This window comes from Rossellomorea sp. NPDC071047, assembly GCF_050270195.1.
GTDB lineage: Bacteria > Bacillota > Bacilli > Bacillales > Bacillaceae_B > Rossellomorea.
Genome location: NZ_JBNNJT010000004.1, coordinates 1 through 115,343, shown reverse-complemented (window position 1 = coordinate 115,343; position 115,343 = coordinate 1). Strand labels below are relative to the sequence as shown.

Below are 115,343 nucleotides of genomic sequence, written 5' to 3'. Positions count from 1 at the left end.
TATCTGCTGCTCCACTTGTAACAGATAACGCAGGTTTACTATTACTGACAGATCCTAATGGATTACCGAAAGAAGTAGATGCTTTCTTAACGAAGTATCTGTACCAGAACAAAATCACTTCTGTCACTGTACTTGGTGGTAAAGGTGCAGTTGGTGAAGGAGCAAGGGAAGACCTTCAAGGAAAAGTATCAAACTAATAGAATATGTGTGAATTGGCTGCCTGCTTTTAATAGCGGGCGGTCTTTTTTTTAATGACTTTCGGATTATCATTCTGAAAACTCCTTGAATTCATGGACATGCCTTCCACCTTCTTATATACTTTTTACAGATGATGTAAATGATATTCAACCGAGAGGGGAGTGGCTAGATGAATATTAGAGTAATCGCTTCTATTATTTTCTTATTAGGTTGCATCCTGCTTCCAAACGGACTTGCGCAGGCGGACGACGAGAAGAAGGTTCAACTTTTGGTAGTTTACAAGGATCAACAGGGTGAAATATCGACACAGTCTTTTGAAAAGGGTGAAGGGAAATTTGAAGTAGTGGAAGTACCTGCTAAAAACGTTCCTGACACTCTGTCCAAATTAAATAATAAAGAAACAGTAGAATATGCAGAGATCGATCAGCTCGTACATACACAAGCTGCTCCGCCAAATGATACATATTTTAATAATCAATACCAAGATTTTCAGGTAATGAAGGTATTGGAAGCCTGGGAAAGCTACAATCCCATTGAAGAAGTTACCGTGGCGATTGTCGATTCAGGTGTTGATCTGAAACATCCTGAGTTGCGCAGTAGATTAATAGAAGGAAAGAATTTTATGAATGAAGGGGAGCCCCCTGTCGATACGTCAGGACATGGGACCCATGTTGCGGGTCTTGTAGGGGCTGTGACCAATAACAAAATGGGTATTGCTTCTGCTGCTGAAAAGGTGAAAATTATGCCTGTCAAAGTGTTTGAGGGTAAGACCACCTATATGTCAACGGTTATTAAAGGCATTCGTTATGCAGCGGACAACGGAGCAGATATCATCAATTTGAGTCTTGGCAGCTATAGCAATATGCAAGCCCTGGAGGATGCAATTGACTACGCTGTGGACAAAGGTGCTCTCGTGGTAGGTGCTGCAGGTAACGATGATGAGCACGCAGTTCTTTACCCGGCAACTTATCCGGATGTCCTGGCAGTAGGAAGCGTGGATTCTGCGACTTTGGCTAAATCGACGTTCTCAAACTATGGGGATACAGTAAATGTATCTGCCCCTGGAACGAACATTTTCAGCACATGGATGGGTGGCTATGAGACATTGGATGGCACCAGTATGTCAACAGCCATTGTAAGTTCGATTTCCGCCATGGTTAAACAGCAATACCCTTTTCTAAAAGGTATGCAGGTAAAGGATGTTCTTGAGAACTCCACTACCCCATTACCTGAAGTCGATAGGCTTGGAACGGGTTTGATCAATGCAGAAGAAGCGTTAAACTATGTCCAAACGAAGAATCGCCTCTACGGACTGACTTCGGTAGAAACAGCTGTCGAAATATCCAATAAAGGATGGCCATCATTAGAGGAAAAAGAATTGACGATAGGTGGCAACAAATTGAATGGGTCGTTTGTTATCTTAGCGAACGGTGATTCCTTCCCGGATAGTTTAGCGGCTTCCCCATTGGCATCTCATTTGGATAGTCCGATCCTATTGGTCAAGAACAATCGATTGAGTGACTCCGTCAAGGAAGAGCTGAAAAGGTTGAACCCTTCTCATGCTTTGATGATCGGAGGGAAAAATGCCATCTCTCATGAGGTTGAAAATGAGATTAAGAATCTATCAATAGAGACCAATCGATTATATGGCGTGGACCGTTATGAAACAGCCGTAGCAATCAATAACGTGATTCCCTACACAACCAACAAGGCCTTTGTCGTTTCAGGTCAAAACTATCCTGATGCCTTGTCTGTCGCTTCCTATAGTGGCAGTATGCAATATCCTGTACTCTTTGTTCAAAAAGACAAGGTTCCACAGTCGGTTCGTACGTATATGAAAGAGAATGAAATTTCCAAGACGTACGTGATCGGCGGTCAGGGCATCCTTACAAATAAGATGGTTGATCAATTGCCGGGACATTTTCGAATTTACGGTCTGGATCGTTATGAAACCAATTATAAGGTTCATCAGACATTTGCTTCTGAAGATTCGGATTCAGTTTATTTTGCCACAGGAGGGAAATTCCCCGATGCCCTTAGCATAAGCCCGCTGGCTGCAAGGACCGATAGCCCGGTTGTATTGGTGGATAAGCAAGCTAACCCTTACTTACAGAAATCGATAAATGTATTTTCCGATAGGAACGGTTATCATATTTTAGGTGGACCGGGTGCTTTATCCATAGAAAAAGCATGGGAAATTGATCATTATATGATGAACGAGTGAGATAGAGAGGATTCCTCTCTATCTTTTTTTGCCAATGAAGGGTTATAGTTTACTAGATACTATGATAAGATGGAATAAAATAACATCAAAAGGGGAACACAATGAATCCAAAAATGAAGAAACTTGTATCCGGAATAGCAGCGGTGGCACTTACGGCGACACTGGCGAGTCCGATCCATTCGAAGGCAGCGGGTTATGAAAACCCATCAAAATATGAAATTAATAAACTGTTGACGGAAGCAGCAATGAAGTACGACGTTCCGGCAGAAATCGTGAAGGCAGTAGCTGCAGAAGAGAGCGGTTGGAAGCAGTTCACGGCTCAAGGGGAACCGAATATCTCTGACGATGGCGGAATCGGAATCATGCAGGTGACCGATACAGCCGGCTATAATGAGGAACGTTTGAAAAGTGACATCGCCTTCAATATTGAAGCAGGTATCAAAATCCTGAACGAAAAGTGGAAGCTTGGTGAGAAGGGTCTAACCGATTGGAATCGTTCCACCAGTATCCCTACCGTTGGAGACAATGAGCGTGACATCATCGAGAACTGGTATTTTGCCCTTTTAGCATACAATGGACAGGCGCAGGAAAATAGTCCTATTTATAAGAAAGATGGTAGTAGAAACTTCGGAAGCTACCAGGAACGGGTATATGCGGAGCTTTCAAGTGGAAACCCGGGCATCTTCAAGAATGATAGAGTCGAGTTTTCTTTCGCTAAAGAGGATTTCACCTATACAGGAGAGCCGAACTATTATTTATTATTCAATAAGAAACAGTATGAGGTGGATGGGCTGGCCCATACGACAAAACATTCGTATCAACCAGGGGATTTAGTGATTTCTGCGGATGGATCACGTTTTAGAGAACAGCCAACTTCTGAGTCCAAGGAAGTGTCTGCGAAACTTCCAAGCGGTGAAACGGAAGTACTTGAAATCCTTAAAGGATTTGAATACGATCAATCCAAGAATCCGAATCACTTCGTCTGGTACAACGTTGAACGTGAAGACAATAAACAAGAGGCATACGTTGCTTCAAGCGAACTAAACAAAATCGGTGAGCGACTATCTGGTACAGATCGAATCAAGACGGCCGTTGATATTTCCCAGTCTGGCTGGGATCAGGCGGATACGGTCGTTGTGGCACAAGCTTATAACTTCCCGGATGCCTTAACGGGTGGCCCGCTTGCTTATAAAAATGATGCGCCACTTCTATTAACGGATAAAAATAAACTGACTGAATCAACGAAGGATGAGATCAAGCGATTAAAGGCTTCGAACATCATCATTTTAGGTGGAAAAGGGGCAGTCAGCGAGGGAGTCAGTGATGCTATTGAAGGAATGGGATTGCAAGTTGACCGAATTGGTGGCGTCGATCGTTATGAAACAGCCCAACTCATTTCGGAGCAAGTAAATCCGAATCCGGACAAAGCGATCATTGCTTCAGGAAAGAACTTCCCGGATGCTCTTTCAGTGGCACCATATGCTTCTGTCAAAGGATACCCGATTTTATTAACAGCCAAGGATGCCGTTTCTTCTTATACGAGTCAGGCTCTTACTGGAGTGGATAGCACGATCGTTGTTGGCGGTGCAGGGGTCATCAGTGATGGAGTCATGAAAAAGGTGAAAGCTGAGCAGCGGGTAAGCGGATTGGATCGTTTCGAAACGTCTCTTCAAATCGCGAAGAAGCTTCCACTTGCTAATCCCGATGAAAAAGCCCTGATCGCAAGCGGTAAAAACTATCCGGATGCGTTATCGGGATCTGTACTGGCAGCAAAGCAAAAAGCCCCACTCCTATTGTCTAATCCTGAACAGCTGCCAACAAGCGTCAACAACTTTATCGCAGCTAAAGAATATAAAGAGTTCTTCCTGCTCGGAGGACCAAGTGCAATGAATGTGGAAGACGAGCTTGGAGATTTATACAAAAAGCTGTATTATTAATATAGTAGATTTTAAAACTAAGACTCTATCGATCATCGGTAGAGTCTTTTTCAATTGGATTATTAAACAGAGATTACATTTATGTAAGATTCTATTTTTTTAATCTATTTCATGATAAAATTATTTTTCGTATTGATCTTCGATTTGAAAGGTGAAAAACATACATGAAGACTCGTAATGACTATAGACAGCGGATGAGAAGAAGAAAGCGATTCTTCCGCATATTTCTTGCACTTTCTTTCTTAGGACTAAGCATTGGGACGGCGTATTTTCTCTACCAGTATCAAACTGGAAAAATGCATGCCGGTAAGACACAGGCGGCATCCGAAGAAATTCCTGAGTTTAATGGTAAAAAAGATGAACATGGAAAGATAAATGTGTTACTCCTCGGTTCGGATACGAGAGGTGAAGAAAAATCACGTACAGATACGATCATGATTGCCCAATATGATCCTAAAAAAGGTGTGGCCAGATTGGTATCATTGATGAGGGATATGTATGTAGATGTTCCGGAATACGGAAAGTATAAATTAAATACTTCCTACTTCCTTGGAGGGCCAGAGCTACTTCGTCAAACGCTGAAAGAGAACTTCGATATAGATGTACAATATTATGCGTTAATGGACTTTAAAGGATTCCAGAAGGTTGTAGATGCACTGGCACCGGATGGAATTGAAATGAATGTAGAAAAAGAAATGTCCACAAACATTAATGTGACACTGGAACCTGGCTTGCAAAAATTGAACGGAAAAGAATTACTGGGCTATGCCCGTTTCCGCCATGACGCGGAGGGAGACTTCGGCCGTGTCAAGCGCCAGCAGGAAGTCATCAATGTTTTGAAAGACGAAATGCTGTCATTAAACGGAGTATCCAAAATCCCTAAACTGATGGGTACCGTCTCACCCTATATTGAAACGAATATCGGCTCAATGGACCGTATCAGTCTTGCAAAAGAATTCGTCCTGAATCCGGTCGACAAGATTGATACAATGAGATTACCAATTGACAATTCGTTTGAAAATGCTCGATATGAAGGCGCCGGTGCCGTATTAGACGTAGACCTGGATGCGAATACCGAAGCGTTAAAAGATTTTTTGAATGGTGAAGAACCAAAGTCGTATGAGGAGTATGTCGAGGAAGAAGCGGTGAGTGACGATGCCGTGGTCGAGGATACGACTGGTGTTGATGATACCAGAGGTTATGATGAAACCGAGGAATCCGGTGTCTATGAAGAATCGACTGAAATCGAGGATACAAGTGGTTATGAGGAATAGAATGATAGATTCAACCCATGGAGTGAAGTGATGCTCTGTGGGTTTTTTAGTGGGTGTTATTTTGGAGCATGATGCAGGTATCGGTAAAGAAAATTCGACACGGAGGATCAATTAATTCTAATAGGGATCGATTAATCATATCGAGGATTGAAAAAGCTGAAGCAGGATCAATTATCGTGAACCGGGATCAATCCCCTCCCGATCAGGATCGAATCCCCTGCGACAACCACTCCTCATCCGCTATTCAACCCCCGGATCGGCCAGCAATCCAATCAAACAGCACATTCCCAGCTGAAAAAGGACAATTTTATGCCAAAACCACTCCAGGATTGAATGAAAACTGGCAAAACGGTCACTATTCTATAGATGGTCTGACCGTTGGCGGAGTTTCTAGCTTCAAATTGCGTCGATATCCGTGTACCAGGTACAACACCCACGAAATGTACCAGGTACAACAGCCCCCAATTGTACCAGGTACAAACAAACTAGCCACTCCATCTCCCCAAACAAAAAAAATCCCCCCAATCACTGGGGAGATTTCTTCAATCGACGCATAACGAGCTGACGTATACCATTAATATTCAATGCCAGGACCACCGCGCCATAAGATACGATCCCGACTGCAATTTGCACAATAAATCCGAAGATGCCACCAATGGACAATGCCGGCCAAACTAGAAGCGCCATTACACCAGTCGCAACAAAGATCTTTCCGACTTCCTTGAATGGAAACGTGAGCGGGAAAATCTTCTTCCCGATTAAGGCACTCAACAGGACCGATACCACATATGAAATGATAGTGGCATAGGCTGACCCGAATATACCGTACTCTGGTATCAATAGTAGGTTAAGGACTACATTCAGGGCAGCTGCAGCCAGCACAGGCCAAATCTGAAGCTTCGTATTTTTACCAAGCTGGAAAGCAAGGTCGAAATAGTACATTTTAAAGCCTTGTATAAAGATTGCAAGGGCAATCAGTGAAAAGATCGTCGCTGCTTTGCCCTGATAGGATTCCCCCAGGAAGATGCCGGTAAAGGAATCGCTCAACAAAATCATTCCCGTTGTAGCCGGGACCGATACAAGTAATAGCAGTGACGTGTTTTCATTTAATTGTTTCTGACATTCTTTGATTCCGCCTGTTTCAAGTGCTTTGACCACTAATGGATAAGCGGCCAGGTTGATGATCATCATCAGCAGAAACAGGATTTGTTTGGCAAGGTCGTATGATACGGCATAGATCCCGACAGACGCCTTGTCCATTAACCACCCGATCAAATAACGGTCTGTATTCAGGATGATGGCTTCCATCGAAAGAGCTGCAATGAATGGAATGGAATACTTCACCACTTCCTTGATCATGTCCCGATCAATCAACTTAATGTCAATCAAATGCAGATACTTCGGTATAAAGAAGACAATCGACAGGAAGATCCCGATGATGAGTCCAAGGATGATTCCTTCTGCCCCGAAGCCGAAGAATTTGATCAGAACGACAGCGACGATAAGTGATAATACCACTTTTAGAGCTGTCACGACTCCGAATAGTTTGGACGAAAGCTCTGAACGCAAGTACTCAGTGAATAAGTCGAACATACTTTGCATAGTGAGTAATCCAATTCCCAGGAACCATAAGAGAGCCATTGAATGAAAAGGTGTATAGACAATGAAAGCTCCTGTGCCAAGGAAAACAGTCAGGATCGTCATGGAAATGAATGTAGCAGTGATCGAGCTGATGAACATGGCTTTTTGATTGCCTTCGTATTTAGGGTTATAGCGGAGCAATCCTAATCTGAGCCAGTGGAATAAGGTTGTATTCACAAATGTTACAGCTGCAATGACTAGTGCGTATTCACCATATTCACTAGGTGATAGTAGACGTGTGTACAAGGCGATGGCCACAAAGTTAATGATTCCGGGCACACCTTTAGATAGAAAATAGATAAACGTATGTTTAAACATTGAAATACCTCTCTGAACGTACAATTTTTATCTTTGTGATTTAACAAAATTTATATAGTTTTTACAAATAAATTCAATTTAATCGCTTTTTATATTATGATAAGAAGTATCAAATCAATTAGTATATTATATCACAAACGATATTATTGAATATATTTCTTTTGACAGTCGGTTTTAAGAGGATTCTCATTCATTGCAGGAAGTCAGTAGTAAAAAAGAGAGTGTGGTACCCGAGTTATGAAAGTTTTATTATTAGCACCAGCGAATAATGTACATACGAAGAAATGGCTTGATTACTATAATTCGGTTGGTATCGAGGTCATGAATATTAGCTTAGAGAACCATAAAGACTCTTCTGGACACATCCCTTGGGAGAATGTAAGCAGAGTCTATTTAAATCTGAAATTAAATCACAAGATTTCATATTTATTTACGGTTTCCAGGTTGAAAAAGATCATTCAAAACTATAAGCCTGATCTGATCCATTCCCATTATGCTTCGAGCTACGGATTGATAGGAGCGTTAACAGGGTTCAGTCCTTACATCTTATCGGTATGGGGGTCGGACATATATGATTTCCCTAAGCGGAATGTGATGAATCGAATCATCCTCCAGTACGCCTTGAGAAAAGCGGACTATATTTGTTCAACAAGTCCTGCACTTGAACAGGAAACGAAAAAGTATATAGATGAAAATAAGCCATTGTCCATTACGCCCTTTGGTGTTGATATAACACAATTCAAACCTAATCCAACGAAGAAGGTGGAAGGGCAATTCAGAATCGGGATTGCTAAGGGAATGGAGCCGAAATATGGGATTGAATATCTACTGAAAGGCTTCAAGCTTTTCTTGGATACACTTGGATCGGAGCGCCAGTATGTTCGCCTGCAACTGGCCGGGGACGGACCTTATCTTGCAAAGTATATGAAACTGACAGAAGACTTGGGCATAGTTGAGAATGTAGAGTTTTTAGGAAGAATCGCTCATGAGGATGTTCCTGATTTCATCTCATCTCTTCATATATTTGTCATTTCTTCCTTGATTGAAAGCTTCGGAGTTTCAGCTGTAGAGGCACAGGCTTGTGGCGTACCCGTTGTCGCAACAGATGTCGGTGGTCTTCCTGAAGTGGTGCTGGACGGTGAAACAGGCTATCTGATCCCCTCAAAAAATCCAGATGCCTTAGCGGAAAAATTATTATACCTCTATAAGGATTCCTCAGAACGAGAGAAATTAGGGAAAAACGGCAGGGAACATGTAATCAGTCATTATGACTGGGAAGATAATTCTAAGAGAATGGTAGATCTTTATAATGAAATAATAAGAGTAGAGAATTAAACATTTCCAGTGCAGTGTGGTACAACATTCTTTTTCAATAAATAGTAAAGACACTTTACGATCCTAATATAAGGGGAGTGAGTGTCTTTTTTTGTGTGTTTATGTAAAACTTTACGAAAACATGTCAAAAGTATGTCAACTGTTGCCGATAATAATGGTAGAATAAAGGAAAATTTTAATATATTGGAGGAGAATGCAAAAAAATGAAGAAAAAGATTGCGATGCTTGTTGTTACAATGACGATGTTTCTTGTCATACCGATTCTGGCATCAGCTGAGAAGAATGTAGTCATTGACCCAGGTCACGGAGGTTGGGATTCAGGAACAGCAGGATATTCTGGGAGTTCAACTGGTTATTATGAAAAGCATGCCAATCTGGCAATCTCTGAAAAATTACGGGATAAGCTAAGAGCAGAAGGATTTAATGTTTATATGACTCACGATAATTTAGATACGTATTTGAGTCTTCAAGAGCGTACAGATATAGCTAATTCATTCGCTAGAGGAAAGAATGATCAAACGGTTTTTGTTTCCGTCCATCACAATGCGGCACCTACAAACCCGTACGTACGTGGATTCGAATCGTATCATTATGATAATAAATATGCCTGGGAAGCTGAATATCCGCCCGATCCCATTCAGGTAGCGTATGGAAGTGAATCGAAGCGATTAGCAGAAACGGTTCATCCGAGTACGGTGAATGCCATTGGATTGACAGACAAGGGAATGAGAAATAATCAGGCGTTTTATGTGATCCGTAATACACAGATGCCATCACTTCTATTGGAGATGGGATTTATGTCGAACCCGACAGAGGAAGCCCTGATTAAAACATGGTCGTTCCAAAATAATGCAGCAGAGGGTATCAAGGATGGAATTGTTTCCTATTTCAAAGTATTTGAAGTATACAATGCTGAGAACAAACGACTTAAGATTTACGAGTCGAAAGACGAAGCGATTCAATATTCCAAGTCCCAATCGAATACATATGTGTTTGATAAATACCAGCAGAAAAAAGTATACGAGAATTTAAATGAATACAGTGTCTATCAAAAAGGGAATGAAAAGCTTAAAACCTACCCGATTAAAGAAGACGCTATTCAATATGCAGAAGGTCTGACAAATACAAGAGTAGTAGATGAGCACACTGAAAAGATTCTTTGGTCTAATTACTTATCGAAAAAGTACAGCGTTCAAACAGAGGCTGGAAAAAGTTTATGGTCTTATTACGATGTGAAGAGCGCAATCGATTACGCAAAATGGAAGGCAACACCATTAAAAGTGGTTGATATCGATTCTAAAGGAGTCATTTGGTCGAGTATCGATGGGGTTAAGATCAATCGTTTCATCAACGATACAAACTTAATTGGACTGGATCGAATGGAAACGGCGATCAAAGTTTCCAAAGACCTTTATCCTAACGGTTTCTCAAGTTCCAAAGCGAAGAAGGCTGTTGTATTAGCAACCGCATATGATTTCGCAGACGCACTCTCAGTAGGGCCCCTGGCAGCTCAATTAGATAACGCACCTATTCTATTAACAGCTAAGGACGAGCTTTCTTCAGAAGTAGAAAGGGAGCTTACGAGACTGAATGCGAAAGAAGTATACATGATTGGTGGAAAAGGAGCCGTCTCAAATGCGGTTCAAGCTCGATTAGCGAAGCTTGGAATAACTGTTACAAGAGTGGGCGGCGCTGATCGTTACGAAACGAATCTTCTTATCAATAAAAAGCTGACGAATGTAAAAGGTGCTTTTGTAGCATCAGGTAAAAATTACGCCGATGCACTGGGCGCTGCACCGATCGCTTCAGCCAATCAATGGGCAATCGTGCTGACGGGCAAGGACAGCATCAATTCTTCCGCACTCACTTACTTGAAAGGAAAGCAAGTGAAGGTATTGGGGGGAGGAAATGCGATTTCTTCAACGGTTGAACAGTCAATTAAACGATATTCAACGAATGTTGAAAGGCTTTCAGGAACAGACCGTTATAAAACACTTGCCAAAGTGCTGACGAAATTTAAATCATTGATGGGTTCAGACAAATTCATCGTTTCAACGGGAACGAATTACCCCGACGCTTTAACGGCTTCTGCGCTGTCTGTTAAAACAAAGGCACCGATCGTATTGGTCGGAGGTTCATTAGATGGGCATTTAGAGGATTTCATCCTTGAGTATCAGCCATCAACCGGTGTTAAAGAAGTGATCAAAGTAGGCGGGAAAGTCGATGACAGCATCATTGAAAAAATGAAGAATGTCTTGTATTAAGGAGGACACCCCATGTTAAACAGTCGTAAAAATATCTTTCTGGTCTCTCTGCTCATCTTGTCTATGACTGTCGTTACGGCATGCAATGCTTCCTCGCCGAGTGAGAAAACAAATAAGGAAGAACCGGATACATCTAAGGTTGAAAGCGAAACGTCGAATGAAGATACCTCTCTTAATGAAGAATCGGATACCTCCACTGTTCAGGAAGAAGTGGATGGAGAGGATACTCAGGAGCCGGCCGAAGATGCATCTCCTGAAGAAGAAACATCAGATGAAGACAAGGATACAACGGATAAAGAAGAAGTAAACCTGTTACTCCAGCAGCTCAAACCTGAAAAAAACATGGTCAAAACCTTTGAAAATAAGGATTTTAGCTTAACGGAGACGGTAGTGGATCACAATGACACGCATGTTCAACGTGTATTCAAAGTAGGAGAGATGGTCACTCTTCAGGTCCTAAAATGGGATCAGGATGTCATTCAAGTCGTGTATGAAGAAAGTAACCCAAAGAATGTGAAAGACAGCATCTTGGACAACTTCACCGCGGATAAAGAAGCGAAGCCGCTGGCCGATATAAAGCATAAAGGCAAAGGCGACACCACACGCTGGGAAATCATCAGCGAAGATGAAACGGTCGAAGTTCCTTATGACACATACGAAAATGTCGTCGCTGTCCGAAGTACGGTGAAAAACGGAGATGTGAATACCATCAATACCATGTACTATGCACCGGGAATCGGCATGATTAAAGAGGTATATGAAGAAACCGGGAAAAACGGATATAAAATCGAGTCCGTATTGAAAAAGGTAGAAGCACTATAAACATTCAGAAGGTGCCCTGTAACAAGGGCGCCTTCCTCAATATCCATTCCAAGGAGGAAATACATTGAAGAAGAAGTTACTTTCTATGCTGGTTCTTTCCACAATGGTTACGGGATTCATTTCAGCACCGATTGATACAAGTGCAGCAGGTGAACCTATTTCTGTAAAACTTCAGAATTATATTGGAAGTAAGAGTTCACTACCTTTTTCAACAAGTGGTGACTATCAAGTGAAGGGAACTTCGATTTTCATCCAGCCAGGGGCGGCCTATACAATCAAGGTCGAGTCAGGGAAACTATCTCTTTACAAAGGTACTGCACTAGTGAAAAAGTTCGATGGCAACGTGTCCATCATTCCTACGATTACTGAAGCGATGGATCGTTCGATGACCATTAAAGGCAATTACGATAAGAGATACCTGGGTGAAGTTGAGTTCACAGTTGAATCAGGCAAATATGTAAGGCCTGTGAATCATATTAATCTCGAAGACTACTTAAAAGGCGTGGTGCCAGCCGAAATGCCTGCTTCCTGGGGCGATAACGGCGGACTGGATGCCTTAAAGGCTCAAGCTGTCGCAGCCAGAACCTTTGTATTGAAAAAAGGAAACTGGACGATTTATGATGGCCAAAGTGATCAAGTGTATAAAGGGTATGATTGGGATCCCCATACAACAAAGGCAGTTAATGAAACACAAGGTGAAGTTCTGAAAAAAGGTGACAGCTATGCTGAAGCATTTTATTCTTCATCGAATGGGGGAAGAGTATTCTCTAATCAAAATGTTTGGGGATCACCTTTGGTTCCTTACCTGGAGACAAAGCAGGACATCTATGATGCGAAAATCTCACCACACAGTGATTGGAAGGTCACTCTCTCAAAAGCTCAATTCGACACCAACGAATTAGATCTCAAGAAACCGGAATCTTGGTGGTCGGATGTGAAGGAAAAAGATCAAACAATCATTTCAAACATGAAATCATGGCTGAAAAATAAGAATCATATTGATGACAATAGTGACATTAAAATAGTAGGTATCAAAAATGTCTCATTTGATATTCCTGATTCCTCTTTTACTTCAACAGATGTATTGAAAGGAAAAGTTTCTTTCACTTATTTTGAGAAAAAAGACAGTGGATTTGTGAAAAATGAAGATGGAACAATCAAGTTGCAAACGAAAACCATCGATGACCGATCTTATAATATTCGTTTCATGCTTGGGACATCTATCATGAAAAGTCCCTATGTGAAAAGTCTTGATGAGAAGGACGAACAATTTGCGATTAATGGCGGAGGTTTCGGTCACGGAATCGGGATGAGCCAATACGGCGCTTATCAAATGTCCAAAGAAGGAAACAACTTCAGAACGATCCTTGGCTATTATTATCCAACAACAAGTGTGAATAGAGAGCTGGACTTAAACGACTATTCCCATGAGCTTGAAGGTGACGACCGCTATGATACAAGCGTGAGTGTATCGGATTATGGTTGGGAGAATAAATCAAAGGCTGTAGTCATAGGCCGGGGCGATTTATCGATTGATGCGTTGACAGGAAGTGTACTGGCGAAGAAACTTGATTCACCATTATTATTAACCACTTCAACATCACTTCCGGATACAGTACTGGACGAAATTAAGCGACTTCAACCTGAGAAAGTTTACTTATTGGGTGGAACGAATGCCATCAGCACGAACGTAGAGAATCAGCTGAAAGGTTTATCTGATATCACTCGTATAAGCGGGGAAGAGCGTTACGAGACAGCAGTAAAAGTAGCAGATCAAATCAATAACAACAATGAAATCTTTGTGGTGACAAAAGACGAGAAATCCCCGGATGCCTTGTCAATTGCATCGTATGCCAGCATGATGCAGATCCCGATTTTGTACACGTCAAAAGATACTCTGCATGAAAGCGTTGAAGCTTACATGAAAGAAAATACGATCAATAAGGTAACGATCATCGGTGGTCAGTCTGCTGTTTCTTCTGAAGTAGAACGCCAATTAACTGCCTTGGCACCGAATGTATCACGTGTATACGGGTTAGACCGTTACCAAACGAGCTTGACGATTGCAGAAAAATATCGTGATCAGTTTGAAGAAAAGACACTATTCTTCGCACGAGGAGATGTTTTCATTGATGCCCTGCCGGCTTCAGCACTTGCATCGGCAATGAAATCTCCTTTGATACTGACGCGTAAAGATGCTTTGCCAGACAATGTAGGAAAGTGGCTGGATGAACGCACGGTTCTAGCCGATACGTACTTCCTGGGTGGTAAAGGGGCGATTGCAGAATCTGTCCGCCGCGATATCCAACAGGCATTTGCAAATTGAATTTCAATCAAGAGGCTGCCATTCTTAGGGATGGCAGTTTTTTTTATGGGATTTGAGGTTTTTTCACTTAATGGCTTTAGATTGTCCTTTTTTAGCAGGGAATGTGGTTTCAAACCAGCTTTAAAGTCGATTCGAGTGGTGAACCGATGACTTAAAGGCGTCTTCGGGGGCTTATCGATCCCGTTTTGGAGGTAATTGATCCTGTTCCAAGATAATTAATCCCGATTTGGATTGATCAATCCCGAGTATGATTTATTGATCCTAATTTCAATTAATTGATCCTCCGTGTCGAAATTTCTTTAAATATGTACAGGATATGCCCGTTTGGCTAAAACTCCCACCTCTCCAAAAAAGGGATAAAAAAGCGTAACTTCCCCTTATATAGATCAATCTTCCAAAAATATGACTATAAAACACGTTTGTAACACATATTTAACATAACGGAATCATAGAGAATTTGTGTGATTATACAGTATTGACAAGGGTGACAAAGTGTATTGGGGCAGGCAACAAAGCATTTTCAAATGATGGGTTTTCATGTATAATTTTTTATTGTTGTTTAATTATCAAGACTTAACAGGGTGCGTCCCTTTTTACATAAGAAACAAGAATTCGAAAGAGACGATGGTCCTCACGGGAAAGGAGTTTGTAATGAAAAGACAGGTTGCCGTTATACTTACATTGATCACCTTGTTCTTAAGCGGCTGCGGTGATCAGCCATTGAAATTCAGAAATCTACTGGAAGCGGATCAGTACATCCGGAATAATATTGAGAACACGGATTGGAATACCTTTAAATACATGTTGAGTCCGGATAACACAGTGACAGAAACGGACTTCAAATATCTGAAAGAGAAGCTTACATCTCAACGGAAAAGTTATTTTCATACCGAAGCCGTCAATAAGTTCTATCGGTTTAATAAAGAAAATGAATTGGTTTATATGACCGAGTGGGAGAAAAAGGACGGAATTCTTTTACTGAAGGATATAGATTACATTCAATGAGGCGTTTGACCAAAGCCTTCCATAAACTATAAAGACAATGAGGAGTTTAGTATGAATTTTTCCACACTCATGAACAAGTATGAGCCGAGGCTGAAGCAGATCATCTTGATTTTAGTGGCCGGATATTTGTTCTTCGCACAGTTCTCTACTCAAGCCAAATACATCAAGCTTCTCCCCGTACCCGTTCCAGCGGTATTGACACTGGGGGTTGGCTCGTTATTATTTCTGTATTACTTACTCAATCGAAAACGTTTGACCCAAACCTCGGAGTTTGATAAATACTTAAAACGCTTCCTGATTCTCTTTCTTATCTCATTGGCACTGGCTATTCTTTCTGCCTTTTATACTGCTACAGTCTTGAATAGTGTAGAGTATATGAACTACTTAAAAAGCTCAATGATTACGCGGGTCGCCTATTATCTCAGCTTTTTCATGTTTGTGTACTTTGGCTACCGTTTGCTCGTGAATGAGCCGAAAGATAACGAAAGTATCATCAAAGTCTACCCTTTGTCGATAACGTTATTAGTGGCTGTTGCCTTTTGGCAGCTTGCCTATTTCATGTTCAACATTCCATTTCTTAATTTAGATACACGTTCCTTTGTGCATAGTGTGGAAGGAGTGACCCTGTTCGATTTCCGGATCACCTCATTCACTAACGAACCAAGCTACATGGGACCGTTCTTGATCGACCTGATTATATTGGCATTCCTTTTTGTGAAACGTAAATGGGTGTATGCAGTTGTCGTGCTTATTCCGACTTTATTCATACTGGCCTTTACGTTTTCCGTGAGTGCCTATTTCAATCTGGTACTGGTAATAGGGTTTTTAATGGTCTATTTAATGTTCCATCCTAAATTCCCGAAGAAAATACTATGGATGATCCCGTTAGTGGGAATCATCGGGATCGCCGGCCTTTATCTTGTGAACCCTGACTTGCTGGCGAAATTCTTCTCTCCGATTTGGGGAAGAAGAGATAACCTTTTTGATCCGACACAATCAAGCCGGATCTATATGTACGTCATGCCATTTCAGTGGCTGTTCGATCATTCCATCGTTTCAGGACTATTCGGATATGGACCGGGAGCTTATGAGTTCCTGGCGGGGACCAAGATTGTGCCCCATACCCAAATGAGTCTGGCGATCTCGGCGAACAATATGTTTATTGATGTCCTATTCGAGCAAGGTGTCATCGGACTCCTTCTTTTACTGGCAGGTTTGATTTCCATCGCCGTATTCCTGTTGAAGAACGGCATGAAGAATATGTACTACTTCATTGCATTAGTGGAGTACTTTCACTTGATGGTCACATCTTTATACAGAGCGGATTATGTCACACCAAGATTCTGGGCAGTTCTATTAGTTATCGCCGTGCTAGTGAAAATCGGTGAAATGAAACACAAAGATAGCAAAATGTAACGGAGTGATACAGTTGAGTTCATACAAAATCTTTCTTTCATATCTGATCTTTGTGGTTCTTTTGTTCGGCATCATTGTAGGCGTGAAAACAAAAGAGGTGCAAAAAAGTGAATATAAATCGGTCGGAAACGAATATTCACTCCTGAACTTCGGCTTAGGTGAAAGGTATCAGGAAGTGTATAAGGTGATGGAAGGTCCTGATTCCAAGGATGAAGTACTGGATGATTCAGAACAGAAGCTTCGCGTTCATTTCACTGGCGGAGAAGCAGACTACCTGATCACATCCAATAAAAAGTTCAAGATTTCTGACACGATCAATGTTGGAGATAACCTCCAAAAGGTTATTGACAACAACTTAGAACTGGACATGTTTGAATACAAAGCAGATGAAAATGCTGCACAATCGTACGTGTATATGATTATTAAAGAACAAAGCGTTGTATTCGAAGTAGAAGAAGGTAAGATTACAAAAATTCTATTAGCCCAAGAAGAAATTCCGATTGTCGAGTTAATAAGTGCTTTGAATGAGGATCTTGCGACGGATGAGTTTCTGGAGTTGACAGACGAAGAGCTACTTAAAAAGTCCGGAACGCTGAGCTTCCGAATCGATTACGAAAAGAACAACAGGAAAGTCCTATCGGATGAATTCCTTCAGTACGTGGACGCAGGTCTTCTACCAGAAACGCCTCTTCCAATCGGGTACTCAGAAAAGAACCTGTTCAATAAGTATGGTGATCCTGTTTACATCTTTGAAGGGAAAGGCGATGTTGAATTCTTCTACTATTACAAGGAGTTCAATTCCTTTGTTGGATTGAACGAAGATAAGCGCCTAGTGGAAATCAAGTTCCCGGTAAACATTCCGGCAGCTGAATTCGATAAGATTCATGGCGATCTTGAAAATGAGCTCGACCTAGAACAAAATGAGTTGGAGTTAACGAAAGAAAATGACGTTATAACGGAAGTCATTTTAAAAGAGAAATGATTAAATGAGGTGTACCCGTTGGAGACGGGTGCACCTTTTTATATTCTGCATTCGACACGTGATTGGCAATTCAATCTGTTGATGGAGACGGTACGGTTGGTACCTCCGGGGTAAAGGGAATTCGACACGAAGGATCAATATACTGAAATTAGAATCAATAAATCCAATTCAGGATTGAAAATGCCAATAGGGGATTAATTATCGTGGGTCAGGATCAATTACTTCCAAAACAGGATCAATTATGCTGCGAAGGCTACTCAGACCTACAGATTTCACCCTCAAATCGGCCTGCAACCTACCCCAAAAGCACATTCCCACCCCAAAAATGGACAATCTAAAAGAAAAATCATCCAAAACAAACTAAAAACGATTTACTATAAATCAAAACCTGCATGAGTTCACAATTTGGCATCTACCTCAAACAAAAAACCGGCATGGTCCACAATCTGGCATCTACCATAAACTAAAAAACGGCAGGCGCCCACAAACTGGCACCTGCCGAAAAATCCTATCAAACCGAACTAACACTATTTCTTCTCATACCTGAAAATTTCTTTGAACGCTTTACCATAATAGCCAAACGGTTCATCTAAATGACGATACTTCTTTACAAAGAAGAGAGTCAAAAGAACAACTGCAGTCGGGGTATTGTACATTCTCTTAAACAACGGCCCTTTTCCGATAAATGACTTTTCATAAAGACGGGTTTGCATTTCGGGCTTCTCATGATTTACGACAACCTTCGGATAATAGCTGATAGACTTATTATTTCTCGCTAAATCAAATAAGAAGACATTTTCTTCCCCTGAAGGATAGATTGCACCCAGGCCGAATTTCTCGTCAAATTGAATCAGAGAGCGTTCGACATTCGCTGTTTGTATAAAGATTTCGATAGAAGACTTCTTCAACAGCTTACCGGTTGTAACCTGTTTCTGTTCTTCTTCGTCATATTCTTTATAGTAAACGCCCTTGATTGGATCATAGATTTGAAAGCAAGCGACATCGGTCTCGAGATTCTCATTGAAATAATCAACGACAAGCTGAAAAGAGTCGTCATTATACCAGCAATCATCATCGGAAAACGTCAGGATGCTCCCATTCGCATGTTCGATTCCAACGTTTCTAGCGAGTGATAGACCTTTGCGATCGATTTCAATATGATTGTATTTAAAGTTAACATCTTTTAAAACGGATGTAATATAATTGTGATTGTCTTGTGATACAATAATGACTTCGAAGTCTTTATACACTTGATTATTAAGACTTTCAAACAATCGTTTCAATTCCTCTGGTTTCGTTCCAAGAGTTGGTACGATTACACTAATCATTTTCTTCATCCTCACATCTGAAATTACTCGCTATATTATAGCACAATAAACCTGTGAGATTAAGAAATCAATAACATATGGTATAATACTCGTGAAATTTAATGGATTTGGCTCTGTGATTGAAACGAATGTTTCGATCACCATTCAGATTTCTCTTCAAGAGGCGTAAATGAGCCCAAATCTGCAGACACTATTAAAAAAGACTTCGAATCAGAATAAGAATAATGGATCTACACAAAACTAAGAGGTGAGTTCTTTGAGAGTAAAAAAAGCGATTATCCCGGCTGCCGGTTTAGGTACGAGATTCTTACCGGCAACGAAGGCACAACCGAAAGAAATGTTACCAATTGTAGATAAACCTACAATTCAATATATCATTGAAGAAGCTGTTAATTCTGGGATAGAAGATATCCTGATTGTGACGGGCCGTGGAAAACGTGCCATCGAAGATCATTTTGACAAATCTTTAGAGCTTGAAGAAATGCTCGCAATGAAAGAAAAATACGATGAGCTTGAGCAAATCAAGCAAATCTCTCATCTGGCGGACATTCACTACATCCGTCAAAAAGAGCCAAAAGGACTGGGACATGCCATCTGGTGTGCAAGAAAATTCATCGGCGACGATCCTTTCGCAGTCCTGCTTGGAGATGACATCGTGATCTCCGAGAAACCTTGTCTTAAACAATTAATCGATGAATTCGAAGAGAAAGAATCAAGCATCATCGGCGTACAGGAAGTTCCAGATGAGGACGTATCCAAATATGGTGTCATCGACGTGGAAGACCCTGCGAACGATGGCCCTCTTTTCAAAGTCAAAGGATTGGTAGAAAAGCCGAAATTAGAAGATGCCCCTTCTAACATGGCGATCATGGGGCGCTACGTTCTTACACCGGATGTCCTTGATATCTTAGGAAACCTGGAGCCTGGCCAAGGAAATGAAATTCAATTGACAGACGCTCTTCAAGAATTAAATACGAAGCAAAATGTTTACGGTTATTCTTTTGATGGTAAAAGATATGATATTGGAAACAAATATGGCTTTGTTCAAGCAACGGTTGAGTTTGCTTTAATGAGAGATGACCTTAAAGGTCCATTGAAAGATTGGTTAAAAGACATCATTTCAGAATGAACAAGGAGAAATTAAGATGAACATTTGTGTAATTGGTACAGGTTATGTAGGACTAGTTTCAGGTGTGTGCTTCAGTGATGCCGGAAACAAGGTGACATGCCTCGATATAGACGCTCAAAAAGTAGAAAACCTGAAAAATGGCATCATTCCTATTTATGAGCCGGGTTTGACAGAATTGGTAGAAAAGAACATCAACGAAGGTCGCTTATTCTTTACAACAGACTATGCTGAAGGAATGAATGATGCGGACCTTGTCATCATCGCGGTTGGAACGCCTCCAAAAGAAAATGGCGAAGCGAATCTGCAATATATCGAAGCGGCTGCCCGCTCCATCGCTGAGCATTTGAATGACTATAAAGTCATTGTCACTAAGAGTACAGTTCCTGTGGGAACAGGTGCCATGATCAAAGGTGTCATCAAACAAGTGGTCGGACATGACGAATTCGATGTGGCATCAAACCCTGAGTTCCTTCGTGAAGGATCGGCCATCCACGATACAGTGAACATGGAGAGAGCGGTCATCGGTGTGGAATCAGAAAAAGCGGAAGCGATTCTGAAGGAATTACATGCTCCTTTCACCAAAAATATCGTCGTGACAAATATTGAAACATCTGAAATGATTAAATACGCATCCAATGCGTTCCTTGCAACGAAAATCAGCTTTATTAATGAAGTCGCCAACGTGTGTGAGCTGGTTGGAGCAGACGTGACCAAGGTAGCAGAAGGAATGGGTTATGACCCGCGTATCGGCCCTCAATTCCTGAACGCAGGAATCGGTTACGGAGGTTCTTGTTTCCCTAAAGATACAAGTGCCCTTGTAAAGATTGCGGACCAAGTAGGGTATGACTTCAAGATTGTCAAAGACGTTGAAGAGGTGAATGGTCTTCAGCGCTACAAGGTTGTGGATAAACTGGTAGAAGCCTTCAATGGCGACCTGTCGAACAAAAAAATTGCCGTACTGGGTCTTGCATTTAAGCCGAATACAGATGACATGAGGGACGCCCCTTCTGTTGATGTGATTCCGAAGCTGCAAGAGCTTGGAGCGGACATCGTCGCTTATGATCGCATTGCAGAGAAGAATGCGAAGGCGCTTATTCCGAACCTGCGTACAGGTCAAGATTTATATGAAGTCATTCAAAACTCTGATGCCATCCTGATCTTAACGGAGTGGGATGAAGTGAGAGAGCTTGATTTAGAGAAAGTATCTACAATTGTAGATAGCAAGATCATTGTGGATGGACGCAATATCTTTGATCCGGCTCATATGGAAGAGAACGGATTCTACTATGCGTCTATCGGAAGAAAAACGATCAAAGCATAATAAGACAGGTGGATCCTTCATCAGGGTCCACCTTCAATTGGTAATAAGGATAGATGAGAGGAAGTCATGACATGATACTAGAAATAATCTTTTGGCTGCTGATAATTCTTTCGGTTTACATCTATGCCGGTTATCCGATTCTCCTGAAGCTCCTAACTGGGGTTGTGAAAAAGGATCGAATCACGGAAACAGGCTATGAACCAAAGGTAACGCTCTTTATTGCAGCGTACAACGAAGAGAAAGTCATCGCTGAAAAAGTACAAAACTCTGTGGACCTTGATTATCCACAGGACAAGCTTGAAATCATCGTGGTGTCAGATGATTCATCCGACAGAACGAATGACATCGTCAACGAGTTCGTGGCGAAATATCCCAACGTGAAGCTGAATGTCGTCAAAGGAAGACAAGGGAAGACCGCGGCACTGAACAAGTCCGTCCCTCTGGCAACTGGCGAGGTCCTTGTATTCTCCGATGCGAACTCGCTTTACAATAAGGATGCCGTCCATCATTTAGTGAAGCACTTTAAAGATGAAGAAATCGGTGGGGTTTGTGGTGAGCTTCGTTTGACGAATCCAACAAACTCATCCATCGGGGAGTCAGAGGGTGCTTATTGGAAGTATGAAAAGCTCCTGAAAATGCTTGAGACGGCAACAGGTACGACGATTGTAGCAAATGGTTCGATCTATGCGCTGCGCAAGGAATTATTCAAGGAGATGAATCCAAACGTAGGGGATGATATGCAGAACCCGCTGATCATCATCAACCAGCAAAAGCGATTCGTCTATGAACCTAATGCGATTACGATGGAAGAGACATCACCAAAATCATCAGAAGAATTTGGCCGTAAAGTCCGTATCGTCACACGAAGCTTTACAGGAATCATGAGCTACAAGAATGTGTTGAACCCGTTCAGGAATTTCGATTTCTTCTATAAATACATGTCTCATAAATTTTTAAGATGGTTAGTTCCTTATTATATGATTGCCATTTTCATCATCAATCTTTTCTTACTGGATCAGCCATTATATCAAGTCATGTTTGGCTTACAATTGCTATTCTATATCCTCGCACTGGCAGGCAAAGTGACGAGCAGCAAAATTACCTATATCCCATACTACTTCTGCCTGGTAAACTATGCAGCCTTCCTTGGTACACTGAGAGCCATCTCAGGTAAGAGACAGGCAACATGGACTCCAACTAGTAGATAATGGAAATACAAACCCGGTTTGAGCCTTCTCAAATCGGGTTTTTTCGCGTGTTTTTTAATTGTGTCCCACTCGATCACAGTCGAATTCTACAAAAGAATGTCAAACCCTGACTTTATAAGTAAAGTAAAAAGTGTTAAAATTTTATTACAATTATGTAAACGGGGTATAAAGATTATGAATCTAGTAAACAAGTTAAAAGAGGGATTGCTATCCATATGGAAAGACAAGCTCATCCTGATCTCTGCCATAGGTCTTTCCATTAAAGTCGTCTTATTCTATTTATTTTTAGGAAAAGGCCTATTTGAAGTGAAAAGCTTATTTGTCACACTTCCCGGCAGTATTTTGATGTTATTTTCATTTGTGTTTTTGTTTAAGACATGGTCCAGGAAGACGGCCATCATCGGACTTAATATTATTGCGACCTTCCTGTTGCTGTCCCAGCTATGGTATATCCGCTATTTTGGAACACCGTTATCGTTCTTTGCCTTGCTGCAGACGTCTAATCTGTCAGGATTAGGGCCGAGCATAATGGAATTGATCAACGGGCTGGATGTCCTATTTGTAGTAGATATCATCTTATTGCTCATTCTTACTAAAAAGAAATCATTTTCGATTCCTAAGGTGCAATGGAAAACCTTTATCATACTCTTCCTTGCAGGTTTCAGCATCCTTGCCGTGAAGCCTTTGAAGAATCACTATGTAGATGGCACGCCATACGCCCAAATCTTTAAGATTTACGATCGCTATGATTACATATTGAAGTTCAACCCGCTTCAATACAGTGTGCTGGATATGTACCTGTTTTATCAAAACAATCGTTACATTGACTTGAACGAGGATGAAGAAAAGCTCGTGAAAGACTGGTTTGATAATAAAAATGAATATAGAGAAAAGAGACTGTACTTAAATAACAAGTATGAAGGAGTCGGAGAAGGGAAAAACCTTCTCATCCTCCAATTCGAATCCCTTGAAAATTGGGTGCTGAATAAAAAGGTGAATGGGAAAGAAGTAACCCCTAACCTGAACAAACTGTTGAAGAACAGTATCTATGCCTCTAACTTCTATCCGCAAACAAAGGGCGGAAGAAGCTCTGATGCAGAGTTTGTAGTAAATACATCCCTGCTGCCGGTAATGGAGGGAAGTACATTCTTCCGGTATCCGACGAATGATTACACGACGCTACCCGGTCTATTGAAGGAAAAGGGATATTCCACCTATGCTTTTCATGGTGACGAGGGAACGTATTGGAACAGAAGGGAAGCTTACCCGCATATCGATATCGACGAATATCATGCCATTGAGGAATTCCATGAAGGCGAAGAAATCGGAATGGGCTTGAGTGATGAAGAATTTTTTCATCAATCGGTTGAATTCCTGAGCAAAAAGGAGCAGCCTTATTATGGCTATCTGATCACATTAACAAGTCATACACCGTTCGTAATCCCTGAACAATTCAGAGGCCTGGAATTTGAAGCTCAATACAGTGACACGTCAGCTGCTCACTATCTTCAGTCCATTCATTACACGGATATGGCAGTTGGCAAGTTACTGGAGGATCTTGAAGCGAATAATATGCTTGATAACACCATGATTGCGATCTTCGGTGATCACGCGGCCTTCGAAAACAGCTACAAGGATCAAATGATGAAAGAAAATCCAAAGGTTGAGGGGATTGATGAAGAAGGCAGAGTGCCATTCATCCTCTACAATCCAGGCATGGAGCCGATGGAATTAGACAAGGCATACGGTCAAGTAGATATCTATCCTACGCTAGCCTATGTAATGGGCATTGAAGAAAAGAAGTATGAAGATGTGATAATGGGTAGAAATATGCTGACGTCCGACGAAAGCTTTGCCGTCATCCCACTCGAGAATACCATCCGATCAGATCGCGAGCTGCCGGAGAAACAGAAGGAATTTGAACTGAAAGCCCAGCAGGTGTCGGATCTTATCATCCGAAGCAATTACTTTGAAGAAAATGAATAACCTTCACACTCCTATCTCATGAGGTAGGAGTGTTTTTTTGCTCTGCAATCTTCTTCAATTCGTTTGCCCTTATCTTGATGAATGTGTGCATATACTTTTTTAAGAAGATGATGTCCGCAAGATTCCCTACTATGCCAAAAGGAGCCTTATATGTGAAGGTATCTTTCATTAGTGTGCCATTTTCCTGTTCGCGAAATTCATGGATATGAGTAAAGGATTTAAACGCACCCTTCACCATCACGTCGGTGAACGAATGGGGAGCGTCCATTTCGACAATTTGAGCCGTCAGTCGCTGTTTGACACCAAAATGAACGGCTTCCCATGTGACGGTATCTCCAATCTTTAATAATCCGCTTGTGACGCCTCCAACAGCCCTCTCTTTCGTTTTAGAGGTAGTTTGAATATGAATATCCACATTGCGGGCTAAATCAAAACAAAGGGACACAGGAGCGTTTATGTGCGTGATATGACGAATCGTGGGCAAAATAGAGTCAACTCCTTTCTTAAACGTAAGTTTCGGACGATCAGTTGTTTGAAATGGGGGACGGTCTTGGATGAATCTAACACTTGCGAAGAAAATTCGACACGGAGGATCAATTAATTGAAATTAGAATCAATTAATCAGATTCAGGATTGAAAAAGCCCAGCCAGGATTAATTATCTTCAATCAGGTTCAATTATATCCCATACTGGATCAATTATCCCGCTAAGACCCATTCAACTGACAGATTCTCCTGCAGAATCGGCCTTCATGCTAGTCTTAGGCCACATTCCCAGCTTAAAAAAGGCTAATCTCCTTATTAAAAGCCTACTTAGAAGTCAAAAAAGATCTATACTTAGTCAGGATCAGATAAAAAGCACAAACAATAAAGAAAACCTTGGATAAACATCCAAGGTTTTCTACTAATCTAGTATTTTCCACGCATAAACGGAAGCGTGTGCTTATCTTTCGCGTAATTTCTTCATCGTATTGATCAATGGCTTGTGCTGACCGATCAATCCAACCACTTCTGCTGTTAACTGAATGATCACCACGAGAACAGCGGAGAAAAGGATGGCTCCCCAAAGAGTTGACCTGGTGAATAGGATCGCACATAGTCCGAAAAATGCTCCGATCGCATAAATGATCAGTACAGTTTCTTTATGAGAGAAGCCCATTGCCAGTAATCGATGATGCAGATGAGATTTGTCAGGTGCTGAAATCTTTTGCTTATTCAGGATACGTCTGATGATTGCAAAGAACGTATCAAAAATCGGTATAGCCAGGATGATAATTGGAACAACTAAACTGAAGATCGTCACACTCTTGAACAATCCAAGGAGCGAGATGATGGAAATACAATAGCCAAGGAATAATGCTCCTGTATCACCCATAAAGATCTTCGCAGGATTGAAGTTAAAGAAAAGGAAACCGATGGTCCCTCCGATTAAGATAACGGTAAGGGCAACGACCATATACTGACCATTCATGGCTGCAAGAGCCATAATGGACGTCATGGCGATAACGGATACTCCACCTGCCAGTCCATCCAGTCCATCGATCAGGTTGATGGCATTGGTGATTCCGACGATCCACAGGATACCGAACACATAACTGAAATTCCCTAAATATATACGCTCTGCCACGAACGGCAAAGTAATGAAGTCAATTTTAAAGTCGGCAAACACGACGATACAAGCTGCCAGGATTTGTCCAACAAGCTTAGCTTTTGGTGACAAGGTAAAGCGATCATCTAGGATCCCTACGATCAGGATGATTCCTCCCCCAAGAATGACCGGCCAAAGTGGAGCAATCAGGTCGTTCAAGTACAACAAGCCAGCTGATGCACCGATGACGATCGATAAGCCGCCCACACGAGGCATGAGTCCTTTGTGAACCTTTCGATGGTCTGGTTTATCGACAAAGCCAAATCGCTTGGCGAATTTGATTACGAATGGAGTCACTGCTACAGAAACAACTAAAGAAATAGCAAAAGCAATTACAAAATCAATTAGAGAGTACATTCGTTCACCTCTTTTTCTTCTATGGGCACTCCAATTGTAAGAATACCACATATTTAATGATGTGCAACATTTTTTTTAAGGGAACAATTACTAAAATACGTAGTGGGTATTATGTCAAAAAAAAGCAGAGGCTTTCTTCATTAGACGTCGAATTTTAGTGAAAAGTTTCAAAAAGTAACAAGTTAATTTATTACTACCCATTAACCAGATGAATCTAAACGTTAGGATGTCCAATTAATTTCACCATTGTAGGCGAAAAAAGGTTATTTCTCTATCCGTCTAAAGAGTCATTTTTCCGTGTTGCTTCTATACAATTAGTATGAGTTTAATGATGGCTTTGTAAGAATAAAGATTTTTCCAATGTAACGTTTTTTACAAGTTGGTTTCAACAGGTGTTTCGAGGTATTCCACATCACCTTCTATTATGTCAGCCTGTCCATTTGTGAGCTCTGTCATCCACTCGATGAACGCAGATTTATTCGCTTCTTCTACATATACCTCGACCTCGACGGCTTCCAGGTAATGAATGTCTTTCAGTTGATAATCGGAAGATCTCACTTCGTTTTCCACTTTTCCTAACCATGTGTAATCAATCGTAGATCTCATGATTCGCATCAAGCTTCTTTCCACAATACCGGCAGCATTCAATCCCTCGGAAGTCGCACGTCCATACGCACGGATAAGTCCTCCGGCGCCGAGCTTGATTCCACCGAAGTAACGGGTGACCACGACAACGGTATCTTTAAGGTTCCTTTTCTTTAACACCTCCAGCATAGGCACTCCTGCGGTCCCGCTAGGTTCACCATCATCATTCGCTTTTTGGATCAGATTATTTTCACCGATCATATAGGCAGAACAGTTATGATTAGCACCCGAGTGCTTTTTCTTAATGGAAGCGATAAACTCCTGTGCTTCTTCTTCTGATTCCACACGATTTACATAAGTGATAAACCTGGAACGTTCTATATTGATTTCATGTTCTCCGAAACCCTTAGCGGTATTATAGTGATGTAACAATACGGTTTCTCCTTTCCATTTCCTTATGTATGAATAATGGCGAAATACGCGTTTAATCTCTGTTTGCATCCTATATCTACTATATATAAAAGTAGAACGGATTGCACATAAATATATATCTATATTCAATTACATACGGAAATAACTGGTTCTGCATGAAATAATGGTAATACAATGTAATCAAACTTTAATCTCCGACAATATGTGACATGGTATAATGGACGCTGATAGTAATACTTCGGTTGTTCCAAAGCTCCGAAAGGGAAGTCGAATGGTCTAGATAATTCCCATTCATTCTCTTCTATTCCCGGAGCGAATGATCCCTTGGTAGAGGTATTACATAGGAATATGCCTAGATGAATAAAGGAGTTTTATGATTTTACATGGAATTGATAATAGGTAGATGAGTGGTAGGTCCATGGACATGATGAAATGGCTGAAACTCAAGCTGGAATAACCGATTATTACTATGTAAGTATAGTTTTACATGAAGCTTACTTCTGGGTTGACTACTATTGTGGAACAAAAGAGGGGTGTACCGTGTCACTTAAAAAAATAGACACCAAGATGTTAGATGGCATCCTGAAAAAGATGGTCGATACGGTTGACGAAAGTAAGGATGAAATCTTCCAGATTGGCGAGCAATGTCGAACTGATTATGAAGATTTGATGAAAGAATTGCTGGAAGTGAAAGAAATGGTCTTGAAAGTGATTGATGAAGGAGATCACCTCCAACAGAAATCGAAGTTTGCCCGACTCAGACTTTCTGAAGTAAGCAAGCATTTTCAAACCTATTCAGAAGATCAGGTAAGAGAAGCGTATGAAAAGGCTCATGACCTGCAAATGAAGCTATCCATGAATAGACAGCAAGAAAAGCAATTACGAGACCGTCGGGATGAACTCGAAAGACGGTTACACGCACTAGGGGACACGATTGAACGGGCAGAAAATCTTTGCTCACAAATATCCGTCGTTCTCAATTATTTAAATAGTGACTTAAGGCAAGTGAATGAGGCACTGGAGGATGCGAAGCAGCGTCAGGATTTCGGTCTTCAAATCATCGAGGCACAAGAGGACGAGCGAAAACGCTTATCCCGTGAGATTCATGATGGTCCTGCGCAAATGATGGCCAACGTCTTAATTCGTTCCGATCTGATCGAACGGGTATTTCGTGAAAAGAGCACAGACGATGCCATCAAGGAAATACGCGACCTCAAACGGATGGTTCGCTCAGCCTTATACGAGGTTCGTCGCATCATTTACGACCTCAGACCAATGGCACTTGATGACCTGGGGTTGATTCCGACCCTCAAAAAATACTTGAGTACAATCGAAGAGTATAACCAGGAGACCTCGATTCAGTTTGTGAATATGGGGCTCGATATCAGACTTCCTTCAAAATTCGAAGTCGCTCTATTCCGATTAGTACAAGAAAGTGTCCAGAACGCACTTAAGCACGCTGAAGCATCACATATCCAAGTTAAAGTAGAAGTAAAGAAAGACCAAATAACAGTAGTTATCAAAGACAACGGCAAAGGATTCGACAAAGACAAACAAAATACGGGATCCTTTGGCATCATGGGGATGAAAGAACGTGTCGACCTTCTTGAAGGAGACATCACGATTGACTCAAAAGTAGGAACAGGAACGGTCATACTGATCCAAGTTCCACTTAATAAGTAAATTTTTCCAAGGTTTAGGGAGGCGAAAGACATGGCAACAAATATTGTTATCATTGATGATCATCAGCTTTTCAGAGAGGGAGTAAAACGAATCCTTGAATTCGAACCTTCTTTCAACGTAGTAGCAGAAGGCGATGACGGTTCAGAAGCCATGAACCTAGTTGAAACACACGAACCAGATGTTGTCCTGATGGATATCAACATGCCTGAAACAAACGGCGTAGAAGCAACTCGTGAATTGATGGACAAATATCCGGATACGAAGGTCATCATCCTATCCATCCATGATGATGAAAACTATGTAAACCATGCGTTGAAAACAGGAGCACTAGGTTATCTATTAAAAGAGATGGACTCAGAAGCACTGGTTGATGCAGTGAAGATCGTCGCAGATGGCGGTTCATACGTACATCCTAAAGTGACACATAATCTGGTTGCTGAATACAAGCGCCTGGCAAACGCCCAAAACTCAGGTGGATTCCAACAATCCGAAGTTCGCCGCCCGCTTCACCTATTAACTCGCCGCGAGTGTGAAGTACTGCAGATGCTTGCTGACGGTAAGAGTAACCGCGGTATCGGTGAAGGACTGTACATCAGTGAGAAAACTGTTAAAAATCATGTAAGTAATATATTACAAAAGATGAATGTAAACGACCGCACCCAGGCAGTAGTGACTGCGATTAAGAACGGTTGGGTGGAAGTACGATAACGTTTAGAGAGATATGAGTATTGTTAATTTGTTGTTAAGAGAGCGGCCCTTCTTGGTGGAGGGCCGTTTTTTGTATGTTTGTTGGAGCTTTGGAGGGGGTTGTTTAGGGCTTTTGATTGTCTGTTTTAGCTGAGAGTGGGATTCTGGAGGGGAATGTGGACCGGAAAGGGGTGTGAAATGCCTGATCGGGAGTGTTCTCGCGAAGGAATCGATCCTGGTCGGGGTGTTTTCAATCCCGCTTTCGGATAATCAATCCTGTATGGAGTTTATTGATCCTGAATTTGATTAATTAATCCTCATTACAATTAATTGATCCCAATTGTCCGATTTTCTTTACGTGTATGCCTGCGTTAACCCCATCCAGGACCGCTCTCCCATCTCTGGCAACAGGCAGAGGCTTGGTTGTTGAAACAGCGTATCTTTTGATTTTGATTTTTGGTCGGAATGGGATGAGCTGGCCATATTTTGTCAGCATTAGATGGGGAATGCCTTTAGGTTTTTTTTTTATCTGAGAGTGGGATTCTGGACGCGGAATGCGTACCGGAAAGGGGGTGAAATGCCTGATCGGGAATGTTCTCGCGAAGGAATCGATCCTGGTCGTGGTGTTTTCAATCCCGCTTTCGGATAATCAATCCTGTATGGAGTTTATTGATCCTGAATTTAATTAATTAATCCTCTTTACAATTAATTGATCCCAATTGTCGGATTTTCTTTACGTGTATACCTGCGTTAACCCCATCCAGGACCGCTCTCCCATCTCTGACAACAGGCAGAGGCTTGGTTGTTGAAGTAAAAATCCACTCCCCATCCAGGAAGTGGACCCGTCCTAATGCTTTCTCCGCGCAAAATCAACAAACCGGAACATATCCAATCGGTGGCGGGATTCCGTATACTCAAATAGTGTGGCATCCTTCAAATGGACAAAATTCTTAACGACAACCACGTGATCATAACTATCTAAATCAAGATACTCCCTGTCTTCATCGGTACACTCTTCTACGACAATCTCTTTTTTGGCAAAATCGATTGGAAGTTCCAGTTCATTCTCCAGATACTCATAAATCGAGTTTTCGCATATTTCTTTCGTCAACAAAGGGACTTGTTCTTTCAGAAAATGAGATTTGTCCAATATGATTCTCTCCCCGCCAATTCTACGGGAGCGAACGACTTTCCATACTTCAGCGTTTGCAGTAGTTTCGAGCTGTGAAGCAACCTGGTCATCGGCACGCATCAGTCCAAACTCATGCACGGACGTCTCAATCTGATCCCGACCCATGGAGGTCTGCAGCTCTTTAAAGCTCACAAGCCCTGAAATGGGAAAGCTCATCCGCGACACATCGAGTACGAGGGACCCTTTTCCACGCAGCTTCTGAATAAATCCTTTTTGTGCCAATAATGTAAGCGCTTTACGTATTGTCTCACGTGAAGTGGCATACATCACCGAGAGCTCGTTTTCCGATGGCAGGATCGAACTGGCTGTATAGGTGCCATCCTGTATTTTTTCAGAGAGATCCTCGAAGATTTGTTTGTATTTATTGCTTTTCGTCATAATATCACCTGCTATTATTTTACCATAATTAATAGGAAGAAATGAGATTGAACTTGAGTGTTGTGAATATTTTCAATAGAATGGAGATAGCGCAAATTTTTGAAAAGGGTGAAGATCATTGTCGAAACAGCATTGGAAGAAAATCATGTTGGGAATTGGCATGAGTACGTTACTATTGGGTGCTTGTGGTGCAGACGAAGAGAAGAAGGAAGAGAACACAAACAGTACGGAAGAGGTAAAGCCAAGTGAAGACCCGGCAACAGACGAAGCGGCATCTCTGAATCAGATGACACAAATCGTTGAGGATGCGAGCGAGCTGAAAGAAGCAGAGGGTATCCCGGAAGAAGAGAAAACGGCGATCAACGAAGCCTTTGATCAATATATCACGGCATTTAACGAAGAAGACTTTGAATCATACATGAGTGTCATCTCGAAGACACCGGTGAACTTCGAATACGCGGACGAAGAGCGCTATGTGAAACAAATCTTTGACTCCGTCGATTCGAAGCGTACTGTGGAAAATGTGAAGATCATCAATTACGCAGCTGGAAAAAAAGCAGATGTGTATGCAGAAATTGAAGCGACAACGAAGGACCCGAACAGCGATAAGGAAGTGACGCGTTCAGGGAAGCAGGTAACCGTATTCCATAAGAAAGAGGATGGATGGAAGGTTGCGGCGATTTTCTTTTTGGCTAGTGAAGGGGAAGAGGAAGCGGGAGAATAAAAGGAAAGACTGTGTAGGACCACAGTCTTTCCTTTTTTATTTCAATCGATGGTAATGGTTAAATAGTTCATCAAGTTCCTGACTAAGTCTCACAGTTGAGGGATGTGAAAAGCCGTAGTATTGTGCAAAATATTTTAGTTCCAAGCGTTTTGTTTCCATTTCTTGAATGATGTTTTGAACATTGACGTTCATTGCGGGAACTCCTTTTTGCTTTATTATCCCACATAAGGAATTAAATGTTAACTCAATTATGTATGTAGTTTACTATTGTGCGCGCTGATCTGAATCTTCCTTGAAAAATTTTGAACGCACCAAGAGTAAAACGATAGCAAAACTATAATTGACAACCGCAATGATCGCAAATGCCGGAAACTGATCAGGCATAGGGTTGCCGGAAAAAAGGGCAGGGCTGATGATCGCCAGTGGTAGTGTCCCGCTGATGATGGCCATAATGGCGAATACAAGCAGGCCGGTCCGTACGATTTTTCTAATGGATGGATTGTCAGTGAACATCGATAAACCTCCTAGTAAGTGTTATCCTCGCGATCGGCTTCTTCACGGATTTTTTTATCTTCATCCGTTACATAGCCGTTATGTAGAATGTCCTCGATTAAATTACGGTTGAAAAATACGTTGTAGTCGGGCGAAATATTTCCTTCCGGATAAGGGACGCCGATATAGTCGAACTGCTTATTTGTGCTGTTTTGAATTTGATTATACCCATAGATCATGACGCTTTTTTCAACCTGTTTCAGCTTTACGACGGTTCCGATAGGAAGGAGCTTTGCAGGATCAAGTTCATCTTCCTGAACCTTCTCTTCCTTAGTTTCCTCAGGTTGATTACTTTGAGTCTGGCTGCAGCCAATTAAAGAAAATACCAGTACAAATAAAATAAAAAGATATTTAGTCCTCACGATGATTGTTCTCATTTCTTTGGTTTTTTTGTATTTCTGCTTCTACTTTTTCTCTCATTAATTCTTCGGCAGGTGAAACGAACCCTGGATGCATGATATCTTCAATCAACTCACGATTGAAGAAGACATTGAATTCGTCTGTCAGGTTTCCTTCCGGATAAGGAACGGCTATATAATCGAAAATATTGTTTGTTTTCTTTTGTATCTGATGTCGTCCATAGATCATGACCGGCTTCTCTACTTTTTTTAATTTGACGACGGTTCCGATCGGTAGAAGGGTGGGGGTTGAATTATTCATTAGCAATGACCTCTTTCTTGAAGAATTTTGATCGAATCACTAGAGCCGCCACACAAGTCCCATATATGAATATAGCCATCATGGACAGAGGTAGGCTTACATTTGAGAGTTGATCTTTCGGAATCACCCAAAGGAGCAAAACGGAAAACATAATGGTTCCGCTTAACCCTATAAAAATAGCATAAAATAATAATGCGAAGCGTACTGCTTTCTTAACGTTTTTTTTGTTTGTATTCATGAACTCAATATCACCCGTTTTTCTTGATTTTCCTTACTCGTCTTCCTTGTCTTCCTCGAATCCGCCCTTTACTCCGACACCGATACCCAAGGCCGCGTATATGCTGGTTTCTAAACCTACGGAAGCACTGGCTCCTGCACTGCCGAGGGAAAGGTCGACACCTACGTAAGGATCATACTCAAACCCGAACCACTCCTCCAAGGGTTCATACCCGAAGAAATTTAGAGGCTCGAGCTTTAGTTCGACTTTTGCTGCACTCACTTCGGCCCCGGCACTGGCAGTATAATTCTCATAATTGACCTTTGCCTCACCCTGGCCAAAGCTTATATCCCCTCCAAGAGGTGAATTGTCATGTGAAAAGCTGGACTTTGAGATACCTGCCTCCGTTTTAAAGCCTATTTGTTGTCCCATAAGGACCGATTTACCAAAAGCTAATGGAGTATATGGCATTGCAGCACCCATATCAGTATAAAGGACCTTTTGATCGACAAATTCGGGAACATCATCCATATACTTCGTGTCCACCATCGAAGCAAATAGTTTGGCTTCACTGGTTCCTTCTTTCAAATCAGCAGAAAATAACGCCCCTGCATTTCCAACGCCATCGGATCCCATCATATCTTCATGTGGCTTCCCATAGCTGACAGTGGTGCTCGGCGGTCGAGGGCAGAAACCGTATTGGGTCTGGGCAGTTCCGTTACCAGCTACGGCTAAGTCGTTACTATAAGAGGATTGATTGGTTTGGAGCATCAAAAGCTGTTCCAGTGATCCATACTCACCCGGAATCGTAAACATTGATAGTAGTAGATTTCGAGAATTCAATCTTTCCTCCAGCGTATTCATAAATGGATGGCGGTGAAATGATTGATCAAGCTCAGTGCCCGAGTATTCCGACACGCTGAGTTTTCCGCCTTTAAACATTCCCTGTATATCATAAATATAACGTTTCATCAGCTGAATGTCATGGTCCACTGTATCCAGGGCTTTTGTTTGGTCAGCGTCAAAAGAGGTTAAGTGTTCAATGGTTCGAGTGATTTCCTGATGAGCCCTCTTCGTATCACCCAGGAATCGCTGGTCCTGGATGTGGGGGACATGGACAATATCACTAATGGAGTTCAAAGTTTCATTTGTTTCATCCACGAGGTCACAAGTGACGGTTTCGGATTTATTCAACCCATCGGTTAACTCTCCATCCAAAAAACTTTGACGAATCAACCCATTTGAATCGGACTCCAATTCAATGGAAGCTCCTTTAAGACTTGAAAGGGTCCTCTCATAGTTTTGAAGGGAAAGGGAGTAAAAGGTCAGGAAGGGGATGTGCATATCCTGATAAAACGAACGGATGGCTTCACCGCCTTTTCCGCTAAATGACTCCTGCAATCCAGTGAAGTTACCGACTGCCCGCTGAAGTTCATCCAGCTGTTTCTTCTGTGATTCCAGTTTGTTTAATAAATCCTCTATACCGCTATGTAACGATTGGTTATCAAGCATTTTCATGGTCCGGTTTCTCCCCCTAGCGTGACATGATGGAAGCCGAGATCGTGTGATCCACTTCTTTAAAGTCTTCAATGGCCTTGCTTGCAGATTGATTGTTTTCGGTTAATACGCTTTTATATACGTTTGCCACTTCCTCGAACAGTTGACTTAATTCATTCAATCTCCTGACAGCGTCCAATTGGTTGGAGGAGGCGATGTCTTTGATGAGTGACGTTTCAAATGATTCAGAGGCAGCTTGTATGTCAGCCAGTGCTTCATTGATATCGGAGAAACGCAGCTTAATATCCTGACTCACATTCCTTCCTCCCTTCTAAGTTCCCTCTCGATACGCTCTTGTTCGTTTGCGATACTTATCTCCAATGATTGAATCTGTGACCGGATCGAGGAAATTTTATCTTCTATGCTCATGATGGCAGTGTCCATCTGGGTTTGAGAAATATCTTTATAAGATAATAAAACATCTTCGCGGACTTCGATAAACTTTCTGGCTAAGTTCCCCTGCCAAGTGGAAGAAGTGAGTTCGGGATGAGTAATGCTCGTTTGATGCCGGAGAAATTCTCCCTGAAGCTGATTGACAGAAGAATAGGCATTCTTTAGTCGGATAAGTTGTTCTTTTTTTTCGTGAAGTTGTGAAGTTAAATAGGATAAATAGGACACGTCTTTCATCCCCTTTTATATTCATTTTTTGTATATTCGGTAAGGCATACGTAGTATATGGTATCAAATGGAAGAGGTCGGGATAAATGGGTAATTTCTCCTTAAAGGTTTATATGAAAAGGGTAAGCCTTTTTGCTTACTGTATACCCATAATATGGTTGTTTACACCTGTATTTTTTAAAAAATTTATTTTGGAGCATTAGAAAAGAGGGTGGGTTAAAACAAAAATATCATGACATAAAGACGAAGAATTTCGGTTTAGGTTCTTAATACCGCTAATGATTTTCGTGCAAGTAAAGAAAAAGAGTACATCATTATCTGTTGTTCAGGAAATTACAGCGGAAATGTTCTCACTACATGCAGGAAAATGGATTTAAAGTGGTGAACATGGGAGGGGGGAGGCATGATGAACTGGGCTGGTGAGACAGCAGAGAAGTAATGATTGGTTTTCTGTGGGAAGAAGGACTTCCTTCATTGAAAAAAGGTATGCTTTTTCCCTTTATTTGAAGTATTTTGTGTAACTAGGCAGTGGTGAAGATGATTTGAATGCAATATTATGCCCGGCAAGCTGATTTAACGGCGAAATTTTCGTTTTAACGGCGAAATTCAGGATATAACGGCGAAATCTAAGAAATAACGGCGATATTCAAAATATAACGGCGAAATCCCAAAATCCTCATCCAATCAACCGCTGGAAACAGCTAAAATCAAATGTTCCGAAAATGAATAATAAACCCGAACAAATCTGCCTTCTAGGAAGCAGACATGTTCGGGTTTTACTTAGACTAATACACTTTTATCCCAGCTTCATTATCTATTATTTATTAAAATGAAACACTACAGACTCATAAGGACGTAACGTAATGTTCTTATATTCATTCGCCGTATCCTCGTAATTAGACAACAGTACTTCACTCGACCAGCCTTCAACATCGATCTCATCAGGAAGAGTGAACTCCGTTTCATGACTATAAAAGTTATTCACCACAAGTAACTTTTCACCAACGCCATTACGGACATAAACGAAAATATCAGGGTGATCTTCTAAAATCAACTGATAGTCGCCATCTACGATGATGTCATATTCCTTGCGGAGACGGTTCAGCTTTTGATAGTGATAGAAGACAGAATTCTCGTCTTTCAATGCTTGTTCTGCGTTGATTTCCAGATGGTTTTTCGCAACAGGAATCCAAGGAGTGCCGCTCGTAAATCCGGCATTCTCTTCACCATTCCACTGAACCGGCGTTCTTGAGTTATCACGGGACTTGTGACGCAGGATCTCTAAAATCTCTTTTTCAGATTTACCTTGCTCTTTTAATATATTGAAGATATTGATCGACTCAACATCACGGTATTCATCGATGCTTGTAAACTTAGGATTCGTCATCCCGAACTCTTCACCCTGATAGATATAAGGGGTACCCTGCATCATATGAATCGTCGTCGCGAGCATCTTCGCCGATTCGTTATGGTACTCACCGTCATTGCCGTAGCGGGAAACGATACGGGGCTGGTCATGGTTACACCAGAATAGGGCATTCCAGCCGCCGCCTTTATGCATTTCACGCTGCCAGGTAGAAAGGATGTCCTTCAGTTTAAGGAAGTCAAAGTCAGCAATCGACCATTTCTCACCGTTAGGGTAATCCACTTTCAGATGGTGGAAATTAAACGTCATGCTGAGTTCGTTGCGGTCCGGTTTCGAATATTTGATACAGTGATCAATCGTTGTAGAAGACATTTCTCCAACCGTCATGATGTCATATTGAGAGAAGACTTCCTTGTTCATTTCCTGCATATAGTCATGGACCTTGGGACCGTCAGTGTAAAACTTGCGTCCGTCCCCAGGTGCGACCGAACCGTCATCGTCAGGGAATTCCTGATCCTTGGAGATAAGATTGATCACGTCCAGGCGGAAACCGTCGACACCCTTCTTCAGCCAGAAATGCATCATATCATAAAGCTTCCGGCGGACTTCATCGTTCTCCCAGTTCAAGTCAGCCTGGGTCACATCAAAGAGGTGAAGGTAGTACTGACCTGTTTCCTCATCATACTGCCAGGCGTTGCCGCCGAACTTGGACTGCCAGTTTGTCGGCTCGGAACCATCCGGCTTGCCGTCCTTCCAAATATAGAAATCACGGTACTCGTTATTCTTTGATTTACGGGACTCAACGAACCACTGGCTCTCCGTGGATGTATGGTTGATCACGATATCCATGATGATCTTGATTCCTCGCTGGTGAGCTTCATCCAACAGCTCATCAAAATCTTCCATCGTTCCATACTCATCGTGGATATTAAAGTAATCGCTAATGTCGTAACCGTTGTCGCGCTGAGGACTCTTATAAATAGGCGTCAACCACACCACATCAACCCCAAGCTCCTTCAAATAATCCAACTTCGCCGTAATCCCCCGAATATCCCCAACGCCATTCCCCGACGTATCATAAAAACTCTTCGGATAAATCTGATACACAACCGACTTCTTCCACCAAGGCTGCTTCATTCTAAACACACCATCCTAGATTGAATTTTGAGGGACGGACCTCAATCGAATTCACTTATATACAATCATGGCCGTCAAACATGATCCTTCTGCGATTTTGTTTTCTTACGGTCAGTCAAGAGGGACGGACCTCACACACATATTCTTCTGATTTTCACCCAATGGGACTGAACACTCCGCACTACTACAAGCTTTGTGAAGGTCCGTCCCTAAACAAAAGGGAGACAACCATCCATCACACTTAACCTGAAACGCAGGCGAGTGGCTTGAATTGATTTGTCCCCCTTAGTTTAACTTGTATATACAAGTTGTTACAACTATTTTCTCTCTTTGTTTATTAGACTGCTTCGTTTTTGCTGAATTTTGACCATACCATTGTAAGGACGAATGGTACGACGATACAGATGGCCATTCCAATGAAGAATGATAGCCAGTATTCAGGAATGATCGATAGGAATCCAGGTAATCCGCCTACACCGATGGAGAAGGCTTTCGTCCCAGTCATCGCTAACAGGATACCACCGATGGCAGACCCGATTAAGGCACTGATGAATGGGTAGCGGTAGCGCAGGTTAACCCCGAACATCGCCGGTTCTGTAATTCCAAGGTAAGCCGAGATGGCAGACGTACCTGCCAGACCACGAAGTTTTTCATTTTCTTTCTTCGCTACAAACATCATGGCAAGCGCTGCTGAGCCTTGTGCGATATTCGATAGTGCCAGGATTGGCCATAGGAATGTTCCGCCTTGGCTTCCGACTAGCTGTAAGTCTACTGCAAGGAAGGTATGGTGCATACCTGTGATAACCATCACCGCATACAGACCACCGTAAAGCAATCCACCTAACCAGGAAGCAGAATCGAATACCCAAACAACACCGTCTGTTAATAGGTTACCGATAAAGAATGTAACCGGTCCAATCAAGATAAATGAAGCAAATCCAGTAATTAAAAGTGCCACTGGGGCTACTACCAATAGCTTGATGGAATCATGAACTCTCTTATCCAAGAACATTTCGATTTTCGCTAATAGATAGGAAGCGAATAGAATCGGCAATACCTGCCCTTGATAACCAAGCTTGTCGACTTCAAATCCGAATAGGTTCCATGTAGGAATCTTTTCTGCACTTGCGTAAGACCAGGCGTTAAGTAAGTCCGGATGAACAAGCATAAGACCTAATACGATACCGAGTAATGGACTTCCGCCAAAACGCTTGACCGCTGACCAACCAATCAACCCGGGCAGAAACACAAAGGCCGTGTTGGCAATCAAGTTAATAATCGATGCGAAATCTGCCCATTGCTTATGAACATCAATGACCGATTTCTCATCATAGAAAATCCCTGGCCCGGTCAAAATATTATTCAGACCCATAAGTAAACCGGCCGTTACGATCGCAGGCAGAATCGGAATGAAGATATCTGCCAATACCTTGATCGCACGTTGCAATGGATTCAGGTTCTGAGTGGCAGCATCCTTCACATCCTGCTTCGATGCCTGCTCAATCCCCGTTTCCTCTGCTAAAATTTGATACGCTTTATTTACAAGACCTTGTCCGATGACAACTTGGAACTGACCGTTGGAAGAGAATGATCCTTTTACCAGATCAATAGCCTCTAATCTTTCTTTATCAACCTTTTTCTCATCATTCAATACCAGCCGAAGACGAGTCACACAATGAGTGGCCGTGCGGATATTATCCTTGCCGCCAATCGCTTCAATAATTTCCAGAACGTCTTCACGTTTCACGCTCATGAAAATCCCTCCTTTAGGTATGGTGCATGGCAACTCTCGTAAAATGTCGAAAGTTGTCTTGAACCCGCTTTCATTTCTATTAATGGAATTCCCCTAAATAGTATGTGAAAAACGCTTCTCCGTATGCTTTCGTAAAAAACTTTCGATAAAACGAAACGCTTTCATTTAAAAGGAATCTTGTTGTATATACAAGATATACTATTATTGTATTCATGTATATACAAGTTGTCAATGGAAAAGTGTAGCGTTTTCATTTGAAGGTAGTCAAAACAAAACTTGTAAGTGGAGAGTGTGGTTGATTTCACTTTTATAAAAGAAAAGGTACATGGAGCATGGAAGAAGTGGTTAAGTGGCTTTATAACTTCCACCTTTCTATCCCAAAACAACAAGAAGACACCCCCTGTAACCAGGGAAAGTGTCTCCAATCAGAATCTATCCTTTACGATCTCTCTCATATTTGTTCCACATATAATAGGTATAAAATAGTTGAGCCAGATGACCAAGAGAGAAGGCCGCGAGAAAGATCCAGGTATAGAAAAGGTCCAGCCCGATAAATCTTAATAGAAAATACAAAACTGGGAGAAGCAGGGTCATCCAAAGGGTTCGAATCATTTTCCTTCTATAAGTGAGCCTGAAATAAACAAGTTCGAAACCTTTGTCGACCTTCTTGGTATATCCCTCCCACATATGGAACCTCCTTTCTAGTAATAAAAAGACATCTGCCAAAACAATGCAGACATCTTCCTTTAATCAAATCTTAGTAAGTACCTTAATTAAGGGCATCAAACATACCAACTGCAACTACACCAATAATCCCTAATATGATCCAGACGATATAGGCGATGAGGATCAACCATCCCAAAAGTTTCTTGCCCGTTATGATCCAGTAGATTCCTAATGTGATGAAACTGAACAGCAGTCCAAGAATCCCCCACAACCATGGATTTTTGTCATGATTTTTGGCATCCATAAATAAATAGATAGCAATAATAATATTGAACAAATACATCAAAGCTTCCAAAGTACCCCTCCTAATTAGTTTACACTTATATGTAAATTTACCTGTTTTTACTAAATGTAAACCATTTTTGGACATTTAGTTTGCAAATTCAACGAAAAACGCCAGCTGAATACCAGCTGGCGTGCTTTCTTTCATTCCATTCTTCTTTATCCGGATGATATCAACCGGCCATCTTCACCTTCTTAACTGGATCCTTCTTCTTCAAGAGTGTCTTATAATTGATCATCGAATAAACCACATAAGATATCCCCAGGCAAAGACCAAATACTAAAACCGCAAACAGCAGATATTGAACAATCAATAAAGATTCATTCCCCGTGCTCATCCACTCCATCACGTTATTCCACAAGCGTTGCCTGATCAACGGATGCTCATGGATCAAATAAACCCCCAATACATATCCGGATATGTAGTTAATGGGCCTTGATACAAACGTAAGCTTCGAGAAGAAGAGGAACAGCGCAAGTGACATCGCAACAATGACAGGGGAGTTATATGACAACAGCTTAAATGGTAATTCCCACGATTGCAGTATGACCAAGGCAGAAACGGCTCCCAGTAAAATGTAAACGCTTAAATAATAGTGCTTGCTTAAGGAAGTCAGGAACTGCCCATGGTGTCTTAAATATCCCGCCACAAAATAGAGGAAGATGAAATGCACGATGCTATAGCCACCGTTCACCCCGAAGCTCCCCAACGGATGGAAGAACTGCCATACACAATTGATGATGAATAATAGGAAGAGAAATTTTCCGTAATCGCTCTTTGATAGCTGATTGATCAAGATATTTAAATAAGGTGAAAGCATAAACAATACGATATACACGGTGATAAACCAATACGTGGACAGATACACCGGGAAGACCGACCTGATGAAGCTCGTATAGGATCCATCCGTTAATTGTAAAACGGTCAGTCCGGCAAAAATAAGAACCGAGAAAATGAACGTTTCCCTTACGACCCTGACCGCTTTGCTCATTTTAAATTGTGACTTGCATAAAAAATACCCGCTAATCAGCACATACACATTGACCCCAACGATACAAAGCACCTTTATGAAATGGAATAGATACTGATTTACCATGCTTAACTCTGATATCGCAATATATTTTGAAAATCCGTAGGTACCGAAATGCAACAAGACGATCATGACCATCGATAGTACCCTGAGAGTTTCAAAGTTTGACAGCCTAATTTTCTCCGCCAATCCAACCCGCCCCTTGTTTACATAAATATAAATTCTATTAATTTTAAGCTATAAAAATCATCTTGTCATTCATAATTTTCTTGATGAAATCATTTTGTAGGTAAAAGGGAGGGATTGCCTGATATCGGCTGGTTCATAGGACAGGTCAGGGGACAGGTGATTCTGTTGGAAAAAGAGAGTAAATGCCTACAAAAGCGTCATGACAAGGTTGGAAGCGCATCCATATATTTCTAAAGTGCGTGAGGCGGGTGATGACCGGGCTTTTTGGGGAAATGAGGACATTCACCTATAAAAAGATTAGTCTATCAAAACGATATGCAATAGCCACTGACAGGCACAACCTTTTGAACAGAGTTACCGATTATGGTAACAATACCATAAATTACTAAACGCTATTATACTGGGGTTTCTTCCTTATTTTTCTTCAGATAAGAATATTAGCCTATTAAACTATCAGTCTTCTTCCCCCATAATGGACAAGCAACAAAATTCGACATTATCGATAAAGGAGACATTTTTTTGAAGAAAACCATTATTGCCTTTACTACTGCTGCACTACTTTCGTCAGTTGCTGTCAATTCAACGGAAGCGGCTTCTTACCGCGTACAATCAGGGGATTCCCTTTCGGTGATTGCTTATAAATATGATACATCTGTTTCAAACCTGAAGAGCTGGAATAACCTGAGCTCTGACATGATTTATGTAAACCAAGTCCTTGAAGTATCAGCGCCAAGCACTTCTGCTAAAACATATACCGTTCAATCAGGAGATTACCTGTCTAAAATAGGTGTGAAATTTGATGTGTATCTAGCTGAACTTAGAGAATGGAACAACTTGAAGAGTGATGTCATCTATCCTGGTCAAACGCTGATCGTTTCTTCAGGAGGAACAAGCACGCCACCACCATCAGGCTCCAGTACCTATACGGTCCAATCGGGAGACACCCTGTCGCACATCGCTGTCCGCTATGATGTGAGCATATCCTCCATCAAGTCATGGAACGGCTTAACCTCCGATAACATTTACGTCGGTCAAAAGCTTTCCATAAAAGGAACCTCTGATGGCGGGACTCAAACACCATCTTCCAACGTGGTCGACATCGCGAAGAAATATGTAGGAACTCCATACGCATGGGGAGGAACATCACCATCCGGCTTCGACTGCAGCGGATTCATCTACTATGTCTTCAACCAGGCGGGACAATCGATTGCACGTACGAACACAGATGGCTACTATAGCAAATCATCCTTTGTTTCGAGCCCGAAAGCAGGGGATCTTGTATTCTTCGAGAATACATACAAAGCCGGCATCAGCCATATGGGGATCTACCTTGGAAACGGAGAATTCATCCACGCTTCAGACAGCGGTGTGACTATTTCCAAGTTGAGCAACACGTATTGGAAACCTAAATTTGTCGGATATAAACGATTTAACTAATATTATGGAGCGTCCTGCCTAAGCGGGGCGTTTTTTATTTGTGTTATTTCCGAGGAAATTCGACATACAGGATCAATTAATTCAATGGAGGATCAATAATCCCAAATCTGGATTGAATACTACTGAAAGGGGATCAATTCCTCCACGAAGGCATGCCCAGCCCGAAAATTCATCCCCAACCCGTTCCACAATTCCCGTAAAGGACCACCACTCCAGTTAAAAAAAGACAATCCTAAACAAAATCCCATCAAGTAGCAGGAATTTCATCAAAAAAGTAGAATGATTCTATATCCCAACCAAAAGGAGTGTTTCCTTAACAAATGAATGTAAAAAAACGAATACCTCCCCACAAACACCTCCAAACCGAAGCCTTACTTAAAAGGCTGCAGCCCCCTGGTCACCCGAAAAGCCCCCTCATTGAACAGGATCTCAAAAAAGGAAAGCGGGATACGCAGGGGAACGGTCAGTCGATTATCACTTAAGCTTCCTGACGGATAAAAAGTATATGATCTTCAACGACCTCTGTCTGCCCATGGAACCGCACGACTTCCAAATCGATAGCCTGCTGGTCACCCCCTACTACTTACTCCCAATCGAAATAAAAATCATCTCCGGAATCCTTACGATAGACCCCGAATTCAATCAACTCTCCAAGGAGTTCAATGGAATCGAAACTGGCTATCAAAATCCCAACACACAAGTCAATCGCCAGAAGCTGCTCCTTCAGAAGTGGTTCCTGAATAATAAGCGTCCGTGTCCCCCAATCGAATTCCAGGTGGTTTTCAGTCATCCGTCAACGATTCTGAAGATGGCTCCCGGTCATAAACGAATCCCTCCTTACCACAAAATCATCCACGCCCAAAACATCGTGAGAGAAATCAGCAATCTAAACACACAATACACCCGGGAAGTATTCAACATCAAAAAAGTAAAGCGACTCCTACTGAATCAACACAAACCTAAGTATTCATCAATACTCACAACCTATCAGTTAACCGAAACAGACATCATAAAAGGAGTACAGTGTAAAAAATGCCTTCATATCATGAACAGGAAGACAGGCATATGGCAATGCCCCAACTGCCACCAGTTGTCCAAAACAGCCCACCATAACGCCATTCAGGATTACTTCCTTCTCATCAAACCCACCATTACCAATCCTGAACTGCGAAACTTTCTGAACCTGTCATCACCAAAAACCGGCACAATAATCCTGCAATCCCTCAACCTCAAAAAGGAGGGATCCACCAAAGGCACCGTCTACACCAACATCTTTACATAAAAAAACCGCCCAGGATTCAATATCCTGAACGGTATCCCGCCAAACTCTATTTGTTACTATACACACCATCCGCTACCCGATCATACTTCCAATACATCCATCCACCAAGCACCACGCAAGGAATCACGACAACCGCCATTCCTAGAAACGCAGAACCGGGCGAAATATCATACAAGAAACCACAGATAAACGTCAGAATCGCCGTACTCAATCCCATACCCATAGGAGTATACACTCCTTGGGCAGCGGGGATATCCTTGCTCTCCAATTCTTCATAAATCAACCGTATAAAAGCATAATGTGTCAATACGAAGGTTAGAGAGTGAAAGATTTGGGTAAAGATGAATACAGGGGTGCTGGGGAATAGGAACAACATAGTCCAACGCGTCACAGCAGCCCCTGCTGATATCATAAACATGACTGAAATGCTTCTCCCTTTTAACAAACGATCTAAAAACGCAAAGAACAGAATTTCAGGCAATACGGCAATATTTAAATTCACGCCGATATAAACGGCGCTAACATCTAATTCCTTCAATTAGAGCACACCATAATTATAGTAAGAAGCATGTGCCCCCCTGAATCAAGACAACAATTACCCTGGCCCAGACAAAATTACGGGATTTCAGCAAGCCCCGGTATGAAAGCTTTTCCTGACCACGGGTACCACTCATGGACTCCCACCGAACAACAGATAAATCACTGCCCCCTCGGTGAAAATCGAAGTCAAAAACCCAACTGCAAGCAACGCAACCGTATATCCAATCGATCCCTACGACCGGCTCCGGCCATAATCAATGCCATCTTCCTTCATCATCACAGCCGCCATCCTCTCCACCATCGGAAGCATCATCGGGTAAACAAGGCTGAACAACACCATGCACACCAAAATCATACCAAAGGAATTCATAGGCAGGAACAGTAGCAATGCAACCCTGGAAATCAACACAAGCCACCGAGAAAGTCGACCCAATGAAATCGTCTGACTCAACTTCGGAAACATGCAAAAGCTTGAAAACGACCGGGCAATGATTGAAACCGCAATCACCGTACTTGCAGCCGAAATAGAAAAGTCCTTACTCTCCACCAGCCACGCTGTCCAATAAGGTATGAAAATTCCCCATGTGAAAATAATCGAAAAGAACTGAACGGACTACCATGTCTGATTTTTCAAATCTATCAAAACTCCCTTTATGTAAACTGGAAATCAATTTACAAACATTGAGTAATAATATAGAAGTTAGATGGGGAATACCAACTTAGCGACCATCTCTTTAGGACCATTGAAAAATATGGAAGGATAATTATTCATTTACAAATACTTGCAGGACATTATGCCTAACGAAGAGAAGTAGTACTACAGAAAAATAGAGATTCCATACAGGGGGAGAACCATGCTGCGAAAAAAATCATTCACCATCATAGTGGGAAGCGTCCTGCTCTTTACGGCCATCGGAGTCTATATTGCAGTAAGCAGTTTGAATAATGCAGGCACAACGGATGATATCAATCAAACAGATGTAGTCTCGACAGCGGGTGTAACCACCACTGCACCTCAAACCAAAACGGGCAAAGAAAATCCATTCGGGGAAAAAGTAAAGACACCGTTAAGTGAAGATTTGATTCAGCAATACATACATGCGATGAGTCACCAAAAGGTAGAAGCAGAGGAAAAATGGTCATTCTTTGAGGTAACCGATGAACGTATCGATTACTTGTTAGGGCAATTAGAAATTAATAACTATAAAAGTGAACACACCTATAAAGAAATCTTAATGAGCTGGAAAGAGGGGGATTTCTCTGGTGCCGTCAGTGATCATAATAAGATTTGGAGAATGAGGAACGGGAATATCGGAAGAGCAACAGGGTTGCTGTCGACTAAAGAAGAGAAGAAGTATATCGAAAGCCAGAAGAAAGAGAAGCGATAATAGGGGAGTGAAGATGTATTAGGAGGCACGTCTTTTCTGTGTGGCTCCACCCTATAAACAGATGAAAAAATGAGCTTGAGGCACCAAACCTCAAGCTCATTCTTGTTCACTCACTAATAAAATATTTCACTTAATAATCAGACCACAATACATGCCCTTATTCACTTGGCTCCTCATGACTATCCACCAGAAACAGAAAGAACATATTATTTTAAATGTTTACAAAACACCAGCCACTCCATAATTTAGCATCCTTATGTTTGTGGAAATTCATAAAAGAATCCTATATAAAGGGCACGTTTCCAGTGGCCTTTATATAGGATTTTTTAAAATATAGTAAAACTTAAATCATTAATCTACCTCCCAAGCCACCCCCCATCAACAGCCACCAAATGCCCATGCACATAATTCGAAGCCTCCGAAGCTAAATAAACGACGGTACCATTGAAATCATCCGGTTCTCCCCATCGATCAGCTGGAATCCGATCAAGAATCTGTTTACTTCTGACAGGATCTTCTATCAGAGCAGTATTCATGTCTGTAGCAATATACCCTGGAACAATCGCGTTTACATTGACACCCTCCTTAGCCCATTCATTGGAGAGGGCTTTAGTGAGTTGTGCCACACCGCCTTTTGCTGCTGCATAGGCTGGAACGGTCAATCCTCCTTGGTAGGAAAGGAGGGAAGCGGTGTTGATGATTTTACCTTCTCCCCGCGCAACCATGTGACGACCTGCCTCCTGACACAATAACCAGACGACTTTTAGATTGATATTCAGCACATCATCCCAATCGGATTCAGGGAAATCAACAGAAGGCGACCGGCGCTGAATGCCGGCATTGTTTACTAAAATATCAATCTTTCCAAATGTCGAGATCACACTGGGAATAGCCGATTTCACTTCTTCTTCCTTTTCAAGATCACATGGTATAATGGCGCACTTTCTACCAAACTGTTCAATTTCTTCCTTCACATCAGTCTGTTCCGGATTTCTTTGAAGTAAGGCAATATCTGCTCCGGCTTCTGCCAGGGCCATTGCCATTGACCGTCCAATCCCACGAGTAGCCCCCGTGATGGCGGCTACCTTTCCGGTTAAATCAAATAGATTCTTAGTCATATGTATCTCTCCTTCTGCAATTTCTTCTTTTATTAGATTGATCATACAAAATATGGTGGATGAACCCTATGCTTCCTGCGCCTCATCTTCTCCATCTTCTTCCCGAGAAAGTCTATATGTACTTTATCATTACGAAGCTCGAACATATGGTATGCCCGTTGCATATAGAAAAGGGCTTTATCGATGTCATCCATCAGCTCATAGTTGTAGCCGATTTGATAATGCAGCTCGCCTATTCCCCAAAGAAGTTCTTCCTCAAAACACCACTTGATTGCCTTTAGGCAATAATTTGTTGACTCTTCCAGTCTGTGACAGCGGGTCAGGACTCTGGCCATATTACAGAATAATTTGGTTTTGATGACCTTTTCTTGTAAATGTGCGGTTGTTTTCATGGCTGTTTCAACTTGGTGATAGTAATCGAGTGCTTCGTCATGGTGATGTAGCGTAGCATGAACCGTACCAATGGTTGACAGGATCTCCATTTCTCTTTCGGACATGGCTTTTTTAGTATGGGCGGTAAGATGGTAAGCTTTATGTAAAAGGGTAAAGGCCGATTCGGTTTCTTTCTTCTCTTCATACAGGAAGATCGCTTTATGCCAGTAGAGTAACTGAAGCTTCTCATTATCTTTATAAAATAGGGGATTCTTTTCCTCGATTTTCACGACATCGATCATCCCTTTGTATTGCCGTGTATCTCTTAAAAATCTTAATTGCTTTTCCACTTCCCTGATATAATCCAGCCTGGGCGTGGTTCCGATTTCAAAGAAATAATTGATGTCGACACCAAGTTTAACAGCAATTTGATAGAGAGCCGTGGCACTTGGATAAATGTCTCCTTTTTCAATCCTGCTGATGAGTGCCTGCGTACAGATTCCTTCCGCCAGATCGCCTTGTGTGAGCCCGACCATCTTCCTCATTTCCTTGATTTTTGTTCCAATTACTGAGTAGTCCATAGTAGCACCTCTTTGGGGTAGTCATTATTCTTAGTGTAACATGGGGAGGGTTCCCACTAAGGGGGATACCTGCCCTCTCTTTCAGGACCGGTTCAAAAGTGAGTGTGTTGAAACCGTGAACTACCTCCTCATTGTTATGAGGTAAATCCATCAAAATCCCATCTTTTTCATAGAGAAGCTGCCTTTTGTATTACCTTTATTGAAGTGGTGCCCCAGCAGCTGGCTGCAAGGATTCTTGGGGTTTCGGAAAGGTATGGGGTAGAGTGGGAACCGTTCCCACTCTAACTGAAATACTCCTTAGCACTAACAGATAAGAACCTGCCTTCTGAAACTAAGCTTTTATCCTTAAGTTCTAATTGTAGCTGATTCATGACTTTGGATAGTTTGAAAGTCTCTTTCTCTGATATAGTAAATTGCAATCCATATTGATACACATTGCTTGTATATTCATTTTTCCAGACAACATGACCCTGGAAGAGAAGGGGTTGACCCAGTACATCAGTTTCAATATTGATTACTACATCATTTCTAACAGGTAAATGAATCTGTGATAAAAACCTTATTCCTCCAAGCCCCATATCTTCAATTAAGATTTCTGTGTTTCCGAGGTTCACTTTCTTGCCGTTAAATTCTGATATCGTCATATCCGCTTCTAGTGGATGAGTGAAATTCACTCTGAAAAACTTTCTTCTATTCTTCATCATACTCTGTTTCGTCGATGGACTTGGTGCTATTACCCTCTTTTTCAGCAAAGTTACAAATTTATTAGGAGACACAGGTTTACTAAATAAATACCCCTGAATGAAATCGCATTCCTTTTGTTTCAAGAAATTTAATTGTTCAAGTGTTTCCACACCTTCTGCTACAATGGTGAGTCCTAATCCGTGTGCCATTTGAATTAAACTTGAAATGATAATTTGATCCTCTGAATCTTCCATAATATGATCAATAAAGGATTTATCTATTTTGAGCGTATTTAAATCAAACTTCTTCAAATGGGTTATGGAAGAGTATCCAACTCCAAAATCATCAAGGGATATTTTGATTCCTTTTTCTCTTATATGATCGATCGTTGAAAATACTATGTCTGATGATTGAATGAGAGATGTTTCTGTCATTTCGAATTCAATTAGATCTGGTTCAATTTGATAAGCTTGTAATGAAAATTCGATGACTTCGATAAGATTTTTCTTTAATAATTGTTTGGGAGAAATATTAATAGAGATAGGAACAGGCTTTATCCCTATTGCTTTCCATTCATGAATCTGAATGCATACTTTATGTATGAGCCATTCACCGATCTCACAAATGAGTTCACTTTCCTCAGCGATTGGAATGAATTCTCCTGGAGACACATTTCCCCACTCAGGATGTTGCCATCTGATCAACGCCTCAGCTCCAATGACTTCTCCCGTACCAGCTGCTACCTTTGCCTGGTATTCGATAAAAAACTCATTATTCGTAAGGGCTTGCCTCATATCCTTTTCAAGGTGATACACCTTATAGGAATTAATATTCATTGAAGGAGTATAGATTTTAAATGTATCTCTGCCCAGATGTTTTGCATTATATAATGCCGTATCAGCATTTTTTAATATGGACTTGGTGTTCACTTCACCGTTTTCCTCAAAAGGATACATACTGATCCCGATACTAGTGGTGACATGAAGTTCAAATTCTCCAATATTGTACACGTTTCTAACTCTTGTAGTGATGAGATCTGAAAGTCGAATGGCTTCTTCCACATGTACATCATATAAAATGATAGCAAACTCGTCCCCGCCCATTCTAGCAACAACATGTTGATCAGATATGCATTCTTTTAATCTTTTCGACACAGCAATTAATAATTCGTCACCTATGTCATGGCCCAACATGTCGTTTATATGTTTGAATCGGTCCAGGTCCAATAGTAAAATGGCGAATGTCGAATGAGAATCCTTCTGATTTAACAACTCTTGAACCTTCAAATCAAACAGTCTTCTGTTAGGTAAGTCTGTTAAGTAATCATGGTAGGCTAAATGTTGAATTTTAAATTCAGAATCCTTTTCTTCTGTAATATCCCACATGATTCCATCAATTCTTATCAACTTTCCCTCGTCATTTAAAACAGGGAAACACTTTGTGTCAGCCCAACGCACTTCACCGGAGCTATGGACAAACCGATGTTTAATAAATGCTTTCTTTCCCACAAATAAACCTTGAATGGCTTTAATGACTTTGTTACGATCTTCAGGATAAAGAAGTGACTCCCACAAACCTTTATTACTTAATACAAATTCCAGGGAATAACCATATATTTCTTCAAAACCTTTTGAACAAAATAGAACTTTTTTAGACTCAACATCAATGGACCAAATAACCTCTTCCAGGTTGTTATAGATCGTTTCTATTTGTTTTTCTTTATCTGCCAGTTTTTCTTTAACCTCAAAGAGATTTGTGACGTCGTAAAAAGTTCCTATAATTCTCTCTACCTTCTTATTTCTACCAAAAACCGGTTTGCCTGTAATTTGTACGACACGTTGTTCCCCGTCCATTCGAAAGATTCTTGAGAAATGGGAAAAGTTCTTCCCGTTCTCGATCGTATTGGTCATCGCACCAACACATTCTTCTACATCTTCTGGATGCAACAACTTCAGATATTCTTCGAAAGAAGGGGCACTTGAAGTTTCTTCATCCATTCCAAAAATACGAAATAATTGTTTAGACCAGAATCCTTCGTCTTCCAATAAATTGTATTCCCAACTCCCAATATTCGCTATTTCCTGGGCTTCATTGAGACTTCTTTGAACGTTTTGGATGCTATTTTCGTATTTCTCAAATAACGTTATATCTTTAAGAATGACGGTTAAAGTCTCGACTTTTCCTTCGAGTACATTTGGTATAAAGGTAACAAAGGCTCTAATTTGATTTCCACCTATGTTATATATTATCGTATTGAATTGAATTAAGTCCCCTGAAAAAGCAGCATCAAGCTTTAAGTTGAAATCCTCTAAGTGTACTTGAGGGATAAGGTCATAATGGAAATGAAGGTCATTTTTTTGATATCCCGTTAAATGAATGAATGACTCATTTACCTCCACAATCTCTCTATTGGGTGACAATGTGAAGATCCCATCAGGATATCGATTAAATAATTCCTTTTTGAATTTAATAGATTGTTTCAGTTTTTCTTCATTCGTAATGTCTTTAGCAATGACTAAAATACCGCAAACTTTCTTTTCTACAATACATGGGGAGGCGGTTACATATAGTTTGAAGCTTTGTGATTTCTTATTTAATATTGAAATGGTAGTTACTTGATGTTTCCCTTTTATTGTTTTATTGAATTTCTTCATCATTTCTTCTAGATAGGTTTCATCAATATATGGAATGAAAGATTTATGCAGTACTTCCTCCTCTGTCACCCCTAATAATTTCTCTCCGGATTTATTTACTGCAATAAAATTCCCTTCGATATCTAAAAGGAATGTAGCATCTATATTAGCCATAAAGACCTCATTAAGATAGCCATTATTAAAATCGATAGTACCGTGTAAAGTGGTGCTTTTATCTTTCTTTAGTAATGATTTTAAAGGGTTCAAGCCAGTCACCTCATTTAATATTTAACAATATAGTCCACTTCCTAAAATACCATAATATAACTTTAAATCTAGAAAATCACTGGGAAATTTAGTATGTAAAGCTGGAAGCATGGGGACGGTTCTCGTGATTCTTTGACTTTTGAAAGCTCCAGAACCGTCCCCATGCTTCTTGGAGGTTTTTTCTAATTTATTCTATTATTTATAGTAAAATAGCATGGGTCAATATGATTCTTTATACCTAATATAGTGGAAAGATAATTATTTTCAAGGGTATTGAATGTGAAAAAAAGGCTACAAGAACTTAAAGGGGTAAACAATATGTTTTGTCATCATTGCGGAGAAAAGCTTTGTAGCAGTAGCGGGAAAGCTCTTAAAGAAGTATCTGATAAAGATATTAAAGAAGCCAACAAAAGGGAAAAGAAGACTTCATCAAAGGCGACACAAACTGCCATGCTATTGATTCCGGTTCTAACTCTTCTGCTAACTGGTGGAGGAGTATATGGGTATTATATGTGTAACCCGGGGACGAATCCCACTCAACTTTTTCCCCACCACTGCCATTTTAATGACTGCTAGTGACACTTATTTCCGACAAAGCTCAACTCTTCATAAACGTTTTCTTCCATTCTCTAGTTTCGATTCTTCCATTCCAAGATAAACTTCAATGTGTACACCACATCGAAGCTCTTACCCTTAACGTTCCATACCTCATTTCTTCCTTGTTTAGGTCTAAAGTCGTGTATCTTGCTGTAAGAGGTTTTGTTTATTTCCAATTGTGGTATAAAAGAACGATGATAAAATTCCTTTTTTTGTAATAATCTCATTTCTGAATAGATTGGTGAAGAAATGGGTGGTACTATATCATTAGTGGAATAATCTGTAAGGGAGATGCCGATATGGGACTCTACAATGACTTGAATTACATTCAGAATGTGATCCATTCCCGATCAAGCGATATTCAGGAAAAGATTTCACGGTTGAGGGAAGCAAAAAGCGCCATTCTGAATGAGCAAAGTCAACTTCTAAATGAAATGAAGCAAATCCAACAGCCGGAATTACATACTAATTGGATGGGTCCGAGGTCCGAAGATTATCATGCGGAACGGGATTCTGCCCTTCAGGCGATGCGGCAAATCGGACATGAAAACTATGACGAATACGTCAGTTCTATAGAATCAAAGATGCATTCCTTGGAAGCGCAGCAAGGGGTTATTAGCTTCTACGGCAATCTGGCCAATGACGCAGAATACTTATTTTCCAAAGGTGAAGATTTTTATGAGCAGGTCTCCCATAAAATTAGTGACTTGAAAGGGAGGTTATTTTAGATGAATGTGAGCCCGGGATCTGGAGGCGGATCAACGCAGCAAATAAAGCTCAACCATACTGCGGTCATGGCGAAACTGAATGAAGCGATCAACTCACTGGAACGGCTTCAGCTGAAGGCACCCGCACAGGAGCAGTTGGGACGGAACAAGCTGAATTATACAGATGCATGGATTCAGCGTGAACAGAACATTCAACTGTTATTAAAGGAATATATCGCCACAGTGGAAAAGAATATTGAAGATACCAAGGCAAATGTAGAAGCTTTAAAACAACAGGATGAAACCATAACAAGATCCTGATAGAAAGGCAGACGCGACCATTGAAAGTATATGAAGCCCCCACTTTACTCGACGCAATGTTATCACGTCGACATGAATACGAGACATTAAGAGACCAACTTCTTACACTTAAAAGCTCTTTTCAAGCTATTGTGGAACTTGACGATGAATTCCAGGGAAAGGGTGCCGATGCCATTAAAGGTTTCTACGGTGCTCAAATCGATGTCGTTGAGGTTTGGATTCAACTCGCTGAAAGTAACATCGCTTTTTTCAATGGCATTCAAGGTGACGCAGAAGGGCGAAACCTTGGCAGGGAAACGGTGGAACTCCCATTCCTCGAGGAAGATCTTCATCAAACCGAAAGACGTTCAGGTGAAATGATCGCTGCACAGCAGCAGGAACTCCAAAGAATCCTCAATCGCATAAGCGACATCCAACCGCTGAATGTCTTTTCACGGGATCGATTCGATACCCATATGGAAGAGGCAAAGAGGCAGCGAGAGGATACACTTGACTCCGTTAATCGATTTGATGAAGAATTAAAAAGGGAATATCAACATTTAGAGGTCAGCGAACAGATACTCTCAGGGCTGATGAGGGAATTAATGGAATCATCCAGGCAAGGAAATCATATATCACCGCTCTATTTCAACGCGACAGCCTATTACTCCAGTGATGCCTATCAGCTGACAGACGACATCACAGCCCAGACCGACTCTTATTTGAAATTCAAAGAATCACAAGAACAGGCGAGAGAGCCCAAACCGATCCCGGAAGAAAATGTCAACGAAAATCCCCTCACCGAATCCCTCAACAGTTTCAAAGAAATCGGACAGGACCTCTGGACCGGGATGGAGAAGAGAAATGAAGACAAATTTGACTCCGTCTATGATTTTGGAAACTATATTACGGCTGGCGGACTGGGTTTAGGCAAGGGCTTCGCGAGTGGTCTGAATGAACGCGCTGAAGAAGCAACCGAATCAGGCTCTGACTTTATCAACTACCTGACGATGGGTGGAGTGGATCTTTTCAATGGAGCAGTAAACCCAGATGACTCTTACTCTAAAGAACACTGGTTGGACAGCTTTGGCTTGGCAGCACTTATTGTCGGCGGGGCGAAACCGGGGTTAAAAGTCAAAGGTGGCACGAATATATCAACTCCAGGACCTAAAACAGTTCCGAAAGTTTCGTTGACTCATAGATGGAATCAGATCCGTTTGGGGATTGATGATCTTTATAAGTGGCCTATGATGGTTGCTGATAATGGTATGTTGATTGGTGGAGAGCCTGGGTGGAGTAGGTTTTCTGTGGAGAGGACGGTTAAGGAGAGAGAGATAGGTACTGGTGATAGGGTTGGTACTAAGGGTACGGATAACCTTAGTGATCCATACATTGGCGTAAAACAAGCATCTGAATATTTAAAGTCACAAGGGGTACCACGTCAATTCAGAAAGACTACATTAGAATCATTTGAAATCGGTACAATTAGGCTTGATGTTGCAGGTTCAAGTACTTATGGGTTAAGGTTTTATGATAATATTAATGCTTATGCAAAAGGAAGATATTTGTTTGAAACATTTTCACCACAAGTTAATAGAAGTAACTTAGCACTTCCTCCAGATTGGAACAGAATGACAGGTATTCAACAATGGCAAGTTGAACCAGACACAATAATAATTAAAGGAAAAGCAGGTCCGCAGTTTCAAATAGGAAATCAATATATTGGAGGCGTAGAACAATGGTATATAACGAACCTAGACAGCTTAATAAAACCGTAAACTTTATAAAGAAAGCTGAAAAAGTAAAATTGAACCTTGAGTGTGAAATTAAAGCTCACAAATTAGGTCAAGGTAAAGATGGGACGATAAGTCAACTTGAAAATTTCTATAAAGATATCGAACTAATGATTGAAAGTAAAAGCCATATCCCATCATATCCAAGAGCTATTGCTGACTCGTGGGATTTTAATAGTGAACTTGGAAAAGAATTATTAGATTTATATGAGAAGTATAAGAAACTAAGTTAAGTATCTCTGAAAGAAATGATAAGTCAACTTAGGTGATAAGGGAAGCGCGGGGACAGATCTCGTGCTTCTTTTTGCAATAAACATAAAGGTGTGTGGAATTTGGATGTAAATGGTATATTTCACTTAACTGGATATAGAGGTGCCCTAAAAAAATAATAATTGTTGTTAATTAAGTATTGTAGTACATTATCTTGAAAAGCAGATCGTTCAAAGCTCATTATAGAACCCCCTAATTAAATATATTATGATTATAAGGTAAAACTTTCCTAATGTCTGTGGACAATGTTGTGCAAAACCTATGGAAATTTAGTTTTTTTTGTTTATTAATAAACTTTAATTAAGAGCAATTGTTAAAAGGAAAGCTTTCCGTGAAGATTCTCATGCTTCTTTTTACGCTATCAGGAAGTATTTGGAACTCAAAATTGTGATTTCACTGAATAACATTGAACCTGAGTACAAGGAGAGGTTCCATCTCATTTTTAATCAAGTTTCGTCAAATCTTACGACCGCAGTATTAAGCCGTGATTATAAAAGAACACAATCTGTTAATCTAAAAGATCCTCAAAGAAAAGACTGTCTTCTTAGCAAAAAGGCAGTCTTTTGTGTTGTTTTAGTTTAGCGTTCACATATGGATGATGTTTAGAGAAAGTGCTGTAATATTAATTCCTTTCCAAAAATCCCTCAACACTCCCATTAAACTTCCCACTATACTCCCAAAACATAAGATGGCCACCCAATACCTCAACCGACGCTTTAGGCGCCAACTTCCTCAAACTTGAGGTCGCCGTTTCTGCCCAATGCTCAGCTACAACAAACAAAGTCGGTACGGCTTCACTGCTCTCTGTCGCCTCCACACGATAATCAGAAAATAGCCCCGAAGAAAACAAATTAGCAGCAATATAGTAAGGTGTCTTAAGCGATTGCTCGACAATCCACGTCAATTCCTCTTCCTTCAGCTCCCGTTGAACCATGACTCCCTTGGCATAAGCAGCAATGAAATCCCGTTGTCCTTTTGGATTGCAAAGGTAGTTCGTGTAGGCCGCGGCCATGTCATCAAGCGGGCCTTCCACCCAATCCTGGTCTTGGTGAACGGATAAGGATTTTGGCGGCATATCAATGAGGATGAGGGATTTGATTCCATCCGTACCGAATTGACGAATATATTCCCAAACCGTTAAGCATCCGAATGACCAGCCGACAAGGGTTGGATTCTCAACCTTTAAATGCTTCAATACCTTATCGAGATCCGTCCCATGCGTGACATAGTCATTCCCGTGAAGCGTCATGGTAGACCGGCCATGGCTTCTGGGATCTATCACAATCGTACGGTGGGTTTTTGAAAAGTGCTTGACCTGCTCGGTGAAGACTTCAGTGGTAAATGTAAAGCCGGGAATAAATACAATGGGCTCCCCACTGCCGTTATCCTGCACGAATAATTCGATTCCTGGTTCCACTTCAATATAAGTGTTCATGGCTGTTCCCCCTGAATTTTGTCAATTTGTTTCTACATTATATTCGTCATGACGTTGTTTCATATCGGAAATGATTGAAGAATAAAGAATACGCTGTTCTAATCATCGAAAATTTCTAAAAAATATTTTTTATAGGATGTTCAAGAGAAAATCAAAACCTGGTGTGAAAGTCTTTCCGAGAGCCTCGTCGTCGAAGCGATGAAGCGGGCGGTTGAGCAAGGGAAGCAGTACTGGAACTATGTGGACGCGATTCTGGTGAAGTGGGAGCAGATGAGCGTGCGGGATGTGAAGGATGCAAGGGCGAAAGAGATACAGTTCATGTTCGAGAAAGTACATAAGAGAAAATTGCATAGTACCGGGAGAAGGCCGATCCGACCGGAAAAGCTGCCGGAGTGGTTCACGGACGAGAGAGAGGCAGTACAGGGAAATGATGAGGAGTTAGAAGCGGAGAAGGCAAAGTTGATGGCGGAGCTTGAAGCGTATCGGGAGCGTGGGGGTGGGGGTGGGGTTGTGATGTGAAGCCATCATGAATGAAAAAAATGGTTCTATGGTGTCCTTCTGAACGGATTCTTTTATCTAATGGGGGAATGAGGATATTGTGGATCATCAGGAGTTACAATAGCCGGGTTTATCTTCATAGAAAGAAACGAGAAAAAATTCAATTGTGATATATTAGTACCAGTACTAGCTATTCTATGGTTGAAAGAGGTACAAATAAATATGAAGAAACTCACATTAATATTTTTGGCCATTTTTCTTTCAGCTCCCATATCTGCTCTACTAACTGTGGGAGCTGATTACTTGTTGACTGAACCAGTTAAACTTCAAGGTTATAATTATAATCCTCCCATTTGGGCAACGGTAGTGGTTATAGCTTTATATGAAATACCGGTTTATATTATCGTCGGCATACCCGTTACTTACCTTATTGACTTTCTTGTTCTAAAGTTTTCACCTCATGCACATCGTCTTAAAGAGTATGTAACCCTTTTAATCGGTTACTCAATTGCCTCTTTCATTCTCTCCTTTTACCTATTAAATAATGATTTTGAAGGGTATTTTACGGTTGTCATTCCTGTTATCACCTATTTTCATATTTTATGGTTTCTACGGGCTAGATATGGGGATTGAGTTGAAGGTGAAACTGGGAAGGTTCTCACGGAAGAAAATTGTATAAAAGTGTTCATTTTTCAGTTGCACTTCTTTATGAAAAGAGCAAGTCCTCTTAAAATTAGGGACTTGTCTTTTAAATATCTTTTGATGTAAAATTAGCCGATATTTATTCTACTAAAAGAAAATATAGGATTAAAATTAATTATAAAGGGATCTCTGGATTCCTTAGTATATAGAAGCAATCTTTCCTCAGATTTAGCTAATTCAACCAAGTTATTTAATTCGAATTCAACTAATCTTGACTCCAATTTTTTTATATTTAGACTGAATCTACATCGCCTCTCATAAATAGACATTATGAAAATCAACTGTATACCTGCTTCATCTTCTTTTTTATATTGGAATATCCCTTGTTCTTCCTCAAATATTGGTGTTGGCTCACTTTCAAATAGTTCTAACAGTTCATACTCATCGTACTTTATAATCATTTAGATTTTCTCCTTAATTAGTTCTCTAATATAGTAACATATGGTCGGTTATCACTCTATTTTTCACAAAATTATGGAAAGGGGAGCATCATTCGAACCATCGTCTAGAACTTAGAGCCTGCAATGATAAAAATACATTGAGTCTTCATTGAATTTGTATTATCGGAAGTCTGTTGTGTTGCTAAAGTTCCCGGGAACATCCTGAATAAATCCAACGGGGCGGTAACCTGCTCAAATAAGTCGATTCCAGGTTTCACTTCTATTTATGTGTTTATGGCAGTTCCCCTCGAATTGTTCTCAATTTATTTAGAAAGTATATTCGTCATAACGTTGTTTCGTATGTCGAGACAGTTCTACCGTTTTTCTAAACAGTCGATGGGAAAAAACTACAAGAAAGAGGCCCTCTGCCCAGGCCTCTTATGACTTACTTCAATTTGATCTGCACCGAATTACTGTCCTGCGTATGAATCGTTTTGGGACTCCTCTTTTGCAAAGCGGTCCTTTTAACCGAGCTGGTCACATTTTGTAGCATATCACCCACATCATGTACGGACTCAAGTAAAGGGTCGACGGCTTTCATTTTTCCTTTTACATCATCCGAAATCTGATTAGCCGTGTGAATCAATTCTTCTGCTTCTTCTGTTACCCCGTTCACGGCTTTCCTGGCGTCAGACAGCGTCTTTTCCGTTTCAGAAAGTGTTGTCATTACTTTTCTTAATGTCATAATTAAATAGATGACGAGAATGGTGAACGCGACGGCTGCAATGACAGCACTCCATTCAAGCATGAGACCAGCTCCCTTCGTTTACTCTAAATCTATGGGAATGGGGGCATAGTTATTCCTTTTCCCGTGCAGTTGGGTATGAAATGTCGGCTTAGCAGTGCACAACTTCCGTGAAAAGCTTCCAGAATGTTATGACACAAGGAAACTGTCCCTTGTCCTCTCTCAATCAAAAATTAAAAGGAGTGAATTCAAATTGAAATCCTACATTGTCAAAATCGAATTAGAAGAGTCCAATCCGCTCATATGGAGAAGGGTGATATTGCCAGCAGGAGCGACATATAGAAGGCTTCATGACATAATCCAGAACGTGACGAATTTTCGGAGTGGTTATCCCCATGAAGGTTATCGCCTCTTTGAATTCGACCTGCCGGAGGATCGTAGAATTGTCACCGATAATGAAGAAGTTTACATGGAGCATCAGCATTATAAGAAGAACAAGGCCATGTATGAAGAACGGCTGAAGTTGATACCACATGAAATGCTGGAATTTGAGAAAAATGATCAGGAAAGATTAAAGGTAGAAGTCCGCAAACCCACTGGTTTAAAGATCGATGATTATCTGGAGAAGCATAAGGAAATCAGGTATTCCTATGATTTTGGTGATGGTTGGCAGTTCACAATAAAGCTTGAGCAAATGGTCGACGATTACTATTTCGGCTATCCAACCCTTCTTGATGGGGCGGAAACAGCACCACCTGAAGATGTTGGTGGAATACATGGGTTCTATGAATTTCTTGAAGCTTATCGTAATGAGAAGCATCCTGAGCATGAGGCCATGAAGGCATGGGCTAAATCAGTATATTTCAGGGAGTTTGATCTTGAATGGACCAACCAGATACTCAAAGGGATTAATTATAAAAAGACTGAGTGGGATAAGATTAACCATGAAAATTACAAAATCATAGAGGATAAATATCGGAAGAGCTAGATTTTTTGGATGGGAAGGGAGGACAGGCACTTCCTCCCATTTTTAGTTGGAACAGGAAACAACTCGAGTTGGATTGAGATTGAATGGATGCTTAAAGGATCCTATTCTGTCTTTTTTGTGGGAAAACTAAGGGTAAGTTTGCGGATTTTATAGCTGAGGTGGGATTTTGAGCGTTCTATGGGTACATATAGCTGCCGGAAATGATGGTGAGGGTGGCTCTGCTGAAGAATTAATCCTGATTGGACTATTTTCAAACCTGTTTTAAGATAATTGATCCTGTATTCGATTTATTAATCCTCTTTATATATAATTGATCCTACTTGTCGAATTTTCTTTAGGTAGTCAAATAAAATGGATTACTTTTTCTTTCTCAGTAATCGAAGAGTCTTTATGGAGCCTGTGCTCTAAAACATTTCAAGTAGAAACGAGTGGGACTCATCCCCCTCGTTTTTAATTTGGTTCTGGAGCCACGAGCCCTTGTAAATAATAGATTTTTCGTGTGGGTCCTGCCCCTGGCACCTTCCCGAAGAAGGGTCAAAAGTTATGTTTGTAAATAAAATGTAATAATAACCCAAATACATAGTATAATAGACTTGTTGTAAAAATAACCCAAATACTAAGGAGGCAAAATGTGGGGAAAATTCTAAGCAGTCTAGGTTTGATTACGATGTTGTTATTATCTGTATGTACAGGGGGAACGGTGAAAGCTGCTTCTGTACAGGGAGATACTTTGGAGAATGCGGAACCAATCAATCTTGACCAGGAGTATGAAGGAACACTGGAAACAACTGAAGATGTAGACTTTTACCGTTTTACCCTCGATAAGACTGGAAATACGGTTATTCAATTTAATCGAGTGGAAGGCGCTACGTGGGGTGTGGAAATCACCGATGAAAATGGTGACCCTTATACACATTTCAGTACTAGATTTCATTCAGGGGTCACGGGTGCTGAAGAGGTGAATATCGGCTTGCCTGCGGGAGAATATTTTATCAAGGTGAGCACTGACTATCACAAATCCCCGGGGGTCCCATATACGTTCATGGTCCAACAAACCCAAAACGATTATTATGAAAAAGAATTCAATGACAAAATGGAAGCAGCATCTTCCATGCAATTGAACAAAACCTACAAAGGTCACATACAAACATATGATGACAAAGATTATTTTACATTTACCTTAGATCGTACCGAGAGAATTGCTTTCAGTATAGAGAGGGATAATGAAGGATCATGGAATGCCCTTCTTGTGGATGAGAACGGGAAGGAATATGTCAACCTGGATACAGACGTCCATTTTGCCGAGTATGGTCCTGATGTAGAACGGCTGGAGCTTCCTGCTGGTACGTACTATGTAAGATTGGAAAACAATTGGGGTACCCCGAATATGCCCTATGCGTTTAAAGTACAGGAGTTAACAGACAGGATACAGGGAGCGAAGCGCTACGACACAGCAGTGGAGATTTCAAAGCAGGGCTTCAAAACCTCTGACACGGTTGTGTTGGTCTCAGGGAATGACTTCCCAGATGCCCTTGCAGGTGGACCTCTGGCTTATTATCACAATGCCCCGATTCTTTTGACGGATAAGGAAAAACTTCCGATTGCCACCTGGAGGGAGGTTCAACGACTCAAAGCGAAGAACGTGATCATCCTCGGTGGTGAGGGAGCCGTTTCCAATCATGTTGTGGAAGAATTGGAGTACATGGATATTTCTGTGAAACGAATTGGTGGGGATAACCGTTACGAGACAGCTGCGTATGTGGCGAAAGAAATACCCTCCACAAAAGCTGTGGTCGCAAATGGTAAAAACTTCCCTGACGCCCTGGCTGTAGCACCATACTCTTCAAAGAATAGCATCCCGATTCTATTGACCGAAAAAGCTTCGTTACCGGATGCGACGAAAAAAGCACTTGCAGGGAAGGCGAATACCATCATTGTAGGTGCGGCAGGCGCGGTCAGTGAGTCCATAGAAAATCAACTCCCAAGCCCGGTTCGCTACGGTGGAATAAATCGCTATGAAACAGCTAAATTGATTGTTGAAAACCTGGCACTGGGGAAAAACACGGGATATGTTGCGACAGGAAAGAACTTCCCTGATGCCCTTGCAGGATCTATTCTGGCAGCCAAAAATAACTCGCCAATCTTATTGGTCAGCGATAATTCTATACCAGGTCCTACCAAATCCCTCTTGATGAATTATTCTCATTACATGGTATGGGGTGGACCGGGTGCGATTACCGAAAATGTTGTGAAGGAATTAGATACGAATTTGATACAAATTCAATAAGTGATAAAGGAAGCACAGGGATATCCTGTGCTTCCTTTTTATCTCTGCCTTTGTTTATTTCATCCCATCTGCAATCGCTCCGAAATCTCCTCAATCTTAGGTATAAGAAACAGCAAGCTCTCCTTGTGATCCCGATAAATTGTATGAGGGCCGCGAGTACGTTCGCATAAGCAAGTTCTGAGAATCGGTTTGAGGAACTAAACTCTGTTTGCTAGTAAGATTATGATTTATCCCAAATCCATAGTATACTAGAAACATTGTAAAAATAATCCAAAATCACATGAGGCGAAGGGTGAACCCTGTTTGTTGGGCCATGGAACCTGACCCTTATTATTTCCTCTCAAGAAAGGATTGTCACTATTGGCGTTGAACAAAAGGTCTTTTCTGGTTCTAACTATCATTCTAATTGGAGGAACCATTCTCTATTTTGTTTATCATGCAGTAAATCAAACGCCCAAAAAAGTAGTAATGAATATAGTGGAAGATATCCAGGGAGACAGGAAAGTCGAAGGAATCTCTAAAATAGAGCAAAAGAAACTCTATCCCTTTTTTGAGTATCCTCAAGAGCAAAATTTGGAGAATCCGCACTTCATAATTAGTGATTACCCTGGTAGGCCAGACATTGTCAAAGTAACGTTTGAAATCATTCAAAACAATAAGAACACCGGAATAGAAGCCATTTATGAAGGCCATGCTGACTTCTATTTAAAGAAAAAAGGTCTTCGTTGGGAGGTTACGGAAATTGAAGTGACCCCTTACGAAAAAGAACGTTGAGCATCAAGAGCTCGATATGAATGACCCTACAACAGAAAGAAGAAGGGTACATTTGGAGTAAGCAGTCCCTTAAGCGACTGGGGAAGCAAGGATTGATTCGGGCTGAGGGAGAATGGGTTTGTGTTGACGTATGTGGATGGGAGGAACCTCCGCTTATTGAGAGAGTGTTATTAAACAAACGTTTGATTAAATGATTTGAACAATGACATTATAGGATTTAAGAAGGTAAACGAATGTTTAATGGGTGGTTGGATGAATAAGAATGCATGTTAATCATCGCGAAACCACTTGTGGGGGTTTTTATGGGGAAAGGGGAAAGCTGCCAAGATGGCTGTTTCCCTTTCAATTCCCGCCTTTGAGTTTACTCACAATTTCTTGTTTTCTCCGCTCCAGGAATGCGCTATGGGTGTCATCTTTTCTCAATTGGAACATTTGGATCGCCTTCTCGACATAGGGCAGTGCCTTCTCATAGTCCCCGTCCATTTCGTAATTGTAGCCCACATGATAATGCAGCTCCCCGAGCCCCCAAAGATGCTCTTCATCCAGGCACCACTTGATCGCCTTCAGGCAATACTCAACGGACTCTTCATAGCGACCCAGCTGTGTCAGGACCCGGGCGATATTATAAAATAATCGGGTCTTTATCGATTTATCCGTGAGTTGTTGTGTATGACTCATGATCGCTTCTACTTTTTGATAATAGCGGAGGGACTCTTTATGATGGTGTAATAGGGTTTCCCACGTCCCGATGGTCATCAGGATTTCCATCTCTCTTTCTGTAGCAGCTTTTTTTTTATGGGCTGTCAGCTGATATGCTTGTTCCAATAAGGAGAAAGCAGACTCTGCATCTTTCTCGATTTCAAATAGATAGATGGCTTTATGCCAGTAAAGGAGTTGAAGCTTATCGTTATCTTTATTGAAAAATGGATTTTTTAATTCTGTCCTGACCATTTCCATCATTTCAGTAAATCTTCGTTTCAATCCAAAACCCCTCAATTGTCTTTCTACCTCTCGAAAATAATCGATGCGAGGAGTGGTCCCGATTTCAAAGAAGTAGTTTACATCCACTCCAAGCTTTAAGGAAATTTGATATAACGCTGTTGCACTAGGGTAGATATCTCCCTTCTCCATCCGGCTGATGAGAGCCTGGGTGCAAATGTCTTCAGCCAAATCCCCTTGCGTCAACCCTACCACTTTCCTCAACTCTTTTATCTTCTTTCCAATAACGGAATAGTCCATCTCCTCACCTCCACGTACCAATCCATTCTCTTATTTTAACAGATGAAGGTCCTGTCCCCCGCCCCAATTCATCCAATATTCGTCCATTTCTGGGATTGAAGTTCCGTAAGGGTTCCATTCCTTTCGGGGATTGCTTCTTCGAGGTCTTCCAGTGTTACTTCATCAGGCATTCTACGCCTGTTTAGCTTGCCAAAACGTTTTTTATTATAGAAGCTCCATCCGTATGATAGGATCGCGATGAAAATGATAAACATGACAGTCAATGGGAGTACAAATTGCAAAAAGGCAATATGATTGAATGATGTGATAAAGTCAAAGGCGGGAGTGAAAAGGACTCCGATTAATAGTAGGATGATTAACCATATCAATCCACTGATGACATGGGTAATCACTCGTTTATTCTTCTGTTTTCTTTCGATTATCATGTCTCTTTCCCTCTATCCGGACTTTCCCAAATGGCATATTCCGTTTTATTTGATGTGAGAATTCTAAAGGCTTTCGGGATGGCTGGAACCAGTGCGAATATACTGACCATCCAGTAAACCATTGGATACCATCCTGCCCACCATACGTATTGGAGGAGTTTCTCTTCGTATTGTCTATCAATGAATAAAGCGACCATTAATTGAATTAATGAGATGAAAGCAATATAGGCACCGTAGAACAGCATAGAAGGAGAAAATCCAAAGAATACTAGATAAATGAGATAGAACATCCAAGATATTGACCATAGGATGCTGAGAGTCTGTTCGATATAAACGGGATATAATCTTCTTTGTCTGAAATCCTTAAAGATGGATCGATGCCTGATGAGCACTTCCATTCCACCTTGCGCCCATCTTATCCTCTGAATGAATAACCCTTTTAGCGTTTCCGGGACCAGCATCCAGCACAATGCTCTTGGTTCGTACCGTACATCCCAGAACCGTCCCTGGAGTTTCCAGGTGATGCCGATATCATCCGTGATTAAATCCTTGTCCCAAAAGCCTACGTCAAGAAGGGCTTTTTTCCGAAAGGCAACGAAAACTCCTGAAACGGTCATCATCTTGCCTAAAATCCTTTGAGATCGTTTAATTAAGCCAATAATGGAAGAGTACTCCACCACCTGGATTTTCCCCAATAAGGAATGCCTGTTACGAACACGAGGATTTCCGGTTACTGCCCCTACACGTTCACTATTTCTGGGAGTTGTGAAATGAGGGATCATATAGAGTAACGCATTTTTATCCAACATGGCATCACTATCCATCGTCACTACAATTTCACCTTTCGAGGCGATGGTTCCATAATATAAGGCATTAGCTTTTCCTTTGTTTTCTAAAATGTTGATTACTTTTAGCCGATCAATCGAGCGGGTCAACACAGATAACACGTCTTGTGTTCCATCAGTGCTGCCATCGTTGATCACGATTATTTCGTAATGTTTATAGTTGATGTAATTTAATTCCTTAACCGTCTTCTCAATGTGAGCTTCTTCATTGTAACAAGGCAAAAGAATCGAGACGAAAGGAAGCTCCTCCAAATTGTCTTGTATGTCCATCGGTTTTCTTTCACGTCTGATATAGAAGAGTAGACCCGAAATGATCCAAACGAGGCTCATGAACAAAGGATAAATGAAAAGAAAGTTTCCAACGGAATGTATGATTGTACTGAGCAATTTCTGACCTCCTTCACGGTGCAATGATTCAATAGATAAGTAAGCGAGGCTGTGAATAGTAGAATGATAGGGTCTTTTATTCTTTCACGCACATACGGGTTATGTTTTCAATAGGTTAAGTGAAAACAGCTTCTAGATGATTGAATCATAGAAAGGGGACCAATGAAACTCTTTGAACCGTCTTTCGTCGTTACTTGATGAAAATATTGTTGGTGAAATTGGGATATTAATGAAAAAGGAGCTTTGTAGAATCCTGTCGATATAATTTTTAGAAAATTTAAATAAAAACGTTCATCTTCTGGAATGAAGGTGATATACTTTATTTAACTGGTAATGACATCATTACAGACGGAGCATCCTCGGGTTCTTACCAGGTCATACAACGCCTTATACTTTAACTGGTAATAACATCATGACAATCAGTAAGGCAAATAGCTGTATACGAATATCACTTGAAGAAAGAGGGGGAAACATGGTGAGAAAGGGTCTTATGGTTTTATTGTCGTTAGTGCTTGGGGTGTTTGGGGTGCTGGCAGGGTGCAGTGACAGCTCTTCAGGGGAATCAAAGGATGGAAAGGTCGAGATCAGTTATGGGTTCTGGGATAAGAAGCAAGTACCCGCGATTGAAGAGATCATTAAACAGTTTAATGAAGAACATCCGGACATTAAGGTGAAGACGGAACTGATCCCATACGGGCAGTATTTTCAGAAGCTTGAAACTGCCGCAACCGGAGGGGCATTGCCTGATGTGTTATGGATGAATGGTCCTCATATTGTTCAATATGCGGAAGGGAAGGTGCTTCTGCCACTGAGCGACCTTGCCGAGAAAGATGATTACAGCCTGGATAATTATCCGGAGTCGCTTATTGATCTGTATACGGTAAATGATGAGGTATATGGAATACCTAAGGATTATGATACGACGGGACTATGGTATAATAAGAAAATTTTCGACGAGGCTGGTGTCCCTTATCCTGATGACACGTGGGATTGGGATATGTTAAAGGAAGCGGCGAAGAAACTGACGAACAAGGATAAAGGGGTATGGGGCTTTGCTGCCGTGATGGGGAATCAAGGTGGTTACTACGACTTGATTTGGCAAAACGGTGGACACGTGATTTCAGAGGATGGAAAATCGGTAGGGTTTGATCAGCCTGAAGCGATCGAGGCATTGAAATACAATATTAGTTTCATAGAAGAGGGAATGTCTCCGACTCAAGCCCAGATGAATGAAACGGCAGCATCAGATTTGTTCTCATCCGGAAAAATCGCCATGATGTTCGATGGTCCCTGGATGGTCCCGGAATATAAGAAGAATCCAGATTTGGACGTAGCGGTTCTGCCAAAAGGGAAGCAGAGGGCTGTTTCGATTCATGGATTGTCCAATGTCATCGCAGCCAATACCAAGCATAAAGAAGCTGCGTGGGAGTTTGTGAAATTCCTTGGTTCGAAAGAGGCAGCGGAAGTGTTTGCCGAAACAGGTACAGTCATTCCTGCCTTTAACGGAACGCAGGAGGCCTGGTTGAATTCTGTTCCGGAGTTGAACCTTCAAGCGTATATCGACGGAGCTGAATATTCCAATCCACTTCCAAGTGTGAAGAACACAGGGGCCATCTGGCAGCATGAAACGGATATCCTCAAGAAGGCCTGGGCCGGTGAAGAAAGTGTGGAGAAGGTAGTAAAGGAGCTTGCGGATAAAGCAAATAAAGAATTGGAAGAGTAGGAAAGGGAAGAAGGGAAGAGTGTTTCTTCTCTTCATTTCCTGACAAAGGAGGAGAATAGAAATGGAACCGCTTCCTCTCCAGGTTGAAACAAAACGAAAACTTCACGTGCTTTCTTATGCAAGAACGAAGAAACGTTCTGACTATTTATGGGCATACATCATGATCGCACCAACGATGATGGGTCTCTTTGTTTTTTATTTATGGCCGATGCTTCAGACCTTTTACTTCAGCTTTACCGAGTGGGGGGCATTTGGGACATACGAGTGGATCGGGCTGAAGAATTATACAAGGATGCTTTCGGATGTGAATCTTCTGCAATCATTCAAGAATACAGGGATCTATATCCTATTTACAGTTCCGTTTGGTATTTTCCTTTCGATTCTTGCCGCCGTTTTGCTCAATCAAAAGATTAAAGGGACGACGATCTATCGAACGTTGTATTTCCTGCCCGTCATTACCATGCCGGCAGCGATCGCCATGGTGTGGAAATGGTTATACAATTCGGATTTCGGCTTATTGAATTACCTGTTGTCCTTTATCGGGATAGAAGGGCCACAATGGTTGACGAATCCAAATATCGCGCTGTATTCGATTATTGCCGTGGCGATTTGGAGCGGGATCGGGTACAACATGGTCATTTTCTTATCGGGCCTGCAGGGGATCCCGAAAACGTATTACGAAGCAGCCGAAATGGATGGGGCAGGTCCCGTTACGATGTTCTTTAAAATCACCCTGCCGCTTCTATCACCGGTCATTTTCTTCGTGTCGATCATGTCGTTGATCGGAGCCTTTCAATTCTTCGACCTGATCTTTATGATGATCAGTAAAAGCAGTACGGCGCTTGAGAATACTCAATCCATTGTGTATTTGTTCTATCAGCATGCCTTTGTTTTAAATGATAAAGGATATGCAGCAGCCATTGCGGTGTTATTACTAGTGGTGATTCTCATCATCACGGTGATCCAGATGGCCCTGCAAAAGAAGTGGGTCCATTATGATTGAGGAGGGAATGACCTATGCAGAAATCGATTCAGATTGTAAGGAGTAAAACGTTTCTCATCCATTTCATCCTGATCATGGGCTCGATTGTCATGTTGTTTCCCTTTGTCTGGATGATTCTGACGTCACTGAAAACCTATGCAGAGTCCATTCAGGTTCCGCCGGTGATGATACCGGAAGACTTTCAGTGGAAGAATTATCAAGAGGTATTCACTCTGCTGCCATTCTTTAAATTTATGATGAACACATTTATCATCACGGTACTCCGGACGGCGGGGCAGTTATTTCTCTGCTCACTGGCTGCCTATGCCTTCGCGCGGATCGTGTTTCCAGGAAGAAATCTTCTGTTCGTGCTGGCTTTGTCCGTATTGATGGTCCCTGGTCAGGTATTCCTGCTTCCTCAATACATGATCATGGTGAAGCTGGGATGGCTCAATACGCTGCAAGCCGTTGTGGTGCCAGGGGTGTTTAGTGCCTTTGGAACGTTTCTCTTAAGACAATTTTTCATGGGATTACCGAAGGAGCTTGAAGAGGCGGCCCGACTTGACGGATGTAACCATTTTCAAATCTATTGGCGCATTATGCTGCCACTCGCCAAGCCTGGCTTGATAGCCTTGGGGATCTTCACGATCCTATGGTCGTGGAATGAACTGATGTGGCCGATGATCGTGAATAGTTCACCGGAAGCCATGACACTGGCAGTGGGATTATCCTCTTTACAGGGGCAGTATGGCACCAACTATCCGATCTTAATGGCAGGCTCATTCTTGGCTGTGTTACCGATGTTGATTCTATTTATCATATTACAGAAGCAATTTATAGAAGGAATTGCGATCACCGGTGGAAAATAAGTTGATAGGCAACTATGGGAGGAATGACAATGAAAGCAGCACTAATCGGGGCTGGAAGCAGGGGATTTTATGCATATGGATCTTATGCCCTCCAGTATCCTCATGAAATCGAGTTTATCGCGGTAGCAGAACCGGATAAAGAAAAGCGGGAGAAATTCGCGGAAGCACATGGAATCCCTGAGAATATGAGATTTGAAGACTGGCCGGACCTGTTGGATCAAGAAAGGGTATGTGATGCCCTGCTTATATGCAGCCCTGACCGGGATCATTATAAACCTGTCATGCGTGCCATTGAAAAGGGATATAGCATTCTACTGGAGAAACCGATGTCACCGAGCCCCATGGAAACGTTGGCCATCGCAGAAGCGGCCGAGAAGCATGACACGCTCCTCAGTGTATGCCACGTGATGAGATATGCTCCGTTCTATCAGTCTCTTAAAGAAGTGATTGATCAAAAGGTGATCGGGGATATTGTCTCGGTTCAATGGAATGAGAATGTCGGTTATTTCCATCAGGCTCACAGCTTTGTCCGTGGAAATTGGCGTAATTCGAAGCAATCAAGTCCGATGATTCTTCAGAAGAGCTGTCATGATATGGATATGCTCGCCTGGTTGATCGGAACGGAATGTAAGAGCGTTTCGTCCTATGGAAGTCTCACCTATTTTAAAGAGGAGAACGCTCCTGAGGGATCTACCCACCGCTGTCTGGATGGCTGTAAGGTGGAGAAAGAATGTCCGTATTCCGCTACAAAGTGGTACCTTCATGACCGGGATGTGTGGCCGGCGAATGTTGTGTCGGCGAATCCAAGTATCGAAAGCCGATTGAAGGCGATCCAGGAAGGTCCATACGGTCGCTGCGTTTACCGGTGTGACAATGATGTGGTGGACCATCAAGTCGTCAATTTATTGTTTGAAGGGGATGTGACGGTTTCGTTCACGATGACGGCCTTTACGAAGGAAACGTATCGTAACTTCAAAATCATGGGGACAAAAGGGGAAATCACAGGGCATGACGCAGATAATGAATTAATCATCAAGCATTTTGCCGGGAAGAAGGAAGTGATCAATCCTCCAACCGTGGACGGCGGTCACATGGGTGCTGATACGAGTATCATGCAGGATTTTATCAATCGGGTCCGCACGAAGGATAAGGGGACATTAACATCTGCCAGAGTTTCTTCTCAAAGTCATTTGATTGCCTTTGCAGCGGAGGAATCGAGACTGTCTGGTGCGACTATTGAATTTAAAAAATATATTGATGAATTGGAGAAGATAAAAGAAAATGCTTAATCAAAACTTCTATCATGGCATCAAGTGATAATTGTCGCAATTTTATGTATAATGAGTATACAAATGGTTATGACAAAGATACCACTAAAGGAGTTTAACATGATAGAAAAAGATAATCGCTTACCATTATATTATCAGCTGATGGATATCCTTCTCGAAAAGATCGAGAAGGGTGAACTTGCGGAGCAGGGGCAGTTACCCTCTGAACGGGAGCTGTGTGAAACATACAAAGTGAGCCGGACGACGGTAAGGCAAACGATGCAGGAGCTTGAAAAGGGCGGCTACATCTATAAGGTTCACGGCAAGGGATCCTATGTTTCGCCGAAGACCTATAAGCAGAGCCTTGTTGAGTTCTACAGCTTCACAGAAGAAATGAAGAAAATCGGGAAACATCCTTCCACACAGGTCGTTTCATTTGAAAAAGTACCTTGTGACACTACGATTTCGAAATCTATGAAACTGCCGGTGGAAGAAGAAGTATTCAAGATCACGAGATTGAGACTTGCTGACGAAGAACCGATGATTTATGAAACCTCATATGTTCCGGTAGGGCGTTTTACCAATCTCACGAAGGAACAATTGGAATATACGCCAATGTATGAAATCTTTCGGTCCCAATACGATGTGACGATCACTAGAGCACTGGAAAGTTTCAATGCGGTCAGCGCCGAAAAACAGGCAGCCGACATGCTGACCATTGAAGAAAACTCACCGTGTCTCCGACTGGAGCGTATTACGTATGAAGATCAAGACGTCATTGAATATACCATCTCCATCGCAAGGGGAGATAAATTTACGTACACAGTTGAATTGAAGTAGGTGCTTTCGAGTATCTATTTCACTTAACTGGTAATGATGACATTAACAGTTTTGGAGGAATGGGTATGGAACTTATACAATCAAATAAATGGGAACCAAATGATCCCGGTGCCATCCATACAACAAGAGAAATAGCTCAACAACCAAGACTTTGGAAAGAAACCGTTGAAATCCTGCTTGAACATAGAGATACACTGCTGACTTTTTTTAAGAAATTGGGAGAAAGGCATCCACATCTTCGAGTGATTTTGACAGGAGCGGGAACATCTGCTTTTGTCGGGGAAACCGTTCTTACTTCCATTAAGGAAATGCTCAAGAATAAGAAATGGACGGTAGAAAGCATCGCCACTACCGATATTGTCTCCAATCCATATGAGTATTTGAACAAGGATTCACCGACCTTGATGATTTCATTTGCCCGTTCTGGTAACAGTCCTGAAAGCGTTGGGGCGGTTGAGTTGGGAGAGCAAATCATTGATGATTTTTATGGAATCGCCATTACGTGTAATCGTGATGGTTTACTGGCTGAGAAGAAGAAGGGGAATCCGGATCACCTGGTCATCTACATGCCGAAGGAAGCGAATGATCAAGGGTTTGCGATGACGAGCAGCTTTACGACCATGCTACTTTCGGTCCTGCTCCTTTTCCAGCCGGAGCACATTCATACTCTTGAGAAGACTGTGAAGGAAATAGGTTCGGCAGGTGAAAAAATTATCGAGACCGGAAAGACAGAGTTAGAAGCGCTTGCTTCCTTGACGTTTTCGAAGGTTGTATATTTAGGCTCAGGCGTTTTCCAGGGACTTGCAAGGGAGTCCTCTTTAAAACTGTTGGAATTAACGGGAGGTATGATTCCGGCATTCTTTGATTCTCCGCTGGGATTCCGTCACGGCCCGAAATCGATCTTAGATGAAGAGACAATCGTCTTCGTATTCTTATCCAGTCATCCGTACACGAGAAAATATGATTTGGATTTATTGAAGGAGCTATACCATGAACAAAAGCGAGGGAAGGTGGTGGCGATCTCATCTTATCAGGATGATATAGCCGAACGTTACAGTGACCTGTTCTTGAGTACCGGCTTGGAGACGGTTCAAGAGGATATTTTCCTTGCATTTCCATATGTCATGTATGCCCAGCAGTTTGCCCTGTGTAAATCCATGCATCTGGGACTTTCCCCGGATAATCCATCTCCCTCGGGGCTCGTCAACCGGGTCGTAAAAGGTGTCACGATCTATCCTTATCAGAATGGAGGAGAAAGGGTATGATTGTTTCAAGAAGTAGGATTCTCGTGGAGGCTCAGTCGAAAGGCTATGCGGTGCCTGCCTTTAATATTCATAATCTTGAGACGCTCAAAGCGGTTCTGGAAACGGCCCGGGACCTCCGTTCGCCCGTTATGATCGCGGCTACGCCCGGTACCGTCCGGTATATGGGGAAGGAGTTCCTGGTCAAGATGATGGAAGCGGCAAGGAAGAGCTATGATATCCCGGTTTGCTTTCATCTTGATCATCATGAAAACCTGGATGATATCAAGAATCTCATCCATATGGGTGTTCCATCTGTCATGATCGATGCCTCCCATTATTCGTTCGACGAGAACATCCGGATTGTCAGGGAGATTGTAGAGTATGCTGCCCCGTTCGGTGTGACGGTTGAAGCTGAGCTCGGTCGTCTAAGTGGAATGGAAGATGATTTGGTAGTGGACGAAAGGGATCAGATCTATACCAACCCCAAACAGGCAAAGGAGTTTGTAGCGAGAACGGGCATTGATTCTCTGGCTGTGGCGATCGGGACGGCTCATGGACTTTATAAAGGTGAACCTAAGCTCGATATCGACCGCTTGTCGGCGATCCATCAGGAAGTCGATATCCCCCTTGTTCTCCATGGGGCATCGGGATTGCCCGATGAGCTTGTCCGCAAGACCATTGAGAGGGGAATTTGCAAAGTGAATGTAGCGACGGAGCTGAAAATGGCGTTTGTGAAAGGGCTACGCAGCTATCTGAACGCAAACCCGGAAGCCAATGATCCCCGCTATTATTTCACGGATGCGGTCGTTGGGATGAAAAAGGTTGTAGCGGACAAAATCAAGCTGTGCGGCAGCTTTAATCGTGGCTAGTCCCATGATTGCGACGGTCACTTTAAATCCGGCGATAGACGTTAGATATACACTGCCCCAGTTTCAAATGGGTGGGGTCAATCGTGTTTCTTCCATTGAAAAATCGGCAGGTGGTAAAGGTCTTAACGTCACCCGGGTTCTATCCCGATTGGGGCAGAAGGTTACGTGTACCGGTTTCCTTGGTGGAAAGAGCGGGGAGTGGATTGAAAGCGAATTATCTCATTTGAAGGTACATACTTCATTTGTCCCCATTAAAGGAGAGACTAGAACGTGTCTGGCCATTCTATCAAAGGAAGGTCAGACCGAAATTCTGGAAACTGGTCCCTTTATTCCAAGCAATGAGTTAGAAATTTTTGATCGAACATTCTCTTCGATTCTTGATACCGTGGATTTTGTCGTTGTTTCCGGCAGTTTGCCAGAAGGGGTCCCTACTGCCTTGTACAGTGAGCTTTCAAAGAAGGCAAATCAAAAAGGAGTTCGCCTGCTATTGGATACAAGTGGACCGGGACTTCTCGAAGGGATTGCAGGAAAACCTTTTTTAATAAAGCCGAACAAAGAAGAATTTGCCAGGTTGATAGGGAGAACATTTGACTCTACCGATGACATGTTACGGCATGCCCAAACTATTTGTCATAAAGGAATACATTATGTGCTTCTTTCTCTGGGGGAAGAAGGAGCCTTTTTAGTGAGTGAAAAAAGAGTTCTGAGGGCAGTGGTTCCTAGGGTGAAAGCAGTGAATCCCGTTGGTTCCGGAGATAGTATGCTCGCCGGGTTTACCTATGCGTATTCCCATGGATTCCCGATTGAAGAAGTCTTGAAATGGGCTTGTGCTTGTGGAATGTCAAACGCCATAATGGAAAAAACGGGTGAGGTTAACCTATTGGACATTCGACGATTCATGAAGGAAATAGATGTAGTTGAATGAATAGGGGGGATGGAAAATGAGTCATATCGTCTGTTTTGACATAGGAGGAACGTTTATTAAATATGGCGTGTTTGATCCAAAGGGTCACCTTCTCTATAAAAGTAAAATGGCAACCCCCACAAGCCATGAGATTCCTGACGTATTAAATAACAAAGTGAAATCGCTTCAGCATGATATTCACCTCTCTGCCATTGGCATATCCTCTTGCGGTCTCGTGGATCGTGAGAAAGGAATGATATTATTCTCGAATAATATTCAAGGGTATAGTGGAATGAAGCTGGGAGAGATATTATTTTCACTCACAAAATTACCGGTATCAGTTGAAAACGATGTGAAAAGTGGGTGCCTTGGCGAGATGTGGAAAGGTGCTGTCAAGGGTATGAGAAACGCCATCTTCTTAACACTGGGTACTGGAATTGGCAGCAGCATCGTGATGGAAGGAAGGATCGTCAATGGCTCTTCGGGATTTGCGGGTGAGCTGGGTCATACCGTCGTTGTTGCAGGTGGGAAACCGTGCAGCTGCGGCAGAAAAGGCTGCCTTGAACGATATGCATCCACTTCTGCTTTTGTTCAAGACTATAAGGAGGAAGCCCTGCGAAAAGGAGTGGCAGTTGAGAACGTTTCCGGCGAAATGATTATGGAGCTTGTCAAGCAGGGAGATCCAGTTGCTTTGCTCGTATATGAACGGTTTATTCATTATATTAGTATGGGATTAACGAATGTCATCCATCTTCTCAACCCAGAAAAGATCATCATTGGGGGCGGCATCACGGAAGGTGAGGGTCCTTTTATTCAAGATATCAATAGACAATTAAGGAATGAAGTAATGGAGGTGTATGGGAATGAGGATACGGTCATTGCCTCCTCTCTGGGAAATGACGCAGGATTATACGGAGCATGTTACTTGGCTTTAAACCGGATGAACATGAAAGAATCAGTGTAAGAAGCAGCACCCATGATGGTGTTGCTTGTTCTGTTTATTTTAATAAAAGGGGATGAGGATAATGAAAGCCGTGAAGGCCGGCCGCATTTATACACCGGAAGGGATCGTTGAAAATGGGTATCTGCTCTTGGAAGATGGGCGCATTTCAGGCGTTACTAAGAAAACTCCTCCATGTGACATCATCGAATTCCCCGGTTGTTCCGCCATACCTGGCATGATTGATCTGCATATCCATGGCATAGCGGGACATGACACCATGGATGGAAGTGTCCATTCTTTACAGGAGATGTCTAACTCTCTTGTGAAATATGGAGTAACAGGATTCCTGCCCACTACACTCACCCATGATCTGGAAAGCATCCGGAAGGCAGTTGAGGCAGTAAGTACAGCGATCGGTCAAACAACCGGAGCCGAAATCCTGGGATCCTATGTGGAAGGTCCTTATATTACACCCGAACATAAAGGGGCTCATCCCGTGGAGTACATGCGAGAGCTATCAATCGAGGAGATAAAAGGGTTGATCCATGCTTCGGATAACACGATAAAAGTACTGACGATCGCCCCTGAAAAAGAACATGCCATGGAGATCATCGATTATCTCACAGGTATGGGAATCCACGTTTCGATGGGGCATACGAACGCCGATTATGAAACAACGAATCTTGCTGTCTCCCAAGGGGCAAGAATCGCAGTCCATACGTTCAACGGAATGAGAGGGTTCAAGCACCGCGATCCGGGATGCGTCGGGGCCGTCCTGACCCATGATGACTGCCTTTGTGAATGCATCGCCGACCTCCATCACGTCCACCCAGGCGCCATCAAACTATTACATAAAACAAAAGGAAGCGATAAGATCCTATTAATCAGCGATTCCATGGCTGCAGCCGACTTGCCGGACGGTCAATACACCCTCGGTACAATGAAAGTGAAAGTCCAAGATCGAATCGCGAGGACCGTGGACACCGGCTCCTTGGCAGGAAGTACAACCAACTTACTGGAATGCCTTAAAAATATGAAAGAAGTATTGAAGCTTCCCCTTGAGGAGGTTTTACCCATGGTTAGTCTAAACCAGGCAAAGCTGTTCAATATTGACCACGAGGTTGGCAGCTTAGAGATTGGGAAAAAGGCAAATATTGCGTTGATTGATGAAAAGTGGGACGTTCGAGCAACCTTTGTTGGTGGGGAAATGGTGTGGGGTGGCCAAGGGGACAGTTTAATGGGCTCTTATTGAGAGAAGCAAGGGGACGGTTCTCTTGCTTCTTTTTTGTTCACGTTTTTCACAAAAATGGTGAGTGTTTGGAAGCATAAGAACCGTCCCTATGCTTCTACTCCTCTAGTCAAGCAACCGTTCCAATATCCCGTCCCCCTTATCACTCACTTTCACCTCGGCAAACTTCACTTTTCCTTCCACATCCAGGCCCGTTCCTTCTGGGATGAAGAAATGTTCGATTCCGTAGACGACCTGGACCGTGTTATCCCAATAGCTTGTTACCTTTCCATTTAAGAGGACATCACCAGGCTTCTTTTCGTAAGGGGTATTCCAGTTTTCATTGAATCGATATACACCGGAATATTCGTGGATTCCCTGTGTATTTTTCCTCAGCACAATGGTGATGGGGCCGTAGTCCTCGATGGAAGGTTCTTGAAGCTCGGAAATTGTGTAATTCAATTCCACATAGTCACCCTGGAGGAGAGATCTCGGATCTACAGGTTGAAGCTCTAAAAGAATCGATTCCCCGTTTTGTAAAAGGGTTTCGTTTGAGTAGACTTGGTATCCAATCCATCCGGCTTGAAGACATATGATGAGAAGGATTCCGAGCCTTTTCCCTGCAAGCATTGAGTGCGATTGCTGATTGAAGCCAACCTTCCTATCCAGGTAAACCGCCACCATCAAGAAGAGGATACCTAACCCGGCAAAGAGCAGGGATTTATGAACGAGCTTCCAGGCTAAATCGTAATAAAGTTGAACGATGAGCATGAACCAGAGCACAAGGGATGAAACCCAATAGAAGGGACGATCCTGCTTTTTGTAAAAATAGACGCATCCCATAGCGGTCAGGAAGAACAGAGCGGTATAAATAATATGAAGCGTCATTGAAAGATCGATGGCAGTTAACGAGAAAAAGGCAAAGAATCCAATGAGAAACGCTCCATACTGGATGAAGTGTTTTTTATTCAGCGCAAGGTACACTGCGACATTCAGGAGCACCATCACCACAAGGAGAGCATGAGTGCCTAAGTCCAAGGTTTGCCCTAAGAAGATCGCTGTGTTCAATTGAAACAGAAGGTAGATAACAAACCTCGCGGCGAACTGTTTCTCCACATAAAACACATAGGCCAGAACGAAGAACATAACAAAGGGAAATTCATCAAACGTACTTGCGATCATCCCGATGACGATACCGGTCATCATGAGTGAATACTTTACAGGGTATGGCCAGTTGGATAATGTACTTGGAACGACGAGGAATACCGTCGCGAATACAAATAAAGTGACCATGGAGACATCCACCATGAGAAGTGAGAGCAGTCCGAAAACAGACGCAATGATGAAAACGGAGGAGATGGTCGTGACACTTGCAACGAAGACCGCCTTTGTCCAATGGGGGGAAGAAGAATGCTTCCGTAAATAGTTAACAAGGAATACACTTCCCGCTAATAAGAGAGTGGCGGCAACTAAAAGACCGACAAAGAAAAGGCTGGACACATACTGTGCCATCAACTCGAACATTTTAATGATGATGAAGCCCGTTCCGAATATCGAAAGAATGATAAAGATGGACGTTTCTTTTTGAAAGTAACGATACACCCCAAGCCCTAATGTTAAAAGATAAAACAGGGTGAAGAAAACGGAATACTCATTATCGAATGCAGTGACCATGAGGAGAAGATTGGCTGAGATCAGGCTCAAATAAAGCAGCGGTTTTGAAGGGATGTAGCCCTTTTTTATAATTAATAATAAGAACGTGTTTAAGATTCCGACTCCGAACGCGATCCATGTATTGGCGAGTGTCCAGTGCCCAAATGGAGACGAAGGGAACAGATAAAAGTAAGTAGTTAAATGGATGAGGATATGGGTTAATACGTAAAAACCGCTGTACCTTGTGTACAAGCTGAATAGGATGGCCGGTATGGCCCAAATTAAAAACAATAAGTAGCTGTCCGCGTGAGAATTGTACAGCTGCCCGAGTAAAGCGACGGAAAGCCCAAAGGATATCACCCCGCTGAGCATCAACCAGTTTGAAAGGAAATGTGCCCCCTTTAAAACACGATCCAACAGAAAAGCAGCTCCATAGAACAATACAATCAAAGATCCCGCCAAAGCCACTTTCTCCAATCGGGAAAACATCTGCCAGTTGGATGCGAAAAAATAAAGAGCGCTGGCCAAAAGAAACACAACCCCGAATAAATACGTCAGTGAAATCATTTTTTTCATACGGTTCACCCCTTTTTCAGTTGATTCAACACTCTTATTCTAATATATGAGGAGGGGAGAGAATATAGGTATGTGGGACGGGAGAAATGCCTCTTTATAAAGGAAGGGGAAAAGTTTATTCGTTCTTAATAATGAATTATACTTTGTTTTAATTGTTGAATGGAGGGTATATATAATATAATGAGAGGGAATGAATGTTCTTTAAAAAGAACATAATACTGTTGAGTAAGAAGGGGATGAAAACCATGAGGTTATTGCTCTTTTATATTGCCATCTTAAATCTACTGGACGCTGCACTCACGATGTATGGTTTACATTTTAACTATATAACAGAGAAAAATCCCCTGATGAATCAACTCTATCTTACAAGGCCCTGGCTATTCCTGCTCGTGAAGGTCCAGCTTTCCGTCCTATTACTGGTTGTCCAATACTATTTAAACACTTCGCAAAAAACATCCAAAATATTAGTGAGTGTGGCAGCGGTAGCAGCCGCTTCTTACACCTTCACCTGCCTCTTACATGGGTATTGGATCGTTGAAATCGTATAGAGGGACTGGCCCTTGGCCAAATCCCTCCAATACATTTATAAAACCATACCATCCTCAACCAACATTTCCTGCAACCTCTTTACATCGATCTCCCTTGGACTGCATTTGGTTTCCAAGGCAAGGGATGCCGCAGTACCGGCCGCCTGCCCGACTGCCATAGCGCTTGGGGTCAAGCGGGTAGTGGCCAATGCTTCATGTGTGGTCGAAATGCAACGGCCGGCTACAAGAAGGTTATTGATCTTCTGTGGAACCAGTGTTCGATATGGGATATCAAATGAGCCGTCCCCTTCCACCCAGGCAATTTCCATTCCGTTTCCGCTAGGTGCGTGGATGTCGATGGGGTATCCGCTTTTGCTGATGACGTCTTCAAAGGCTTTTCCTGCAGTGACATCTTCTTTCGTGAGAGTATATTCTCCCTCGATCCTCCTTGATTCACGAATCCCGATTTGTGCTCCGGTACTTGAGATGGAAGCTTCTTCGAATCCTGGAATCCATTTTACCAGGAAGTCGGCTATCATCAGGACTTGCTTTCTCCCTTCGAACTCTGCTTTCGTTAAGTCTTCAATCCGTGTTCCGTCTAAATCCTGGACCCTGGTCATGTTGACGAGGACCTCATCCTTTGCAGGTCCTGTGAAGAAGAGGACTTGATCCCTGTTAATGGGAAGGTTCGCTTCCTTCCATTCTTTATAGAATCCTTGAACTGCAGTCAGGGGAAGGTCAGGAAGCTCATCAAACGGTGTTTTTTTGAAGAAGTTGTCCTGATGGTTGAGTATATGTTCCTTGATTTTGTCTAAGTCGACCCCCCTCATCCGAAATTTCATGGTAAGTGGCTGGGTTTTCTGATCTCCGTCTCTTCCTTTAAGGGTAGGAGCACCCGAGAGATAGGCAAGATCGGCGTCTCCGGATGCGTCAATGAATTGCTCCGCTTGTATTTTCATCCGTCCGGATTTAGAGGTGATTTCAATGGCTGTGATCCTGTCATTTTCAACCGTCAGATGATCGACAAAGCTATGCACAAGTAAATCCACACCGGCATCTTGAAGAAGCTCGACAGCAAGTACCTTATACACTTCGGGATCGTAAGGGGTGACGGAATAAACAAAGCCGCATGTATCACGGAGGTGTCCTGGTGACGCTCCTCGATCCTTCAGTTTTTGCACGATTTCTTCAGCGATCCCCTTAATGACCTGGGTTCCGTTTTCCGTATGGAATGTCATCCAGGGATAGACACTTGCAATGGTAGACATTCCCCCAAGGAAACCATGCCTTTCAATTAACAATACCTTTTTCTTTTTGCGGCCGGCGGCGATGGCAGCGTTGATTCCTGCCGGTCCTCCGCCTACTACTACGATGTCATAGCTTTTCTCCATTATGTGATTCCTCCTTCTATGGTCTTCACTTATTCATTTTCCTTATCGTATCGCACCACTTACTATCCATCTACAGGTTCGGCCGAAATTAGAACATGTTTCATTAGGAGCGCCTTCAACAAAAAATGTTTCAAGAATCCCTGATACTGAGAAAGTCTGTGCTATTATACTGAAAACGGATTCATTCATATGGAATAAAGGGGGAATTTCGATGGGGAAAAAGGTACAAAGCTATTTTTCGAGACTGGGAAGATCTTTCCTGATGGCTGTTGCCGTCATGTCATTTTTTGTCCTGCTGTTAACCTTGGGGGCTGTTCTTAAGAACCCTCACTTTATAGAGGCAGCACCGTTCCTGGGGACCACGTGGATTCAATTTCTGGCGAATGCGTTAAGTGAATCGGGCCTCGTAGTGATTCGATTTATGCCGATTGTGTTCGCGGTGTCGATTGCCATCGGTATGTCGGAGAAGGGGCACAGGGAGCTTGCGGCTTTCTCGGCTGTTGTGGGTTATTTATTCATGATTACGTTCTCGAGTCTGACCATGAATACCTTCGGGTTGGCGCTCAAGCCGTTAGTGGCCGTTGGTGATACCAATATGGTAAGCCTGACTCAGACATTAGAGATGAGAAAGGCGATGCAAACTTTCGTACTTGGAATCCAAACAATCGATACCGGTGTACTTGGCGGGGTTATTGTTGGAACCGTGTCTGCATGGGCCACGAAAAAATACAGAAATAAATCCTTACCGATGATCTTCAGTTTCTATCAAGGCAAACATTTTCCACCTATTGTGACGGGCCTTATTTTCATGGTAGTGGGGATGATGATTCCGTTTATCTGGCCGGTGATCGGAGGCGGGATCTACAATGGAGCGAAGATGGTAACTGGTGCGGGGGTGGCAGGCTCCTTTCTGTTCGGTTTCATTGAACGGATCTTGATACCGACTGGCCTTCACCATGTATGGTATTCTCTTGCGCATTTCACTCCTGTCGGTGGAACGAAAGAGATATGCGGAGAAGTGTTTACAGGAACGAAAGCGATCACGACCTCTGCATTAGGATGCGGGAATTTCTCGGGTGATTTGTCTGAAATTACGCGGGTCTGGCTGGGGCAAGGAGCGACACCGATCAAAGTATTTGGGGTCCCTGGTGCCTTGATCGGTATCTATCTTGCGGCAAAGAACAAGCCACGTGCGAAAGTCATCGCCATTTCAGCTGCAAGTGCCTCTGTCTTTGCAGGGGTGACGGAACCGTTTGAATTCCTGTTCATGTTCCTTGCTCCAGGATTATTCGTCATCCATGCCGCCCTTACAGGTGTGTCCTTTGCCGTACTGGATATACTCAATGCTTCTTATTTAGGCGGGAATAACATTATAGAGTTAGTTTTCAACGGAGTTCTTCAGGGCCATAAGTCTACTTGGATACCGGTAACCCTTGTGGGGATCGCCATGTTCTTTATCTACATGTTCGTGTTCAAGTGGTATATTAAGAAGTTCAATATCCTGACACCTGGAAGGGAACCAGAGGGGGATTCGGAGGAAACCCTGGAAGCAGAAGTAGCAGCTTCTAAGCTCATGAATCAGAAATCCGATAAATCAGAAGTCATTGGATTAGTAATCGAACTGCTGGGCGGGAAAGAAAATATTAAAGACTATACCAATTGTATTTCAAGATTGCGTATCTATGTATACAATCCTGATCTGGTCAATGGCGAAGGGTTGAAAAGGGTTCCTGATTCGTTGGGGATGTCCCGTCCTTCACAAGAAGAAATTCACTTGGTATTTGGAATGAAGGTATCAGAATACCGACAAGTGATGGATCAGCAAATCGGTGAATAAATGGAAAGAAGAGGTGCATAAAGTATGAAAACATTCAAGATTGCCATCGCAGGCGGTGGCTCAACGTATACCCCGGGAATCGCGAAAGCCTTGATGCTGAAACGCGATGAGTTCCCGGTTAGGGAGATTTATCTCTATGATATTAATGATGAACGTCAGAATCGCGTGGCACATATCACGCAAAAGGTCGTCCATGAATTTGACCCCGCTGTGAAGGTCGTAGCGACGACGAATCCGGAAGAGGCATTCACAGGTGCTGATTTCATCTTTGCCCAGCTCCGTGTTGGTGGAAACAGCATGAGGGAGCAGGATGAGAAGATCCCGTTCCGAAACGGGATCGTCGGTCAGGAAACCTGTGGACCTGGGGGGATGGCTTATGGAATGAGAACCATCGGACCCATGATTGAGCTTTGTGACTTTGCCGAAATTTATGCTCCACAGGCATGGATCATAAATTATAGCAATCCGGCAGCCATCGTGGCAGAAGCCTTGCGAAAAACAAGGCCCGACGCACGGATCCTGAATATCTGTGATATGCCTATTGGAATGATGCTCCGGATGGCAGAGATCCTAGGGTGTGAGAAGGATGAAATTGAAGTGGATTATTTCGGGCTGAATCATTTTGGCTGGTTTACGGATGTTTATGTAAGAGGCGAAAGCAAGCTGGCTGAGCTTAGGGAATATATGAGTGAGCACGGATTGGTTACACCTGAGCAGTCTATGGACCTGCAGCATTCCGATGCTGACTGGATTAAAGCACACCGAAATGTGGCTGCCATGCTGAAGCTGTTCCCGGAGTACTTACCAAGCTCATACCTTCAATATTATCTGATTCCGCAAACCGTGGTAGAGCAGACGGATGCAAGCTATACAAGGGCAAACCGTGTGATGGATAATCGGGAAAGGAATCTCTTTGACTCAATTGCGCATTTAGAAGAGACGGGAGAATTCAAGGAGGGCTTTAATGTTGGGGTTCATGGTACGTTCATTGTCGATGTGGCCATGTCACTGGCGTTCGACCGCCGTGAACGCTTCCTGTTGATTGTAGAGAATAATGGAGCCATTCCGAATCTCCCTGATGACGCGATGGTCGAAATCCCTGCCTATGTGACGAGTAGAGGACCAGAACCCGTTCGCTTAGAGCCGATCGGCCTCTTCTATAAAGGGTTGATCGAACAGCAGCTGGCTTCTGAGAAATTGCTCGTAGAGGCGGCATTGGAAGGCTCTTATCAGAAGGCCATACAAGCATTTGCCCTGAATAAGACTTTCCCTTCTTCTGAAGTGGCCAAAAGGGTTTTGGACGAGCTGATCGAGGTGAATAAAGAGTTCTGGCCAAAATTGGGATAATGGGAGAAAAGTCCGGGCATTGTGTCCGGACTTTTCCATATCTAATCATCTTTTTCTGCTGATCTATCCTGATATATAATGAGGGGAGAAAGGGTGAGATTATATGAAACGTTTATTATTGAACAAGGTGCTTGGAACGGTGGGAGACTCAATCAACGATACAGAATACGCTGTCCTACTTGATTTGATCGATCATATAGATGATTTACAGACGTACAGCATCCGTGAAGCGGCAAAGAACAATTTCGTCTCCACCTCCAGTATTTCAAGGCTTTGTGTCAAACTTGGTTTGAGCGGATACAGTGAACTCAAATTCCATCTTAAGAATCAGTACGAAATTCTTCAATCAACCCGGAGTCAGAATACTTCCTCCATCAAGCAATCCGCCCATCAATTAAAAGGTGTCTTTCAACAAAACTTTACCAAGACGATCGAAACCATTGATGAGAACTGTGTCAATCAAACGATCCAGTGGCTGAAGAAATCGTCACGTATCATGGTGTGTGGATCGGGAATTTCGGAAATTATCGCAAGTTATTTCACCCAACGATTCCAAATCATCGGTAAAGAAGCGTGGCTCGTCGACCTAAGTGCGCCCGGTGGCATCTATATCAATCACCTCGCCAAAAGCGATCTCATGATTGTGTTCTCACGATCGGGCGAGTCTTCCTATATCCTGAAGAAGACGACAATCGCGAAAAGACAAGGGCTTAACATTATTGCGGTTACAAGCAACAAAGAAAGCCAATTAGGTCAATTAGCTGACATCATCTTGCCCATACATGGATCAACAGAACCTTTGGATGTGTCCTATAATATTACTACTTATAATTCAATGGCCATCCTATTTGTGGATTTGTTGTTGCAGTTGTATATGGAGGCTATTGATGTTTGATATGGGGGACGAGTTTCCATGGTATTTTTTTACAATCTCGGTTGAAACAATGCCCTTTCTCTAACAGCTTTACGATAAGTTTACCTTCCCACTAAAAGCAAGGCTCGTAAAAAATCTATTTTATAGCAGATGGACCAGTATCCATGGATATTAAGAGTGACTAGTTTATCTTGAAAAGTGATTTTAAAAGTAAGTGGGTCGGTAGTCAGGAAACCTAGGTTCATATGTTCATTATAAAGAATAAAAACGTTCTTAATAATAAATAAAAAGATTAGAAACAAAGAGATAATTCGAGATATTTCATGATTAGTGTTCTTTTTAACGAATAATTGGCCGAATATGAAGTTTTTCAACCCGTGACATATGTCTTATACTTCAAGTGTAAGGTTCGTTAAAAAGAACAAAAAGAACTTTGAACCGAACCAAATAATAAGAGTGAAAACGAGGAGGAATTTAAAGATGGGTATTAAGCAAAAATTAGGATTGGGCGTAGCATCAGCTGCACTAGGGTTAGCGTTGGTTGGGGGAGGTACATATGCTTATTTTAGTGATAGTGCAGAAGCGAATGCTACTTTTGCAGCTGGTACATTGGATCTTAGTGTAGACCCGACAACGATTATTAATGTGGATGATATTAAACCAGGTGATACTATGCTTCGTTCCTTTGATTTAGTAAACGGTGGTAGTCTTGATATTGCTACGATTGATTTAATGACTGATTACACAGTGACTGATGCAAATGGTAACAATAATAGTGATTTTGGAAAGCATATTCGAGTTAACTTCTTAATAAATGGAGATAAATTAGATGCACCGATTTGGTCAACAACATTATATGACTTGAAAAATATGTCACCAGATGTAATCGAAGGTAATTTCTGGAGTCAGTTCTTTGCAGAGCGTGGAGGAAACCTTGCTGCGGGTACAACAGATAAACTTTATGTTCAATATGAATTTGTAGATAACGGTCAAGATCAAAACAGATTCCAAGGTGATTCTCTTACACTAAAATGGACATTTGATGGTAAGCAAGGCGCAGGTGTTGCACGCTAATATTAAAGTGAAATAATTGGGGAAGGTGGGCTTTTCGCCCATCTTTCCATTGAACTTTAATTTTCTTCAGAGAATAAAGCTTTTTGGATTTTATTTTCTGAAGAGAACTAAAGTTTATCACATATCCAAAGGATGTGATCTCCATAAGATACCCAAGAACAAGAAAACATAAAACCCCCATTAAAAAGTGGAAGCTTCTCTGTCAACTAATGGCCATCTGGTATGCCACTACCATTACGACTTCATTCATAGACGGCAGCACCGGCGCCTACTTTAACGATCAAGATCATGTAACCGGTGTAATCACTGCAGGTACATGGAGTACATGGGATGAAAGCTCTTTAACTTTCCCTAATAAAGATCGAATTATTAAGATGTGCCCACCAGGAGAAATATCCGCTTCTATAAAGAACACGGGCAGCAGCATGGAGGGAACGACTGAATATGAAGTCTACTTTGCTACTTCAGGGAACCCTAAAAAGGGAAATAAAGTGTCACAGGGAGAAATCCAGCCAATAGCTGAAGGAAAAACCGCTTTAGTAAAATCGACTATTAGTAAACCTGGAAACTATAAATTCAAAGCCCTCCAACGCCCCGGCCACGGAAACAAAGAAGACACCAGACATGAATTATGGAGTGAAACGATTACTGTAAAATGCACAGAAGAAAAACCAAAAGCCCCGGATAAGGGCGGAGATGAAAGTAAGCCTGAGCAGCCGGATAAAAAAGAAGAACCGAAAGTAACCGAGCCTGATCCTGCTACTGATGGAAGTAAAGAGGACATTAAGGAAGTACCTCCGCCACAGGAAGAGGAGAAGCAAGAACCAGAAGACCCTGCAGTCCCTGCTGAGCCAGAATCAGAAGTGGAGGAGGAACAACCCGAAACTACAGAAGCCAGTGTCCAATCTTCAGAAGCGCCTCCCGCCAAGGAAGAAGAGCAGGTAGAACCAACTCCTGCATCACCTGATAAAATCAGTAATCAAGAGTAAAAGAAAGGTAAGGTTGAGAAAATATGAAGCTGGCAAAAAAAATACTAAGTACGAGTATCACGGTCGTTCTGTATGCGGTATTGTTTATGATGATATTCGTTGTCGTTTCATCCAAGGCAGCGGGTGGAGAACCCCAGTTCATGGGATATCAGATTAAGACAGTGTTATCAGGATCGATGGAACCTGATATCCAAACGGGTTCGATCATTGCGGTGAAACCTGGAGGAGATATGACCCGTTTTAAAGAAGGCGATGTCATTACTTTTAAAGAGAAAGAGAATATTTTGATTACTCACCGGGTTTTGGAAGTGATGAAGAGCGGGGAACATGTGATGTATAAGACAAAAGGGGACAATAATGACGCTCCGGATCTTGAACCAGTGTTATCAGAAAATGTTGTGGCGGAATACAAAGGGTTCACGATTCCTTATATTGGATACTTCATGAATTTCATGAATTCGAAAAACGGGGCATTGATGTTTATCATCCCGGGGATACTACTCCTCTTTTACTCAGGCTACACGATATGGAAAGCAATCTCCGCGATTGACCTTTCCTCCCGAAAAGAAGAATCCATTGAGAAGAATATTTCATAACCTGTTTTAGACTGGGGACAAGAGGAAACATCTCTTGTCTCCTTTTTTTGTGTGGATCCAGGGGGACAGGCCCCTTGGCTCCACTATATTTGACAGTCTATTGAGAATCCGGGTCTAGGGACCCATCCCTCCGTCCCAGATACCCCATGCAGCTCAGCATGATGATGAGCGGGGTGAGGCTGACGAGGTAGCGGGAGCGGGTTTCCCACAGGATGAAGAAAAGGAAGAACCCGATGATGGACAAGGTTATGAAGGAGATGAAGGGATGATTCCCTTTGAACCTCAATGCCAACAGTAAACCAAAGAACAATAAGAGATGTTGTACCCTCGCATAACCTTGGACGACATGTCCGGATTTATAATCCGTCAAGCGTTGGAAATTTTCAGGATGGACAGGGTATCTTCTTAGTTTATTTAACGAATAATAGGTTCCGTCTGTCCAGGTGTGACCGATTTTTTCAATGTTAAATGCGATATTTCCCGCCAGTCCCTTATCGGCGAGGCGATTCTTTAATTCGTTGATGTGTGCCTCAGTGACTTCTTCCCTTGGATACTCCTTTAGAAGGTTAGTCGTGAAGTCCACATCCGTCTGTGCATACTTTCCGAAGCGGTCTTCATTTTGTCCCATCACCATCCAATGAGTGACGGGCATGCTTCTCTTTTCCACGGTTTCCTTATCAAGGATTCCGAGCTGATAAATCCCGCTGGTGAATAAAGTTTTGACTATCAGCAGGATGATGAAGGGAATGAGCATATAAAGCTTTTTCCACTTTTTCATATAGAGAAAAAGAACGATCGTAAAGGCAATCGTGAAAATGATCAGGGAGCCTTTTAACAGCATCCCGAAAGAAAAGATGACGGATGCTGTAATGATGGCAAGCAAATCCCCTCTTAATTTCCCGTCCTTATTGATCAATATCTGTAACGGCAGTAGCAGAAAGATCAATGAAATGGTGTCCGTATAGACGACGGGTGCATAAAAGAAATAAGGAAAGAACAGGACGCTGACCAGTAGACTTGCCATCCCGACAGCTTTCCCGGCCACCTTTGAAGCAATTCTAAAGATGAGATACTGGCTTATCGTGATGATCATGACGTTAAAGAGCTGGAAGACCAGAAGTGCAGGTGTTGTCAGCTTGCCGATCACGGCCAGGATGCAGACGAGCAGTATGTTATTGGGATAGATCGTGAAATAGTCCCCGATTTCCCCTTTTTCAACGAAAAGCTTCGCACTGTCGACGATCGCCCCGAAATCCCAGGTAGGGTTTACGTTCAATTGTTTTATCGTGAGCAATTGCAGGATCAGGCTTACACCCAATAGCCCGATGACCGCGTATATCCGAGGGATTTTTCCGAGGAATTCCAACAGGTGCCGGCGAAATCGGTATACCAATACGGCCAGCAAAACGGAAATCATAAGCGTAATGAGATTGAAATACGCGGGTGTTTCAACACTTAATGTACTATATCCTCTACTCATGAAAATGTTCAATCCTACTAAAAGTAGTATCACTGCAAAGAAGATGTAGAAGATGAATCTATGTAAAAAATGAAAGATCCGGGAACCCATGATTTGCCTCCTTTTTAAAAATACATTTTCTACTATATCAAAGCGCACAGCATTTGGGACTTCTTTTCTCCATTCTATTGTTAAAAATTTGTAAAGTTTTTCAATGCAGTAGCTTCCAGGATTGATATAAACTTCAAATATTGGTATCTTTAACCGAGAATGAAAGAGTGGGAGTTCGATAGGATGAAAAGGTTCCTGAAATTCGGGACAGTCGGTGTTTTCAACACATTGATCACGTTGGGGAGCTACACGCTCTTTATCTATATAGGCATACACTATCTGCTCGCGAACGTTCTGGGATATGTGTTGGGTGTATTGAACAGCTATTATTGGAATAAAAAATGGGTGTTCGATGCCAGCGATGCGAAGGCGGATGTATTTGTGAAGTTTGCTTCGGTAAATGTTTTTACACTGGCTTTTAATACCCTGATTCTGTATCTGCTGGTTCATTATGCCGGGTTCCATCCGGTTGTGGCGAATATCGTGGCCATTGGTTCGGGGATGGTGTTGAACTATCTGTTGAATGCGAGATGGACCTTCGCAGCGAAGGGCAGTCATTAATAAGAAAAGTGGAGGATATCATGCGGGAACTAATTTCAATTGTCATTCCTATGTACTTTGAAGAGGAAGTGGCACAGGAATGTTATAACAGGATCAAGAACGTCATGGTGGATCATCATATCCAGTATGAATTTATTTTTGTCAATGACGGGAGTACGGATAGGACCCTCGATATCCTGAATGAGATCGCACTGAAGGACAGCCAGGCGAAGATCGTGAATTTCGCCCGGAACTTCGGTCATCAGACGGCTGTGACAGCAGGGATCGATTATGCTTCGGGGGATGCGATCGTCATCATTGATGCCGACCTTCAAGATCCTCCGGAGGTCATTCCGGAACTCATAGCAAAATGGAGAGAAGGCTATGAAATCGTTTATGCGAAACGGAAAAAGAGATCCGGGGAAACGAAATTCAAACTTTTGACAGCCAAGTATTTTTATAAATTCCTGAACTATATGTCGGACATCGACATCCCAAAGGATACAGGAGATTTCCGGATCATTGATCGAAAGGCAGCGGATGTGTTCAAGACGATGACGGAGCGTAACCGTTTTGTCAGGGGGATGTTTTCCTGGGTAGGGTTTAACCAGACCTATATTGAATATGAGCGGGATGAACGGTTTGCCGGGGAAACGAAATACCCGTTGAAGAAAATGATCAAATTTGCTTCGGATGGGATCATTGCGTTCTCTACCAAGCCATTGAAGCTGGTGATGACCATCGGCTTCGCATCGGTATTGATTTCCTTTTTCGTCCTTGTCTATGCGATTGCCGTCAAGCTGTTCGGGCAAGGTGTGGAAACAGGCTGGGCCTCGATCATGGTGGCCATCACCTTCTTTAGCGGGGTTCAACTGCTAGGCATGGGCATCGTAGGGGAGTACATCGCGAGAATCTATGACGAAAGCAAAAACAGACCAATCTATATCGTGAAAGAAACCGTGAATTTGAAAGAACCTGTGAAGAGGGAGCGGGAATCTGTAGAATATGTATAAGGTGGGGCGGGGGCAGGCATCCTGTCCCATTTTTCTTTTTGTAGCCATCGTTGTTATTCAATAGTAGAGAGTAGGGGTTGATTTTCCCATGGGTGGGGCAGATGAGTGTCCTGGGATTTCACCGGCTCAGCTACAGGGCTTAGGATATCAGTTGATGAAGTGGCTTATCTATGAGGGCTGGGTTTGTTTGAATAGTGGTCCAGTCACTCAATTTGTCCGCTTTTGGAAGGGAAATGACCTTAGATTTTCTTTTTTTAGCTGGAATGGGATCCCGAACGGGTCGGAGGCTGCCGGTTAGGAGTGAAATTCCTGACATGCAGCACCTTCGCAGAGGAATTAATCCGGTTTGGACTATTTTCAATCCGGATATCAGATTATTGATCCTCTTTAGAATTTAATCATCCTGTTTTAAATTTATTAATCCTCTTTTGAAATAATCAATCCTCCGTGTCGAATTTTCTTTAGGTGTTCATTCACAGGCCACAGGCAGAGGGTGGATGGGATGCTCGGTAGCACTGGGCATCCCTCTTTTAATTACTCATCTTTGCGTCGCTTCTAAAACGGTGGAACGGCTACCTATTGACCCTCATTCAATTTCTTCAATTTGTCTTGGATGAATGACGAGTATAGGGCATTCTCTCGAAGCTCGAACATGAGGAGGGCTTTTTCCATGTAAGGGATCGCTTGTTCGTAATCTTCCGTTAGTTCATAGTTAAAACCTATTTGATAATACGATTCTCCTAATCCCCAAAGCAGTTCTTCCTCTATGCACCAATGAATGGCCTTTAAGCAATAGTCAGTCGATTCCTCGTAGTTTTTTGTACGTGTATGTACCCGGGCTATATTATAAAGCAAACGTGTCTTGATCGATTTATCATGCAATTGCTCAGCAGGATGGATCATCATCTCTACCTTTTGGTAATATTCAAGGGCTTTCTGATGGTTGGCCAACTGAGTTTCCCATATTCCGAACGTAATCAGGATTTCCATCTCCCGTTCCGTCATGGCTTTTTTCTGATGGCATGTCAGCTTATAGGCTTTCTGCAGCAAGGAGAATGCAGCGCCCGAATCCTTTTTGATTTCGAATAAGTAGATGCTCTTGTGCCAATAAAGAAGCTGAAGCTTTTCATTGTCTTTATAGAAAAGAGGGTTTTTCTCTTCCATTTTGACGATATCCATCATTTCCTCTAATCGTTGATCCACCCTCAATTTGGTTAGCTGTCTTTCCACCTCACGAAGATAGTCGAGTCTTGGGGTGGTCCCGATCTCGAAGAAATAGTTCACGTCCACTCCCAGCCTGGTCGATATTTGGTAAAGGGCGGTGGCGCTGGGAAAGATGTCCCCCTTTTCGATGCGGCTGATCAAAGCCTGGGTACAGATTCCTTCAGCCAAATCACCTTGAGTAAGACCCACCGCCTTCCTTAATTCCCTTATCTTCTTTCCAATCACTGAGTAATCCATTGGTAGACCTCCTCAAGTGGAACCGGGGTTCAGTTAAAGTTTACCCTTGTTCCTGGTTAGGATTCGCTGGGACAAGGGGACTGTCCCCCTGTCCCACATAGTTCTCCTCGATCATTTCAATAAATGGTTCGACGTAGGTTGGATCGAATTGGTGTCCGGAGCATGCGCGGAGTTCCTCGATTCCTTCTGTAAAGGTTTTGGTTTTCTGATAGGGTCTTTCCGTTGTCATGGCATCGAAGGAATCGATGACGCAGAGGATCCGGGCAAGCTTCGGTATGTTCGTTTCCCGTAATCCATATGGATAGCCTTTGCCGTCATAGCGTTCATGATGTAATTCGATCAACGGCAGGAGCTCGTCATACTTCTTAATAGAAGAAATGATTTCCTTTCCATAGATGACGTGCTTCTTCATCATCTCCCACTCATGGGGGTCAAGTTTTCCTTTTTTGTTGATGATATCCCGTGGAATCTCAAGCTTCCCGATATCATGGATCAGTGCCCCCAGGATCAGGGTACGCCGTTCTTCGCTGCTTAGATTCAGCCGTTCACTCATTTCTGTCGCATAGGAAAAGACACGCTTGCTATGCTGATAGGTATAGACATCCTTGGACAGAAAGATCTGCAGCTGCTGTTCAAGTGCATCGATTTCTTTCGCAAACTGGCAGTCCTGGTGATACACATGATCCTCTTTATATATTTGGATCGCATTCTTCCCTTGAGACTTTGCGAAGTAAAGGGCTTTATCTGCTTTTGATAAAAGTTCAGATGAACTGTACGTCCCACTCTCATATTCCACAATTCCTGCCGAGAATGAAATGCAGCCCTGAGGGGAATGCTCCACTCCAGTAAAATAGGTATCATTGATTTCTTTCCTGATTTTATTGAGGAAGGTGAAGGCATCCTGCTTCGATACACCAGGCAGGATGAGACCGAATTCTTCTCCTCCATAACGGGCAGCGATGAAGGGAAGGTCTTTTGTTTTATCAAGCATGAACGTGCCAAAGAACTTTAGGAGCGCATCGCCTTGAATATGACCGTTGGCATCATTGTATTTTTTGAAATCATCTAAGTCGATCAGGGCCACGCAGAAAGAGTTCTTCCGATTCTCCGTAAGCATCTCATCGAGGCGAAGCTTAAAGTACCCATGATTATATAAACCGGTTAAGAAATCTCTCTTGGCCTTCGCTTCTTCCTCTTTGTATAGATTGAAGAAGTTTCTGAAGGCGAAAGAAAGCATGATCGCAAGTGTCAGGAATAGAAATATACCGAATATCGGCTGCTGGCTGATTAGAATCGTCAGGACCAAAGCCAGGACGAGTGTACAGAGGTAGCTTGTGAAGACCTCCTGAATGAGCTGCTTTTGAAAAGCGGTACGGATGATGGTCTTCAGGGATGGCTTCTGTGCCAGATAGAAATAGACCCACATAATCATGACATTTAAGATGAAGTAAACAGACAGGGCCAGGGCGTAGGGCATGATATTGGGAAAGTCCGTTTCACCGACAGCTCCACCCGTCAGGATGAACGTGTAATATGTACAGATCAGCATGAGAGAATAATTGGCGAAGTTAAAGAGGTGCTTCCACCAGGCCAATTTGAAACGGATCATGAGAAATACGATACTGCTGACCCCGAGTGCCAGCAAAGGGATCTTCAGCCCAAACAAAAAAAGACCTGCTAAGTAAATAGAGGAATCCATGGAAAGGGTATTGCCGGAAAGAGGAATGATAATATTAAAATGATTTAATAGCAAAATCGCTCCGACAAGGGTATAAATGAGCACCCAGTTTGATAAGTCTTCCACTTGGGGATTGAGATGGTCCAGAAATAATAGAACACCGAGAAGGGAAATAAATGCAATATACACGTTTTCTGATTTCAGTTTTACTTTCATACGTATTCACGCTCTCATTAACATATTAGGGCTGACCCCGGGTCGGATGATCCGTGATCAGCCCTGTATCTTTTACCAGAACTTCCAACCAGAAGTAAGGGCAACTACAGCTGAACCAATGATGACTAGGTTAATAATAGCATTTTTTGTTCTATTTTTCATTATAATCTCACCTCCTTAAAGTGTCGTCTTGGATGCGACGAGCTTGTCCTTCTTGCGGACCATCACGGATTGGATGAAAAGGAATACCCCGATATTCATCACGATATCCCCGATGCTGATTACCTGCTCACGGGGGTAGGGGGCTGACAAAGGAATGATATCTCCCAATAAAGCCAGTTTCGTAGATTCCGTAACAAGCGCATGCTTGGCGTATAACGCATTTTTCGTTGCTTCCAGATAGTGAGGGTCGATCACCGCAGCCGCCTCCATGGAGACCGGCATCCTTCCGCCATTGATGGCCATGACAATGAAGTTCAATAGAACCCCGACGAAAATCGCGATGAAATGGGGATGATGGCGATTCACCCATAAAAATGTGAGCCCCACGACATAAATGAACATAAATGAGAGATTGCTAACCTGTCCGACCCACCCCACCTTATTCTGAAAATAAAAGATGACAAGCTGTAGCACCAGCAATACGGGAAAGACCCATCCCATTTTAAAACGGATATCGGCAAATTTCTTAAAGTTTCCTCCACGTATGAACCCAATGATGATTGCAATTAAAATCCCATCAAAAACCATATAACAGCCTCCGGTAAACAAATTGAATATGAAGAGATAACGACCGATTAAAATACCATATTTTCCATTATAACGGAAAATAATTGGAAATGTTTAGTTATTTTGAATATTAATTATTTTCTTCAGCATTCTCTTCTATCAAAATAATAAATACGCAGGTTACACCGGATGAATTGGGGTATTTAAACAATTATGTAATAAAAATGGTGCGGTAATGAAGGCTGGATAGAGTAATAGATATAATGGAATTATTATTAGGAGCAAGGTATGAGGGCCATAATCGTTTTGGTTTATAAAAAAATCCGCCTGAACTTCCCTATTAATTTGGAAGAGGAAAAGTAAAGGAATGATGAAGCTTGAAAAAGAAAACGATTATCACATATGCTACCGTGCTTCTGCTAGTAAGCGGTTGTGTTGAAAAAGAAGAAGCTCCTAAGGTGAACCCGAACACCAAATATGAACGGGCTCAGGACTATATAGGAGAAGGTTACTTCCTGAATCAGGGATCGGAAAACGACAAGATCGCAGAAGCTAATAAAGAGAAGATTGAAAAGGAAGTCAAGAAGTTCTTTCTGGAGGAGTATAAGACAAAGGTTAAAGTTCATAATCTGGTTGGGAATGTGGAAGGAGCCACAGTGTATGTTGAATCGGAAGGACCGCTCCACTTTTACACGTATGCGGTGATTCCGTTCGATGGAGAGAAAGTGAGTACGAATCGCGTTTTTTCACAGGAAGGACAGGTGGAGAGTGGGATTACGGATGGACTATACAGGATGATCTTTGATGAAGAATTTGATCGTCTTGATGAGTATCTTGATAAGATTGTTGCCGAAGAGGAGGTTGTTGGCCGTAGGGGTGAGTCCCTAGGGAACGTTGGTGGGGCTGGTTATATGACCCCCTATTATTTCATCGGGTCGTCCACCACTGATGATGAAGCGATTCTGCCTGCATATGAGTTGTACATGAGGAACCCGCAAGCATCGGCAGAACAATTTAGGGGAGCTTTCAATGAAGAAAAATTTAGCGCGGATAATCTGAGAGTTTCCATCATGTTGTTTATGGAAGAGGAGAACGCTGAACCCAGCGAGGAATTATTTAATAAGATTACGGAGGATATTGAGAGGATGAGCGGAATTCCAACGGGGACCTTCAGTGTGTTCATCAATGACAATCGGGTACATAAAGAATCGTTTGAGGGTGTGAAAGACAATTCTCTTGAACGGGCGTATCCAAATGGGATTGTAAGAGATTAGGAGGGAAGCAGGCTTGGTTGAATGCAGATAAATCGTGTTAACTGGGATTACAGGGACTTTAATTCTGCTCACAATGGGGGCGGGAGATCAGTATGAAAGGGGGAGTGTCGACACGTTGGAAAGAGGATATCTCCATTATTTCGTGAATGAAAACTGATCAAGAGAAGCAGCAAATAGGAGGAATAGTAAGATGGATTGTAAGTGGATAGGGATGAGTGGTACGTTGGTTTTTTCACTCATGTTAGGTGGTTGTATGGGAGCAAAAGAAGACGAAATGGCCAAGGTTGAAACACGCATATGAAGAGAGTCCGTTTTCTCCAGACGACCTTTTGATTAATGTGCGTTTATTTATGAAAGAGAAAGACGCTCCTCCGAGTGAAGAGATTTTTCAACGCGTGGTAAATGACTTAGATGCCATGGATGGCATACCAAAAGGATCTTATAGCTTATTCCTTAATGACAACAAGGTATATCGGGATAGTTTTACTGGGGAAAAGGATAATTCATTAAGTCGTGGGCATGGGAACTACATTGTTAACAATTAAGGTGAGAGGGATATAGCATTAACACCAAATTCATAGGGGGATGAGGCACTTATGATTATAAAAAATAAAAGGATCATATACGGAACAGTACTTTCATTGTTCCTTGGTGGATGTATGAATGGGATTAAGGAAAAAGAAAATCCTGAAAAGCAGATGAAGAATCAATTTGTAAGTGTCCAGGAGTACAATGGAGAAGGATACATACTTAAAAATGGGGATGAAACAGACAAGATTGCCGAAGAGAATCGAGAGGAAGTAGAGAAAGCGGTGAAAGATTTTTTCTTGAAAGAATATAAGACAGATGTAAAGGTTCATAATATTGTTGGCAATGTGGACGGAGCTACAGTATTTGTGGAATCAACTGATCCTCTTCATTTTTACACTTATGCAGTTGTTCCAATTGATCAATCAAATGAAAAAATTTTGTCAGACAGTGTGTTTTCTCAAGAAGGACAAGTGGAGAGCGCCATAACAGAAGGCTTGTACAGGAAGGTTTTTCATGACGAATTTGTTGGTTTGGATGATTATTTAAAGAAAATTGTAAAGGAAGAACCTGTTACCGGGAGAACGATTGAGTCCCTTCAAAATGTTGGAGGTTCAGGCTATATGACACCCTATTACTTCTTGTCTTCATCTGTTGTAAATGATGAAGCGATAAAACCAGTTTATGATTTATATATGAAAGATCCCCAGGTTAGTATAGAAAAATTAAGGGCTGCTTATAATGAACAAGTGTTTAATCCGACTTATTTTGAGGTGGTCATTCATTTGTTTATGAGAGAGCAAGATGCTGATCCGGATGAGAAGGTATTTAATAGAATAGTAAACGATATCGAAAGCATGGGTGATATCCCAACCGGGACTTACAGTATCTTCGTCAACGACAATACAGTCCACAAGCAGTCCTTTGAAGCGGTGAAAGAAAATTTTCTCGAAAAAACGACTCCTGATGAGATAATTAAGGAGTAGGGTAGTGTATATCCAAGTACATAGAAATTATGAAGATCGGGGGATCAGGCATATATGAATGCTAAACAAAAATTGATTATATATGGAATCGGACTTTCATTATTCCTTGGAGGATGTATGAATATGGATAATGAAGAACATGTTGATTCAAAAGAGGCTACCGGAGAATATAAAGATACTTTGGTGAGAGTGCAAGATTATAAAGGTGACGGATATGTCCTTAGAAATGGAGAAGGGGCAGATAAGATTGCAGAGGAAAAAAGTGATGAAGTAAAAAAAGCAGCTAAGGATTTCTTTATGGAAAAGTATAAAACAGATGTCAAAGTCCATAACATAGTCGGAAATGTGGATGGTGCGACAGTATTTGTTGAGTCGACAGGGCCAGTTCATTTTTTTACAACCGCTATAGTGCCAATTGATTTGAGTCAAAAAAAGGTTGTAGGGGATGACGTCACGTCTTTGGACGGTGATATTGAGAGCGCTATCCAAGGAGGCCTGTATCACCTTATATTTGACGATGAATTTAATAACCTGGATCAGTATCTAAGTAAGATAGTGTCCCAAAATGAAGTTGTAGGGAAAAGGAAAGAATCACTTGAAAATGTAGGAGGGGCAGGTTATATGACCCCCTATTATTATCTATCCACTCCACCGGACGACAAAGCTATCCAACCTGTGTATGAGGCTTATCTGAAAGATCCCGGCACACCCATCAGTGAACTTAAATCCCTATTCTCGAAAGCTGATTTCGTAGCAGAAGGTTATAATATTACGATTCAGTTATATATGGAGAATGAAAATGTAGAACCTGATAAAAAATTATTCAATAAGGTTCAACAGGATATTAAGTCAATGAGTTCGATACCTAAAGGAAATTACAGTGTAATCATTAATGATAATTTAATTAATGAAAAAGTAGACGATGGAATCAAAGATAATTCTTTGCAGTTAACGTTTCCGGATTCGATTTTAAAGAAGTGATGTTAAAGTGGTGAGCTGTATGACCGTATCTAACTACTCCCGATCTAGTGATCAGGTCTTATAGTTATAAATTTCAGGAGATTTATTTTCAGTACTTATAGGTTATCATTTAAATAATTGGGGTAATTATACAAATGTATGAGTCTTTAGGCGTAAGTTCAATATGCTAAATCAATAGTATAAAAGAAACGTAAAAAAGAAGTCTGCTCCCCTACTTTTTTCCTGTTTTACCTGATTGCTCTAAGTATTACCGGATTGAACTGTTAATACTTTACAGACTTTTATACAATATAAAGGTAATTCTTTAAATGAACCCATCCAATTAGGAGGATCAGACATTCATGAATACTAAAAATAAATGGATTATATGTGGAATCGGACTTTCATTATTACTTGGAGGATGTATGAATATGGATAATGCAAATGGTAATGGTGTGGATGAGAAGAAGGGTACGCAGGATGAAGTGGAAGATCAAAGCAATCGTTTAGTAAGCGTCCAGGAATATAATGGAGAAGGGTTTTCTCTGAAAAATGGTCAAGAAAATGACAAAATTGCTGAAGCAAAACGGGAAGAAGTGGAAAAAGCCGTCAAAGATTTTTTCTTAACACAATATAAAACTGATGTTGAAATTCATAATATTGTTGGTAATGTTGATGGAGCTAGTGTGTTTGTGGAGTCTGTGGGTAAGCCCCATTTCCATACCTTTGCAGTTGTGCCCATAGATTCTAATGAGGATAAAATCCTGACTGACCAGGTTTATTCATTAGAAGGAGAGGTGGAAAATGCCATCACTTCGGGTGTTTATGGATTGATATATGAAGATCAGTTTAGCAAGTTGGATAAATTATTGAAAGAAATTACAGAAAAATATCCATTTACTGGAGAAAAAATCCAGGCCATTAATAATACTAAATCATTTGGATTTGGAAATGAGTATTATTTTGTGTCATTTTTTGATATGGAAATATCAGAGAGGATCGTTGAAATTTATTTAGAAAATCCTGATATTACGAAAGAAGATTTAAAAGAGGTAAATTTAAAGAAATTAAGCCCTGAGTCAATAAATATTACTATTCAGCTTTTTAAAGATAAAAAAGATTCGAATCCAACTAACGAAGAGTTAGAGGATATTGCAAAAGTTATTGAAGATGCGGAAGGGCTTCCTTTTGGCGCGTATAATCTCCTACTACATGACAATATAATTGATAAAGTTACGGGTAGCGGGGATAAAGAAACCACTGTTGATAGAGCCGACCCCAATTATATTATAAAAAATAAACATTAGAAAGAGTTGAGTAAGGTGCCATCAGTAAATAATGTTAATCCAGTTAATGTTAATAGAGAAACCACTGATAGGGACTTGGTTGAATTAGCGGGATTACATGCTTATTCAGAAATTAATAGATTTGACATTATAAAAGTTAATGGAAAGGCATTTAAGGTATTAGATGTAAATTTCCTCGACGACACTGGACTAGACGCATTTACAGTCCGAAATGAGTCCACAAAAGAAATAACAATAGTATATGAAGGTACAGACGCAGCTGCTGAGAATGGAAAGCAAGATTTATTAACGGATGTTCAACTGCTAAGTGACCTAACTTTGCCTCAACTTGAAGCTTCCGCTGAATATTTAAATAGAATACAAAAAGAATATAAGAATGAGGGGGGAGTTAGCTCCGTTACCGGAAACTCCCTAGGGGGCCCCCTTGCAAACTACGCTGTAAGAAATCGACCTGATATAAAATCCGTTACTCTAAATCCAGCATTATTTCCAAAAGGTGTAATTGATCCCGACAAAAACTACGACAACATCACCAACTACTTCACCAACTATGACGTCTTAACCGGAACCCTGATTGCCCTGAATCTCGATTCCCGTATCCCTGGACGGAGATACGATATTTCGACAGGTATACCGGTGATCGGCGAGAAGTTCAGCATCCTGACGAACAATCATACGGGATATAACGACAAAGGAGCCTATGAGATTGGTCAACCAGGAGACCCTGGTTACGGCAAAATCCATGACGAAGCTGATGCCCACATCATGACAAGCATCTGGACCGGAGAACCCCTCTATGGCGGTCATTCAGACAGGATTGAGATCAATCGCGACAATCTGAACCTGTTGGCTGAAGCCCTGGCTGGGGATGTCACCACAAGATTGGGGTATGCCCAGGACTACTTGACCCATTCGCAGGAAATCGCCCAGCATGAAGGAGACCGTTACTCAGAACGGTTGAGCCGCCTGCAGATGATTTTTGAGGATTCATTTGAAAACTTGATCGGTAATCCTTTATTCATAGGCATCACGACGACGGAACATCGTCTGACCTCTGAAATCGATCATCTTATTTCTCTCTTGAATATGGCTGAAAACGCCAGTAAATCTCTTAACGGTGTGTTGAATTCCCCACCTGTCGAACTCGTGGAACACCTATTCAACCGAAGCATCAGTGTCGAAAGCATTTTTGGTCAGGCACGGAATCAGCTGCTTGAATTCAAACAGGAGATTACCAGTCTGACAGGATTCCTGCAGAACATCCTTCATAAAGAAATCCCGGAGCTATTTAGCGGAGGAAAGGAAACACTGGAGGACCTCCTTGTGAACGAGATGCTGTCACACTATGAGATTATCAAGGCCAATAGTGTGAAAATGAATAGTCACATCGCAGAATTTCAAAGTCAGGTTGGGGATCTAGCCAAAAACTTTGGAGAACGTGATTCTTCTTTAAGTGCGAGCATCTCTGGAGGGGCTTCGGTTCAACATGAAGTAGTGATGCCGAAGAAAAACGAGTACGTGCTGGAAACGTCTAATCATATGCTCATCGGTATGAAGGTGAAAGAGATTTACCTGGACGGGTCCTTTGAAGCTTTCAAGGGAGTTTCCCACCGCTTTCTGTTTCCGCTTTTAGGCGGTTTGACGGGTCTTGCTTTTGCCATTGAAAACACATTGGAGGTCATTTCCGCCCAAATCAAGGGTGCCATGAATGTTGCCTTGAGTGGAACGGTTCCCGGAAAGCTTATCAGTATGTTCTCGGACTTCGACGACAAAATCCGCTCGTACGTTTCTTCCGCACTGGAGCCGATCGATGAGCTGGCTGCGACCATAGAAGGACTCCGGGACGGATTAACCAGGTTAACGATCGGATTTCCAGCGTTGCTTGACAGCTTCAGACCTTATATCGACTCTGCGATTTTTGATAAAACGAATTACTCCAATATCCATATATACAATGTATCGGCCATGGCCATTCATGAAGAAATGGAAATGCTCTTTGACGACATCGTCCACCAGCTCAGTCAACATAAAGGAGATTCGATTCAAGCATTATGTGAAATTTCACAGCGAGTGAAAGACAATATGATTCAACTGCGTGAACAGGTGGATCGTGTGACATTGTAGGGACAAGGCATCCGCTTGTTCCTATTTTTTTGGGTTCTATTTGCAATCAGTAAATATAGAACGTCAACTTAAATGATCACTGCTTCCGGGCAACCCTTATTCAAAGAAAATTCGACATGGAGGATCAATTATCCATATTGAGGATCAATAAATCAAAATCAGGATTCATCATTTCATACCGGGATTGAAAATAGTCCGATCTGGATCAATTTCTCTGCGAGAGGGTTCCGAATCAGGATTAAAAGCCAATCCTGCCCCCTTCTAATCGTTCAGATCTCCACTCCAGCAAAAAAAAGTCGTTTTTCGTGCAAAAGCAGACATAATATTGCCGTTGGACCTCTTTTCGAGCACAGTGCCACCTCAATAGTAGCAGCCTGCGGGGAAAACAGCTGCTACCTTATTCTTTAAAATAGCCACAACGTCTACAATAAGAGCCTTATAAAATTAGGAATAAAATCCCCCTTTTGTCATATAGCTACTTCTATGAATATATTGTAAAATAAAAAAAGACAGATAATTGTAAGCGCTTGCACTAGTTCGAAATAACTACCCCGAGAATCACCTCACATTTTTTTAACTACTTGTGCAAACGTTTTCACTCTCAGCAAGAGCACTTCTATTATTCTATTAATCCAATTTAAGAGGGGGAAAACATGAATGGGAAATAGGACAAAGCGTCGATTCTCAATTTTTATGACTTTGATGATGCTGATAAGTCTGTGGTCACCATTTGCACCGGCAGCTTCTGCAGTGGCGGATGGAAATGCCTCGGTGGAATCAGCAGAGTCCATTGATCGCACAGTACGCTTCACGTATGATCGTGAAGACCAAACGTACGGAGACTGGAACATTTGGGCCTGGAATACAGGGGTACAGGATGATCAAATCAACTTTGACTCCTATGAAAATGGAGTGGCGGTAGCTAACATTGCCGTTGCACCTGAAACAGAGCAATTCGGTTTCGTTCTTCGAAGTACCGAGGATTGGAATACGGCGGAGAAGGAGTTTGGCGATCGTTTTATTAAAGTGAACAAAAACGACACCATCACCAAGGCGTACATAACAAGCGGTGTTGAGGAAATCCGCATTGTACCGGATGGATCGGCTCCAGTGATCGATCAGGGAAATGCGACGTTCTATTATCGTGATAAAGAATTATTCGCAAACGATGCGATGGATTCGATTGAAAAAGTAGAGTTGAAGTACAACGGGGAAACGAGAGAAATGACGTATGAACCTGAGAATGAACGGTTCGTACTAGCATATGACAACATTCCGAATGGGAAAAACCCGTACTCCTTTTTAGTCACGAAAGATGGTGAAACGACAGAAGTAAGCGACCCTTACAATACAGTCGATGGGGAATCGTTTATTGATTTCCAAAAAGCGGATCTGACGGTTACGGGTTCAGTGTCACCAAATGCTGTGGACTATAATGAAAACGCTGTCTTATCAGTTGGTGTGGATGGGCTGACAGAGGATGTGAAAATCCAAAAAATCACGGCGGATGTTTCTTCACTAGGCGGATCAGAGAAACTTGAAATCGATCCTTCATTAAAGGAAGTGACGTTAGCAGTCGATGATGATGTAACGGCAGGAACAAAATCGATTCCTCTGACCGTAGTGGATTCCTATGGGAACTATTATGAGGGAACGACTGAAATCGAAGTAAAAGCAAGACAGTCTGTCGGCGATTCGGATCTCGATTGGGATGAATCCATCATTTATTTCATGCTGACAGACCGATTCTTCAACGGGGATACGTCGAATGATGATCCTTACAATCTGAATTATGATAAGAGCAAAAGAGGTACGTATCAAGGTGGAGATTTTAAAGGGATCACAGAGAAACTGGATTACCTTGATAATCTTGGTGTGAATACAATCTGGATCAGTCCAGTCGTTGAAAATATTAAGTATGATGTCCGTTCCGTTGAAACAAACGGGGAATCGGATCAGCCTTATTTCGGATATCATGGCTACTGGGCCAGTAACTTCGGTGAGCTGAATCCTCACTTTGGATCAATGGAAGAATTCCATACGTTAATCGATGAGGCACATGACCGCGGGATAAAAATCATGGTCGATGTGGTGTTGAATCATACAGGGTATGGGTTAAAAGAAATCAATGGAGAGCTTGCTGAGGATAAGCGTCCAGCAGGTTATCCGACGGATGCAGAAAGAGACAAGTACAGCGATATCGTTCGTCAAGGTGCTGATGTCGGTACGGATGAAGTGGTCGGTGAATTAGCAGGATTACCAGACGTCATCACGGAAAATCCAGAAGTTCGCCAACAAATCATCGATTGGCAAACGGATTGGATTGAAAAAGCGACAACGGCAAAAGGGAATACGATTGACTATTTCCGTGTTGACACTGTGAAGCATGTGGAAGATACGACGTGGATGGCTTTTAAAAACGCCATCACGGAAAAAATGCCTCAACACAAAATGATTGGTGAAGCATGGGGAGCAAGTGCTGACAACCAGCTGGGATATCTTGATACTGGAACGATGGACTCCCTTCTGGACTTCGGTTTCAAAGGTATCGCTCATGAATTCGTAAGCGGCAACCTGAAAGCAGCCAATGATAAACTGACGGCACGAAACGGAAAAATCGATAACACAGCAACACTTGGACAATTTTTAGGAAGTCATGATGAAGACGGATTCTTGTATTCGTTAGGCGGAGATGAAGGCAAGCTGAAAGTGGCTGCTTCACTTCAGGCAACGTCGAAGGGACAGCCGGTCATTTATTACGGTGAAGAGCTTGGACAAAGTGGAGCGAACAATTATCCGGAATATGATAACCGCTATGATTTTGCCTGGGATGATGTAGAAGATAATGACGTGTTAGAGCACTATACGAAGATTTTAAACTTTAGAGGGGCACATTCCGATGTGTTTGCTAAAGGGGAGAGAAAGACTGTCGGTGGTTCGAATAGCGATCAGTTCCTGGTATTCTCTCGTGACTATAAAGAGGATTCTGTATACGTTGGTTTGAACGTGGCGGACGAAGCGAAAGAAATTACGTTGACAGTGGATTCTACGGATGCAGTCGTGACGAATGCGTATTCCGGTGAGACATTCAATGCTGACGGAGGAAATGAAATTACGCTGACTCTTCCTTCTAAAGCAGACGGCGGTACTGCGTTATTGACCGTTGAAGGCGGTAAGATTACAGGTGCTGAAGCAGGATCAGGTTCTGGCGGCGGGGAAAATCCCGATGTAGAGCCGGTTCCGGAAAACAACATCCGTATCCACTATAACCGTACCGATGGAAACTACGAAAACTTCGGTGCTTGGCTTTGGAATGATGTGGCTTCCCCATCGGCTAACTGGCCGACAGGTGCTACCATGTTTGAAAAAACCGACAGCTACGGAGCCTACATTGATGTTCCCCTGGCTGAAGGCGCGAAAAATATTGGCTTCCTGGTAATGGATATTACAAAAGGGGATGCCGGTAAAGATGGAGGAGATAAAGGATTCACGATCCCTTCACCTGAGGTAAACGAGATTTGGATCCAACAAGGTTCTGATAAGGTGTATACGTATGAGCCGGTTGATTTGCCGGAGAACACGGTGCGTATTCATTATGAGCGTGAAGATGGGAACTATGAGAATTTCGGTGTGTGGAATTGGGGAGATGTCGCAGCACCATCAGAAAACTGGCCGACAGGTGCGGCTGATTTAGCGGGTGAAGACCGTTATGGTGCTTATGTAGACATCCCGTTAAACGAAAATGCGAAAGAGATCGGCTTCATTATGCTGGATGAGTCGAAAGGCGATGCTGGTAAGGATGGCGGCAACAAAACGTTCAATCTGTTAGATAAATATAATCACTTATGGGTGAAGCAGGGCGACGATACGGTCTACATTTCTCCACACGGGGATGTGGCAACGGGACTGATTTCTTCTGAGGTCATTTCAGACGATACGATCCGTCTGAATTTCACAATGACAGACGGGTTGACAGAAGAAGCGTTATTGTCCGGTTTGGCCATCAAAGACAGTGCTGGATCCGATGTGACGGTGCAAAGTGCTGAAATCACCGGAGACAAAACAGTGGAAGTAAAAGCTGATTTTGACCTGGAAAAACTGTCACTATCGATCACTTACTCTGGCAGAACCGTTTCAGCGGCGGCAGGCTGGAGACTGATAGATAACAAATATGCTTACGATGGGGACGACCTCGGTGCCACTTACAAAAAAGGCGATGCTACCTTAAAGCTTTGGGCACCGAAAGCAAGCAAGGTCGTCGCGAACTTCTTTGATAAAAAAGATGCCGCGAAACCAATCGGCAGTGTGGAACTGACCCTTGGTGAACAAGGAGTTTGGTCAACGGAAGTAAAAGCAAAAGAGTTAAAGGTAAAAGATCTGAAAGGCTACTACTATCAATATGAAGTAACCAATGACGGAGTAACGAAAAAAGTCTTGGATCCTTATGCGAAATCTATGGCTGCTTTTACCGTAAATACAGAGGGTGAAGCGGGACCTGACGGCGATAATGTCGGGAAGGCGGCGATCGTCGATTTAAAAGGAACCGACCCTAAGAAGTTCAGCCATGCGTCCATCGATGGCTATGAAAAACGTGAAGACGCGGTCATTTACGAGGTCCACGTACGTGACTTTACATCCGATCCTTCGATTGAAAAAGATTTGAAGAAGGAAAGATGGGGTACCTATGACGCCTTCATCAAGAAACTTGATTATATTAAATCAATGGGTGTGACCCACGTTCAACTGCTTCCGATCATGGCCTGGTACTACGGTGATGAAACGAATATGGGGGAACGTGAGCTTGAGTATTCAGCGGGAGGCAATGAATACAACTGGGGATATGACCCTCACAGCTACTTCTCCCCGGACGGTGCGTATTCACAGGATGCCACTGATCCGCAACTACGAATCGAAGAAACGAAACGATTGATCGATGCCATTCATGATAAGGGTATGGGCGTCGTACTCGACGTGGTCTACACGCATATGGCGAAAACAAGCACACTGAACGACATCGTGCCAAATTACTATGCGTTCCAGGATGACAAAGGAAACTTCCTTGGAGGGTTCGGAAACAACCTGGCAACCAACCATACAATGGCTGAGAAACTGATGGTCGACTCAGTGAAATACTGGTTCGACGAATACAAGATCGATGGTATGCGATTCGATATGATGGGCGACGCAACCTACCCATCCGTCCAAAAAGCTTATGACGCAGCGGCTGAAATCAACCCGGACGCACTGTTCATCGGTGAAGGCTGGAGAACATTCGCCGGTCACTTGTCTGATCCTTCATTAGAAGGAATGGGTGCCGACCAGGACTGGATGGACAAAACCGACGACGTAGGAGTCTTCTCCGACGAAATCCGTAACGAACTGAAATCCGGCTTCGGTTCAGAAGGTGAGCCGAGATTCCTGACAGGCGGAGCACGCGACATCAACACGATTTTTAACAACATCAAAGGGCAACCTGGCAACACAGCAGACGATGACCCGGGCGACATGGTTCAATACATCGCAGCCCATGACAACCTGCCGTTATACGATGTCATTGCCCAATCGATCAAAAAGGACCCGGCCATTCCGGAAAACAACCTGGAGATTCATAAGCGTATCCGCCTTGGTAACTCCATGATTTTAACATCACAAGGAACGGCCTTTATCCACGCTGGCCAGGAATACGGACGAACCAAGCAATGGCTAGGGGAAGGCGTTCCGGAACAGAAATATCATGAGCTGGAAGACGAAGAAGGCAACCCATTCGGTTACTTCATCCACGACTCATACGATTCATCCGACGCCATCAATAAGTTTGACTGGGAAAAAGCAACGAATAAGAAGAAATATGAAATCAATACAACGACGAGAGAATATACAGAAGGTTTGATTAAGCTTAGAAGATCAACCGACGCTTTCCGTTTAGGTGAGCAGGCGCTGGTTGACCAGAATGTATCTCTATTGGATGTACCTGAGATGGCTGATACAGACTTGATGCTTGCTTATAAGAATGTATCCACAGATGGTACAGGTGAGTACTACGTATTTGTCAATGCGGATAGCGAAGCACGTACCCTATCGGTGGGTGACTATGACTTATCTAAAGGGAAGGTTGTTGTAGACAACGATGAAGCGGGAACAAAGCCTGTTTCTAAGAAATCTGGATTTACATTGACGAAAGATACTTTGACTTTGGACCCTTTAACTACTGTTGTGATCAAGGTGGAGAAGCGGGACGTGGGGACAGGTCCCTTGTCCCGGATCCTGAATTGGTGGTGGGAATGGGGGAGAGGTCCCTTATCTTGGATTCTGAATTGGTGGGACTAGATCCCTTGGTCCGATTTTTGAGTAAGCGTTACTTCAATACAGGTATAATGTCATTTAAGTAAGTAACGTTGCAAGTTCATGTAAAGTGAATGTTTCAAGACAATAATAACCAAGAGTGGCGATTTTATTGCACTCTTGGTTTTTTAGTTTTCGTGCTCATTCAATAAGGATGTTCACGATTTATGTCGTATATGATGATTCAAGTAATAAAGCTTCTATCTTTCTTCGCTTTTCTTATAAACTAATTTCCATTATCCGTTTAATTGAATAAGTATAGGAATAGAGATGACTTTCAACATTACAGATATAGTTTAATAAACAATCGTATTCACTTACTAGTGAGGGAAACAGAGGACAATTTCTGATGCTATCAAATGAATTAATTCCAGTTATGATTATTTGTACAACTCAAAATTTAATCGTTTCGGTAACATAGTTTAAAATCGTTTTAATAAAGAAAATGTAGAAACTTCGGGATACTTTCTCAGGGTCCTCCGTTTAATCAATCAAAATCCTTTAAAATCAGCGCCACACAAAGGTGTTTTCAAAAGTTCATGAATACACTAAGAAGAATAGCGGTGTCATCGGTGCTCTCTTCCCGCTACAATTAGACAGAAATAATAAGTACATAGATATGTAGAATTCATGGTGAAGCAAAACAGTAATTATTTCTTAGATGAAAATCTAAAATAGAAAGACGGATATGAAAGTAAATGTGGATAACCATAAGCATGCTACAGAAGCTGGACAGGCATAATCGGAATAATCTATTAAAGAAACTAAAACAAATTGATGGAGTAAGAGGAAGGGATCGATTAAGAGTAACAGGAATCTCCAAGTGTGTAATTGACCGTGTCCGAAAAGGAGGACCGGGGACAGTCAGCCTGTCCCTACGTCCACTCTTATAGCTGTTTAAGATACTCCTCAATTTTCCTATACGTATCGTAACGGTCAGCCCCTGAAAGAACGACAATGTTATCAGCGATTAACCCATCTTTCTTCCCACCGCAGACAATCAGTTCTTTTGCTACTTTTCCACTTATCGCATTGCGGGGATAAATCGGGCATTTTAATCTGTTCGCCAATAATTCAGCTGCCGGATAATCATTAAATGTACCAATCACAATCGCTTTCTCTAGCATATCATCTTCCTCCTTCGGTTTTTCAGTCGGTTTAGGCGTATCAGGGAAATAAGGCAAGTTAAAATATTCCAGTACTCCTTTAGCGGCTTCTCTCGCCACTTCTTTTTGGTAGTCTTTATCAAGCATAAGTTTAGCTTCTTCGGGATGATCCATGAACCCATTTTCCGTCAGGATGGCGACGCCTTCGAATTCCCTGGTTATATGAAGGTCCTGCTCAATGATTCCACGCCACACTTGCTTGGTCCCTTGCCTTAAATATTTCCCTACGCTATTGGCCAGTTCCCTTGCATACTTGCTTCCAGGTTGGATATGAACAGAGATCCCGCTCGGGTTTGACCCGCTGAAAGACCCATCAAATGCATTGAAATGAAAGCTTACTAACACGATTTTCACATTCGATGCGCCGTATTTATTGATGTAGAACTTCAATAATCGATTTGCTTCATTTGTTCTGGCTGTCAACGGGACATCTTTGGTCGTTGGTGAAATATCATGGATGATGACCCCATGCCTCTTCAATTCATCCCCGAAAAACTCACTCACAGGTTCATTGAACTCATTCTCCTTAATCGACCTGCCCAGGGAGCTGATATAGGGAGACCTCTTTCCAGGAGTCTCTAATCCATGACCAGCATCCCTTAATACTACATAAATCATCTAAATTCCCCCTTTACTAGTAATATATTCACAGCTTGTCTTATTGGTTACGGTGGATTGGGCGCAGGCACCTTGTCTACCCGGTCACTACCAATCCCTAATTCCCTAGGACAAGGGACCGTTTCCTCCGTCCCTTATCATTCTTTTAGGAATAAAAGGTTTGATATCAAGAAAAGTATGGTATTATTCAAAAGTAGTAAATACGACTTATACTTAACTATGATTCTTTCACTAGTGAAGGTGCATTCGCTCGTATATCACAAACCAATCTTTCATAATTCGTACGATAAAGGCAAACCCATTGAAAAGTGGTGACGCAAAACTATAGGGGCTAATGTCTTAACGACGACGCTTGCCAGTTTTCGAAACGTACTCCTGCGACGTGGAGGAGAAATGATGAAGGTGACTCGATTTTTATCACAAATGAAATTACAATGGCACTCTATGAGGATCCATTACAATCTCGTATTACTAGAGGGCTGTTTAGATTGCCGACTCAAAAAGAAACTGAAGGAAAAAATAACGTATCATGAAATGAAGTTAGATAACCTATATTAGTGGTACAAAGGGAAAGATAAAGGAAGATGAAATTTGCAATACGCTAATATGAAAAAAAGCAGCCAACTTATATGTAGGAGGTTGGCTGCTTTTTTCTATTTAATCCCGTTATGCCTAAACAATAATTTGCGACAACGGACCTGTCCTTCTTTCCCAAAATCATAAAAGAAGACTCGCTTATATTTTGATAACGTATGTTTTCCTTCCATAACTGAAATGGAGGGAAGGGATTTGAGGGGGTATCAGTTTAACTAAATAGGGAAGTGGATCATTAAAAGTTTTGAATTTGAATTAGAAATAAACATTAAGAGATTTTAAAATTGACTATTGATATTAACTTTATAAATATGGTATATTCTTTTTCGGCTTACAAAATTGTTAAGATGAGTAAGTTGAAAAAAGTTTTCTTTTTTATTTTTTAGAAGTTGACTTCTGCGAAATGAATTGTTATAGTTATACATGTCCTTAAGCGGGATACTCACATAGATATGGCCCATTGGTCAAGCGGTTAAGACACCGCCCTTTCACGGCGGTAACACGGGTTCGAATCCCGTATGGGTCACCAATTTGGAGGATTAGCTCAGCTGGGAGAGCATCTGCCTTACAAGCAGAGGGTCGGCGGTTCGATCCCGTCATCCTCCACCAAGTTTTTTTACGCAAGTAAAATAAACTACAACAAATTACGCAAGCAAAATATCTTTTTTTTGAATTGCTTCTGTGAAGTAACTTTCCGTTAAGACTTCATATGAAAGTAAATATGCCGGTGTAGCTCAACTGGTAGAGCAACTGACTTGTAATCAGTAGGTTGGGGGTTCAAGTCCTCTTGCCGGCACCATTTGGTTTCTTACTTGTATAGATGAGCCATTAGCTCAGTTGGTAGAGCATCTGACTTTTAATCAGAGGGTCGAAGGTTCGAGTCCTTCATGGCTCACCAAAGATTTTCGTGAATTCGAAATATCTAATTTTCTTATCATGCGGGTGTGGCGGAATTGGCAGACGCACCAGACTTAGGATCTGGCGCCGCAAGGCGTGGGGGTTCAAGTCCCTTCACCCGCACCATTTGTTTCGCGGAAGTAGTTCAGTGGTAGAACACCACCTTGCCAAGGTGGGGGTCGCGGGTTCGAATCCCGTCTTCCGCTCCAAGAATTTGCCGGGGTGGCGGAACTGGCAGACGCACAGGACTTAAAATCCTGCGGTAGGTGACTACCGTACCGGTTCGATTCCGGTCCTCGGCACCAAAGTTTTTTGCGTCAGCAAAATAACTTTCCATTCATTACTACAATAGAAAGCATTTAGCGCCCGTAGCTCAATTGGATAGAGCGTTTGACTACGGATCAAAAGGTTAGGGGTTCGACTCCTCTCGGGCGCGCCATATATTTCGGGAAGTAGCTCAGCTTGGTAGAGCACTTGGTTTGGGACCAAGGGGTCGCAGGTTCGAATCCTGTCTTCCCGACCACTTCTTTGGGGCCTTAGCTCAGCTGGGAGAGCGCCTGCTTTGCACGCAGGAGGTCAGCGGTTCGATCCCGCTAGGCTCCACCAAGTTTTTTTACGAAAGTAAAATTAACTTCATTGATTTTCGCTTAAGCAAAAATCAAATTGAATAGTAAATGTTTCGTGGCGGTGTAGCTCAGCTGGCTAGAGCGTACGGTTCATACCCGTGAGGTCGGGGGTTCGATCCCCTCCGCCGCTATTACTCAATAAACAATGTACGATTTATAAGGACCCTTAGCTCAGTTGGTTAGAGCAGACGGCTCATAACCGTCCGGTCGTAGGTTCGAGTCCTACAGGGTCCATTATACACGGAGGAATACCCAAGTCCGGCTGAAGGGATCGGTCTTGAAAACCGACAGGGGTGTAACAGCCCGCGGGGGTTCGAATCCCCCTTCCTCCTCCATGTTTACCTTCACTATATTTATATCGTCGCGGGGTGGAGCAGTTCGGTAGCTCGTCGGGCTCATAACCCGAAGGTCGCAGGTTCAAATCCTGTCCCCGCAATACCATTTTGACTTAGGATAGGATAATCCTTGAAGAGTCACGCATGGATAGTTATTTTCGCTATCGCGAAAAAACTTTGGTCCGGTAGTTCAGTTGGTTAGAATGCCTGCCTGTCACGCAGGAGGTCGCGGGTTCGAGTCCCGTCCGGACCGCCATTTTCAATTAGTTAGTAATAGGAAGTTGGTCATTTGATAATTTAATCTTCTATATAATATGGCTCAGTAGCTCAGTTGGTAGAGCAATGGACTGAAAATCCATGTGTCGGCGGTTCGATTCCGTCCTGAGCCACCATTTATACTTAAGAACCTTTAAGTATTTCTTTTATTTGGAGGGGTAGCGAAGTGGCTAAACGCGGCGGACTGTAAATCCGCTCCTTCGGGTTCGGCAGTTCGAATCTGCCCCCCTCCACCATTTTTAATAAAATTCTCTAATATATAGGGGCATAGTTTAACGGTAGAACGAAGGTCTCCAAAACCTTTGGTGTGGGTTCGATTCCTACTGCCCCTGCCAAAGATATGTTAAACATGGCGATTGTGGCGAAGTGGTTAACGCACCTGATTGTGGTTCAGGCATTCGTGGGTTCGATTCCCATCAGTCGCCCTTTATATTGGGCTATAGCCAAGCGGTAAGGCATCGCACTTTGACTGCGACATGCGTTGGTTCGAATCCAGCTAGCCCAGCCAACGGCGGCATAGCCAAGTGGTAAGGCAGAGGTCTGCAAAACCTTTATCACCGGTTCAAATCCGGTTGCCGCCTCCAATTCTTCATGCGGGTGTAGTTTAGTGGTAAAACCTCAGCCTTCCAAGCTGATGATGAGGGTTCGATTCCCTTCACCCGCTCCAATTATTCTTGGGCCTATAGCTCAGCTGGTTAGAGCGCACGCCTGATAAGCGTGAGGTCGGTGGTTCGAGTCCACTTAGGCCCACCATTTTATTATTCCGCAGTAGCTCAGTGGTAGAGCTATCGGCTGTTAACCGATCGGTCGCAAGTTCGAATCTTGCCTGCGGAGCCATTTTCTTCTTATAAAGAGTTAATGGAAAGACAATCTCTTTTTTTGAGAAAGTTTTAAAAAGAAGTTGACTTCTGCGAAGTTAACTGGTAAAGTATTATTTGTTGCCACAAACGGACAACGAAAACACGATGAACTTGATCGAAACTATCTTAAAAAAAGTTGTTGACATCAAATGAATGATCGTGTAACATAGTAAGGGTCGCTTCGAGACAAGCACTTACACATTGAACCTTGAAAACTGAACAAAACAAGACAATACGTCAACGTTAATTCTAAATTTATTTTTAAAGAGCTATTCAAACTTTTATCGGAGAGTTTGATCCTGGCTCAGGACGAACGCTGGCGGCGTGCCTAATACATGCAAGTCGAGC

General features: G+C 42.2%; 94 protein-coding genes, 24 tRNA genes, 1 rRNA gene, 1 pseudogene and 1 riboswitch (1 of these 121 running past the window's edge). Of the genes and pseudogenes, 83 read left to right on the top strand and 37 right to left on the bottom strand.

Going from position 1 to position 115,343, the window contains the following annotated elements; translation table 11 throughout:
- From ACQKFO_RS14905 to ACQKFO_RS14885, 5 genes are all read left to right on the top strand, one after another.
- Positions 1–197, top strand: the 3' end of a protein-coding gene (locus ACQKFO_RS14905) for a cell wall-binding repeat-containing protein (protein WP_427599675.1). The gene continues 4,027 nt to the left of window position 1, outside the view; the window shows 197 of its 4,224 coding nt (coding positions 4,028–4,224); its start codon lies beyond the left edge, outside the window; it ends in the stop codon at positions 195–197.
- Positions 198–367: 170 nt separating this feature from the next.
- A complete protein-coding gene (locus ACQKFO_RS14900; RefSeq protein WP_427599673.1) occupies positions 368–2,422 on the top strand; it encodes a S8 family serine peptidase in 2,055 nt (684 codons plus the stop codon).
- A gap of 101 nt (positions 2,423–2,523) precedes the next feature.
- Positions 2,524–4,359 (top strand): cell wall-binding repeat-containing protein, encoded by a 1,836-nt coding sequence (locus ACQKFO_RS14895; RefSeq protein WP_427599671.1) that lies wholly within the window; start codon positions 2,524–2,526, stop codon positions 4,357–4,359.
- Positions 4,360–4,523: 164 nt separating this feature from the next.
- A complete protein-coding gene (locus tag ACQKFO_RS14890) occupies positions 4,524–5,633 on the top strand; it encodes an LCP family protein (protein WP_427599669.1) in 1,110 nt (369 codons plus the stop codon).
- A gap of 68 nt (positions 5,634–5,701) precedes the next feature.
- Positions 5,702–6,190, top strand: a complete 489-nt coding sequence (locus tag ACQKFO_RS14885) for a hypothetical protein (RefSeq protein WP_427599668.1) — start codon at positions 5,702–5,704, stop codon at positions 6,188–6,190.
- Here ACQKFO_RS14885 and ACQKFO_RS14880 read toward each other — a convergent pair.
- The gene (locus tag ACQKFO_RS14880; protein WP_427599666.1) at positions 6,159–7,592 is read right to left on the bottom strand and encodes an oligosaccharide flippase family protein; all 1,434 of its coding nucleotides are present in this window, start codon (positions 7,590–7,592) and stop codon (positions 6,159–6,161) included. The genes ACQKFO_RS14885 and ACQKFO_RS14880 overlap by 32 nt on opposite strands.
- A gap of 237 nt (positions 7,593–7,829) precedes the next feature.
- On the opposite strand from ACQKFO_RS14880, the gene ACQKFO_RS14875 reads away from it, so the two are divergent.
- The 7 genes from ACQKFO_RS14875 to ACQKFO_RS14845 all read left to right on the top strand — a co-directional run bounded on the left by ACQKFO_RS14875 (position 7,830) and on the right by ACQKFO_RS14845 (position 17,742).
- Entirely contained in the window at positions 7,830–8,927 is a 1,098-nt protein-coding gene (locus tag ACQKFO_RS14875; protein ID WP_427599664.1) for a glycosyltransferase, read from the top strand.
- 203 nt (positions 8,928–9,130) lie between these two features.
- Entirely contained in the window at positions 9,131–11,191 is a 2,061-nt protein-coding gene (locus ACQKFO_RS14870) for a cell wall-binding repeat-containing protein (RefSeq protein ID WP_427599662.1), read from the top strand.
- 12 nt (positions 11,192–11,203) lie between these two features.
- Positions 11,204–12,013 carry a hypothetical protein gene (locus ACQKFO_RS14865; RefSeq protein ID WP_427599660.1) on the top strand — a complete coding sequence of 270 codons (810 nt, stop codon included), beginning with the start codon at positions 11,204–11,206 and terminating at the stop codon, positions 12,011–12,013.
- A gap of 64 nt (positions 12,014–12,077) precedes the next feature.
- The gene (locus ACQKFO_RS14860) at positions 12,078–14,339 is read left to right on the top strand and encodes a SpoIID/LytB domain-containing protein (protein ID WP_427599658.1); all 2,262 of its coding nucleotides are present in this window, start codon (positions 12,078–12,080) and stop codon (positions 14,337–14,339) included.
- A 651-nt stretch (positions 14,340–14,990) separates the two neighbouring features.
- Positions 14,991–15,344: a hypothetical protein gene (locus ACQKFO_RS14855; protein WP_427599656.1), complete on the top strand. Its 354-nt coding sequence runs from the start codon at positions 14,991–14,993 to the stop codon at positions 15,342–15,344.
- Between the two features lie 51 nt (positions 15,345–15,395).
- Positions 15,396–16,760: an O-antigen ligase family protein gene (locus ACQKFO_RS14850; RefSeq protein WP_427599654.1), complete on the top strand. Its 1,365-nt coding sequence runs from the start codon at positions 15,396–15,398 to the stop codon at positions 16,758–16,760.
- 13 nt (positions 16,761–16,773) lie between these two features.
- Complete coding sequence (locus ACQKFO_RS14845) at positions 16,774–17,742, top strand: hypothetical protein (RefSeq protein WP_427599652.1); 969 nt, start codon at positions 16,774–16,776, stop codon at positions 17,740–17,742.
- Positions 17,743–18,269: 527 nt separating this feature from the next.
- Here the strand turns inward: ACQKFO_RS14845 and ACQKFO_RS14840 are convergent.
- A complete protein-coding gene (locus ACQKFO_RS14840; RefSeq protein ID WP_427599650.1) occupies positions 18,270–19,070 on the bottom strand; it encodes a glycosyltransferase family 2 protein in 801 nt (266 codons plus the stop codon).
- A gap of 256 nt (positions 19,071–19,326) precedes the next feature.
- Between ACQKFO_RS14840 and galU the strand changes: the two genes are divergently transcribed.
- From galU to ACQKFO_RS14820, 4 genes are all read left to right on the top strand, one after another.
- Positions 19,327–20,199 carry a UTP--glucose-1-phosphate uridylyltransferase GalU gene (gene galU / locus ACQKFO_RS14835; protein ID WP_427599648.1) on the top strand — a complete coding sequence of 291 codons (873 nt, stop codon included), beginning with the start codon at positions 19,327–19,329 and terminating at the stop codon, positions 20,197–20,199.
- A gap of 16 nt (positions 20,200–20,215) precedes the next feature.
- Positions 20,216–21,520 (top strand): UDP-glucose dehydrogenase family protein, encoded by a 1,305-nt coding sequence (locus tag ACQKFO_RS14830; protein WP_427599646.1) that lies wholly within the window; start codon positions 20,216–20,218, stop codon positions 21,518–21,520.
- Positions 21,521–21,591: 71 nt separating this feature from the next.
- Complete coding sequence (locus tag ACQKFO_RS14825) at positions 21,592–22,728, top strand: glycosyltransferase family 2 protein (RefSeq protein ID WP_427599644.1); 1,137 nt, start codon at positions 21,592–21,594, stop codon at positions 22,726–22,728.
- Between the two features lie 174 nt (positions 22,729–22,902).
- Positions 22,903–24,714 (top strand): LTA synthase family protein, encoded by a 1,812-nt coding sequence (locus tag ACQKFO_RS14820; RefSeq protein ID WP_427599642.1) that lies wholly within the window; start codon positions 22,903–22,905, stop codon positions 24,712–24,714.
- A 16-nt stretch (positions 24,715–24,730) separates the two neighbouring features.
- Here ACQKFO_RS14820 and ACQKFO_RS14815 read toward each other — a convergent pair whose 3' ends face one another.
- From ACQKFO_RS14815 to ACQKFO_RS14805, 3 genes are all read right to left on the bottom strand, one after another.
- Entirely contained in the window at positions 24,731–25,198 is a 468-nt protein-coding gene (locus tag ACQKFO_RS14815) for an SRPBCC family protein (RefSeq protein ID WP_427599640.1), read from the bottom strand.
- A gap of 458 nt (positions 25,199–25,656) precedes the next feature.
- A complete protein-coding gene (locus ACQKFO_RS14810; RefSeq protein WP_427599638.1) occupies positions 25,657–26,718 on the bottom strand; it encodes a glycosyltransferase family 4 protein in 1,062 nt (353 codons plus the stop codon).
- Positions 26,719–27,090: 372 nt separating this feature from the next.
- Complete coding sequence (locus ACQKFO_RS14805) at positions 27,091–27,735, bottom strand: YigZ family protein (protein ID WP_427599636.1); 645 nt, start codon at positions 27,733–27,735, stop codon at positions 27,091–27,093.
- Between the two features lie 540 nt (positions 27,736–28,275).
- On the opposite strand from ACQKFO_RS14805, the gene ACQKFO_RS14800 reads away from it, so the two are divergent.
- The 3 genes from ACQKFO_RS14800 to ACQKFO_RS14790 all read left to right on the top strand — a co-directional run bounded on the left by ACQKFO_RS14800 (position 28,276) and on the right by ACQKFO_RS14790 (position 30,794).
- Positions 28,276–29,418, top strand: coding sequence for a sensor histidine kinase (locus tag ACQKFO_RS14800; RefSeq protein WP_427599998.1), 1,143 nt, complete (start codon positions 28,276–28,278; stop codon positions 29,416–29,418).
- 30 nt (positions 29,419–29,448) lie between these two features.
- Positions 29,449–30,126, top strand: coding sequence for a response regulator (locus ACQKFO_RS14795; protein WP_427599634.1), 678 nt, complete (start codon positions 29,449–29,451; stop codon positions 30,124–30,126).
- Positions 30,127–30,659: 533 nt separating this feature from the next.
- Complete coding sequence (locus tag ACQKFO_RS14790; protein ID WP_427599632.1) at positions 30,660–30,794, top strand: hypothetical protein; 135 nt, start codon at positions 30,660–30,662, stop codon at positions 30,792–30,794.
- Positions 30,795–30,952: 158 nt separating this feature from the next.
- On the opposite strand, the gene treR is transcribed toward ACQKFO_RS14790, so the two are convergent.
- Positions 30,953–31,675, bottom strand: coding sequence for a trehalose operon repressor (gene treR / locus ACQKFO_RS14785; protein ID WP_427599630.1), 723 nt, complete (start codon positions 31,673–31,675; stop codon positions 30,953–30,955).
- A gap of 118 nt (positions 31,676–31,793) precedes the next feature.
- Between treR and ACQKFO_RS14780 the strand changes: the two genes are divergently transcribed.
- Entirely contained in the window at positions 31,794–32,399 is a 606-nt protein-coding gene (locus tag ACQKFO_RS14780; protein ID WP_427599629.1) for a hypothetical protein, read from the top strand.
- Positions 32,400–32,435: 36 nt separating this feature from the next.
- On the opposite strand, the gene ACQKFO_RS14775 is transcribed toward ACQKFO_RS14780, so the two are convergent.
- The 13 genes from ACQKFO_RS14775 to ACQKFO_RS14715 form a co-directional block, all read right to left on the bottom strand.
- Positions 32,436–32,591, bottom strand: coding sequence for a Spo0E family sporulation regulatory protein-aspartic acid phosphatase (locus ACQKFO_RS14775; protein ID WP_427599627.1), 156 nt, complete (start codon positions 32,589–32,591; stop codon positions 32,436–32,438).
- A 72-nt stretch (positions 32,592–32,663) separates the two neighbouring features.
- Complete coding sequence (locus tag ACQKFO_RS14770; RefSeq protein ID WP_427599625.1) at positions 32,664–32,912, bottom strand: hypothetical protein; 249 nt, start codon at positions 32,910–32,912, stop codon at positions 32,664–32,666.
- An 11-nt stretch (positions 32,913–32,923) separates the two neighbouring features.
- The gene (locus ACQKFO_RS14765; protein WP_262372016.1) at positions 32,924–33,313 is read right to left on the bottom strand and encodes a DUF4176 domain-containing protein; all 390 of its coding nucleotides are present in this window, start codon (positions 33,311–33,313) and stop codon (positions 32,924–32,926) included.
- Positions 33,303–33,611: a DUF4176 domain-containing protein gene (locus ACQKFO_RS14760; RefSeq protein ID WP_148996429.1), complete on the bottom strand. Its 309-nt coding sequence runs from the start codon at positions 33,609–33,611 to the stop codon at positions 33,303–33,305. Before ACQKFO_RS14760 ends, ACQKFO_RS14765 begins: the two co-directional genes overlap by 11 nt.
- The gene (locus tag ACQKFO_RS14755) at positions 33,604–33,849 is read right to left on the bottom strand and encodes a hypothetical protein (protein WP_427599623.1); all 246 of its coding nucleotides are present in this window, start codon (positions 33,847–33,849) and stop codon (positions 33,604–33,606) included. Before ACQKFO_RS14755 ends, ACQKFO_RS14760 begins: the two co-directional genes overlap by 8 nt.
- A gap of 33 nt (positions 33,850–33,882) precedes the next feature.
- Positions 33,883–35,346 carry a T7SS effector LXG polymorphic toxin gene (locus tag ACQKFO_RS14750; RefSeq protein WP_427599622.1) on the bottom strand — a complete coding sequence of 488 codons (1,464 nt, stop codon included), beginning with the start codon at positions 35,344–35,346 and terminating at the stop codon, positions 33,883–33,885.
- Between the two features lie 16 nt (positions 35,347–35,362).
- Positions 35,363–35,641, bottom strand: coding sequence for a DUF5344 family protein (locus ACQKFO_RS14745; RefSeq protein WP_427599621.1), 279 nt, complete (start codon positions 35,639–35,641; stop codon positions 35,363–35,365).
- A complete protein-coding gene (locus ACQKFO_RS14740) occupies positions 35,638–36,003 on the bottom strand; it encodes a YwqH-like family protein (protein ID WP_427599619.1) in 366 nt (121 codons plus the stop codon). Before ACQKFO_RS14740 ends, ACQKFO_RS14745 begins: the two co-directional genes overlap by 4 nt.
- Before the next feature lie 817 nt (positions 36,004–36,820).
- Complete coding sequence (gene treC, locus ACQKFO_RS14735; RefSeq protein ID WP_427599618.1) at positions 36,821–38,506, bottom strand: alpha,alpha-phosphotrehalase; 1,686 nt, start codon at positions 38,504–38,506, stop codon at positions 36,821–36,823.
- Positions 38,507–38,843: 337 nt separating this feature from the next.
- Complete coding sequence (gene treP / locus ACQKFO_RS14730) at positions 38,844–40,259, bottom strand: PTS system trehalose-specific EIIBC component (RefSeq protein WP_427599616.1); 1,416 nt, start codon at positions 40,257–40,259, stop codon at positions 38,844–38,846.
- Positions 40,260–40,691: 432 nt separating this feature from the next.
- On the bottom strand, positions 40,692–40,946 hold the full coding sequence (locus ACQKFO_RS14725; protein ID WP_427599615.1) for a hypothetical protein: 255 nt from the start codon (positions 40,944–40,946) through the stop codon (positions 40,692–40,694).
- 82 nt (positions 40,947–41,028) lie between these two features.
- A complete protein-coding gene (locus tag ACQKFO_RS14720) occupies positions 41,029–41,280 on the bottom strand; it encodes a hypothetical protein (RefSeq protein WP_427599614.1) in 252 nt (83 codons plus the stop codon).
- Between the two features lie 160 nt (positions 41,281–41,440).
- Positions 41,441–42,487, bottom strand: coding sequence for an acyltransferase (locus tag ACQKFO_RS14715; protein ID WP_427599612.1), 1,047 nt, complete (start codon positions 42,485–42,487; stop codon positions 41,441–41,443).
- A 519-nt stretch (positions 42,488–43,006) separates the two neighbouring features.
- Between ACQKFO_RS14715 and ACQKFO_RS14710 the strand changes: the two genes are divergently transcribed.
- Positions 43,007–43,924 (top strand): LysM peptidoglycan-binding domain-containing protein, encoded by a 918-nt coding sequence (locus tag ACQKFO_RS14710; RefSeq protein ID WP_427599610.1) that lies wholly within the window; start codon positions 43,007–43,009, stop codon positions 43,922–43,924.
- A gap of 454 nt (positions 43,925–44,378) precedes the next feature.
- Positions 44,379–45,206, top strand: a pseudogene (locus ACQKFO_RS14705) (nuclease-related domain-containing protein); the annotation flags it as partial.
- A gap of 46 nt (positions 45,207–45,252) precedes the next feature.
- Here ACQKFO_RS14705 and ACQKFO_RS14700 read toward each other — a convergent pair.
- Both ACQKFO_RS14700 and ACQKFO_RS14695 read right to left on the bottom strand, forming a co-directional pair.
- Positions 45,253–45,744, bottom strand: a complete 492-nt coding sequence (locus ACQKFO_RS14700; protein WP_427599609.1) for an MFS transporter — start codon at positions 45,742–45,744, stop codon at positions 45,253–45,255.
- A 234-nt stretch (positions 45,745–45,978) separates the two neighbouring features.
- Positions 45,979–46,317, bottom strand: a complete 339-nt coding sequence (locus ACQKFO_RS14695) for an MFS transporter (protein WP_427599997.1) — start codon at positions 46,315–46,317, stop codon at positions 45,979–45,981.
- Positions 46,318–46,600: 283 nt separating this feature from the next.
- Here ACQKFO_RS14695 and ACQKFO_RS14690 point away from each other — a divergent pair, with 283 nt between their 5' ends.
- Positions 46,601–47,134 carry a DUF6241 domain-containing protein gene (locus ACQKFO_RS14690; protein ID WP_427599608.1) on the top strand — a complete coding sequence of 178 codons (534 nt, stop codon included), beginning with the start codon at positions 46,601–46,603 and terminating at the stop codon, positions 47,132–47,134.
- 356 nt (positions 47,135–47,490) lie between these two features.
- On the opposite strand, the gene ACQKFO_RS14685 is transcribed toward ACQKFO_RS14690, so the two are convergent.
- The 3 genes from ACQKFO_RS14685 to ACQKFO_RS14675 all read right to left on the bottom strand — a co-directional run bounded on the left by ACQKFO_RS14685 (position 47,491) and on the right by ACQKFO_RS14675 (position 52,789).
- The gene (locus ACQKFO_RS14685) at positions 47,491–48,252 is read right to left on the bottom strand and encodes an SDR family oxidoreductase (protein ID WP_427599607.1); all 762 of its coding nucleotides are present in this window, start codon (positions 48,250–48,252) and stop codon (positions 47,491–47,493) included.
- Between the two features lie 41 nt (positions 48,253–48,293).
- Positions 48,294–49,205 (bottom strand): helix-turn-helix domain-containing protein, encoded by a 912-nt coding sequence (locus ACQKFO_RS14680; RefSeq protein WP_427599605.1) that lies wholly within the window; start codon positions 49,203–49,205, stop codon positions 48,294–48,296.
- Positions 49,206–49,486: 281 nt separating this feature from the next.
- Positions 49,487–52,789 (bottom strand): EAL domain-containing protein, encoded by a 3,303-nt coding sequence (locus ACQKFO_RS14675; RefSeq protein WP_427599603.1) that lies wholly within the window; start codon positions 52,787–52,789, stop codon positions 49,487–49,489.
- 318 nt (positions 52,790–53,107) lie between these two features.
- Here ACQKFO_RS14675 and ACQKFO_RS14670 point away from each other — a divergent pair, with 318 nt between their 5' ends.
- The 5 genes from ACQKFO_RS14670 to ACQKFO_RS14650 all read left to right on the top strand — a co-directional run bounded on the left by ACQKFO_RS14670 (position 53,108) and on the right by ACQKFO_RS14650 (position 56,419).
- On the top strand, positions 53,108–53,365 hold the full coding sequence (locus ACQKFO_RS14670) for a hypothetical protein (protein ID WP_427599601.1): 258 nt from the start codon (positions 53,108–53,110) through the stop codon (positions 53,363–53,365).
- Between the two features lie 320 nt (positions 53,366–53,685).
- Entirely contained in the window at positions 53,686–54,114 is a 429-nt protein-coding gene (locus ACQKFO_RS14665; RefSeq protein ID WP_427599599.1) for a YwqH-like family protein, read from the top strand.
- Complete coding sequence (locus tag ACQKFO_RS14660; RefSeq protein ID WP_427599597.1) at positions 54,115–54,414, top strand: DUF5344 family protein; 300 nt, start codon at positions 54,115–54,117, stop codon at positions 54,412–54,414.
- Positions 54,415–54,434: 20 nt separating this feature from the next.
- The gene (locus tag ACQKFO_RS14655; RefSeq protein ID WP_427599595.1) at positions 54,435–56,171 is read left to right on the top strand and encodes a ribonuclease YeeF family protein; all 1,737 of its coding nucleotides are present in this window, start codon (positions 54,435–54,437) and stop codon (positions 56,169–56,171) included.
- Positions 56,132–56,419, top strand: a complete 288-nt coding sequence (locus ACQKFO_RS14650) for a hypothetical protein (protein ID WP_427599594.1) — start codon at positions 56,132–56,134, stop codon at positions 56,417–56,419. Before ACQKFO_RS14655 ends, ACQKFO_RS14650 begins: the two co-directional genes overlap by 40 nt.
- Before the next feature lie 659 nt (positions 56,420–57,078).
- Here the strand turns inward: ACQKFO_RS14650 and ACQKFO_RS14645 are convergent.
- Positions 57,079–57,891 (bottom strand): alpha/beta fold hydrolase, encoded by an 813-nt coding sequence (locus ACQKFO_RS14645; protein ID WP_427599593.1) that lies wholly within the window; start codon positions 57,889–57,891, stop codon positions 57,079–57,081.
- 150 nt (positions 57,892–58,041) lie between these two features.
- Here ACQKFO_RS14645 and ACQKFO_RS14640 point away from each other — a divergent pair, with 150 nt between their 5' ends.
- Positions 58,042–58,410, top strand: coding sequence for a DnaD domain protein (locus tag ACQKFO_RS14640; RefSeq protein ID WP_427599996.1), 369 nt, complete (start codon positions 58,042–58,044; stop codon positions 58,408–58,410).
- A 201-nt stretch (positions 58,411–58,611) separates the two neighbouring features.
- Positions 58,612–59,022 carry a hypothetical protein gene (locus tag ACQKFO_RS14635; protein WP_427599591.1) on the top strand — a complete coding sequence of 137 codons (411 nt, stop codon included), beginning with the start codon at positions 58,612–58,614 and terminating at the stop codon, positions 59,020–59,022.
- 137 nt (positions 59,023–59,159) lie between these two features.
- On the opposite strand, the gene ACQKFO_RS14630 is transcribed toward ACQKFO_RS14635, so the two are convergent.
- Together ACQKFO_RS14630 and ACQKFO_RS14625 are read right to left on the bottom strand one after the other, a co-directional pair.
- A complete protein-coding gene (locus ACQKFO_RS14630) occupies positions 59,160–59,492 on the bottom strand; it encodes a hypothetical protein (protein WP_427599590.1) in 333 nt (110 codons plus the stop codon).
- Between the two features lie 424 nt (positions 59,493–59,916).
- The gene (locus ACQKFO_RS14625; protein ID WP_427599588.1) at positions 59,917–60,279 is read right to left on the bottom strand and encodes a DUF948 domain-containing protein; all 363 of its coding nucleotides are present in this window, start codon (positions 60,277–60,279) and stop codon (positions 59,917–59,919) included.
- A gap of 190 nt (positions 60,280–60,469) precedes the next feature.
- On the opposite strand from ACQKFO_RS14625, the gene ACQKFO_RS14620 reads away from it, so the two are divergent.
- The 3 genes from ACQKFO_RS14620 (at position 60,470) to ACQKFO_RS14610 (ending at position 64,265) form a co-directional block, all read left to right on the top strand.
- Positions 60,470–61,204, top strand: coding sequence for a plasmid pRiA4b ORF-3 family protein (locus ACQKFO_RS14620; protein WP_427599587.1), 735 nt, complete (start codon positions 60,470–60,472; stop codon positions 61,202–61,204).
- Positions 61,205–61,835: 631 nt separating this feature from the next.
- On the top strand, positions 61,836–63,491 hold the full coding sequence (locus tag ACQKFO_RS14615) for a cell wall-binding repeat-containing protein (protein WP_427599586.1): 1,656 nt from the start codon (positions 61,836–61,838) through the stop codon (positions 63,489–63,491).
- A 360-nt stretch (positions 63,492–63,851) separates the two neighbouring features.
- The gene (locus tag ACQKFO_RS14610) at positions 63,852–64,265 is read left to right on the top strand and encodes a hypothetical protein (protein WP_427599585.1); all 414 of its coding nucleotides are present in this window, start codon (positions 63,852–63,854) and stop codon (positions 64,263–64,265) included.
- 342 nt (positions 64,266–64,607) lie between these two features.
- On the opposite strand, the gene ACQKFO_RS14605 is transcribed toward ACQKFO_RS14610, so the two are convergent.
- The 3 genes from ACQKFO_RS14605 to pgaC all read right to left on the bottom strand — a co-directional run bounded on the left by ACQKFO_RS14605 (position 64,608) and on the right by pgaC (position 67,161).
- Entirely contained in the window at positions 64,608–65,504 is an 897-nt protein-coding gene (locus tag ACQKFO_RS14605) for a tetratricopeptide repeat protein (protein WP_427599584.1), read from the bottom strand.
- Between the two features lie 68 nt (positions 65,505–65,572).
- Complete coding sequence (locus tag ACQKFO_RS14600; protein ID WP_427599583.1) at positions 65,573–65,929, bottom strand: hypothetical protein; 357 nt, start codon at positions 65,927–65,929, stop codon at positions 65,573–65,575.
- Positions 65,926–67,161 (bottom strand): poly-beta-1,6-N-acetyl-D-glucosamine synthase, encoded by a 1,236-nt coding sequence (gene pgaC / locus ACQKFO_RS14595; RefSeq protein WP_427599581.1) that lies wholly within the window; start codon positions 67,159–67,161, stop codon positions 65,926–65,928. The genes ACQKFO_RS14600 and pgaC overlap by 4 nt, the downstream gene beginning before the upstream one ends.
- A 475-nt stretch (positions 67,162–67,636) precedes the next feature.
- On the opposite strand from pgaC, the gene ACQKFO_RS14590 reads away from it, so the two are divergent.
- From ACQKFO_RS14590 to nagA, 10 genes are all read left to right on the top strand, one after another.
- Positions 67,637–68,884 carry an ABC transporter substrate-binding protein gene (locus ACQKFO_RS14590; protein ID WP_427599995.1) on the top strand — a complete coding sequence of 416 codons (1,248 nt, stop codon included), beginning with the start codon at positions 67,637–67,639 and terminating at the stop codon, positions 68,882–68,884.
- 61 nt (positions 68,885–68,945) lie between these two features.
- The gene (locus tag ACQKFO_RS14585) at positions 68,946–69,887 is read left to right on the top strand and encodes a carbohydrate ABC transporter permease (RefSeq protein ID WP_427599579.1); all 942 of its coding nucleotides are present in this window, start codon (positions 68,946–68,948) and stop codon (positions 69,885–69,887) included.
- Between the two features lie 14 nt (positions 69,888–69,901).
- Positions 69,902–70,735: a carbohydrate ABC transporter permease gene (locus ACQKFO_RS14580; protein WP_427599577.1), complete on the top strand. Its 834-nt coding sequence runs from the start codon at positions 69,902–69,904 to the stop codon at positions 70,733–70,735.
- A 29-nt stretch (positions 70,736–70,764) separates the two neighbouring features.
- Positions 70,765–72,024: a Gfo/Idh/MocA family protein gene (locus tag ACQKFO_RS14575; protein WP_427599576.1), complete on the top strand. Its 1,260-nt coding sequence runs from the start codon at positions 70,765–70,767 to the stop codon at positions 72,022–72,024.
- 99 nt (positions 72,025–72,123) lie between these two features.
- A complete protein-coding gene (locus tag ACQKFO_RS14570) occupies positions 72,124–72,843 on the top strand; it encodes a GntR family transcriptional regulator (protein ID WP_427599574.1) in 720 nt (239 codons plus the stop codon).
- A 65-nt stretch (positions 72,844–72,908) separates the two neighbouring features.
- On the top strand, positions 72,909–74,108 hold the full coding sequence (locus ACQKFO_RS14565) for an SIS domain-containing protein (RefSeq protein WP_427599573.1): 1,200 nt from the start codon (positions 72,909–72,911) through the stop codon (positions 74,106–74,108).
- Complete coding sequence (gene gatY, locus ACQKFO_RS14560) at positions 74,105–74,956, top strand: tagatose-bisphosphate aldolase subunit GatY (RefSeq protein ID WP_427599571.1); 852 nt, start codon at positions 74,105–74,107, stop codon at positions 74,954–74,956. The genes ACQKFO_RS14565 and gatY overlap by 4 nt, the downstream gene beginning before the upstream one ends.
- Positions 74,949–75,881, top strand: a complete 933-nt coding sequence (gene pfkB, locus ACQKFO_RS14555; RefSeq protein ID WP_427599569.1) for a 1-phosphofructokinase — start codon at positions 74,949–74,951, stop codon at positions 75,879–75,881. The genes gatY and pfkB overlap by 8 nt, the downstream gene beginning before the upstream one ends.
- Positions 75,882–75,897: 16 nt before the next feature.
- Complete coding sequence (locus tag ACQKFO_RS14550; RefSeq protein ID WP_427599567.1) at positions 75,898–76,824, top strand: ROK family protein; 927 nt, start codon at positions 75,898–75,900, stop codon at positions 76,822–76,824.
- Positions 76,825–76,885: 61 nt separating this feature from the next.
- Complete coding sequence (nagA, locus tag ACQKFO_RS14545) at positions 76,886–78,055, top strand: N-acetylglucosamine-6-phosphate deacetylase (RefSeq protein WP_427599565.1); 1,170 nt, start codon at positions 76,886–76,888, stop codon at positions 78,053–78,055.
- Positions 78,056–78,157: 102 nt separating this feature from the next.
- On the opposite strand, the gene ACQKFO_RS14540 is transcribed toward nagA, so the two are convergent.
- A complete protein-coding gene (locus ACQKFO_RS14540; RefSeq protein WP_427599563.1) occupies positions 78,158–80,260 on the bottom strand; it encodes a GDYXXLXY domain-containing protein in 2,103 nt (700 codons plus the stop codon).
- Positions 80,261–80,505: 245 nt separating this feature from the next.
- Between ACQKFO_RS14540 and ACQKFO_RS14535 the strand changes: the two genes are divergently transcribed.
- Positions 80,506–80,808 carry a DUF5658 family protein gene (locus ACQKFO_RS14535; protein WP_427599561.1) on the top strand — a complete coding sequence of 101 codons (303 nt, stop codon included), beginning with the start codon at positions 80,506–80,508 and terminating at the stop codon, positions 80,806–80,808.
- Positions 80,809–80,843: 35 nt separating this feature from the next.
- Here ACQKFO_RS14535 and ACQKFO_RS14530 read toward each other — a convergent pair whose 3' ends face one another.
- Positions 80,844–82,178 (bottom strand): FAD-dependent oxidoreductase, encoded by a 1,335-nt coding sequence (locus ACQKFO_RS14530; protein ID WP_427599559.1) that lies wholly within the window; start codon positions 82,176–82,178, stop codon positions 80,844–80,846.
- 211 nt (positions 82,179–82,389) lie between these two features.
- Here ACQKFO_RS14530 and ACQKFO_RS14525 point away from each other — a divergent pair, with 211 nt between their 5' ends.
- The 6 genes from ACQKFO_RS14525 (at position 82,390) to sipW (ending at position 88,895) form a co-directional block, all read left to right on the top strand.
- Positions 82,390–84,015 (top strand): PTS transporter subunit EIIC, encoded by a 1,626-nt coding sequence (locus ACQKFO_RS14525; RefSeq protein WP_427599557.1) that lies wholly within the window; start codon positions 82,390–82,392, stop codon positions 84,013–84,015.
- 24 nt (positions 84,016–84,039) lie between these two features.
- Positions 84,040–85,362 (top strand): 6-phospho-alpha-glucosidase, encoded by a 1,323-nt coding sequence (locus tag ACQKFO_RS14520; protein WP_427599556.1) that lies wholly within the window; start codon positions 84,040–84,042, stop codon positions 85,360–85,362.
- A gap of 103 nt (positions 85,363–85,465) precedes the next feature.
- Positions 85,466–86,257, top strand: coding sequence for a MurR/RpiR family transcriptional regulator (locus tag ACQKFO_RS14515; protein WP_427599554.1), 792 nt, complete (start codon positions 85,466–85,468; stop codon positions 86,255–86,257).
- A 459-nt stretch (positions 86,258–86,716) separates the two neighbouring features.
- Positions 86,717–87,310 (top strand): CalY family protein, encoded by a 594-nt coding sequence (locus tag ACQKFO_RS14510; protein WP_427599553.1) that lies wholly within the window; start codon positions 86,717–86,719, stop codon positions 87,308–87,310.
- Between the two features lie 134 nt (positions 87,311–87,444).
- Complete coding sequence (gene tapA, locus ACQKFO_RS14505) at positions 87,445–88,299, top strand: amyloid fiber anchoring/assembly protein TapA (protein WP_427599551.1); 855 nt, start codon at positions 87,445–87,447, stop codon at positions 88,297–88,299.
- Between the two features lie 23 nt (positions 88,300–88,322).
- Entirely contained in the window at positions 88,323–88,895 is a 573-nt protein-coding gene (gene sipW, locus ACQKFO_RS14500) for a signal peptidase I SipW (protein WP_427599549.1), read from the top strand.
- A gap of 97 nt (positions 88,896–88,992) precedes the next feature.
- On the opposite strand, the gene ACQKFO_RS14495 is transcribed toward sipW, so the two are convergent.
- Complete coding sequence (locus ACQKFO_RS14495; RefSeq protein ID WP_427599547.1) at positions 88,993–90,465, bottom strand: hypothetical protein; 1,473 nt, start codon at positions 90,463–90,465, stop codon at positions 88,993–88,995.
- Between the two features lie 183 nt (positions 90,466–90,648).
- On the opposite strand from ACQKFO_RS14495, the gene ACQKFO_RS14490 reads away from it, so the two are divergent.
- Positions 90,649–91,026, top strand: coding sequence for a GtrA family protein (locus ACQKFO_RS14490; protein WP_427599546.1), 378 nt, complete (start codon positions 90,649–90,651; stop codon positions 91,024–91,026).
- 20 nt (positions 91,027–91,046) lie between these two features.
- Positions 91,047–92,018: a glycosyltransferase family 2 protein gene (locus ACQKFO_RS14485; RefSeq protein ID WP_427599545.1), complete on the top strand. Its 972-nt coding sequence runs from the start codon at positions 91,047–91,049 to the stop codon at positions 92,016–92,018.
- Between the two features lie 576 nt (positions 92,019–92,594).
- Here the strand turns inward: ACQKFO_RS14485 and ACQKFO_RS14480 are convergent.
- From ACQKFO_RS14480 to ACQKFO_RS14470, 3 genes are all read right to left on the bottom strand, one after another.
- Positions 92,595–93,479 carry a tetratricopeptide repeat protein gene (locus tag ACQKFO_RS14480; RefSeq protein WP_427599544.1) on the bottom strand — a complete coding sequence of 295 codons (885 nt, stop codon included), beginning with the start codon at positions 93,477–93,479 and terminating at the stop codon, positions 92,595–92,597.
- Between the two features lie 40 nt (positions 93,480–93,519).
- Complete coding sequence (locus ACQKFO_RS14475; protein ID WP_427599543.1) at positions 93,520–95,373, bottom strand: bifunctional diguanylate cyclase/phosphohydrolase; 1,854 nt, start codon at positions 95,371–95,373, stop codon at positions 93,520–93,522.
- 177 nt (positions 95,374–95,550) lie between these two features.
- Positions 95,551–96,123 (bottom strand): DUF5317 domain-containing protein, encoded by a 573-nt coding sequence (locus ACQKFO_RS14470; protein ID WP_427599541.1) that lies wholly within the window; start codon positions 96,121–96,123, stop codon positions 95,551–95,553.
- 356 nt (positions 96,124–96,479) lie between these two features.
- On the opposite strand from ACQKFO_RS14470, the gene ACQKFO_RS14465 reads away from it, so the two are divergent.
- The 6 genes from ACQKFO_RS14465 to ACQKFO_RS14440 all read left to right on the top strand — a co-directional run bounded on the left by ACQKFO_RS14465 (position 96,480) and on the right by ACQKFO_RS14440 (position 109,608).
- The gene (locus tag ACQKFO_RS14465) at positions 96,480–97,376 is read left to right on the top strand and encodes a DUF1672 family protein (RefSeq protein ID WP_427599539.1); all 897 of its coding nucleotides are present in this window, start codon (positions 96,480–96,482) and stop codon (positions 97,374–97,376) included.
- Between the two features lie 596 nt (positions 97,377–97,972).
- Entirely contained in the window at positions 97,973–98,890 is a 918-nt protein-coding gene (locus ACQKFO_RS14460; protein ID WP_427599538.1) for a DUF1672 family protein, read from the top strand.
- A gap of 54 nt (positions 98,891–98,944) precedes the next feature.
- On the top strand, positions 98,945–99,871 hold the full coding sequence (locus ACQKFO_RS14455) for a DUF1672 family protein (RefSeq protein ID WP_427599537.1): 927 nt from the start codon (positions 98,945–98,947) through the stop codon (positions 99,869–99,871).
- A 341-nt stretch (positions 99,872–100,212) separates the two neighbouring features.
- The gene (locus ACQKFO_RS14450; protein WP_324745590.1) at positions 100,213–101,157 is read left to right on the top strand and encodes a DUF1672 family protein; all 945 of its coding nucleotides are present in this window, start codon (positions 100,213–100,215) and stop codon (positions 101,155–101,157) included.
- Between the two features lie 15 nt (positions 101,158–101,172).
- Positions 101,173–103,281 (top strand): SA1320 family protein, encoded by a 2,109-nt coding sequence (locus tag ACQKFO_RS14445; protein WP_427599535.1) that lies wholly within the window; start codon positions 101,173–101,175, stop codon positions 103,279–103,281.
- Positions 103,282–103,938: 657 nt separating this feature from the next.
- Positions 103,939–109,608: a pullulanase gene (locus tag ACQKFO_RS14440; RefSeq protein ID WP_427599533.1), complete on the top strand. Its 5,670-nt coding sequence runs from the start codon at positions 103,939–103,941 to the stop codon at positions 109,606–109,608.
- Between the two features lie 902 nt (positions 109,609–110,510).
- On the opposite strand, the gene ACQKFO_RS14435 is transcribed toward ACQKFO_RS14440, so the two are convergent.
- Positions 110,511–111,407, bottom strand: coding sequence for an N-acetylmuramoyl-L-alanine amidase (locus ACQKFO_RS14435; protein ID WP_427599531.1), 897 nt, complete (start codon positions 111,405–111,407; stop codon positions 110,511–110,513).
- Positions 111,408–111,688: 281 nt separating this feature from the next.
- Positions 111,689–111,774: riboswitch (cyclic di-GMP riboswitch) on the top strand.
- Between the two features lie 681 nt (positions 111,775–112,455).
- Here ACQKFO_RS14435 and ACQKFO_RS14430 point away from each other — a divergent pair.
- The 25 genes from ACQKFO_RS14430 to ACQKFO_RS14310 all read left to right on the top strand — a co-directional run.
- Positions 112,456–112,530 (top strand) — tRNA-Glu (locus ACQKFO_RS14430).
- 4 nt (positions 112,531–112,534) lie between these two features.
- Positions 112,535–112,610, top strand: a tRNA-Val gene (locus ACQKFO_RS14425).
- Positions 112,611–112,724: 114 nt separating this feature from the next.
- Positions 112,725–112,800, top strand: a tRNA-Thr gene (locus ACQKFO_RS14420).
- A gap of 23 nt (positions 112,801–112,823) precedes the next feature.
- Positions 112,824–112,899 (top strand) — tRNA-Lys (locus ACQKFO_RS14415).
- Between the two features lie 40 nt (positions 112,900–112,939).
- Positions 112,940–113,024 (top strand) — tRNA-Leu (locus tag ACQKFO_RS14410).
- An 8-nt stretch (positions 113,025–113,032) separates the two neighbouring features.
- Positions 113,033–113,107 (top strand) — tRNA-Gly (locus ACQKFO_RS14405).
- A 7-nt stretch (positions 113,108–113,114) separates the two neighbouring features.
- A tRNA-Leu gene (locus tag ACQKFO_RS14400) sits at positions 113,115–113,203 on the top strand.
- A gap of 57 nt (positions 113,204–113,260) precedes the next feature.
- Positions 113,261–113,337: transfer RNA gene (locus ACQKFO_RS14395), tRNA-Arg, on the top strand.
- Between the two features lie 7 nt (positions 113,338–113,344).
- Positions 113,345–113,421, top strand: a tRNA-Pro gene (locus ACQKFO_RS14390).
- Between the two features lie 7 nt (positions 113,422–113,428).
- Positions 113,429–113,504, top strand: a tRNA-Ala gene (locus ACQKFO_RS14385).
- Between the two features lie 77 nt (positions 113,505–113,581).
- Positions 113,582–113,655, top strand: a tRNA-Met gene (locus ACQKFO_RS14380).
- 29 nt (positions 113,656–113,684) lie between these two features.
- Positions 113,685–113,758: transfer RNA gene (locus tag ACQKFO_RS14375), tRNA-Ile, on the top strand.
- A gap of 8 nt (positions 113,759–113,766) precedes the next feature.
- Positions 113,767–113,859: transfer RNA gene (locus ACQKFO_RS14370), tRNA-Ser, on the top strand.
- A gap of 27 nt (positions 113,860–113,886) precedes the next feature.
- Positions 113,887–113,960: transfer RNA gene (locus tag ACQKFO_RS14365), tRNA-Met, on the top strand.
- Between the two features lie 78 nt (positions 113,961–114,038).
- Positions 114,039–114,115, top strand: a tRNA-Asp gene (locus tag ACQKFO_RS14360).
- A 60-nt stretch (positions 114,116–114,175) separates the two neighbouring features.
- Positions 114,176–114,251 (top strand) — tRNA-Phe (locus tag ACQKFO_RS14355).
- Between the two features lie 36 nt (positions 114,252–114,287).
- Positions 114,288–114,371 (top strand) — tRNA-Tyr (locus ACQKFO_RS14350).
- A 25-nt stretch (positions 114,372–114,396) separates the two neighbouring features.
- Positions 114,397–114,470 (top strand) — tRNA-Trp (locus tag ACQKFO_RS14345).
- A 17-nt stretch (positions 114,471–114,487) separates the two neighbouring features.
- Positions 114,488–114,560 (top strand) — tRNA-His (locus ACQKFO_RS14340).
- An 8-nt stretch (positions 114,561–114,568) separates the two neighbouring features.
- A tRNA-Gln gene (locus tag ACQKFO_RS14335) sits at positions 114,569–114,643 on the top strand.
- A gap of 2 nt (positions 114,644–114,645) precedes the next feature.
- Positions 114,646–114,719, top strand: a tRNA-Cys gene (locus tag ACQKFO_RS14330).
- Positions 114,720–114,728: 9 nt separating this feature from the next.
- A tRNA-Gly gene (locus ACQKFO_RS14325) sits at positions 114,729–114,802 on the top strand.
- A gap of 9 nt (positions 114,803–114,811) precedes the next feature.
- A tRNA-Ile gene (locus ACQKFO_RS14320) sits at positions 114,812–114,888 on the top strand.
- 9 nt (positions 114,889–114,897) lie between these two features.
- A tRNA-Asn gene (locus ACQKFO_RS14315) sits at positions 114,898–114,972 on the top strand.
- A gap of 304 nt (positions 114,973–115,276) precedes the next feature.
- Positions 115,277–115,343, top strand: a 16S ribosomal RNA gene (locus tag ACQKFO_RS14310); the annotation flags it as partial.

Excerpts from the sequence above, each read along its gene's own strand:
- ACQKFO_RS14900 (WP_427599673.1), top strand. The coding sequence starts at position 368 with ATGAATATTAGAGTAATCGCTTCTATTATTTTCTTATTAGGTTGCATC.
- ACQKFO_RS14790 (WP_427599632.1), top strand. The coding sequence starts at position 30,660 with ATGCGTACCGGAAAGGGGGTGAAATGCCTGATCGGGAATGTTCTCGCG.
- ACQKFO_RS14525 (WP_427599557.1), top strand. The coding sequence starts at position 82,390 with ATGGGGAAAAAGGTACAAAGCTATTTTTCGAGACTGGGAAGATCTTTC.
- ACQKFO_RS14670 (WP_427599601.1), top strand. The coding sequence starts at position 53,108 with ATGTTTTGTCATCATTGCGGAGAAAAGCTTTGTAGCAGTAGCGGGAAA.
- ACQKFO_RS14580 (WP_427599577.1), top strand. The coding sequence starts at position 69,902 with ATGCAGAAATCGATTCAGATTGTAAGGAGTAAAACGTTTCTCATCCAT.
- treR (WP_427599630.1), bottom strand. The coding sequence starts at position 31,675 with ATGACGAAAAGCAATAAATACAAACAAATCTTCGAGGATCTCTCTGAA.
- ACQKFO_RS14650 (WP_427599594.1), top strand. The coding sequence starts at position 56,132 with ATGGTATATAACGAACCTAGACAGCTTAATAAAACCGTAAACTTTATA.
- ACQKFO_RS14750 (WP_427599622.1), bottom strand. The coding sequence starts at position 35,346 with ATGAAAATGCTTGATAACCAATCGTTACATAGCGGTATAGAGGATTTA.
- ACQKFO_RS14550 (WP_427599567.1), top strand. The coding sequence starts at position 75,898 with ATGAGTCATATCGTCTGTTTTGACATAGGAGGAACGTTTATTAAATAT.
- ACQKFO_RS14575 (WP_427599576.1), top strand. The coding sequence starts at position 70,765 with ATGAAAGCAGCACTAATCGGGGCTGGAAGCAGGGGATTTTATGCATAT.
- ACQKFO_RS14880 (WP_427599666.1), bottom strand. The coding sequence starts at position 7,592 with ATGTTTAAACATACGTTTATCTATTTTCTATCTAAAGGTGTGCCCGGA.
- ACQKFO_RS14680 (WP_427599605.1), bottom strand. The coding sequence starts at position 49,205 with ATGGACTACTCAGTAATTGGAACAAAAATCAAGGAAATGAGGAAGATG.
- ACQKFO_RS14895 (WP_427599671.1), top strand. The coding sequence starts at position 2,524 with ATGAATCCAAAAATGAAGAAACTTGTATCCGGAATAGCAGCGGTGGCA.
- ACQKFO_RS14660 (WP_427599597.1), top strand. The coding sequence starts at position 54,115 with ATGAATGTGAGCCCGGGATCTGGAGGCGGATCAACGCAGCAAATAAAG.
- ACQKFO_RS14585 (WP_427599579.1), top strand. The coding sequence starts at position 68,946 with ATGGAACCGCTTCCTCTCCAGGTTGAAACAAAACGAAAACTTCACGTG.
- ACQKFO_RS14540 (WP_427599563.1), bottom strand. The coding sequence starts at position 80,260 with ATGAAAAAAATGATTTCACTGACGTATTTATTCGGGGTTGTGTTTCTT.
- ACQKFO_RS14455 (WP_427599537.1), top strand. The coding sequence starts at position 98,945 with ATGAATGCTAAACAAAAATTGATTATATATGGAATCGGACTTTCATTA.
- ACQKFO_RS14825 (WP_427599644.1), top strand. The coding sequence starts at position 21,592 with ATGATACTAGAAATAATCTTTTGGCTGCTGATAATTCTTTCGGTTTAC.
- nagA (WP_427599565.1), top strand. The coding sequence starts at position 76,886 with ATGAAAGCCGTGAAGGCCGGCCGCATTTATACACCGGAAGGGATCGTT.
- treP (WP_427599616.1), bottom strand. The coding sequence starts at position 40,259 with ATGAGCGTGAAACGTGAAGACGTTCTGGAAATTATTGAAGCGATTGGC.
- ACQKFO_RS14770 (WP_427599625.1), bottom strand. The coding sequence starts at position 32,912 with ATGTTCACTGACAATCCATCCATTAGAAAAATCGTACGGACCGGCCTG.
- ACQKFO_RS14490 (WP_427599546.1), top strand. The coding sequence starts at position 90,649 with ATGAAAAGGTTCCTGAAATTCGGGACAGTCGGTGTTTTCAACACATTG.
- ACQKFO_RS14865 (WP_427599660.1), top strand. The coding sequence starts at position 11,204 with ATGTTAAACAGTCGTAAAAATATCTTTCTGGTCTCTCTGCTCATCTTG.
- ACQKFO_RS14485 (WP_427599545.1), top strand. The coding sequence starts at position 91,047 with ATGCGGGAACTAATTTCAATTGTCATTCCTATGTACTTTGAAGAGGAA.
- ACQKFO_RS14515 (WP_427599554.1), top strand. The coding sequence starts at position 85,466 with ATGAAACGTTTATTATTGAACAAGGTGCTTGGAACGGTGGGAGACTCA.
- ACQKFO_RS14875 (WP_427599664.1), top strand. The coding sequence starts at position 7,830 with ATGAAAGTTTTATTATTAGCACCAGCGAATAATGTACATACGAAGAAA.
- ACQKFO_RS14725 (WP_427599615.1), bottom strand. The coding sequence starts at position 40,946 with ATGTGGGAGGGATATACCAAGAAGGTCGACAAAGGTTTCGAACTTGTT.
- ACQKFO_RS14435 (WP_427599531.1), bottom strand. The coding sequence starts at position 111,407 with ATGATTTATGTAGTATTAAGGGATGCTGGTCATGGATTAGAGACTCCT.
- ACQKFO_RS14690 (WP_427599608.1), top strand. The coding sequence starts at position 46,601 with ATGCTGCGAAAAAAATCATTCACCATCATAGTGGGAAGCGTCCTGCTC.
- ACQKFO_RS14755 (WP_427599623.1), bottom strand. The coding sequence starts at position 33,849 with ATGAATACAAACAAAAAAAACGTTAAGAAAGCAGTACGCTTCGCATTA.
- ACQKFO_RS14530 (WP_427599559.1), bottom strand. The coding sequence starts at position 82,178 with ATGGAGAAAAGCTATGACATCGTAGTAGTAGGCGGAGGACCGGCAGGA.
- ACQKFO_RS14495 (WP_427599547.1), bottom strand. The coding sequence starts at position 90,465 with ATGGGTTCCCGGATCTTTCATTTTTTACATAGATTCATCTTCTACATC.
- ACQKFO_RS14450 (WP_324745590.1), top strand. The coding sequence starts at position 100,213 with ATGAATACTAAAAATAAATGGATTATATGTGGAATCGGACTTTCATTA.
- ACQKFO_RS14760 (WP_148996429.1), bottom strand. The coding sequence starts at position 33,611 with ATGAATAATTCAACCCCCACCCTTCTACCGATCGGAACCGTCGTCAAA.
- ACQKFO_RS14870 (WP_427599662.1), top strand. The coding sequence starts at position 9,131 with ATGAAGAAAAAGATTGCGATGCTTGTTGTTACAATGACGATGTTTCTT.
- treC (WP_427599618.1), bottom strand. The coding sequence starts at position 38,506 with ATGAAGCAGCCTTGGTGGAAGAAGTCGGTTGTGTATCAGATTTATCCG.
- ACQKFO_RS14635 (WP_427599591.1), top strand. The coding sequence starts at position 58,612 with ATGAAGAAACTCACATTAATATTTTTGGCCATTTTTCTTTCAGCTCCC.
- ACQKFO_RS14570 (WP_427599574.1), top strand. The coding sequence starts at position 72,124 with ATGATAGAAAAAGATAATCGCTTACCATTATATTATCAGCTGATGGAT.
- ACQKFO_RS14475 (WP_427599543.1), bottom strand. The coding sequence starts at position 95,373 with ATGAAAGTAAAACTGAAATCAGAAAACGTGTATATTGCATTTATTTCC.
- ACQKFO_RS14820 (WP_427599642.1), top strand. The coding sequence starts at position 22,903 with ATGAATCTAGTAAACAAGTTAAAAGAGGGATTGCTATCCATATGGAAA.
- ACQKFO_RS14565 (WP_427599573.1), top strand. The coding sequence starts at position 72,909 with ATGGAACTTATACAATCAAATAAATGGGAACCAAATGATCCCGGTGCC.
- ACQKFO_RS14535 (WP_427599561.1), top strand. The coding sequence starts at position 80,506 with ATGAGGTTATTGCTCTTTTATATTGCCATCTTAAATCTACTGGACGCT.
- ACQKFO_RS14665 (WP_427599599.1), top strand. The coding sequence starts at position 53,686 with ATGGGACTCTACAATGACTTGAATTACATTCAGAATGTGATCCATTCC.
- ACQKFO_RS14630 (WP_427599590.1), bottom strand. The coding sequence starts at position 59,492 with ATGATTATAAAGTACGATGAGTATGAACTGTTAGAACTATTTGAAAGT.
- ACQKFO_RS14600 (WP_427599583.1), bottom strand. The coding sequence starts at position 65,929 with ATGATAATCGAAAGAAAACAGAAGAATAAACGAGTGATTACCCATGTC.
- ACQKFO_RS14795 (WP_427599634.1), top strand. The coding sequence starts at position 29,449 with ATGGCAACAAATATTGTTATCATTGATGATCATCAGCTTTTCAGAGAG.
- ACQKFO_RS14480 (WP_427599544.1), bottom strand. The coding sequence starts at position 93,479 with ATGGATTACTCAGTGATTGGAAAGAAGATAAGGGAATTAAGGAAGGCG.
- ACQKFO_RS14510 (WP_427599553.1), top strand. The coding sequence starts at position 86,717 with ATGGGTATTAAGCAAAAATTAGGATTGGGCGTAGCATCAGCTGCACTA.
- ACQKFO_RS14440 (WP_427599533.1), top strand. The coding sequence starts at position 103,939 with ATGGGAAATAGGACAAAGCGTCGATTCTCAATTTTTATGACTTTGATG.
- ACQKFO_RS14605 (WP_427599584.1), bottom strand. The coding sequence starts at position 65,504 with ATGGACTATTCCGTTATTGGAAAGAAGATAAAAGAGTTGAGGAAAGTG.
- ACQKFO_RS14890 (WP_427599669.1), top strand. The coding sequence starts at position 4,524 with ATGAAGACTCGTAATGACTATAGACAGCGGATGAGAAGAAGAAAGCGA.
- ACQKFO_RS14625 (WP_427599588.1), bottom strand. The coding sequence starts at position 60,279 with ATGCTTGAATGGAGTGCTGTCATTGCAGCCGTCGCGTTCACCATTCTC.
- ACQKFO_RS14775 (WP_427599627.1), bottom strand. The coding sequence starts at position 32,591 with ATGAACGTCAATGTTCAAAACATCATTCAAGAAATGGAAACAAAACGC.
- ACQKFO_RS14520 (WP_427599556.1), top strand. The coding sequence starts at position 84,040 with ATGAAAACATTCAAGATTGCCATCGCAGGCGGTGGCTCAACGTATACC.
- ACQKFO_RS14460 (WP_427599538.1), top strand. The coding sequence starts at position 97,973 with ATGATTATAAAAAATAAAAGGATCATATACGGAACAGTACTTTCATTG.
- ACQKFO_RS14470 (WP_427599541.1), bottom strand. The coding sequence starts at position 96,123 with ATGGTTTTTGATGGGATTTTAATTGCAATCATCATTGGGTTCATACGT.
- ACQKFO_RS14855 (WP_427599656.1), top strand. The coding sequence starts at position 14,991 with ATGAAAAGACAGGTTGCCGTTATACTTACATTGATCACCTTGTTCTTA.
- sipW (WP_427599549.1), top strand. The coding sequence starts at position 88,323 with ATGAAGCTGGCAAAAAAAATACTAAGTACGAGTATCACGGTCGTTCTG.
- ACQKFO_RS14840 (WP_427599650.1), bottom strand. The coding sequence starts at position 19,070 with ATGATTAGTGTAATCGTACCAACTCTTGGAACGAAACCAGAGGAATTG.
- gatY (WP_427599571.1), top strand. The coding sequence starts at position 74,105 with ATGATTGTTTCAAGAAGTAGGATTCTCGTGGAGGCTCAGTCGAAAGGC.
- ACQKFO_RS14645 (WP_427599593.1), bottom strand. The coding sequence starts at position 57,891 with ATGAACACTTATATTGAAGTGGAACCAGGAATCGAATTATTCGTGCAG.
- ACQKFO_RS14810 (WP_427599638.1), bottom strand. The coding sequence starts at position 26,718 with ATGTACTCTCTAATTGATTTTGTAATTGCTTTTGCTATTTCTTTAGTT.
- ACQKFO_RS14850 (WP_427599654.1), top strand. The coding sequence starts at position 15,396 with ATGAATTTTTCCACACTCATGAACAAGTATGAGCCGAGGCTGAAGCAG.
- ACQKFO_RS14685 (WP_427599607.1), bottom strand. The coding sequence starts at position 48,252 with ATGACTAAGAATCTATTTGATTTAACCGGAAAGGTAGCCGCCATCACG.
- ACQKFO_RS14885 (WP_427599668.1), top strand. The coding sequence starts at position 5,702 with ATGATGCAGGTATCGGTAAAGAAAATTCGACACGGAGGATCAATTAAT.
- ACQKFO_RS14830 (WP_427599646.1), top strand. The coding sequence starts at position 20,216 with ATGAACATTTGTGTAATTGGTACAGGTTATGTAGGACTAGTTTCAGGT.